The sequence below is a fragment of the Streptomyces albiaxialis genome, assembly GCF_039530985.1.
In the GTDB taxonomy this organism is placed as follows: domain Bacteria; phylum Actinomycetota; class Actinomycetes; order Streptomycetales; family Streptomycetaceae; genus Streptomyces; species Streptomyces albiaxialis.
This window is the reverse complement of sequence record NZ_BAAAPE010000008.1, coordinates 1-114,152: the sequence shown is the minus strand read 5'-3', so window position 1 is coordinate 114,152 and position 114,152 is coordinate 1. Positions and strand designations below refer to the sequence as shown.

Sequence of the window (114,152 nt, the reverse complement as noted above, 5' to 3'; positions counted from 1 at the left end):
GGAGCTGGCCGACGCGCTGCACGCCGAGATGGCCACGCACCAGGACGCCCTCGCCGAGGTCCCCGAGGCGGCCTTCGCGACGGCCCGCCGCTACGCCCACTGCTACGCGGCCGCCGCCTGCCTGGGCCTGTGGACCGCCAGCGCCGACGCCGTCGCCGACGGCCCCACCGGGGCGCTGTGGCGGGACGGGCTGTGGCTGCGCGCCGCGCTCGACCGGCTGCTGCCCCGGCTCGGCGCCCCGGCGGCCGGGGACCCGGAGACCCGGGAGGAACTGCTCGACCGTCTGCGCGCGGCCCGCCGCGACGGTGCGCTGTTCTCCCTGCTGCCCCAGCGGACGCCCCGCGGAACGACCGGCCCGCGCGCCGGAGAGAGCTGAGAGGACCCCATGTCGATCGGAATCGCGGCACAGGAGGAGCGCGTCGGCGCCCGTATCGCCGAACTGGAGAAGGTCCTCGGCGACCCGTCCGACCCGCTGGGCGACGTCTCGTACGCGCGCGTCCTGGAGGCCGACGAGGAGGGCGAGATGCTCGCCCCCGGCGAGCGGATCCTCGACGACGTGGCGCTCAACGCCGACTTCGTGCCCCGCGCCCACGGCGGGCGGCTGGAGCGCATCGACAACCTCGTGCGCGTCATGCGGCAGGTCTTCCGCCGCGACGTAGCGCTCGGGCTCGGCTACGGCGTCACCTCGTTCATGGCCGCCGTCAACGTGTGGACCTGCGGCACGGCCGAGCAGCGCGCCCGGCTCGCGCGGCTGCTGCTCGACGGCGGCAAGGTCTCCGTCGCCTACCACGAACTGGCGCACGGCAACGACTTCGTCCGCAACGAGTTCGAGGCCACCCCGACCGGGGAGGGCTTCCTGCTCAACGGGACCAAGCAGGTCATCAACAACGCCGACAGGGCCGACGCCTGGGTGCTGTTCAGCCGCACCAGCGACAGGCCCGGCAGCCGCAGCCACTCCGTGGTCCTCGCCGAACGCGCGGGCCTGGACGCCGGCCGCTTCCGGGTGCTGCCCCGCTACGACGCCGTCGGCGTGCGCGGCTGCCACCTGTCCGGGCTGCACTTCGAGGACTGCCCGCTGCCGCCCGGCGCGCTCGTCGGCGAGCTGGGCCAGGGCGTCGAACTCGCCCTGCGCGCCTTCCAGATCACCCGCACCGCCGTGCCCGGCATGGCCCTCGGCGCGACCGACACCAGCCTGCGCACCGTCGTCCGCTTCGCGCTCGGCCGCCAGCTCTACCGGCGCTCCGTGATGGAGATCCCGCACGCCAAGGCCACCCTCTCCGGGGCCTTCCTCGACCTCCTGGTCTGCGACAGCCTCTCCCTCGCCGGATCCCGCGCCGTGCACCTGCTGCCGGACGAGACCAGCGTCTACGCGGCGGCCGTGAAGTACCTGGTGCCCAGGATGCTCTCGGACGCCATGAACGAGCTGTCGATCGTGCTCGGGGCCCGCTTCTACGTCCGCGAGGGCGAGTTCGGGATCTTCCAGAAGCACGTGCGCGACCTGCCCGTGCTCAGCCTCGGCCACGCGGGCTCCGCCGCCTGCCAGGCCACGATCATCCCGCAGCTCCCCCGGCTCGCCCGCCGCGCCTGGTTCACCGGCGAACCCGCGCCCGACGCGCTGTTCCGCCCCCGCGAGGACCTGCCCGAGGTCTCCTTCGACGGCCTCACCCTCGCCAGCGGACGCGACGGGCTCAGCGCCTCGCTCGTCGCCGCCGTCGACGAACTGCCCAGCGGCAGCCCCGTCGAGCGCGCCGCGCACGGCATCGCGCTGAAGATGATGGACGAGCTGCGGCAGGTCCAGGAGGAGGCCCTCGCGCTGGCCCCGGAGGACCGTACGGCCCTCGCCCGGCCCGCCTCCTTCGCGCTCGCCGACCGGTACGCGGTGCTGCTCGCCGCGGCCTCCGCGATCGGCGTCTGGCGGCAGGCGGCCGCGGCGCCCGGCGACGACCCGTTCCTCGCCGACCCCGCCTGGCTCGCCGCCGCGCTGCACCGGCTCGCCCGGCGACTGGGCCACCACCCGCCGGAGCTGCCCGCCGAGTGCGAACCCCGCGTCCACGAGGAGGTTCTGCGCCGGTTCCAGGAGAACGCGAGCTACGACCTCTACAACACCCCTCTGGCGGGCTGACCCGCCGGAGCCCGACCCACCCGCTGTGACAACCCTTGCCGAGGAGTACGCATCATGTCCGTTCCGGCCGCAGGACACACCGCCGAATCGCTCACCACCTGGCTGGCCGAGCGCATCGCCCTGTACCTCAAGCGGCAGCCCGCCGAGATCGACCCCACCGTCCCGCTCGCCGAGTACGGGCTGGACTCGGTGGCCGCGCTGAGCCTGTGCGGGGACATCGAGGAGGACTACGACGTGGTCCTCGAACCGACGGTGGCGTGGGACTACCCGACCGTGGGCGCGCTGGCCGAGCACCTCCGCGAGGAGCTCGGCGCCGCGTCGGAGGCCGTCTGATGCCCACGCCCGCCTCCGCACCCGCACCACCGCCGGACGCCGTCGCGATCGTCGGCGTCGACTGCCGGTTCCCGGGGGCGCCCGACACGGGCGCCTACTGGGACCTGCTGATGCGCGCGGGCGACGGCGTCGGCGAGGTGCCGGAACAGCGCTGGGACGCACGGGAGTTCCACACCGACCGGGCCGGGCCCGAGGGCAGCAGCAACACCACCCAGGGCGGCTTCATGGCCGACCCCGACGCCTTCGACAACGAGTTCTTCACCATCTCGCCCCGCGAGGCCGCCGCCATGGACCCGCAGCAGCGGCTGCTGCTGCAGTCCGCGTGGCGGGCCGTCGAGGACGCCGGGCTCGCCCCGCACGCCCTCGCCGGGTCCCGCACCGGCGTCTTCGTCGGGATCATGGGCAACGAGTGGGCGCAGCTCCACCTCACCGACTACGCCCGCGTCACCGCGCAGGCCGGATCCGGCAACGGATACTGCATGACCGCCAACCGGATCTCGTACCACCTCGACCTCAAGGGCCCCAGCCTCGCCGTCGACACCGCCTGCTCCTCGTCGCTGGTCGCCGTGCACCTCGCGGGCAACGCGCTGCTGTCGGGGGAGTGCGACACCGCGCTCGCCTCCGGCGTCAACGTCGCGCTCACCCCCGCCCTGTCGATCTTCTACACGCAGGCCGGGCTCTCCGCGCCCGACGGCCGCTGCAAGCCCTTCGCCGCCGGCGCCAACGGCATCGGCAGGGGCGAGGGCGTCGGCACCGTCATGCTGCGCAGGCTCTCCGACGCGCGCGCCGACGGACAGCGGATCTACGCCGTCGTGCGCGGCACCGCCGTCAACCAGGACGGCCGCAGCAACGGCATCACCGCGCCCAGCCGCTGGGCCCAGCAGGACGTGCTGGAGGCCGCGTACCGCAGGGCCGGCTGCGACCCCGCCGACGTCGTCTTCACCGAGGCGCACGGCACCGGCACCGTCCTCGGCGACATGATGGAGGTCAAGGCGCTCGGCCACCACCACAGGGGCCGCAGGCGGCCCATGGCCATCGGCTCCGTCAAGGGCAACCTCGGCCACGCCGAGGGCGCCGCCGGGATCGCCGGGCTCATCAAGGTCGCCCTCGCGCTGCACCACAGGACGGTCCCCGCCAGCCGCTTCGCGGCCAAGGAGAACCCCCAGCTCAAGCTCCGCGAACACGGGCTGCGGCTGCTCAAGGCCCCGCTGCGGCTCAGCGGCCACGCGCTCGCCGGGCTCAGCAGCTTCGGCCTCGGCGGCACCAACGCGCACGCCGTGCTGGAGTCCGCGCCCGCCGTCCGTACGGCCACGGGCGGCGGGAGCGGCGAGGGGGAGGACGGCGAGCGCGACGCGACCGGCATCGGCTGCGGCGTCTTCACCCTCACCGCGCCCCACGCCGAGGCCGTCGCCCGCAACCTGCGGGCCCAGGCCGACGCGCTCGCCGCGCGCCGCCAGCCCGCCGGGCCGCTGTGCTGGACCAGCAACCACGTCAAGGCCGGACACCAGCTCCGGTTCGCCGTGCCCGCCGCCGACAGCGCCGAACTGGCCGCCACGCTGCGCGAGGCCGCCGCGACGCCCGACGCGCTCGCCCGGCTCACCGGCGCGCCCGCCGCGCCGCCCCGCCTCGCGTTCCTGCACACCGGGCAGGGCTCCCAGTACCCCGGCATGACGGCCCGGCTCCACCGCGAGTCCCCGCTCTACCGCCGGTTCCTGGACGAGGCCGACGACGCGCTGCTCCCGCACACCGGGCGCTCCGTGCGCGACCAGCTCCTCGGCGGCGATGACGAGGTGCACCTCACCGCGTACGCGCAGCCCGCGCTGTTCGCCGTCGGCTACGCGCTGGGGCGTACGCTCGCCGAACTCGGCGCCGAGCCCGCGCTGCTGCTCGGGCACAGCGTCGGCGAGTTCTCCGCCGCCTGCCTCGCGGGCGCCCTCACCCTCGACGGCGCGGCCCGGCTCATCGCCGCGCGCGGCAGGCTCATGCAGCAGCTTCCCGACGGCGGCGGCATGCTCGCCGTCCTCGCCGGGCCCGACGCGCTGCGCGACCGCGTCGCCGACGAGCCCCTCGTCGACCTCGCGGTGCTCAACGGGCCGCGCGCCTGCGTGCTCTCCGGCGACCTGGCCGCGCTCGGCCGTATCGAACGCGAGCTGACGGGCACGGGCGTCCGCGTCCGCAGGCTCCAGGTCTCCCACGCCTTCCACTCGCCGCTGATGGAACCGATGCTCGAACCCTTCGCGCGCGAGGCCGAGAAGGCGGGCGGCGGAGCGCCCCGCACGCCGTTCTGGTCGACGCTGCGCGGGCGGCTCCTCGCCGAGGGCGAGGAACTCGACGCCGCCTACTGGGTGGAGCACGTGCGCGCGCCCGTGCTCTTCGCGGACGCCGCCGCGGGCCTGCTCGCCGAGGGGCCCAGCCACCTCGTCGAGATCGGCCCCAAGCCCGTGCTCGTCGGGATGACCGGGCACCTGGGCGGCCCCGCGCGGGCGATCCGCCCCGCGTCCGTACTCCCGCTCAAGGACGAGGAGTCCGGGGCGCGCGAGCTGGCCGAGGCCGTCGCCGCGCTCTACCGGGGCGGCGTCGAGCCGCGCTGGGAGGCCGTGTACCCCGCGCGGGAGCGCACGCCGCTGCCGCTCGCGCCGTACGCGTTCTCCGACACGCACCGCTACTGGACGAGCGGGCCCGTACGCCGGGACGCCACGGCACCCCCGGCCCCGGCGGCCCCCGCACCTGTCGCGGAGGCGGCACCAGCGGCGCAGGAGAGCCCGGCCGCCGCCGGCGTGCTCACGCTCGACCGGCCGCCGGAGACCGGCGACCCGGTCGCGGCCGTGGTCTACGAGACCGTGGCGCGGGTCGGCGGCTACGCCGTCGAGGACCTCTCGCCCTCGCTGCGGCTCTACGAGGACCTCGGCTTCGACTCCGTCATGATCATGGAGCTCAAGACCCGCCTGGAGGAGCGGCTGAGCGGCATCTCCGCACTGACCGTGCAGGACCTGCTGCCCCGGCTCGCCACCCCGGGAGACCTCGCCGGCTTCCTCGGCGCGTACCTCGGGGGCACCCCCGGCGGAGAGGAGAAGACAGCGTGAACGAGCAAGCTCCCGCGGGCCCTCCCGCCTACCTCGCCGCGATCGGCACCGAGCTGCCCGGCGACCCCGTCGACAACGCGGCGCTCGCCAAGGCGCTCGGCGTCAACGAGGAGTGGATCGAGGTCTTCATCGGCACGAAGACCCGGCACTTCGCCCGCGACCTCGCCTCGAACACCGTCCGCTGGTCGCTCGCCGACCTGTGCGCGCGGGCCGGGGCGCGCGCCCTGGACGGCCCCGGACCGGGGCCCGAGGACATCGACTTCGTCGTGCTGGGCACCGCGACCCCCGACACCCTGATGCCCGCGACCGTCAACCACGTCGCCGACCAGCTCGGCCTCGACCAGGTGCCCACCTTCCAGCTCCAGTCGGGCTGCGCGGGCGCCGTGCAGGCGCTGAGCCTGGCCCGCACCATGATCGCCTCGGGCGAGTACCGCAACGGGCTCGTCATGGGCGGCGACGTGTGCAGCAAACACCTCGACCTCGACCGCGACCTGTCCGGCGCGGCACCCGGCGACATCGTCAACTTCGTGCTCTTCGGCGACGGCGCCGGAGCCGCCGTCGTCAGCGCCGAACCCTGCGGCGAGCGCGTCGCGCTGCACCGCGTGCTCAACCGCTTCACCGGGCTGGGCCGCGAACCCGGCCAGATCATCGAGTGGTTCGGGCTCGCCGACCGCCACGAGGACCGGCAGGCCCTCAAGGAGGACTACAAGGCCATCGAGGAGTCCGTGCCCGTCATGGCCGTCGAGATCCTCTGGGAGCTGCTCGGCGACCTCGACTGGGACGCCGAGGACCTCGACTACCTGCTGCCGCCCCAGCTCTCCGGCCGGATGACCGCGCGCATCTTCCAGGAACTCGACGTGCCCACGGCCCGCGAGATCTCCTGCGTCGCCGACACCGGCAACAACGGCAACGCGCTGCCCTTCCTCCAGACCGAGCGCCTGCTCGGCCGGATGGCGGCGGGGGAGAAGGCGCTGGCCGTCGCCATCGAGTCCAGCAAGTGGATCAAAGCCGGCTTCGCGCTGGAGAAGACATGAGCGCCCTGGAGAAGAGCCCTGGAGAAATCATGAGCACTGCCGCGTTCACCCTGGAGGCCTTCGCCCGGGTCGTCAACGACGAACTCGGCGTCGACTTCGGCCCCGACGAGCTGACCGCCGACTTCGACGACCTGCCCCAGTGGGACTCGCTCTTCCTGCTGAAGGTCGTCACCGCCGTCGAGTCGGAGCTGAACCGCTCCGTGCCCGTCGGCAAGGTCCTGGAGGCCCGCACCCTGAAGGAGATCTACGACCTGGCGGTCGCCGCGTGAGCACGTACACGCGCGTCCGCGAGCGGCGGCGCCGCCACACGCTCTACTTCCTGGAGTGGGCGGCCCGCCAGCGCCCGGTGCACCTGGACACCGAGATCGACATGACCCGCGTCCAGGAACACCGGGCCGAGGCCCGCGAACACGGCGCGCGCTACTCCGTCGTGAGCTACCTGCTGCACGCCACGGGCCGCGCCCTCGCGCGCCACCCCGAGGCGAACGCCGTCGCCGCGACGCCCTGGCCCGCGCCGCTGCGCGCGCCCCGGACCGTACGGTTCGAGGGCGTCACGGCGAAGCTCGCCCTGGACCGCCCCGTCGGGCCGGACGCCGAGCGCACCGTGCTCTCCGCGCTCGTACCGGACCTGGAGTCCGCGGACCTGTCCGCGATCCAGGAGCACGTGGAACGCTACTCCGGGCGGTACGCGGCCGAACTCCCCGAGTTCCGCAAGGTCCTGAAGCTCGGCACGCTGCCCGCGCCCCTCGGCCGCGCGCTCTTCGCCGCGGCCCTGCGGGACCCGCGCCGGCGCCCCGGGATCTTCGGCACCGTCTCGGTCAGCTCCCTCGGGCACCGGCCCGTGGACGGCTTCCACTCCGCGGGCGGCACGGCCGTCACGATCTGCGCGGGACAGGTCGCCGAGCGCCCCGTCGTCCGCGACGGCCGCGTGGTGCCCGCGCCCGTGATGCGGCTCGGCCTCACCTTCGACCACCGCGTGATCGACGGCGCGACCGCGGCCGACCTGCTGAGCGATCTCCGACGCAGCTTGGAGGACTTCCATGACGGCTCCCGGGACTCCCGGGGCTCCGGAGAGGGCGCCGTACCGGCGGACCTTCGGAGCACCGATCATGATCTCGGGTCCCCGGGGGGACTGGCACCGCGTCCGCGCTGACCTCGAACAGCACGCGAGCGTGGTGCTCTACGCCCACCTCGGCGACTGGCAGCCGCAGCGCGCGGGCAACCCGCGCCTGCGCGCGCTCCTGGGCCGCGACTGGCCCCGCTTCCTCGACCTGACGCACCCCGGGCTGCGCACCCGCTTCGCCTCCTCGCGCGTGCTGCTCAAGTTCGCCGCGGCGTCCGTGCTGAGCGTCGCGCCGCAGGACATCGAGCTGGGGTACGGGCCGACCGGACGCCCGTACCTGCGGGGCTACGACGGCGTGCAGATCAGTCTCAGCCACACCGACGAGTTGCTGCTCGTGGGGCTCGCCACGGGCGGCGTCATCGGCGTCGACGCCGAACGCAGCGACCGCTCGCTCTACGGGCCCGGGCTCGGCCGCCAGCTCTGCACCACGAACGAGACCGAACTCATCGAGGCCATGCCCCTGGAGGAACGGGACGCGGCCCTGCTGCGGCTGTGGACCCTCAAGGAGGCCTACAGCAAGGCCATCGGCCTCGGCATGCAGTTCCGCTTCACCGACTTCGGCTTCCGCCCCGACGGCACGCCCACGGAGGTACGCCGCCCCGACGGCACGCCCGGTACGGGGGACGAGTGGTCCTTCCGCACGTATCTGCTCGACGCGAGCGACGGGCAGTACACGGTCAGTGTCGCCGTCGGCGACGCGGGGTTCGGGGGGACCGTGGACCATGTCGCGTCGACCACGCTCGACGCGACAATCGTGGATGCCCTCACGACTGCCCTGGGCACAGACTTCCCCGACCCCGAGGAAGACCTCACCGACTGGTAACCCGGCACCCTCGACGGGGCTGCCCCCACTCCTCCCTCAGCGCTTGGGAGGTCTGCCACTGGGGGTCCCCCCTGCTCGAAGAGCTCGGGGGAGCAGGGCTGGCAAGCGCAGCCCCCTTCGCCGGGTGCGCCGGAGAAGGAGCCGGGTTCGGGGTGCCCCGGGCTGTGCTTCGCGGGGCGCGCCCGCGTCGTGGCTTGTCGCGCAGTTCCCCGCGCCCCTTAGGGAGAAGGGGCAAGCCCCGTCGTTCCGTGCCCGGACGGGGCGCAAGCGGCGCTGAAGGGGGTGGGGGGACGGTGGCGGTATGGAACACCTCCGGGAACTGAAGGAGTTCGCCCTCCTCCACGCGAGAGGGCAAGGAATGGCCCCCGCGCACGCAGCACGCGTCGTCGCAAGGATCGCCAACGACACGCCGGGCGACGCCCGTTCCTGGGCCGCCGTATGGACCGCAGAGGCCCGCACCGCCGCCCGCCGCGGCGACGACCTCGCCGCCTGCCGCGCCTACGCGCTCGCCCGCTTCCCGTACCCCGCCGACGACCCCCGCCGCGCGGCCCAGCGCCTGTGCGTGGACACCTTCGACACCTGGCGACGCGGCACCGGCCAAGGCCGCGCCCGCTCCCGGCCGCAGGACATCGAGCGCCTCGAACTGCCCCTCCCCGGCGGCGCCTCCTGCCACGCCTGGGCCGCGGGCCTGGACCGCGACCGGCCCCTGCTGGTCGTCATGGGCGGCATCGTCAGCGTCAAGGAGCAGTGGGCCCCGCTGCTGCCCCTGCTCCGCAGGCTCGGCTTCGCCGCCGTCGTCACCGAGCTGCCCGGCGTCGGCGAGAACACCCTCACCTACGCGCCCGACTCCTGGCGGATGCTGCCCGCGTTCCTCGACCACCTGCGCGCCCGCGCCCGCGTCGCCGACACCTCCCTCCTCGCCCTCAGCTTCAGCGGCCACCTCGCGCTGCGCGCCGCGGGCAAGGACACCCGGATCCGGCGCGTACTGACCGTCGGCGCCCCCGTCACCGCCTTCTTCCGCGACACCGCGTGGCGCGCCCGCGTCCCCGACGTCACGCTCGACACCCTCCGCCTGCTCACCGGCGCCGCCGACCGGGAGCAGCTCTACGCCCTGCTCCCGGAGTTCGCGCTGACGGACGCCGACCTGGCCGCCGTACGGATCCCCGTCCGGTACGTCGTCAGCTCCCGCGACGAGATCATCCCGCCCGGCGAACGCGCCCGGCTCCGGCAGGCACCCGGCGACATCCGCTTCAAGGTCTTCGACGACGTGCACGGATCGCCCTCGCACCTGGGGGCGACGCGGCGGTGGCTGTTCGGCTCGCTGCTGCGCGACCGGTTCCTGCCCTCCGCAGGACCCTTGAGGAGAGGACGACCAGACCATGCCCCAGAACCCCGCGAAGCCGACCGTCCAGCCGTGGCGCAGCCTGTCCGCGCTCGGCGTCCTGGAGAGCGATCTGCGCCCTGAGGAGGAGCGGGAGCCGGCGGAGCCCGAGGAGTAGCCGGCCCGTCCGGTTGACCCTCACACCGTGTCAGGGGCTTCCCTCGTCCCATGAGTGACTACATCGGCTCAGGCCCCTACTGCTACGCCAACTCCCTCGCGATGGTGCTCGGTCCCGGAGCGCCCTCGCCCGCCGTCATCGAGACGCTCACCGGCTCGCCGTTCGGCGCCGAGATGATCGGCGGCACACTCCCGTTCTTCGACCCGTACGGCTGGGATCCGGAGACCGGTCTCGACGACGCGATCGCCCTGCTCGGGCGGACGTGCGAACGGACCACCGGGGGTACGTCCGACGAGGCCCTGGCCCGGCTGCGCGACGCCTGCGCACGGGGCCCGGTCCTCGCCGGGCCCCTCGACATGGGGCTGCTGCTCTACCACCCCGGGACGCCGTGGGGGCCGATGCCCGGCGGCAGCGACCACTACGTGGTCGTCGTGGAGGCCGACGGGGACACCCTCGTCCTCCACGACCCGCACGGCCACCCGTACGCGACGCTGCCCGCCGCGGATTTCGTCGCCGCGTGGCGCGGCGACACGGTCATCTACTGCGACGAGTCGTACGTGATGCGGGCCGGCTTCACGGTGGAGCGCGAGGTCGCCCCGCGGGACGCGCTGCGCGCGGCGCTGCCGGGTGCGGTGGCGTGGCTCGGGGGCCGTACGGACCGGGACGTACCGCCGGGCACGCTCGGTGGCGCGGAGGCCGTCGAGGAACTCGCCCGGCAGCTCCTGGAGGACCGACTCGCCCCCGGCATCCACGACATGCTGGCCCACTTCGCCGTACGGGTCGGCGTCCGGCGGCTCGCCGACGCGTCGACGTGCCTGGCCGAACTGGGGCTCGCCGCCCCGGCGGACGTCCTCTCCGGCCAGGCCCGCCTGCTGGGCGCGTTCCAGCACCCCCTGGTACGGGGCGACGCCAAGTCGGCCGCCGCCGTCCTCCACGACCTGGCCCCCACGTACGACCAACTGCGCCGCACCTTGCCCCCCAAGGGCACGGACCACTGAGCGCTCGCCCCCGCTTCTCCCTCCCACTGTGCTTGGGAGGTCTGCGCGAAGGCGCAGGGCTGGGTTCGGGGTGCCCCGTGCCGTGCTTCGCAGGCTGCGGCTGCGCCGTGGCTGGGCGCGCAGTTCCCCGCGCCCCTTATGGGGCAAGCCCCGTGGTGTTGTGACCGGTCGCGCTCGCGCGGCGGAGCCGCAAATGGGGCACAGGCCCGCGCCCCTGATCGGGCAGGCCCCGTGGTGTTGTGACCGGTCGCGCTCGCGCGGCGGAGCCGCAAATGGGGCACAGGCCCGCGCCCCTTATGGGGCAAGCCCCGTGGTGTTGTGACCGGTCGCGCTCGCGCGGCGGAGCCGCAAATGGGGCACAGGCCCGCGTCCCTGAGGGGGCAAGCCCAGAAGTCTTGGGGCGGTCAGGGGGTGAGCCAGATGTTGGGGCGGATTTCCAGGGTGGTGGGGGTGTGGCCCGGGGTCTCCTGGAGGCGGGCCGCCGTGCGGTGGGCGTATTCCGTCCAGCGGGTGTCACCCAGCTCCACGGCCTCCGCCGCGCACGCGGCAAGGCGGCCCGCGGCCTCCCCGGCGTCGCCGCGCCGCAGCGCGGCGAAGGCCAGGCCGCGCAGGGCCTCCATCGTGCCGCGCGCGTCGCCCTCGGCTCGGCTCGCCGCGAGGCCTCGCGCGTAGGCCCGTTCGGCGCGGGCCGTCTGGCCCTGGTCGAGGAGGACGTCGGCCTCCCCGGTGAGGCAGCGCCCCCGCGGCGGCGTCGCGCCGTCGGTCGCGCGGTCCAGGACGTGGCGGGCCAGGCGGTAGCGGTCCAGGGCGCGGCCGTGGTGGCGGCGCTGCCAGGCCAGGTCGCCGAGCGAGCAGAGAAGGACGGCCTCGGCACGGGCGTCCTCGCCGCGGCGGGCCGCGTCGAGGGCGAGTTCGTGCGTGGTCTCCCAGTCGTCCCAGACGGCGCACGCCGCGTAGTAGCCGCCCGCGGCGGACGCCAGGGCGCTGCACAACCGCCACAGTCCGGCGACGTGGCACTGGCGTACGACCTCCAGCAGGCCCGTGGCCTCCTCGCGGAACCAGCGCAGCGGGACCGTCCCCGCGCGGGGCCCGGGGGTCTCCTCGGGGACGTCCTCGGTGCCCGCGAGCGCGTCGCGGCCGGGGGCGAGGCGCGCGTCGGCGTGCCGGGCGAGCGCGAGCCAGGCGCGGCCGAGACGTTCGGTCGCGCGCGGCACCGTACGGGGCTCGTCCGCGCCGAGTTCGTCGAGCGTCTCCAGGGCGAGGGCGCGCAGGAGAGAGGGGAAGGCGTAGCGGACGGCGCCGCCGTCCTGGCGGGCCTCCAGCAGGTGGGCGCGGGTCAGCTCCTCCGCGAGGCGCTCGGCGGTGGACGTGTCGGTGCCGAGCAGCGCGGCGGCCGTCCACAGCGGGAAGTCCGGCAGCGGGGCGAGCGCGAAGAGCCGGAAGGCCCGGCGTTCCTCCTCGCCGACCTCCTGGCACGCCGTCACCAGGCTGCCGCGCACGTTGAGGTCGCAGAGGGACAGCGCGGCCAGCCGCGTACGCTCGTCGCGCAGCCGCCGCGCCAGGCTCGCGGCCGTCCAGTGCGGGCGGGCCGCGAGCCCCGCGGCGGCCACGCGCAGCGCCAGCGGCAGCCGCCCGCACAGCCGGGCGATCTCGGCGACGGCGGCGGGCTCCTCGCCCATGCGCCTGCCGCCCGCCGCGCACAGCAGGTGCTCGGCGTCACGCGGTTCGAGGACGTCGAGCAGCAGGTGCTGGACGCCGTCGAGGGCGCCCAGCGCCCGCCGCCCCGTCACGATCACGGTGGTGTCCGGCAGCGCGCCGAGCAGGGGCCGCACCTGGTCCTCGGAGACCGCGTCGTCCAGGACGAGCAGGAGCTTGCGGCCCTCCGTCGCCCGGTGCAGCAGGTCCGCCAGCTCGTCGCGCTCGCGGGGCCGCCCGGCGGGCGGGGCGGGGGCGGCGCCGTCGCGGCTCAGCCTGCGCAGCAGCGCCGTCATCGCGCCCTCCGGCGGCACGGCGCGGCCGCCCGCGTCGCGCAGCCGCAGCAGCACGCGCCCGTCCGGGTAGGCGTCGGCGGCCTCGTGCGCCAGCCGTACGGCCAGCGCGGTCTTGCCCGCGCCGGCCCGGCCGGAGACGGCGAGGACCCGGACGCCGCCCCCGGCGGCCTCGGCCAGCATCCGCCCGGCGCTGGCCAGTTCGGTGCCGCGCCCGGTGAAGTCGGAGGCGACGGGCGGCAGCCACAGCACGGGCCCCGCGGCCGTGGGCCGGTCGCCGGGCACCGTCCGTACGGGAACGGGCGCGTGCCCCTCCGCCGCCCCCGCCGAAGACGCGTCCTCGCCGTCCTCCTGCGGGCGCTGCGGCTCCTCGTGCCAGGCCAGCGCGGGGTCGGAGGAGAGGACACGTTCCTGCAGACGCGTGAGGACGGGGCCCGGCTCGACGCCGAGTTCGTCGATCAGCGCGCGCCGCGCCCGCTGGTAGGCGCCGAGCGCGTCGGACTGCCGCCCCGAGCGGTAGAGCGCCACCATCAGGTGCGCGTGCAGCGTCTCCCGCATCGGGTGCTCGTTGGCGAGCGCCATCAGCTCGCCGGTCAGCTCGTGGTGGCGGCCCAGCCACAGGTCGGCGGAGATCCGCTGTTCCAGGACCTCGGTGCGCAGCTCGTCGAGGCGCACGGCGTTGGTCTCCAGGCACGGCCCGTGCGGGATGCCGGAGAGCGCCGCGCCGGTCCACAGGGTCAGCGCGCGGCCCAGCAGCAGCGAGGCGCCCGCGTAGTCCCGCCGCTCGTACGCGGTGCGGCCCTCGGCGCGCAGCGCCTCGAACACGTTGAGGTCCAGCTCGTCCGGGCCGACCTGGAGGAGGTAGCCCGGCGGCTGGGTCACCAGGGGCTGCGCGGGCTCGTCCCCCAGCGCCTTGCGGAGCTGGGAGATGTAGACCTGGAGCGTCGTGGCGGCGGTGCGCGGCGGCTCGGTGCCCCACAGCTCGTCGATCAGCGTATGGGCCGGTACGACGCTGCCGTTCTGCACCAGCAGCGTCGCGAGGACGGCGCGTGGTTTGGCCGCGGACGGCGTACGGGGCGCCATGCTCACGGGACCCAGGACGCGATAACGCACGATGCTCCCCCTCTGCGGTGCGTGCTTGCTGCTCGTGCCACGGACTACCGGCAGTCCTGGAGGACCGTGGCGTGGACGCGGGCCACCGTGCGGTTGCCCTGCGAGAAGTGGAGGCGCCAGTCGCTGGTCGGACGGTCCTCCGCGTCGCGCGCCGGGGCCGGGCCCGCGCCGTCCGCCGGGACGTGGTGCCGCACCTCGCACCACAGCGGGTGGCCCGGTTCGGCGAAGCCCCGGAAGGAGGCGTGCCAGTGCGTCATCAGCGCGTGGCCCGGCGCGAAGCCGTGCCGCTCGGCCGCCGCCACCAGGCACGCCTGCCGCGAGGCCTCCAGGAAGAGCGCGGGCGGCAGTTCGCCGGGGAGCCCCGGCAGGGCCTCCAGCGCGGCGCGCGAGTCGACGGGGAAGACCAGCTCCCCTTCGCCGCCCTCGTCGCCCGCGGTGTCCTCGACGGGCGGGCCCAGCACGACGTTACGGGCCGAGACGCGGCCGACCTGGTGCGGCCCGGGCGCGCCCGGCGACGTGCTGTCGCGCTCGTGCGCGGCGGCCGGGCCGCTGTCGCGGAGCCCGGCGGCGCGGTGGCCCCGGTAGACGCCGGGGGTCGCGAAGACGAGCCGGGCCCGCGCGGTCGCGCAGCGGCGCCCGCCGATGCTCACCACGGCGTCGGCCTCCAGCCCGCGCGGCACGCCCCGCACCACGTCGACGGGGGTCAGCTCCAGTTCGAGGGCGAGCGGGGTGCCCGGCGCCGCGGACGTACGGCGCCACGGCGGGAGGTCGGTCACCGTGGCCCCGCCCTCCGCGATCACCGCGTGGCGCCGCTCCGGGACGCGGAAGTACTGGCGCGCGGCGAACAGGGCCGACTGCCGCAGCGACTCGACGGGCAGCAGCAGGTCGTGGAAGGGCGCCGCGACGTCCGTGAACAGCGGGTGCTCGCCCGGCAGTTCGGCGGAGAACACGAAACGCTGCCGCACCGGCGCCGCCGAGCCGAGGACGAACCCCTCGGGGGTGTCCGGCTGGTAGAGCAGATGGTGCGGGCCGAGGAACGTGCCGTGCGAGGGCGAGGGCGCGGGTGCCGGTGCCGCCGGTGGCGTGGACACACTCTCCATGAGGATCCTCTGAGGTGTATCGGACGGTTGCTCTGGACCGGGTCACGGTCGCCCCCGCCGCTTGAGAAACGAAGGAGAACCGGGAGAGGGCACAAGGAAGACCTCAGGTGGGCCGCACCACCGGCTCTTGAGGCCTGCTCCATACGCTCCGGGCGACTGATCGGGACGGCGGCGTCAGGAGCACCCTGTGGCAGCACTCATCGAGGACTTCGCGCTGGTGGGGGACATGCGGACGGCCGCGCTCGTCTCCCGGTACGGCTCGGTGGACTGGCTCTGTCTGCCGCGCTTCGACTCCCCGGCGGTCTTCGCCGGGCTGCTCGGCGCCGACGAGCACGGCTCGTGGCGGCTCGCGCCCGCCGCGTGCGTCGCGGGCCGCAGGCCGGCCGCGCGCCGCCGCTACCGGGGCGACTCGCTGGTGCTGGAGCAGGAGTGGGACACCCCCGAGGGCAGCGTGCGGGTCACCGACTTCATGCCCCCGCGCGGCCGTTCGGGCTCGCCGGACGGCGCGCCGTGCGTGGTGCGCGTCGTCGACGGCCTGTCGGGCACCGTGCGGATGCGCTCGGTGCTGGAGACGCGGTTCAGCTACGGCCGTATCGTCCCGTGGGTGCGCCGCGAGAGCCACGCGGGCCACCGCCGGCCCGACCGGGTGGTGGCCGTGGCCGGGCCCGACTCGCTGTGGCTGGACACCGAGGCGGGCACGGAGACGTACGGCAGCGACCTGACGACGTACGCGGACTTCACCGTCTCCGCGGGTCAGCGCACCGCACTGACGCTGACCTGGCAGGCCTCGCATCTGCGCCCGCCGCCCCGCCCGGACGCCGAGGCGCTGCTGCGCGACACCGAGCGGTTCTGGGACGACTGGACGAACCGCTGCACGTACAACGGCCCGTGGCGCGGGGCGGTGATGCGCTCGCTGATCACGCTGAAGGCGCTCACGTACGCGCCGACCGGCGGCATCGTCGCGGCGCCGACGACCTCGCTGCCCGAGGAGATCGGCGGCGTCCGCAACTGGGACTACCGCTTCACCTGGCTGCGGGACGCCGCGATCACCCTCGCCTCGCTGCTGCGCACCGGCTACCACGAGGAGGCCCGCGCCTGGCGCGAGTGGCTGCTGCGCGCGGTCGCGGGCGACGCGCGGAACCTCCAGATCATGTACGGGGTCGCGGGCGAGCGGGAGCTGGCGGAGAGCGAGCTGCCGTGGCTGCCGGGGTACGAGAACTCGCGCCCCGTCCGCATCGGCAACGGCGCGGCGGGCCAGCTCCAGCTCGATGTGTACGGGGAGGTCGTGGACGCCCTCTACCTGGGCCAGACCTCGGGTCTGGCCGGGGACGACGACAGCCACATCCTCCAGATGAAGCTCATGAACTACCTGGAGTCCAACTGGCAGGAGCCCGACGAGGGCATCTGGGAAGTGCGCGGGCCCCGGCGGCACTTCACCCACTCCAAGGTGATGACATGGGTCGCCGCCGACCGCACCGTGCGGCGGCTCAGCAGGCTGCCTGGCGAGCCGCCGGTGGCGCGCTGGCGGGCGCTGCGCGACGAGGTGCACCGGGAGGTGTGCGCCAAGGGATACGACGCGGACCGCAACACGTTCACGCAGTCCTACGGCTCGCGCGAGCTGGACGCCTCGCTGCTGCTGATCCCGCAGGTCGGCTTCCTGCCGCCGCACGACCCGCGCGTCGTCGGGACGGTCGAGGCCGTGCAGCGCGAGCTGAACGACGACGGCTTCGTGCGCCGCTATCCGGTGGAGCAGGACGGCCCGCCCGGCGAGAGGGCCGTCAGCGGCGACGGGCTGCCCGGCGGCGAGGGCGTCTTCCTGGCCTGCTCGTTCTGGCTGGCGCACGACCTCGCGCTGATCGGGCGGCGCGCGGAGGGCCGCCGCTTGTTCGAGCGGCTGCTCGCGCTCCGCAACGACGTGGGGCTGCTCGCCGAGGAGTGGGACACCGGGCACGGCCGCCAGGTCGGCAACTTCCCGCAGGCGTTCAGCCACGTCCCCCTGATCGACGCCGCACTGCGGCTCGGCTGAAGGTCTCAGGGGGAACATCCACACGCATTAAAGGCGGACTTGAGGGAGTGGGGTCACCCTCTGGCCAGAGATGATGAGTCACACGTCGTCGTGGCTATGGGGGCGAAGATGGCTGGGCCGAGGAACTTCACCGAGCTCGCGGTGCTGAGGACGGCGGAACTCTCCGACAGGGACGCGTACACGTTCGTCCACGTGGAGGCCGACGAGACCCTGTCGGCCTCCTCTCTCACCTACGGCGAGCTGGGCGAACGGGCCACGCGGCTCGCCTCCTGGCTCCAGGAGCGCGGCTGCCACGGGCAGCGCGTGCTGATCCTCCACACCGACGGGCGGGAGTTCGTCAGCAGCTTCCTCGGCTGCCTCCTCGCCGGGGCCGTCGCCGTCCCCGCGCCGCCGCCCGACGGGGCGCGGCCGAATGTCGAGCGGGTGGCCAACATCGTCCGCGACGCCTCCGTCAGCTATCTCCTCACCGACGCCGCGAACGCCTCGTCCGTCTCGCAGCTCCTCGCCAACATCGGCCACTCCGAGGTCACCTGCCTGGCCACCGACCGCACCCGGGTCGGCGCCCCGGCCGCCTGGCGGGACCCGGGGCTGCTCCCGGACGACGTGGCCTACCTCCAGTACACCTCCGGCTCGGTGAGCGAGCCCAAGGGCGTGATGGTCACCCACCGCAACCTCCTCGCCAACCAGGAGGCCATCCGGCGGGCGCTGCGCACGGGCCCCGGGACCCGCGTCGGCGGCTGGCTCCCGTTCCACCACGACATGGGCCTCGTCGGCCAGTTGCTGCACCCGCTGTGGCTGGGCGGCACCGGCGTCGTGATGCCCCCGGCCGCGTTCGTACGGAAGCCGGTCCGCTGGCTGCGCATGATCGACCAGTACGGGATCACCGCGGGCGGCGGCCCCAACCTCGGCTACGAGCTGTGCGTGCGCCGCGTCCGCGAGGAGCAGACCGAGGGCCTGGACCTGTCGCGCTGGGAGACCGCGGTCAACGGCGCCGAGCCGGTGCGGGCGGCGACCATGGACGCCTTCGCGGAGAAATTCGCTCCCGCGGGTTTCCGCCGCGAGGCCTTCTACCCCTGCTACGGGCTGGCCGAGGGCACCCTCCTCGTCACCGGCGGCACGCCCGCGCGGCACGCCGGGCGGCGCACCGTGGACGCCCGGAACCTGGAGCACCACCGGCTGACCGAGCCGCGCGACGACCGGCCCGCGCGCACCCTGGTGAGCTGCGGGCTGCCCCGCGACTGCGAGGTCCGCGTCGTCGACCCCGAGAGCCACGCGCACCTGCCCGACGGGCAGGTGGGGGAGGTGTGGCTGCGCGGCGAGAGCGTCGCGCACGGCTACTGGAACCGGCCGCTGGAGAACGCCCGCGACTTCCGCGCCACCACGAGCGACGGCTCCGGCGGCTTCCTGCGCACCGGGGACCTCGGCGTGATGGACGGCGGCGAACTCCTGCTGACCGGGCGGCTGAAGGACGTGATGATCGTCGCGGGCCGGAACCTGTATCCGCAGGACATCGAGCGCAGCGTGCAGCGGGTGAGCGCGCTGTTCGGCTCCAGCGCCGCGTTCTCCGTGGAGTCCGGCGGCGGCTCCGACCACGTGGTCGTCGTCCAGGAGGTGCGCACGGGCCGGGACTTCGACGCGGAGCTGACCTCGCTGGCGGCGGCGGTCCAGAAGTGCGTGGTCAAGGAGTTCGAGGTGGCCGCCGAGAACGTGCTGCTGGTGCGGCCCGGCACCGTGCGCCGCACCACCAGCGGCAAGCTCCAGCGCACCGCGATGCGGCGGCTCTTCCTCGACGGGCAGATCAGCCCCCTGCACGAGGTCGTCGCGCCGGAGGTGCGGGCGCTCGTCTCCGTCGACGGCGGCCGCTCGGGCGGCGCCGAGGACGGGCCGTACGGCGGCGAACGGTACGCCGACGTCCCGTACGCGGACGACGGGCGGCGCTGACGATGACACAGCGGCGCGTGCACACGGTCGTGGCCGGGATCGCCGGGCGGAGCCCCGAGGAGCTGGACGCCTCGCAGCGGCTCTACGAGGACCTCGGCTTCGACTCGGTGATGATGCTGGAGCTGAAGAACCGGCTGGAGGACGACTTCCCCGCGCTCCGTGAGGTGTCCCTGCCCGAGATGCTGCCCAGCATGGCCGACGTGGCCTCCCTCGCCGCGTACGTACGGGAGTGCACGGGACCGGACGGCGGCGACCGGCCGGGGCCCGTCTGATGCGGGACACGGCGGAGCCGGGGCCCGCCGCGTTCGCCGGGCCCCTCCGGGCCGCGGGGCCCACCGCTTCGTGGACGGCGGTGCGGCGCGCGGTGGGCACGCACGGCAGCGTCCTCGTCCACGCCCGGCTCGCCGACTGGGCGCCGCCTGACCCGGAGGCGCCGGAGCTGGCCCGGCTGCTGGGCCGCGACCACGCGCGCTGCCGGGAGCTGACGCACCGCGGGATCAAGAGCCGGTTCGTCGCCTCCCGGCTGCTGCTCAAGCACGTCGCGGGCGCGGTCGCCGGACTCCCGCCCGAGGCCGTCGAGCTGGGCTACCGGCCCGGCGGACGCCCGTACCTGCGCGGTCTCGCGCCGCTCGACATCAGCCTCAGCCACACCGAGGACCTGCTGCTCGTCGGGCTGACCCGGCGCGGCTGGATCGGGGTGGACGCGGAGGCCAGGGACCGGCCGATGCTGGGCCTCGGCACCGATGTGCAGGTGTGCACCCCGCACGAGCTGCGGATGCTCGCGGCGATGGCCGAGGAGCGGCGCAACGGGGCGCTGGTGCGGCTGTGGACGCTGAAGGAGGCGTACAGCAAGGCGATCGGGCAGGGCATGCGGTTCCGCTTCACCGGGTTCGGCTTCGGCCCGGAGGACCGCAACGTCTCCGTGCTCCGGCCCGACGGGACCGAGGGGCGGGGCGAGGAGTGGATGTTCCACACCTGCGTGGTGGACCGGGCCTACACGGTCAGCGTCGCGCTGTTCGAGGCGGGGACCGGTGGACCGCGCGGGGCGTGAGGTCCGTGCGGAGCGTACGGGGCGTGCGGGGCGGGACGGGAGGCATCCGCCCCGTCCCGTACACCCACAGCGCTGCTTTGGCCTGGGGTTGCGCTCATGCTCCTGTCCGGGGCGACGGAGGGGCGGTATCGTCGCTTTCCGAAGCAGCGGCCGGAGGGCGAGGCCGGGAGGCCGCTGGCGGGCCGAGTGCCGCGGGGGAACTCGACGATGATCAGTGTGGTGCTGGCCGAGGACATGCACATGGTCCGCGGGGCGCTCGTCGCCCTGCTCGGCATCGAGACCGACATCGACATCGTCGCCGAGGTCGACTCGGGGAACGACATCCTGCCCACCGTCCTCGCGCACCGCCCCGATGTCGCCGTCATCGACATCGACCTGCCCGGCATGGACGGCCTCACCGCCGCCGCCGAGGTGCACGAGAAGCTGCCCTCGTGCCGGACGCTGATCCTCACCAGCCTCGGCCAGCCCGGCAATCTGCGCCGCGCCCTGGAGGCCAAGGTCTCCGGCTTCCTGCTCAAGGACGCCCCGCCGAGCAAGCTGTCGGACGCGATCCGCCGCATCCACTCCGGCGAGCGGGTCATCGACCCCGAACTCGCCCTGGGCGCCTGGTCGGCGCGCGAGAACCCGCTGACGGCGCGCGAGACGGAGGTGCTGCGGCTCGCCGCCGAGGGCGCCGAGGCCGCCGACATCGCGGGCCGCCTCTTCCTCTCGATCGGCACGGTGCGCAACTACCTGACGACGATCGTGATCAAGCTCAGCGCCCGGAACCGGGTGGACGCCATCCGCATCGCCCGGGAGCAGGGCTGGCTGTGACCCAGCCCGGACCGCTCTGCCCGGACCGCCCCGCCCTGCCCCCGGCCCGGACCGAGAAGGTCAGGCCGTGTGGGGCAGCGCCTCCAGCGTCCCGTCCCCGGCTCCGTCCGTGTCCCCGTCGGCGTCCCGCGCCTCCTCGCGCCCGGGGTCGAGCGGGACCACGGCCTCCAGGTGGAAGCGGCCGTCCTCGCGTACGCGGGCCGTCAGCGTCCCGCCGATGGCCGCGACGCGGACGCTGAGGTTGCTGATCCCGTTGCCCCCGTTCCCGTCCAGGGACGGGCCGGGCTCCGTGACCCCGTCGTTGACGAGCCGCAGCACGGCGGCGCCGTCCAGCACGGTCACCGTGATCCCACACCGGCGGACCTTGCTGTGCCGCAGCACATTGGTGATGCCCTCGCGCAGCACCGTCGCCAGCACCGTGCCCACCGGGTCCGGGATGCCCTCCAGCGAGGTCTCGACCTCCGCCTCGATCCCCGCCGCCTCGAACACCGAGAGGGACGAGGAGACCTCGGCCGGCAGCGAGATGCTCCGGTAGTCGCGGGCCACGGCCCGTACGTCGGACAGGGCCTGCCGGGAGACCTCCAGAACCGAGGTCACCTCCCGCTTGGCCCGCGCCGGGTCGGTGTCCACCAGCCGGTGCGCCAGCTCGCTGCGCAGCGTGATCGCGGAGAGGCTGTAGCCCAGCAGGTCGTGCAGGTCCCGCGCGAAGCGCAGCCGTTCCTGCTCGACCGCGAGCCGGGCGATCTCCTCCTGCGCGGCCCGCAGCCGGATCACCATCTGGGACAGCAGCGTCAGCCCGACGACCACGGCGGCCGTCGTCATGCTCGAAACGCCCAGGTACAGCCCCTCGTTCATGGCGAAGCCGAGGGAGACGGCGAGCGCGAAGACGCTGCCGCAGACCGCGCCCGCCAGCACCCACGACAGCGGGCTGCGGAGGGTGAGCAGCACCGAGCCGGCCAGCAGCCCCGGCAGGCTCACCCAGGACTTGCCGAGCAGCAGCACGGGCGCGTAGACGAGCACCGCCTGCGCGCCCAGCACTCCGTACAGCCAGCGCTGTGGCAGCCGTTCGCGTCGGGGCGCCGAGCGGACGACCTGGGCGACGAACAGCCCGAGGATCGCGATCGAGCCCAGGCCCACCTTCGCCCAGGAGTCCCCGATGTAGACCAGGTGCAGCGACGCGGAGAAGAAGAACCCGCAGAGGACCACCACGAGCAGCACGTAGGCGATACGGACCGCCGAACGGGCCTCGTTCCCCTGGAGGCCCGGCGAGGACACCTCGGACGGAGCGAAACTGAGCCGTCGCGCTTCTGGTTCCCGGTGGGTCTTCACGCCACTGCTTCTCCCCGTCGCGCCCCTCGCCTTGGCGGGATATTAAGCGTGCCGTCGCCGCACGAGAGCCCCATAACTAGACAAAGACGGGTATGGGATTGAGTCGCTCGTACGGGGTCGGCTCCGGCTGCCGCCCCAGCCGTACGGGTACGTCGTACAGCCGCCCGGGGGCGAACCGCGCCCAGAAGTGCCGCAGTCCCGGCACCAGCACCTTCACGGCGGGGATGCCGAGATCGGGCCGGGTCTGGTCCAGGACGAGCAGCTCCATGCCGTGCTCCCGGACGAGGCGCTCGGCGGCGTGCACGTCGTCGAGCAGGTCCTCGCGCGGCCGGTAGCCGAAGTCCGCGGCGCGCACCGGCGCCGCTCCCGGGTCCGGCGACAGGTAGGGCTGGCCCTCCACCGTCACCCGGCGGCACCACTCCAGCAGCGAGCGGTCCTGGACGGGCGGGCCGCCCGTGACCGCGGGCAGGAACTGGTTCATCTCCGTCACCGCGCGGCGCAGCGCGATCCCGGGGTCGAAGTGGCAGCCGAAGCCGAACAGCACGTCCTCGCGCGGCCCGTCCGTCCGCCGCGAGAGCGCGGCGACCGCCGGGATGCCCAGGTCCGTCGTCAGGTCCAGGGCCCACAGTTCGCGGCCCAGCTCCTGGTAGGCGGCGCGCATCCGGTCCACGCCGGAGTCGCCGAACGAGTCGAGGTCCAGCGTTGCCTGCCGGGTGCGGTTGTACCACCACAGGGCCACCGCGTCCCGCTCCACGAGTTCGAGGAACCCCTGGAGCACGGCGTCCTCCAGGCTGCTGCCCGCCGCGTTCCCGTTGGAGTCGGCCCGCACGTACGGCGTCCGTGCCTGCTCCCTCGTACAGAAGTAGAGCATCGCCGTCGGCAGGAGGCGGTGCCTGCCCTGCGTGAGGGACCATACGGGCGTCCAGTCGAGCGCCGCACGGGAGTCGAACGGCTCGCACACGTACTGGAACTCGGGCTGGGCGGCGTTCCACGCGCGTCGCCCGGCGAACTGCCGCTGGTGGTAGAGCTGGCAGTCGTTCGGGTGGACCGCGTCCTCGCCCAGCTCCGCGAGGCTGCCGCGCACCCGGGGCTCGTCCCCGTGGAGCGTGGCCGAATATCGCTCCAGCGCCTCGCAGAGGGCCCCGACCTTGGCGTCCAATTCGGTCACGCCCTTGCCGCCGCTCTGCGAGCGGAGCCCCGCGCGGAACGCGGTGAGGCCGCCGCCCGCCAGGGCCGGATTGCTGCCCGACACATAGGCGTTGAACGCCTCGGGGCAGCGCGGGTCGCGCCGCAGCGTGCGCACCACGCCGGTCACGTCGCCCACCAGGTGCTCGTAGCGCTCCAGGACCTGCCGCGCGTCCATGGCCCGGTGGCCGCCGCCCGACACCGAGCGCTTCGGCCGCGAGGCGAGCGCCACGGGGCGCCGCACCCGCGCGCTCACCAGCTCCGGGTCGCCGCACGCGGCGCACTGGGGTCTGCGTTCCAGCCGGTGGTGCCGCGACTCCAGCCGCAGGGCGTCCAGCGCCCACACCGCCGACTGGCTCTCGTGCCGGAATCCGGTCAGCCACTTCTCGGCCTGGAGCGCCACCAGCCGCAGCGCCGTGCCGAGGCTCGCCGCCGTCGCCGCGCGCGGCGGCACCAGCGGGGCCCGCAGGCCCAGCGCCTCGCCGAGATACAGCTCCGGCTGCCGGTGCTGGCGCAGCCGGTGCGCCAGACAGTGCCAGCAGGCCCCCGCGCCCGGCTGGAACACGGGGCCGATCCAGGGCGTGACCCCCGACGGCTTGGCGAGCAGCCAGGGCCGCCCGGCGGCGCGCTGCGCGGCGTCCACGGCCGCGAGCCCGTCGCTCAGATAGTCCTCGCAGAGCACGACGGTCAGCTCCGGGAGGGCGGCGCGGGCCGTGCTGTCCGTGCCCGCGTTCTCCGTGGTGCGGCCGTCCGGTCCATGGTTGTCCGGGCTCCCGTCCGTCCCCGCCGCCCCTTCCGGCGCCCGGTCCGCTATCCGTACGGCGATCCCCGACGCCCGCAGCGCCTCGGCCGCCTCGTCGGCGGCGTCCGTGCCCGGCAGTGCCAGCAGCCGGACGCCGCCCGCGGCGAGCCGGCCCTCGGCCTGCTCGCCCTCCAGCCCGGCGGCCTCCCAGAACGCCGCGGGGGCGTTCCGGGCGCCGGGGCGCGCCGGGGGTCCCGAGCGGCCGACGAGGCCGGCCCGCGTCAGGGCGCCCAGCACGCCGCCGAGCCGTGCCGGGGTCAGCGTCCCCCTGGTCTCCCGCACCAGCGCGGGGAGATCACGGCTGCCGTCGAGCAGGGGCGCCAGTACGGCGACGGCGTCGCCTTCCAGCGCCGTCACGCCCTGCTCGGAGACCAGATAGGTGGCGTCCCCCGGTACGACCGCCGGGGTGAGGTGACGCTTGAACCCCACCCCGGCGCATCCGTGGTCGAGCGTGTTCACCGCGACCCCGGCTCCACGCGGCACCCGCCGCAGCCGGAGATCGGCACCAGCGCCGGAACGAGTTCGCGCCGGTCCAGACTGGTGATCGTCACCTCGGACCCCAGGTCGGCGGGGAGCGCCGGGATCGGGTCCCCCTCCTCCGCGTGGATGCCGAACTCCGCGAGGACGCCGTACGGTTCGACCGCGTACCGGGTCGCCAGGACCGGGTCGAGGTGGCACCGCGCGGCCAGCTCCGCGAACCGCCAGTCCGTCGAAAGCGCGTGACCTGTCATCGTGCATCTCCCGTCATATGGGATGGCCGTGTTCTCGGTGGGGGGCGATTTCGGTGGGGAGTGGCCCGAACGAGGGGGTCTGCTGCGCAAGCAAAGTGTGGGCACGGACCGGGGCGGGGGAGTAGTGGCGCCGTCACGAACCTGGATGTGAAGAATTCACGGTCGGCTCCGGCGCACGTTCAGGCGCATGATCGTGAGTTCCTCACTGGCCCCGTGAGAGGCGGGGTGGAAGTCTCCCAAGCGGGTTTCTTCTCTGACAGGAGGCGCCGGATGCTCATCAGAGTGCTGGGAACTCTGCACGCCGAGACGGCGGGTGTGCCGATCGTGCCGAGCGCGGCCAAGCCCCGGCAGATCCTGGCGCTGCTCGCGCTCAACGGGCGCCGGATCGTGCCGGTGCCCGACCTGATGGAAGAGGTCTGGGGCAGCGATCCGCCCCGGAGCGCGACCACCACCATCCAGACGTACATCCTCCAGCTCCGCCGCAGGCTCCGCCTCGCGCTGGACGACGGCCCCGGGCCCCGCGACAAGGAGCTGCTCGCCACGCGGCACGGCGGCTACCTGCTGGACGTGGACAGGTCCGACGTCGACGCGCTGGAGTTCGACCGCCTGGCCCACCGGGGCCACGCGGCCTACGAGACGGGCGACATGGCGGGCGCCTCCGGGCTGCTCTCCTCGGCCCTGGCGCTGTGGCGCGGCCCCGCGCTCGCGGACCTGCCGCACGGACGGCACCTGGCCATCGAGGTGACGCGGCTGGAGGAGGGCAGGCTCGGCGCGCTGGAGCGCCGCATCGCCGCCGACCTGCGGCTCGGCCGCCACAACGAGGTGCTGGGCGAGCTGTGCGCGCTGCGCGGGCGCTATCCCCTGTACGAGAACCTGCACGCGCTCCTCATGATCGCCCTGTACCAGGACGGCCGTTCCTCGGACGCGCTGATCGCGTTCAAGCGGCTGCGCGGCACGCTCGTCGAGGAGCTGGGGCTGGAACCCTCCCCGCACCTCGCCCGGCTGCACCGGGCGATCCTGCGCGGCGAGAACGCCCTGGACGTGTGGAGCGGACCCGCGGCGGAGCGCGTACCGGGGCCGGCGGCGGCGCCCGTGGCGGAGTCCGCCGCGGCGCCCGCGGGGGCGCCCTCCACGTGACCTCGACCGGTCGTCCAGCACGTGTCGTGAGCATCGGGCCCCCGACATCGGAAAACCGAAGGGAGTCGGGAATGGACATCAGCGTGCTGGGACCGTGCAGGGTCGTGCAGTCGGGCGTCTCGGTCGTCCCCACCGCGGTCAAGCCCCGCAAGGTCCTCGCCCTCCTCGCGATGCACCCCGACCAAGTGGTCTCGGTCGCCTCGCTGGTGGAGGAGCTGTGGGGGGAGTCCCCGCCGCGCAGCGTGCAGACGACACTCCAGACGTACGTCCTGCAACTGCGCAACCTCATCGAGGAGGTCCTCGGCGAACGGCCCCCCGCCGACCTGCCGCACGGCGCCAAGAGCGTCCTGGTCACCGAGCCCGGCGGCTACCTGCTGGACACCCAGGGCGGCAGGATCGACGTGTCCGAGTTCGAGAGGCTGTCCGGAGCGGGCCACCGGGCCCTGGAGGCCGGGGACTTGGTGGGTGCCTCGGCCTCCTTCCGCTCCGCCCTCGACCTGTGGCGCGGCCCCGCGCTCGTCGACGTGCAGTGCGGGCCGCTGCTGGAGATCGAGGCGACCCGCCTGGAGGAGTCCCGCCTCGGGATCCTCAACCAGCGCATCGACGTGGACCTCTCGCTGGGCCGCCACCACGAGCTGGTCGGCGAGCTGTCCGGGCTCGCCGCGCAGCACCCGCTGCACGAGGGGCTCCAGGCCCAGCTCATGCTGGCCCTGTACCGCTCGGGCAGGCGGGGCAGCGCCCTGGAGGTCTACCAGCGGCTGCGCGGCGTCCTCTCCCGCGAGCTGGGCCTCGACCCCTCGCCCGACCTCCAGCGGCTCCAGTGCGCGGTGCTCGACTCCTCCGACGAACTGGCCCTCCCCCTGCCGCCGTTCACCGACGGCGCGCTCACCGGGAGCGGCGGGCTGCTCCGCGCGCTCCAGGGGCGCTGACGCCGGTCCCCGCGGAGCGGCCCGGCGCCGCGTCGGCCAGCACCGCGTTGTGCGCCGGCACCGCGTTGTGCCCGGCGGGCGCGGGGGAGCCGGGCAGCGCGTACCGCCCCCAGCAGCCGCCGGGCCGCCCCCCGAAGAGCATCGGCCCGAAGACGGGCGTCACCGGGGCGGTCCACACCGTCTCGCCGTCCGTCAGCTCCAGGGGGCAGGACAGCGGCTCCACGTACTCCTGCACCACCCCGTCGCCCCGCCGGAAGGCGTCCTCCACGGCCCGCCGCCACCGCGCCTCGTCCGTACGGCGCCCCACCAGCACGTGACCGGCGTCCCGGACGGCGCTCTTGAGGACGTACGCCTCACGGTCGGCCAGCACCGCGTCCGGCAGCTCCCGCTCGCCGTCCCGCCACGGCGTACGGCCCGCGAGGGTCGGCCGCGTCCACGGCAGCCAGCGGTCCGTCAGCTCCCGCTCGCCGCGCGTCATCCAGGGCAGCCCCGCCGAGACGAGGGCCAGCACCCGCCGGTCGGCCAGCAGTCCGCCGCTCTGCGGCGGCAGCAGGAGCAGCCCCGCGCGCTGCGCGTCCCGTACGGGCCCCGTGTCCAGCCCGGCGCGGGCCCAGGCCGTGGGCGAGAAGCGGCACAGCCCCAGCGGGTAGCGCAGCCGCGCCGGGCGGCCCAGCGCCTCGGGCAGCGCGCCGGGTTCGAAGAAGTCCGCGGCGAAGCCCCGCTCCCGGAACCCCGCCACCTCGCGCTCCGCGTACCGCGCCCCGGCCTTCGGGTTTTCCCCGGCGTCGGCGTGCGGGTCCAGGTCCTCCGCGCGCCCGAGGACGGCCACCGCGCGCGGCAGCCGGCGCCGCGCGCAGACCTCGGCGAACGCCTCAGCGCGCGTCGCCAGCGGATCGTGCCCGGCGAACGGCGGCCCGTCCCCCGCGCCGTACACCCGCCCCCATACCCGGGCGAGGCCGCTGGTCTCCACGGCCCCGGGGAACGCGCCGCCCACGTGGAAGTCGAGCAGCCTGGGGCCGTCCGCGCCGACCACGACGTCGGCCCGCGCCATCAGGGAGCAGTAGCCGGTCTCCGTGTTGTCCATGCCGGACAGCAGCGGATGGTCCTCGCTCCTGGCGCCCAGCGCCGCCAGCCGCGCGGGCCAGCTCGTGCCCCGCGCGAGCGCGGCCCGGCGCAGCAGGGCGAGGACGAGGCGGCTGATGCCGAACAGCTCGTCGTAGGAGCGGCGGGGCAGCACGAACGGCCGCGCGGGCAGCGCGGATCCGCCGGTCCCCGGCACCTCCTCGCGCAGCAGCGCGGCGATCTCGCCGGGCGGGCGGCGGCGCGGCGGCTCCGGGCGCGTGTCCGTACGGCCCGGGGCCGGGGCGTGGAAGAACGGCGCGGGGCCCGGCTCCGTCATGGCCGCTCCTCCTCCAGCGCCTCGGCGACGACGACGTCCAGCTCGTCGACGGAATCGGCGTACCGCATCAGCGGACCGGGCAGCGGCGCCCCGTCCCGCGCGGTCCAGTTGCCGGTGCCGTGCACCAGCACCTCGGTCTCCCCGCCGGGCACCCCCGGCCCGAGCAGCCCCCTGTCGAGGGCGTCCAGCACGCCCGTCAGCGTCATCACCAGCGCCCACTCGCGCAACCGCCCGGGCCCCTCCGGCAGCGCGACGCCCGCCGCGCGCAGCAGCGCGCGGACGGTGGGGTAGCGGGCCAGGCACTCGTACGAGGAGACCACCGAGCCGCCCCCGCCGCCCGCGCGGACCATCGCGGCGACCTCGCCGGCGGTGCGCGGGGCGCGGGAGTAGAACGACGGCTCCAGCACCTCGTCCGGGCTGTGCGCCGCGTACGGGAAGCGCGGGTCGGAGGACTGGAGATGCAGCCGCCGCGCCGCGTCGTACGCGTAGGGCGGCATCGGCGCGCGGGAGAACGCGCCGAAGTGCAGCCGCAGCACCAGGTCCGGGGTGTTGAGGTGCTGGACGAGGTGGTAGCGCGGGGCCGGGCGCGTCCCCGGGGCGCCGGGGAGCAGCAGCGTGCCGTCGCGGTGCCCCAGCAGCCCGGCCCCGGTGTCGACGGCCTGCGCGTGCACCCGCCCGCCGGGCGGCGGCGGGGCCATCAGGTCCCGCTCCAGCAGCGCCCGTACGGCACCGGCGGCCCGGTCGCCTGCGAGCCCCGTCGTCAGCCACAGGGAGCGGCCGTACTTCCGGTGCAGCACCTCGGCCCGCTCCCGGTGGTACGCCCGCGCGAGTCCGCGTACGCCCTCGGGGTCCGAACCATGGTGCACGACGACCGGGTTGCGCCGCCGCAGGCCCGGCAGCCCGGCCAGCTCGGAGTCCCGCAGCTTCCCGCGCGAGCGCGCGGGCACCAGGCACACCACCCCCAGCCCGTCCGGTTCGGCGAGGCCGTGGGCGTAGGCGCGCAGCACCGCGTCCCGCAGCGCCGTCGCGGCGTTGCCCGAGGACGGCGCGAGCAGCGTGACGGGCCCGCCCCCGGCGCGCAGGTGCGCGACGGCGCGGGCGACGGTCACCAGCGCGCCCATGCTCGCCGCCGTCGGCGCGGCCGGGTTGCGGCACAGGTCCAGCAGCCGCAGCCGCGCCCCGTGGTGGTCGGGCAGCGGCAGCACGGCTGCCCCGGCGGCGGACAGATAGCCGCGCAGCGCGTCGTCCAGGGGCGGCAGCCCGCCGCCGGGGAACGCCTCGCGCACGGTGTCCCAGTGGGCGGCCAGGGCGGGAACCGGCGCCCGCGCGATGTCGGTGGCGCCCGTGGCGCTCGTGCTGCCGGTGCCGCTGGTGCCGCCCGTGCCGCCGGTGGTGCCCGTGGCGCCCGTGGTGGCGGCGGTGCCGGTGCCGCCGGTCGTCTCGGCGAGGTTCATGCGCGCTCTCCCGGGTCCGGGACCGCGGCGGCCTGGCCCGCGGCGGCCCCCGTGCGAGCCGTCCTCGACCGGCGGTCATGCGTGCTCCGAGAGTTCCGCGACATGCTCTGCTCGGCGCCTGTACGACTGCGACCGTTCACGGCGCACGGGTTCATTTCCCGATTTCTAGCCTGGCGGTCTCAAAGGCAGGTCGAGGCCGCCGGGGAGCCGCCGAGGACCGGAGGGGACGCCCGATGAACCAGCCGTTCATGCCCGTGCTGGAGTCCTTCACCCGCGACTGGCCCGACCTCGGCGCCGCGTACGGGACGGCCACCGGCGCGGCGGGCGCGCTGCTCCGGCACGACGACGCGGTGCTGCCCGTGCTCACGCGCCTCGCCACCCACCGCACCGCGCGCGACGAACTCCTGCGCGCCGTCGCGACGCTGGCGGGCGCGCCCCGCGAACTCGCCCGTCACGGACCGCCCCAGCTCGGCCGCGTCGCCGCGCTCCTGCCGCCGCACAACCTGCTGCTCTCCTTCGTCGTCCACGGACTGGTCCCCGCGCTCTATGCCGACGAGGTCGTCCTCCGCCCCACCGAACGCACCCAGCACACCGCCAACGCCCTCCACAAGGCCCTCACCAAGCACCTCGACCCCGCGCTGATGGAGCGGGTCCAGCTCACGGACGCCACGCCGGAGGAGTTCGCGCCCGTCTGCGCCGAGGCCGACGCCGTCGTCTGCTGGGCCGGACCCGACGGGGCCCGCGCCACGATGACCGCGATCGGGGAACGCCCCCTCTTCCTCGCCCTCGGCCCGGCGCCCGACCCGCTGGTGATCGGCCCCCGCACCGATCCGGCCGCCGCCTGCCGCGCGGTGCTCCGCGCCCGGCTGCACAACTCGGGCCAGGACCGGCTCTGCCCCGACGTGGTCTTCGTCCACCGGCTGCGCCTCGACGCGCTCGTGGAGCGGCTGCGCGCCGAACTGTCGGTGCTCACCGTGGGCGTACGGACCTGGCCCGACACCGTGCTGACCTCGATGATCTACATCGAGGCCGTGGAGCGCACCGCCCGCTTCCTGGAGGAGAACGCCGCGCACGTCGTGACGGGCGGCACCGCCGACCCCGACCGGATGCTGGTCGAGCCGACGCTGCTGGTCCTCCCCGAGAGCCCCGCCTTCCACCCGCCCGAACTCCTCGCCCCCGTCTTCTGCCTGGTGCCCTACGACGACCCGGCGCTGATCCGCGAGTGGGCGCGGGCCCCGGAGGAGCTGGACCGGGGCCGGTACGCCTCGGTGCTCGGCGAGCCCCGGCTGACCGGCGAGACCCTCGGCACCGCGGCCCTGCTGCGCAACACCACCGCGCACGACGCCGAGGACGGCAACCGGCCGTTCGGCGGCTTCGGCCCGCACGCCGGCGGGGTCCGCCACGACGGGCGGCTGCTCGGCAGGCCCCTGCTGCTCTCCCAGGAGGCCGCGCTGCGCCGCCCCGTCATCACCGGCCCCCTCCGCTGACCTGCCGCGCGCCCCGCCGCTGGAGCCAGGGTCGAGCGGGGCTCCAGCGCGCCTTGGCACGGTGGTACGGGCAGGATCACTCCCCCGCGAAGGAGGCCGACGGTGGCGTACCGAACGCTCATAGTGGCGCGCATGGAACCGGGGAAGGCCGACACCATCGCCCGGATCTTCGAGGAGTCGGACGCGGGCGAACTGCCCCTCATGGCCGGGGTGTCCCACCGGACCCTCTTCACCTTCCACGACCTGTACTTCCACCTCGCCGAGACCGAGCGCGACGTGGCCCCCGAGCTGTACCACGCCCGCAGCCACCCGCTCGTCGAGGACCTCAACACCCGCCTCAACCAGTGCCTGTCGCCCTACGACCCGCACTGGAAGGAGCCGAAGGACGCGCTGGCCGAGCCCTTCTACGTCTGGTCGAAGGAGAGGGGCCGGGTCAGGTGAGCGAGGTACGGGTGCTGGTGCACCAGGCCGTCCACGACGACCAGCAGCTCCAGGCCGTCCGCGAGGCGTACCGGGTGGTGAGCAAGCGGATGGCCGAGGTCCCCGGGATGCTCGGCAGCGCGCTGCTGCGCTCGCCCGACGACCCCACCTCGCTGATCGTCATGAGCAGATGGACCGACCTGGAGGCGTTCCGGAGCTGGGAGCGCAGCCCCGGGCACCGCGAGGACACGGCCCCGCTGCGCCCGTACCGCGACCTGCGCTACGCGGTGCCGTTCGGGGTCTACGAGGTCGAGGCGGCCGGAGGAGAGGGCTGGGAGTGAACGAGAGCGAGCGCGAGAAGGGGACGGCCGGGCTGGCCGCCCGGGTACGGGAGGCGGGCGAGGCGGTGGACGGGGCCGATCCGCTGCCCTCGGCGGAGGAGATCGAGCGGCTGCTGGACCTCGTCTGCGCGTGGTTCCGCCACCGCTTCCGCCCCGAGCGGGCGGTGGGCCGCTCGGGGACGTTCCGGTACGAGGTGGTGACCCCGCTGGGCGTCCGCCACCGCTATCTCTCCGTCGTCAACGGCCACTGCTCGACGTTCGTCGCGGGCCAGGAGGCCGATGTGACGGTCGGTGTGGAGCTGGGGGACCTCGTCGCGCTCGCGACGGGGGAGACCCGCGCGGACGAGGCGTTCGTCGCGGGACGGCTGAAGTTCACGGGCGACGTGTTCTTCGCCATGAACTGGTTCGAGTGGTTCGGCACCCGCGACGACCGGGGCGGGTGAGCCTGCCCGGCGCCCTGCGGCGGGGGCTTCGCGAGAGGGAGAACACCCCCGCGCACATTCCCTGTCGCGGCGCTCCTCCCCGCCGTCCGACGGGCGCGAGCAGGCCGTCACTCTCCCCGGATCGTGCCACCGCGCCCTCGCGCGGCGCTCGGGGGAGGGCGGAGCCCCCGCCCCTCACTCGGGCTTCTCCACCGGCTTCTCCTCCGGCTCGGCCAGCCGTGCCGGGAAGCCGCCGGTGGCGATCGGGCCCCAGCGGCGCGGCGTGACCCGGATCAGCGACTTGCCCTGCTCGATCATCGCCGTGCGGTACTCGTCCCAGTCCGGGTGCTCGCCGGAGATCACGCGGAAGTACTCGACGAGCGGCTCGACCGAGTCCGGCGCGTCGATGACCTCGGCGTCCCCGTCGATCTGCACCCAGGGGCCGTTCCACTCGTCGGAGAGGACCAGCACGCTCACGCGCGGGTCCCGGCGCGCGTTACGGGTCTTGACGCGCTCGGGGTACGTCGACATGACGACACGTCCGGCGTCGTCCACGCCGCAGGTCAGGGGCGAGGCCTGGGGGGCTCCGTCCGCGCGGCGCGTCATCAGGATCGCGCGATGCCGCGGCCGTACGAACTCCAGCAGCCCGGCCAGGCCGACACGGGTGTTGGTGGCGATGGAAGGACTCATGCGCCGAACGTACGGCATCGAGCGCACTCCAGGGCCGAGCGGCCGGGCGTCACTCGGTGCGGTCCCACGGGCGGCCGGTCGCGGCGGTGTGCGCGGCGAGGATCCGTGAGACGGACGAGATGAGCAGGTCCCGGTCCGGGCCGTCGAGGTCCCCCAGGAGCGCTTCGAGCCGCTCGCCCATGGCCCCGTGCGAGGCCTCGCCGAGCCGGGCCCCGACCTCGGTCAGCTCGATGCGGCAGGCCCGCCGGTCGTGGTCGTCGGGCACCCGGGCCACGAGGCCGCGCCGCTGCACCCGGTCCACGAGCCCGGTGAGGCTGGACTTCTCCAGGTGCAGCAGCCTGCTCAGCTCGGTCATGCCGACGGGCCCGTCGATGAGCATGCACAGGAGCTGGGCCTGCTGCGGGGTGAGGTCCAGGTCGCGGCAGACGTCGGCGAAGACGTGGTCGACCAGGTGCGTCAGCCGGACCAGCGCATCGGTGATCTTCAGCCCCTCGGCCATCGCGTTCCCTTCTCCGTCGTCCGCGCCCGGAGTCTAGTTGGCGACCGTTCGCATCGCGAACTACTGTTCTTGTCCGTACTACGAACTGTTTTGAGTACGAACGAAATCGATCGGGGAGAGAACGATGAACGCACACGGGCACGCGCCCACCGTCGCCGTCACCCTCGTCGACCCCGGCGAGGAGCTGCTGCCCGCGTTCCCGCCGGAGTTCCGCGCGGCGGTACGGGCCGAGCTGGACGCGCTCGGCATCACGGTGCTCCTCGGCACCGGGCTCGACGGGGAGCCGCCCTCCGAGCCGGGCGAGGCCAAGACGTTCACCGCCACGACCCGTGACGGGCGCGGCGTCGAGGCCGACATCTGGTTCCGGCCGCTTCAGGGGCGCGGGGAACCGCGCGCGCGGGCACGACGGCGCGGCAGTCCGCGATGCGCGGCGAGGGGCACCCCCTTCTCGGAACGGGGAGAAGGGGGTGCCCTCCGTCAGGCCGTTACCCGAGGGGCGGTTGCCGACCTGTTGTGCTGCTCTTCCCAGGACGTGAGGGCGAGCCCGCACGCGTGGTCGACGTGGCGGAGGCCCTCAAGGTGGAGGGCCACCCGGCGGTCGGAGGGCAACGCCTCCAACTGGTCCAGAAGCCTGGGCAGGCGCAGGAACGTCGCGTTGCCCAGCACCCGGACACGCAGTGGCAGCCCCGCACCGGGGTCCTCCGTCTCGACGTGCACATGGGACGTCTCCCACGCCGTCTTGACCACCGCCGTCAGCAGCCCCAGCAGCACACCCTGGAACATGTCCGTGACGACGATCGCCACCGCCGTCACCGCCAGCACCACCGCCTCGGCCCGGTGTTCGCGCCACAGCGGCCCGAACTCCCGCACGGGAATCAGCTTCCAGCCCGCGTGCACCAGCACACCGGCCAGCGCCGCGACGGGGATCAGCTCCAGCGCCGCCGGGAACGCGGCGGCGAACAGCAGCAGCCACGCCCCGTGCAGCACCCGCGACGCCTTCGTGCGGGCCCCCGCCGCGACGTTCGCCGAACTGCGCACGATGACCGCGGTCATGGGCAGGGCGCCCAGCCCCCCGCACACGGCGTTGCCCGCGCCCTGCGCGATCAGCTCCTTGTCGTAGTCGGTGCGCGGCCCGTCGTGCAGCCGGTCCACGGCCGCCGCCGAGAACAGCGACTCGGCCGACGCGATCAGCGTGAATGCCAGCACCGTGCCCAGCATCCCCACGGACGCCAGGCCCGCGAAGTCCCCGGCCCCCGGCGGCTGTACGGACGCCAGCAGGCCCTGGACCTCGACGCGCGCCACCGGCAGGTCCAGCGCGACCGTCACGCCGGTGGCCAGCAGCACCGCCGCCAGCGGCGCGGGCAGCGCCCGCGCCCCGGCCCGCCACCGCGGCCACAGCGCCAGCACCAGCACCGTCCCGGCCCCGAGCCCGAGGGCGGTCAGCGCACGGGAGTCGCCGAGCGTGTCCACGACGAGCCCGCCGAGGCCCAGCAGCTTGTCCGGGCCGCTGCTCGGCGCCTCCGCGTCGGCCAGCGCGTAGAGCTGCCCGGCGATCAGCACCAGGCCGATGCCCGCCAGCATGCCCTGGACGACGGAGACCGAGATCGCCCGGAACCAGCGGCCGAGCCGCAGCACGCCCATCGCGATCTGGAGCACCCCGGCGGCCAGCACCAGGACGCCGAGCCCGCCGAGCCCGTAGCTGTCCACGGCCTCGTACACGAGCACGGTCAGGCCCGCCGCCGGGCCGCTGACCTGGAGGCTGCTGCCCGGCAGGAAGCCCGTGACCAGACCGCCCACGATGCCGGTGATCAGGCCGAGTTCGGCGGGCACGCCCGAGGCGACGGCCACGCCCACGCACAGCGGCAGCGCGACCAGGAAGACGACGAGGGACGCGGTGACATCGGCACGCAGCGTGCCCCGGCCCCCGTCCCCGTCCCGGTTCCGGTTCCGATTCCGGTTCCGAAGAGGGCCGAATTTCTCGTTGAGCGACACAGTGGGCCCCCTCAGAGCGGCAGGAAGGCGTCGGCGTGCGGCTGGTGCTCCAGGACGAGCCCGGTGTCTATCGCGTAGAACCAGCCGCGCAGCCGCAGTTCGCCCGCCGCCTCCCGCTCCGCGACGCACGGGTACCCGCGCAGTCTGGCGAGCTGCGCACGCACATGGCGCTGGACCGCGGCGGCCACGTCGGCCCGGTGCCGTTCGTCGTCGTCGGCCGCCAGCTCGGAGGGGTCGGGAAGCTGTGCCGCGAGCCAGCCGTCGACCGCGGGCACCGCCGCCAGGTCGTCGCCGCGCACCCGCGCGCCGACCGCGCCGCAGTGCGAGTGCCCGCACACGACGATCTCGGGGACCCGGAGCACGCCCACCGCGTACTCGATCGTGGCCGCCTCGCCGGAGGGCGCGGTGGCGCCGCCGTACGGGGGAACGGCGTTGCCCGCCGTACGGAGTTCGAAGAGCTGGCCCGGCCGGGCCCCGGTGAAGACCGCGGGCACCACCCGGGAGTCGGAGCAGGTGATGAAGAGGGCCTCGGGCGACTGGCCGCGCGCGAGCCTGCCGAAGCTCTCGCGCTCGTCGGCCCGGGCATCGAGGCGCGCGGCGAACGCGCGCACATGAGGAATGAGGGACTGCATGAGGGTTCCTCGCGTGAAGACGTCGCGTCTCCCCGCCACGGGGGAGGCGCGGTGAACAGGACGTGAGGGGACGGGCGGGACGCGTCGGAGCGGCCGCCGCCCGGCCGTATCAGCGCCGGAACACCTCGTGCAGCACGGGCAGGGGCACGGATCTTCTCCAGGGCACGCCCGCCGTGCCCGTCGGCGGGATGCCGTCACCGTGCGGAAGGGCGACCGGGGCCGTCCAGCGGACGGACGTACGCGGCGGATGCTCGCCCGGCACGGGCGGCGCCGCGGCGTATCTGCCCGTGCGGCGCACCGCGCGCTCGGCGTGCTCCTGCTCGCCCTCGCCCGCCGTCTTGACCGCCGTCTTCGGCGCCGTGGCCGCGTCGCGGCTCTCGGCCCGCGCCTCGGTCCCCGAGACGCCGTCGACCGCCAGCACCAGGGAGAGCACCAGGGCGAGGGCGTACAGACACATCCGTACGACGGTCACGCCGCGCAGCATCGCCCCTCCTCCCGGTCACCTGTAGTGGTCGGTCTCCATGGTCACCCATGACATGTGACGGTCCGCGTGGTGCGGGGTTAACGATCAGTGAACTCCCCGCGCGGGCACGGGCGTACACCCCGCGTGGTGATCGCTAATCTGTTCCCCTACCCCTGGTCAGGAGGCCGCCTTGGACCACTCCGTACGATCACGCGTCTCGGCGTACGCCGTCGTCACCGCCGATGGGCACCTGCTGCTGACGCGGCTCGCCGCGTCGTCCCCGGTCTTCGAGCCGGGCCTGTGGCATCTGCCGGGCGGCGGCATCGACCCGGGCGAGCAGCCCGATTCCGCGCTCGCCCGCGAGCTGCGCGAGGAAACGGGCCTCGCACTCGCGAGCGCCCCGCGCCTGGTCATGGCCCGCTCCTACGGGGCGACGCGCCTCGGTGTGTCCTGGCACCTGGTGGGCCTCTTCTACCGCGCCGAGGTCGAGCCGGGTTCCCTCCGGGTGGCCAAGGTCGACGACTCGACGTCGGACGTCACGTGGGCCCCGTTGGCCGACTTGAGCCCTGCTGTGCTCTCTCCGGCTGCCGCCGATGCCTTGACCCTGCTGGGCTGAGCCGATTCTGGGGTGCCCCGTGCCGTGCGTCGCGGACCGCGCGTACGCCGTGGCTGGTCGCGCAGTTCCCCGCGCCCCTGAACGGCCCCTTCGAGACGTGCCCCGTCTGGGGCGCGGGGAACTGCGCGCGCAAGCACGACGCGGTCGCGCTCGGCAACGCACCGTACGGGGCACCCCGGATGCCGCCTCCTACGTCACGTGTCGCACTCCAACACCGTGCGGCAAAGACCACAGCGTGCGCGGACACGACCACGGACGGGAAGTCGAATCCGCTGGTGACACGTGGGGCAGGGGAAAGACACCCTCAGCGGAGAATTGTGCTCGAAGGTGTACGCCTCGTTGCCCAGCGGAGGGGAGCCGGGGGAGAGGTGGGCCTGGGCGTACCGCCGGTCCTTGGCGTAGCGGTGGCGGCCCGCCCAGTTGGCCGCGACCAGAGGCGCCCGCTCCTCGTCGCGGGCGGCGAGCGCGCTCCCGCGCACGTACGCCTCGTACGCCTGCGGGCTCGTGAACCAGATCGAGGGGTCCTCGCCGAACAGCCGGGCCCGTTTGGCCAGCACGTATCCGAACTCCTCCGGCGTCAGATAGCCCAGCTTCTGCGAGGAGAGATCGTCCTGCCGGAAGGCGTCCAGCAGGAGCCAGCCCGCGCCCAGATACGCGGTCGCCGTGTCGGTCAGGATCTCGTTGTCCCGGGTGCCGGGGAAGGCGAGGTCGAGGCGGTGCAGATAGACGTGCATGACCTCGTGCGCGAGCGCGGCGCCGATGTCGCGGCGGTGGGACTTGAAGCGGGAGTTCAGCTCGACGAAATACTCGGGCCCGGCGGTCAGTTCGACGTGCGCCGCGTGCTCCATCTCGCGGAAGCTCACGATCACCCGGGCCCGCGGCAGCCGCAGATGCCGCACCATCACCTGCGCCACGCGCTGCGCGCCGAGGTACAGGTCGTCGTGGTCGGCGAACGCCACGTCGCCCGGCGCGATGCTGGTGCCGAACGTCTCGACCGTGTCCCGCGACAGCCGCCGGTAGAGCGCCGTCACGGCGGACCGCACGGTGTGCAGATGCGGGAAGCCGTGCTCGACGGGATCCTTCGCACCACGCGCCGCCACCGGCCTCACCCCCACGCGCCCCGTCGCGGACTGCCCTCACCGCCACTCTACGACCCGCCCCCGCGGCGGTCCGCAGCACCGGAAGTCCAACACCTGCCCCGCCTTTGTCCATAGGCGCGCCCGTCCCCCCTGCCGCAGGCTGTCGCCCCACGAGACGGTGCCCGGCGAGGGACACGGCAAGGGAAACGGAGTGGACGCATGAGCGAGCAGCGGCTCGACACCCGTACGGCGGACGGTACGGACGGCCCCTCACGGCGGGCCGTGGTCGCCACCGGCACCCTCGTCGGCGCCGGGGCGGCGCTCGGTGTACTCGGCACCGTCACCGCACGCGCCGACGAGCCGGACGGCGCGAAGGAGGCGAAGGGCACCCACACCCTGCGTTCCGAGGCCCTCGACGTCACCGTCGACACCGCCTTCCCCCGCATCGTGGGCTACCGGGACCGGCAGAGCGGCGCCCGGCTCCACGCGCAGGACGGGGCCGTGACCACCCTCCTGATCGACGGCGAGCGGCACACCCCGAAGGTCACCAGCGAGCCCGGCGACTCCCGTATCGCCTACACCCTGACCCTCGACGGCGGCACCACGCTCACCGTCGAGATCTCCGTCGAGGGCTGCAAGACCGACTGGCGGGTCACCGGTATCGACGACACCGGCGGCAAGGCGCCCCGCGTCGGCACCCTGGAACTCCCCGGCCTCGCCTTCCTCGCCGTGCGGGCCGACCAGAAGAAGCCCGCGCTGCTCGCGGCCCGCGTCGAGATCGACAAGGACAAGAGCGGCGACACCCTCGTCGAGCCGACCGGCTCCACGCCCGCCGACCCCGAGCCGCTCGGCTGCGCCTACGCCGTCGTCTCCACGTCCGAACTGGCCGCCGCGGTCGAGACGAACACCGTCTACGACAAGCCCGACACGACGAAGGGCGCCACCTGGGAGAACGGGCGGCTGTGGCGGCAGACCGTCAAGGGCGAGGACGGCACGCCCGTCGCCCGCGTCCGCTGCGGACAGTGGACCCACCGGGCCGCGACGGCGGGGGAGAGGGACACCGAGCCGCTGCCGTACGCCACCGTGATCCTCACCCGCGACCGCAACGGCGACGGCACCGTCGACTGGCAGGACGCGGCGATCGCCATGCGCGAGATCATGGTGAACCCGCTGGGCGCCGACGAGCAGCATCTGCGCGTCGTCCCGCACATCGCGTTCAACTTCGCCAGCCAGGCCACCAACCCGTTCCTCGCCACCCTCGACAACGTCAAGCGCGTGCACCTGGCCACCGACGGGCTGCGGCAGTACACGCTGCTGAAGGGGTACGCCAGCGAGGGCCACGACTCCGCGCACCCCGACTACGCGGGCAACTGGAACGAACGCGCGGGCGGCCTGGCCGACATGAACGTCCTGCTGGAGAAGGGCAGCCGCTGGAACAGCGACTTCGCGCCGCACGTCAACGCCACCGAGTCCTACCCCGTCGCCAACGCCTTCTCCGAGAAGCTCGTCGACAAGACGAACGAGCAGTGGGACTGGCTCGACCAGTCCTACCGCATCGACCAGCGCCGCGACCTGGTCTCCGGCGACATCGCGAAGCGCTTCCAGGACCTGCGCGACCAGGCGCACAAGGGGCTCAACGCGCTCTACATCGACGTGTTCCGCGAATCCGGCTGGACCTCCGACCGCCTCCAGCGCGAACTGCGCGACCAGGGCTGGATGGTCACCACCGAGTGGGGCCACGGCTTCGAACGCAGCGCCCTGTGGTCCCACTGGGCCACCGAGACCGACTACGGCGGCGACTCCTCGCGCGGCATCAACTCGAAGCTGATCCGCTTCCTGCGCAACCACCAGAAGGACGTCTTCGCCGACAAGTGGCCCACCCTCCTCGGCATCCCCCGCATGGGCAACTTCGAGGGCTGGGTCGGCAAGACCGACTGGAACAAGGGCTTCTACCCGCTGATCTGGACGCACAGCCTGCCCGCGAAGTACCTCCAGGCCCACCCGATCCGGACCTGGACCGCGCACGGGATCACCTTCGAGGGCGACACCGCGACCGCCGTCACCGACGAGGGCGGCAAGCGCCGCATCACCACCGACGGCCGCCTCGTCTACGACGACGGCGCCTACCTGCTGCCCTGGGAGCCGCGCCGGGCCAAGAACCCCGCGAAGCTCTACCACTACAACCCCAAGGGCGGCACCACCACCTGGCGGCTGCCCTCCGGCTGGTCCGGCGCCTCGACCGTCCACCTCTACCCCCTCACCGACCAGGGCCGAGGCAAGCCCGTACGGCTCCGCGTCTCCGGCGGCAAGGTCACGATCGAGGCCGAGAAGGACCAGCCGTACGTCCTCTACCGGCGGCCCGCGCCCGCGCAGCCCGACCCGAAGTGGGGCGAGGGCACCCCGCTGACCGACCCCGGGTTCCACTCCGGCGGCCTCAAGGGCTGGCAGGTCAAGGGCGAGGCCGGCGTCGAGCGCAGCGCGCTGGGCGACTACGAACTCGTCCTCCCCGGCGGACCGGCCTCCTCCGTCAGCCAGCGCCTCGCCCGCCTCAAGCCCGGCACGTACGCCGCGTCCGTCCAGGTCGAGGTCGGAGCGAAGGCGGGCGAGAAGCGGCGCGCCGCGCTCACCGTCACCACCGCCGACGGCGTCACCGCCGAGAACTGGACCGAGACGTCCACCGCCGTCAACTACGTCGCCGCCGACCGCAAGCACGGCACCCGCTTCCAGCGGATGACGACCTGGTTCACGGTCCCGGAGGGCGGCGGACCCGTCACCCTCGCCCTCACCGCCGCCAAGGGCGCCGCCCGCGTCCGCTTCGACAACGTCCGCGTCGTGCCCGGAAGACGCAGCGCGAAGGACGGCACCCTCTGCCACGAGGACTTCGAGCACGTCCCCCAGGGCTGGGGCCCCTTCGTCAAGGGCGACGCGGGCGACGCCAACGACCCCCGTACGCACATCGCCCAGCGCCACGCGCCGTACACCCAGCGCGGCTGGAACGGCAAGGCCGTCGACGACGTCATCGACGGCACCGAGTCCCTCAAGTCCCGCGGCGAGAACAAGGGCCTCGTCTACCGCACCGTCCCGCACACCGTCCGCTTCCGGCCCGGCAAGAAGTACGAGGTCTCCTTCCGCTACGAGAACGAGAAAGCGGACCAGTACGCCTGGGTGACGGGCGTCGACAGCCCCGGCGCGAAGGAGCTGGAGCGGACCCCGCTGCCCGTCGCCACCGCGCCCACCCGCCACACCCACACCTTCACCGCGCCCGCCGACGGCGAGGTCTGGGTCGGTCTCCGCAAGACGGGCGAGGACGCCAAGGCCGAATGCGTCCTCGACTCCTTCACGGTGACCGAACTCGACTGAGCGCCGACAGCGTTCTCCCGGGGGACGACCCCCGTACCCCCAGCCGACAGGCAGGCCCGAGGGGCCCCGGGACGACATCGCTGGAGCGGATTCTCACCCCCCGCGTACGCTGCTCCCCTCGAAGGCCGGGCAACCGGAGGACCCGAGGGGAGCAGGCGCGGTGGCCGAGCAGAGATACCAGTCCTGGATGCGCTACTTCACCCCCGGCCCCGTCCACCACCGCCTCGGCCTCGTCTGCCTCGGCGTCGGCATGCAGCACGGACCGCTCCCGCCCGTCGGCCCCCGCACCCTCGACCACCACGTCGCGATCGTCATCAGCGCCGGCCGGGGCTGGTGCCAGGACGTGGACGGGCGGCGCCACGAGGTCGTCGCCCCCGCCCTGCTCTGGATCACCCCGGGCGTCCCGCACCACTTCGGCGCGGACGCCGAGGAGGGCTGGGACGAGGCGTTCGTCGACTTCACCGGCTCGGCCGTCGCCGCGTACACCGAACTCGGCTGCATCGAGCCCGGCCGTCCCGTCGTCCCCCTCACCGACGCGGGACCGGCGCGCGGCGCCATCATCCGCATCACCCGCGCCGCCCGGCAGGGCAACCCGCTGCTGGAGATCGAGACCGCCGCCGCCGTGCACGAACTCCTCGTCGCCCTGCGCCGCACCCGCGCCGACACGACCGCCGACGGCGCCCCCGTCCTGGAGGCCCTGGCCAGGGACGCGTTCCTGCCCCTGTCCGTCGCCGAGCACGCCGCACGGCACGGCATGACGGCCGCCGAACTCCGCACGGCCGTACGGCGCAGCGCCGGATGCAGCCCCAAGGACTACGTCCTCGGGATACGGCTCGGCCGCGCCAAGGAACTGCTCGCCGGAACCGACCTGCCCGTCTCCACGGTCGCCCGCCGCGTCGGCTACGACGACCCCGCCTACTTCTCCCGCCTCTTCACCCGCCGCGTCGGCATGGCCCCCGTCCGCTTCCGCGAACAGCAGGGCCGTACCGTCCCCGGCGGCTGGAGCCACACCATCCCCGACCCCGACCGCCCGCCGATGATCAGCCACGCTCAACCCTGACGGGCCTCCCGCCGTCTCCCTGACCGCGAACATCACTCACGTACGTCGGGGGAGCGGTCAGTCATGCGCCAACGGTTCCGGATCATGGGCCTCGCGGTCCTCGTCGCCGCCGGGGCGGCGGGCACGAGCGCGTGCGGCCTGCTGCCGGGGGAGACCCTGGAGGACGACGCGAAGGTCAGCGAGAAGATCACCGCCGTCCGCCTCGACAACTCCTCCGGCGACATCACCCTGCGCGGCGAGAAGGGAGCCCGGGACGTCTCGCTGAAGCGGAAGGTCGAGTACCGCGGCGACGAGCCCGGCACCACGCACCGCGTCGAGGACGGCGTGCTGGTCCTCAAGGGCTGCGGCGACGACTGCGAGGTCAGCTACACCGTGGACCTCCCCGCCGGGCTCCCCGTCAAGGGCGGCACCTCCAACGGCGACATCACCCTCCACGCCATGGGCACCGCCGACGTCCGCACCAGCAACGGCGAGGTCGAGACGCGCGGCATGACCGGCCGCTCCCTGCGCGCCGAGACCTCCAACGGCTCCCTCGACCTGTCCACGGCCACCCCGCAGGACATCCGCGCCGAGACCTCCAACGGCGGCGTCACCGTCCGCCCCGCCAAGGGCCCCTACCGCGTCAAGGCCGACACGAGCAACGGCGACAGGACCGTGAAGATCCCGGACGAGAAGAAGGCTCCGCACCTCCTCGACCTGAGGACCAGCAACGGCGACATCACCGTGAAGTAGCCCCCGGCGTACGGCCGTTCACACCTGGGCCACGAACCTGACCTCGACCAGCAGCTCGGGGAAGGCCAGCCGCGGGGTGCCGATCATCGTGCTCGCCACCCGGGGGTCGGGACGGCCGTACGCCTCCTTGCGCACCGGGCCCGCCGCGGCGTCCGCCGACGGCACGTCCACCGCGTAGATCACCTCCTCCACGACGTCGTCCAGCGAGGCGCCGAAGCGCCGCAGCAGCTCCGCCGCGTTCGCGTAGCACTGCCGCAACTGCTCGCCCGTACGGGAGAAGTCGGTGACCCGCCCGTCCTCGTCCACCGGCGCGGGCGCCACCAGCTCCGTGCCGTCGTGCGCCACCTGCCCCGAGAGCCGCACGGTGTCCCCGTGCCGCACCGCCTGGACGTAGCCGTAGCCCTTCTCCCACGGCACCCCGAAGCTCTCCGTCGTCACACTGTTCCGATTCGTCATGCCACGACGCTAAGTGCCCAGGTCAGAGGCGGAACAGCGGTGCCCGTGCCGGGAACGGCAAGGATCGTGCCACGCCGGCCCCGCCGTACGCTGGGCAGTCACGGGAACGGGAACGGGAACAGGGGAGCGAGCATGCGGCCGGACGCCGACGACGGGACCGACGGGACCGTGGTGGCGATCCTCGCGGTGCCACGGGCCTACGCACTGGACGTCAGCATCCCCGCACACGTCTTCGGACGGCACCCGGGCTACCGCGTGCTCGTGTGCGGGGAAGAAGCCGCGTCTCCCGCGCCCCTCTCGGCGGTCCCGGAGGCCGACATCGTCGTCGTCCCCGGCTACGAGGACCCGCATCTGCCCCTCCCGCCCGCGTACCCCGAAGCACTGCGCGCCGCCGTCGAGCGGGGCGTGCGCGTCGTCGCCGTCTGCACCGGCGTCTTCGTCCTCGCCGCGAGCGGCGCGCTCGACGGGCGCTCCGCCACGACGCACTGGCGCCACACCGAACAGCTCCGCGCCGCGTACCCCGGGATCGACGTCGTCGACAACCGGCTCTTCGTCCAGGACGGCCCCCTCCTCACCTGCGCCGGAGCGGGCGCGGGAATCGACGCCTGCCTCCACATCGTCCGCTCCGACTTCGGGGTCGGCGCCGCGGACGGCGTCGCGAAGGAGGTGATCTCCTCGTCGGTGCGCGAGGCGGACGAGCCCCAGTACGCGGACCCGTTCGCCCCCGGCCGCGACACCCTGCGCGCGACCCGCGACTGGGCCCTCGCCCGCCTCGGCACGCCCCTCACCGTGCAGCGCATGGCGGACCACAGCCTGATGTCCCGCCGCACCTTCAACCGCCGCTTCGCCCGCGAGACGGGCATGCCGCCGATGCGCTGGGTCGCCCTCCAGCGCATCCTCAGCGCACGCCGCCTCCTGGAGAGCTCCGACTGGCCCGTCGAACGCATCGCCACCGCCACCGGCTTCGGCACGGCGGCCAACTTCCGCACCGCCTTCCGCCGCGAAACCGGCGTCACGCCCACGGCCTACCGCAGGACCCACGCCGCGAACGAGCAGTGAGCGCCCGGGCCCGTGCCGGTCCCGTCAGGGGGCCTGTTCCGGGAGCGGAGCGGCGAACTCGGCGTCGAACGCACCGGCGCCCAGCGCACTGTGGCAGCGGGCCGTCACGCGGGTGACGTCCGCGCGTTCGCCCGCCGCCAGGGGCGCGCCCACGGAGCGGCGGGCCCGGTCCGCCGCGCCCAGCAGGCGCGCCGCGTACGCCGGGTCGCCGCCCAGCGACACCGCGCCCGCCAGCCCCTCCCACGCGAGCGCGAGCCCGCGCGGATCGCCCACGGCCCGGGCGGCCTCCAGCCCCTCCCGCTGACGCGCGAGCGCCGCCGCCGCGTCGCCCCGCAGCTCGGCCACGAAGCCCAGTTCGGCCAGGACGAGCGCCGTCCCCGGCAGGAAGTCCGCCCGCCGGTGCCACTCCAGCATCCGCCGCAGATACGCCTCCGCGTCGTCCAGCCTCCCCGCACGCCGCGCCGTGAGCCCGAGGCCGATCTCGGCGTGCGCGACACCCGCCGCGTACCCGTGCCGTACGGCCAGGCCGCGGGCCCGCTCGTGGAGCGCGGCGGCACGCTCGTAGCGGCCCGCGAGCATCTCCACGGAGCCCAGATTCACCAGCCAGCCGGTGGCCTCGACCTCCAGGCCCAGCTCCTCCGCGCGGGCCAGGCCCTCCCGTACGAGACGGCGGGCCTCCCCGTAGTCGCCGGAGATCTCGGCGAGCGACGCCAGTACCTGGAGAGAGCGCAACTGGCCCCATTGGTCGCCGCGTTCGCGGAAATCCCCGTCCGCGCGGAGCGCGTCGCGGCGTGCCGCGTCCAGTTCGCCGCGCAGCAGCTCCTGACTGGCGCGCAGCCCCAGCAGGACCGACTCGCCCCAGCCGTCGCCCTCGGCCCGCGCGAGGGCCAGCGCCTCGGGCACCAGCTCCTGGCTCGCGGTCAGCTCACCGGCCGTCCACAGCGCAAGCGCGAGAAACACCGCAGCCTCCGCATGCGCCGCACCCCTGGAGGGCCCGCGCGCGCTGTCCGCGCTGTCCGGGCGGCGCCTGCTGTCCGTACCGCGCACGCCCTCCGGGGCGTCTGTGCCGTCCGTGCCGCGCACGCCCTCCAGGCCGTCCAGGCCATCCAGGTCGTCCGCGCCGTGGGCGCCGTACGCCCCCAGTGCCTCCCGCCACCCCGACGCGGCCCCGCCCTCCCCGGGGCCGACCGCGAGCAGGACCGCCCCGGCGTGACGGGCGCGGGCGGCGGTGAGCAGAGGAGCGGGCACGGCGGGTGCTTCGGGCCCTGCGCGGTCCGCCGCCGCGAGTGCGGCGTCCAGTGCGCGGTGTGCCTCGCTCGTACGGCCGCGCAGGTACCAGTACCAGCTCAGGGCCGTGACCAGCCGCAGCGCGCCGTCCGTGGCGCCGCGCGCCAGCGAATGGCCGAGCGCGGCACGGAGGTTCGCGGTCTCGGCGTCGAGGCGGGCGAGCCACTCCCGCTGGCCGGGGCCGCGCAGCCGCGCGTCGGCGCGCTCCGCGTACGCCGTGTAGCAGCGCGCGTGACGGTCCCGAACGCGCTCCGTCTCGCCCGCCTCCGCGAGCCGTTCGAGGCCGTACGCGGCGATGGTCTCCAGCAGCCGGTAGCGGCGCGGCACCTCCGGGCCGCCGTCCACCGGCACCACCAGCGAACGGTCCACCAGCCGCGCCAGCAGCGCCAGCACGTCCTCCTCCGGCACGCCGTCGCCCGCGCACACCTCCTCGGCGGCGCGCAGCGTGCAGCCGTCCGCGTGCACGGCGAGCCGCCGCAGCACGGCGCGCTCGGCGTCGTCCAGCGTCTCCCAGCTCCAGTCGATCGCGGCACGCAGCGTCCGCTGCCGCGCGGGCGTCCCGCGGTGCCCGGCACCGGCGCGCTCCCCGAGGAGCCGGAAGCGGTCGTCGAGCCGCGCCGCCAGTTCCCGTACGCCCAGCGCCCGTACGCGCGTCGCCGCCAGCTCCAGCGCGAGCGGGATACCGTCGAGGCGGCGGCACACGGCGAGCGCCGCCTCGGTGTCGGCCTCCGCGCCCTCCCCGGCGCGGGCCGCGAACAGCCGCAGCGCGTCCGCCTCCGCCAGCGGTTCGACGGGGCGCACGGTCTCGCCGGGGAGCGCGAGGGGCTCGCGGCTGGTGGCGAGCACCCGTACGCCGGGCGCCGCGGCCAGCAGGGCGCCCGCCAGGGCGGCCGTCTCGCCGACGACCTGCTCGCAGTTGTCGAGGACGAGCAGCGGCTCCCGGTCGCGCAGCACCTCGACGAGGCGCTCGGCGGGCGCACGGCGCGCGTCGTCGCGGACGCCGAGCACGGTCAGCACGCTCTCCGCGAGCGCGTCCCCGGTGCTCCCGGCGCGGTGCGCCGCCAGCTCCACCAGCCACACCCCGTCCCGGAACCGGCCTTCGAGCCCCGCCGCCGTCTCCAGCGCGAGCCGGGTCTTGCCCACGCCCCCGGGCCCGGTCAACGTCACCAGCCGCGCGGCCCCGAGCAGCCCCCGGACCTCCTCGACCTCACGCTCCCTCCCGATCAGCGGAGTGAGCTGCGCGGGCAGCCGCGACCCCGAGGGCCCCGGAGCGGCCCCCTGCCCGGACGCCGCTCCCGCCCTCGCCCCCTCCTCCGGAACCGGCCCCAGTTCCGCGGACTGCCGCAGCACCGCGCCGTGGAGGCGCGTCAACTCGGGGCCGGGGGACACACCCAGTTCCTCGGCGAGCAGCGTGCGTACGCGCTCGTACGCGGTCAGGGCCTCGCTCTGGCGGCCCGCGCGGTACAGGGCGCGGATCTGCGCGGCGCGGAGTCGCTCGCGCAGGGGGTGGCGCTCGACCAGGTCGGCCAGCTCGCCGGTCAGCGCCGCGTGGTCGCCCTGTGCCAGGCGGGCCTCGGCCCACTCCTCCAGGACCGTGAGCCGCTCCTCCTCCAGCCGTACGGCCGCGGGGCGGACGAACTCCTCGTCGGCGAAGTCCGCGAACGCCCGCCCGCGCCACAGCGCGAGCGCCTGCCCGAACAGCCCGGCCCGGCGCGCGGGCGCCTCCTCCGCGCGCGCCCGCGCCGTCAGCTCGTGGAACCGGCCCGCGTCCACCGCGCCCTCGGCGGTGCGCAGCAGATAGCCGGGCGGGCGGCGGACGACGAGGTCGCGGCCGATCACGCGGCGGAGCTGGGAGACCTTGCTCTGGAGGCTGTTGGCCGGGTCGCGGGGCTGCCGCTCGCCCCACAGCGCGTCGGCGAGCGCCCCGGACGGCACGGCCCGGCCCTCGTGGACCAGCAGATGCGTCAGCAGCGCGCGGACCTTCACCTCGGGAACGGCCACCGGCTCCCCGTCGGCTCCCCGCACCTCCAGCGGACCCAGCACCCCGAAACGCATACGAACACGCTATCCCGGACCTCCGTCACCCCCGGCCTGCCCGGGACCGTCAGAGAACCGTCAGAGAACCGTGCGCACGCCCCGGCACGGTGTGCCCATGACGCACACCGAAACCACCGAGACCCGCACCACCGAGACCCGCACCACCGAGACCCCCGCCACCAAGACCCCCGTCACCGTCCTCGGCCTCGGGCCGATGGGGCGCGCGCTCGCCGCCGCGTTCGTCGAGGCCGGGCACCCCACGACCGTATGGAACCGCACCTCCGGCAAGGCCGCCGAGCTGGCGGAGAAGGGCGCGCACGTCGCCGCCGGCGTCGCGGAGGCCGCCGCCGCGAGCCCGCTGGTGGTCGTCTGCGTCCTCGACCACGAGGCCGTACGCGCGATCACCGGCCCCGCAGCCGAGGCCCTGCGCGGCAGGACGCTGCTCAACCTCACCTCGACCGCCGCCGGTCACGCCAGGGAGACCGCCGCGTGGGCCGCCGAGCACGGCATCGGTCACCTCGACGGCGCGATCATGACCCCGACCACCACCATCGGCGGCCCCGACGCCGTCTACCTCTACAGCGGCCCCCAGGAGCTCCACGAGCGGCACGCCGAGGCCCTCGCCGCGCTGGGCGGCACCGGCACGTACCTCGGCGCCGACCCCGGCCTGGCCGGGGCCTACGACGCCTCGCTGCTCGACTTCTTCTGGACCTCCGTCAGCGGCTACGTCCACGCGCTGGCCCTGGCCCGCGCCGAGGGCGTCAAGCCGACGGACCTCGCGCCGTTCGCCCGGAACATCGGGACGCTGATGGCGAGCGTCACGCACGCCCTGGCCGAGGAGGTCGAGCACGGGCGCTACGCGGGCGACGACTCCAACATCCGCTCCGTCCACGCCGCGATGACGCACATCCTGCACGCCGCCGACGCCCACGGCCTGGACAGCGGGGTGATGCGCGCCGCGAAGGCGCTGGCCGACCGCGCGGTCGCCGACGGCCACGGCGAGGCCGCCATCAGCCGCCTGACGGAGACGGTGGCCCGGCCCTCGTCATAGGGTTGGCGGTCCCGACCGAACGACTCCGCAGGGGACGCGCATGACAGCCACGCGAGGCGAGCAGCCCGACACGACCGACGCCGTGCAGGAGGAGCTGGGCGCCCTGCGCGACAGCATCGACAACATCGACGCGGCCGTGGTGCACATGCTCGCCGAGCGCTTCAAGTGCACACAGCGGGTGGGCCGCCTCAAGGCGGCCCACCAGTTGCCCCCGGCGGACCCCGCCCGCGAGGCCCGCCAGATCGCCCGCCTCCGCGAGCTGGCCCAGGACGCCAAGCTCGACCCGGCCTTCGCGGAGAAGCTCCTCAATTTCATCATCGCCGAGGTCATCCGCCACCACGAGAGCATCGCCAACGAGACGGTGACCGGCAACGGAGCGGAGCAGGGGTGACCCGCGCCGGGGGTCACCCCCCGGGGTCACCCCCGGTGCTCGCGGGCGCCCAGGCCGGGGAAGGCGGCGGTCCGCTGCCGCGGCAGGGCGTCGGCCGCCGTTCCCGTCGCCGTGTCCGTCGCCGTCCAGCGGCCCAGGGCCATCTCGGCGGTGATGCCCGGCCCGAAGCCCGCGATCAGGCCGGAGGCGCCCTGCGCGGCGCCGCCCGCCGCGAAGAAGCGGTCCAGCGCGTCGAAGACGACCGAGCTGGCGATGTTGCCCCGCTCGGTGAGCGTGGCACGGCTGAACCGGAAGAGGTGCTCGTCCAGCTCCAGGTAGTGGCACAGGTCGTCCAGGATGCGCGGGCCGCCCGCGTGCACGATCAGGAAGTCCAGCGCCCCCACCTCCCAGCCGTGCCCCGAGGCCAGCTCTCTCAGCGCGGGGGCGAGCATCCGCATGGTGCCCGGCACCCGTTTGTCCAGCAGGAAGTGGAAGCCCGTCTCCCGCACCGCGTACGAGATCCACTCCTCGGTGTCCGGCACCAGGTGCGAGCCGTTGCGCTCCAGCCGCATGCCGGTGCCCCCGGTGCCGCGTACCACGGCGGCGGACAGCGCGTCCCCGAACAGGCCGTTGGAGAGCAGTGAGCCGACCCCGAGGTCGGTGGGCTGGTACAGCAGCGAGCAGAACTCGCACGACACGATGAGCACGTTGGCCGTCGGATAGGCCGTGCAGAAGTCGTGCGCCCGGTTCACCGCAGCGCCGCCCGCCGCGCAGCCGAGCTGGGCGATGGGGAGCTGCCGGGTGTCCGCGCGGAACCCCATGGTGTTGATCAGCCAGGCGGTGAGCGACGGCATCATGAACCCGGTGCACGAGACGTAGACGATCAGGTCGATCTCGGCCGGCTCCAGCTCCGCGTGCGCGAGGGCGCCGCGCACCACCGCCGGGACGCGTTCCTTGGCCTCCGCCTCGTATCTCCGGTTGCGGACCTCGAAGCCGGGGTGGGCGAGGGTGTCCTCCAGCGGCTGGACCAGGTGCCGGGTCCGCACCCCCGTGTTGGCGATCAGGCGCAGCACCAGGCCGAGTTCCGGATGCCCGGCGTGGGTCTCCCGCGCCAGCGCCAGCGTCTCCTCCTGCGTGATCACATGTTCCGGAACGACGACCGAGGGGCGGCACAGCGTCGGCTGAGGACGCGGCGCGGGGCCGCCCGCCGTATCCCCCCGTTCCCCCGTCACCAGCGGACCGGGAGCGCGAGCGGATGGCGCCAGATCGACGTCGTGTTCCAGCGCACGTCCCCGGCCGGGACGGCGAGCCGCAGGCCGGGGAACCGGGCCAGCAGCGCCTGGAGCGCCACCAGCAGCTCCATCTCGGCCAGCGGCGCGCCCAGACAGTGGTGCGCGCCCCAGCCGAAGGTCATGTGCGGCACGGACGGCCGCTCCAGGTCCACCTCGTGCGGGCAGGGGAACTTCCCGGCGTCGCGGTTGGCCGTGAGGTACGAGACGTGCACGACCTCGCCCGCGCGGATGGTCACCCCGCCCAGCTCCACGTCCTCCGTGGCGACCCGGGGGATGCCGACGCCCTTGCGGAACGGGATCCAGCGCAGCATCTCCGGCAGCGCCTTGGGCAGCAGCTCCGGGTGCTCCCGCAGCCGCGCCAGCAGATCGTCCCGGGTCAGCAGCAGATAGCAGAGATTGGCGATCTCGTACGTCGTGGTGTCCTGGCCGGTGATGAGCAGCACCATGGCCATCACCGCCAGCTCCTGGTCGTCGAGGAGATCCTCGCCGTCACGGGCGGCGGCCAGGGAGCTGATGAGGTCCTCGCCGGGCTCGCGGCGGCGTTGCGCCGTCAGCTCGGTGAAATAGCCGCGCAGCTCGGCCTTGGCGCGTACGGCCGCTTCCCTGTTGTCGGCGCGGACGTTCATCATCGTCAGCGCGTTCCCGCGCAGCCGGTGCCGGTCCCGCTCCGGGATGTCCAGCACCTCGCAGATGGTGTGCAGCGGCAGCGGCGCGGCGAGATGGGCGAACAGGTCGGGCCCGTCCGAGTCGGCCATGGCGGTGAACAGTTCGTCCACGACACGTTCGGTGCGCACCCGCATCCGCGCGATGTGCGGGGCGGCGAACCCCTTGGACACCAGGGACCGCAGACGGCTGCTCGCGGGCGGGTCCATCAGATTGATGGCCTCGGACTGCACGATGGGCTCGGGCGTCATCCGGGGGAAGTCGCGGCCGGTGACCGCGTTGCGGCTGAAGCGCCGGTCGGTGGTGACGGTGCGCACGTCCTCGTAGCGCGTGACCAGCCAGGCCGTTCCCTCGCCGTAGGGCATCTCGATGCGGGCGACGGGCCGCTCCTCCAGCAGCCTGAGCAGGAGCGGATCGAAATCCAGCCCCTCGGCAAAGTCGAACGGGCAGGACCAGACGGCTTCTGCGCTCTCCAAGAGGGACTCCTGAGCGGGGACACCACCGGCCGGTGCCCGCGGCATCGGCCGGAGAAATGAACTGGAACGAATCCAGCTTTGCCCGCTTTCGGATTAACTCATACGCCTATGAAGGGTCATTAGCTGTTTCGAGCGAGCGCGCGACAAAGGTTTCGAGTGCGCACGCGGCGGCCCCGGCGCACCACTCGGTGCCGCCGGGGCCGCCGGTCCGCGCCGTCAGGACTCCTCGCCGAGGTGGTGCACCCGCACCAGGTTCGTCGAGCCCGGGACCCCGGGCGGCGAGCCCGCGGTGATGATGACGAGGTCCCCGCGCTCGCAGCGGCCCAGCTTCAGCAGCATCTCGTCGACCTGGTCCACCATCTCGTCCGTGCTCTGCACCATGGGCCCGAGGAACGCCTCGACGCCCCACGTCAGATTGAGCTGCGAGCGCGTCGCCGGGTCCGGCGTGAAGGCCAGCACCGGGATGGGGGAGCGGTACCGCGAGAGGCGGCGGACCGTGTCGCCGGACTGCGTGAAGGCGACGAGGTACTTCGCGCCGAGGAAGTCCCCCATCTCGGCGGCGGCCCGCGCCACCGCGCCGCCCTGGGTGCGCGGCTTGCTGCTCTCCGTCAGCGGCGGCAGCCCCTTCGCCAGCATGTCCTCCTCGGCGGCCTCGACGATACGGCTCATCGTCCGCACCGTCTCGACCGGATACTTGCCGACGCTCGTCTCGCCCGACAGCATCACCGCGTCCGTGCCGTCCATCACCGCGTTGGCCACGTCCGAGGCCTCCGCGCGGGTCGGGCGCGAGGCGTCGATCATCGAGTCCAGCATCTGGGTCGCGACGATCACCGGCTTCGCGTTCCTCCGGCACAGCTTGATCGCGCGCTTCTGCACCAGCGGCACCTGCTCCAGCGGCATCTCCACGCCCAGGTCGCCGCGGGCGACCATGATGCCGTCGAAGGCGTCCACGATGGACTCCAGGTTCGCCACCGCCTGCGGCTTCTCCACCTTCGCGATGACGGGCAGCCGCACGCCCTCCTCCGCCATGATCCGGTGCACGTCCTTGATGTCGTGCCCGCTGCGCACGAACGACAGCGCGATGACGTCGGCCCCCATGCGCAGCGCCCAGCGCAGGTCCTCGACGTCCTTCTCGGAGAGGGCGGGCACGGAGACGGCGACGCCGGGCAGATTGAGCCCCTTGTGGTCGGAGACCATGCCGCCCTCGATCACGACCGTCCGCACCACCGGGCCCTCGACCCCGGTCACCTCCAGCGTGACCCGCCCGTCGTCCACGAGGATCCGCTCGCCGCGCGTCACATCGGCGGCCAGCCCCTCGTACGTCGTGCCGCACATCGCGCGGTCGCCCTCCGTCGGCTCGACGGTGATGGCGAACTCGTCCCCGCGTTCAAGCAGTACGGGCCCCTCGCGGAAACGGCCCAGACGGATCTTCGGGCCTTGAAGGTCCGCGAGGATGCCGACGCTGCGCTTCGTCTCCTCGGCGGCGGCGCGCACCCGGTGGAAACGCTCCTCGTGCTCGGCGTGCGTGCCATGGCTCATGTTGAAGCGAGCCACGTCCATCCCGGCCGTCACGAGCGTCTTGATCTGCTCGTACGAGTCGGTGGACGGGCCCAGTGTGCTGACGATCTTTGCTCGGCGCATACTGCGAGCCTACGACTTACCCGCCCGTAGAGGGCTGCCCGCAGAGGAATGTCCAATGCCCTTTCCGTGAAAGGACATTGGACGGAGAACGACAACTAATAAAGTGCGCGGGCCCATGCTCCGATGAGCGGAATTCGGGCCCCGCGAAGCCCCTCGGCGCCGCCCGAATGCCTCAGGTGAGCGTGGGAGGGCTCATCAGAAATCGCGCGTTCACCTCGGCCCGCACCGTCTGCCGCTGCGGCTCCAGATCCAGCGCGGGCGCCGCCTCCGCCGCGCCCCCGTACGCCGCCCGGGCCAGCCCGCCCGGCGCCGCGGGATACGGAGGCGTCGGCGCCGGGTCCTCCGCGCCCAGGTCCGCCAGCTCCACCAGCGCCACCAGCGAGGCCCCCAGCGCCTCCGCGTACTCCCGCGCCCGCGTCACCGCCTCCCGCACCGCCTGCTGCCGCGCCTGACGCCGCGCGGGCGACCCCGGCCGCAGCGACCACCACGGACCCTGCACCTGCGTCAGCTCCAGATCGGCCAGCCGCGTCGTCAGCTCGCCCAGCGCCGTGAAATCGGAGACCACCACCGTCACCTGGACCCGGCCGTGGTACGTACGGACGCGCTCCCGCTTGCCCTTCTCCGTCAGCTCGGGACGCACACTGAACGAACCCGTCTCCAGCTTCTCCACGGCCTCGCCGTACCCCTTGACCAGCTCCAGCACCGTCGCGTTGCGCCGCGTCAGATCCTCCAGCGCCGCCCGCCGGTCCGTGCCCCGCGCGCTCACCGTCACCCCGATCCGCGCCACCTCCGGATCGAACTCCAGCAGCGCCTCGCCGCGCACCGCCACACGCGGCGCCTCGGCCGTACCGAACGGAACAGGGGACCCGGGGGAGGAGGGCTCAGAAGTCGTCATGGCGCACACTCTCTCAAGTCCGCACCCACCGGCGCCGGTCGCAGACCGAAACTCGTGAACGCGCTCCGCCGCGGCAGCGGATACACCTCCTCCCCCGCCAGCGCGTTCACGATCACCGCGCTCCGGTGCGCCGCCAGCCCCAGATCCGGCTCACCCACCCCCAGCGCGTGCCGCGCCGCGTTCTGCACGAACACGCTCCCCGACACCGACGGATCCAGCACCAGCCGATGCCGCTCGTCCACCCTCGGCCGCTCCGCCGAGTCCCGCCGCACATACGGATCCAGCGCCGCCAGCATCCCCGCCGGCGACCGCTCCTCGTACCCCGTCGCCAGCACCACCGCGTCCGTCGTCAGCCTGCTGCGCTCGCCCTGGTCCTCGTGCACCAGATGCAGCTCCAGCCGCGTCGTCCCCAGCCGCCCCGCCGTCCGCACGCTCACCCCCGGCGTCAGCACCGCGTCCGGCCAGCCGCCGCCCACCGTCCGCCGGTACAGCTCGTCATGGACCGCCGCCAGCGTCCCCTGGTCCACCGCCTTGTGGAGCTGCCACTGCTCCGGCACCAGCCGGTCCCGCACCCGCTCCGGCAGCCCGTGGAAATACCGCGTGTAGTCGGGCGTGAAGTGCTCAAGACCCAGCTTGCTGTACTCCATCGGCGCGAACGCCGGACTCCGCGTCAGCCAGTGCAGCCCCTCCCGCCCCGCCGGACGCCGCCGCAGCAGATCCAGGAACACCTCCGCACCCGACTGCCCCGAACCCACCACCGTCACATGCCCCGCCGCCAGCAGCCGCTCCCGGTGCGCCAGATACTCCGCCGAGTGCACCACCGGCACCGCCGGCGCCTCCGCCAGCGGACGCAACGGCTCCGGCACCCGCGGCGCCGTCCCGATGCCCAGCACCAGATTCCGCGCGTACGTCCGACCCAGCGCCTCCGCCTCACCGCCCGCGTCGACCTGCGTGAAGTCCACCTCGAACAGCGCCCGTTCCGGATCCCAGCGCACCGCGTCCACCTGATGCCCGAAGAACAGCCCCGGCAGCCGCTCACTCACCCACCGGCAGTACGCGTCGTACTCCGCGCGCTCGATGTGGAACCGCTCCGCGACATAGAACGGGAACAGCCGCCCCTCCTCCCGCAGATACCGCAGGAACGACCACGGGCTCGACGGATCCGCCAGCGTCACCAGATCCGCCAGGAACGGCACCTGAAGCGTCGTCCCCTCGATCATCAGCCCCGGATGCCAGCGGAACGCCGACCGCTGCTCGTAGAACGCCGTCCGCAGCCCCGGCACCCCGTGCGCCAGCGCCGCCAGCGACAGATTGAACGGGCCCACGCCCACCCCCACCAGATCCAGCGGGGTCTCCTTGCCGGACCCGCCCGGCAGGTCCTTCTCCTCGACGGCCGTCATCGGCGCCCCTCCGGTACCGCGTCGTGCACGAGCTTCAGCAGCGCCGCCAGATCGTCCGGCCGCGCCTCGGGATTCAGCAGCGTCGCCTTGAGCCACAGACGGCCGCGCAGCTCCGCACGGCCCAGCACCGCCCGCCCCTCCGCGAGCAGCCGCCGCCGCACCAGCGCCACCGTCGCGTCCCCCGCCCCCGCCGGACGGAACAGCACCGTCGACATCGCCGGGCGCGCGTACAGCTCGAACCGCCCGTCCGCCTCCACCATCCCCGCCAGCCGCTCCGCCGCCGCGCACACCCGCTCCACCAGCGCCGCCATCCCCTCCCGGCCCAGCGCCCGCAGCGTCACCGCGATCCGCAGCACATCCGGCCGCCGCGACGTGCGCAGCGAACGCCCCAGCAGATCCGGCAGCCCCGCCTCCGTGTCGTCGCCCGCGTTGAGATAGTCCGCGCGATGGTCCAGCGGACGCAGCGCCGCCGTCTCCGGCACCACCAGCAGCCCCGCCGCCACCGGCTGCCAGCCCAGCTTGTGCAGATCGAACGTCACACTGTCCGCCCGCTCCAGACCCGCCAGCCGCGCCCGCAGCCGCTCGCTGAAGAGCAACGGCCCGCCGTACGCCGCGTCCACATGCAGCCGCGCCCCGTACCGCGCCACCACAGGACCGATCTCCAGCAGCGGATCCACGTCCCCGCTGTCCGTCGTCCCCGCCGTCGCCACCACCAGCGCGGGCTCGCCCCGCGTCTGCTCCAGCGCCACCTCCAGCGCCGCCGGATCCAGCACCCCGCGCGGCGCCGGAACCACCAACGGCGCCTCCAGCCCCAGCAGCCACGCCGCCCGGTGCACACTGTGATGCGCGTTCGCCCCGCACACCACCCGCACCGCGCCCCCGCCCCGGTACATCCGCGCCCGCTCTCTCGCCAGCAGCACCGCGAGCTGGTTCGCCTCCGTACCACCCGTCGTCACCAGCGCGTCGGGCTCCTCGTCCGGCGCCCCCTCGTACACCAGCCGCGCCAGCTCACGGCAGACCAGCGCCTCCAGCTCCGAGGCCGCCGGCGCCTGGTCCCACGAATCCATCGACGGATTCAGCGCCCCCGCCGCCACGTCCGCCGCCACCGACAGCGCCAGCGGCGGACAGTGCAGATGCCCCGCGCACAACGGATCCGCCGGATCCGCCGCCCCCCGCGCCACCAGCCGCACCACCGAGTCCAGCGCCTCCCGCGCCCCCGACCCCCGCTCCGGCAGCACCTCCCGCACCGTCCGCCGTACGTCCGCCGCCACGGCCTCCGGCCCGCCCGAGGGCAACGGACCGCCCCGCGCCCCCGCCCCGCCCGCCAGCGCCTCCAGCACATCGCCCAGCAGCGGACGCAGCGCGGCGGGACCCTCGGCGCCACCCGCGAGCAGGCAGGAACCATCGGCGAACGCAGACATGGGCGGGCTCTTTCCGTACAAGATGGTTAGGGCGCCCTAACCTAGGCGCCCCGCCCGCGCCGAACGGCGATCTCGCCGCTTCTTCGCCCGAAGGGGGTACGGCCGTACGGAACGCCGCCGGAGATCTGATAAAGGGGCCGGAACAGGACGCTCACCCGCCCGTTCCGGCCCCGCACCCCACTCCGCGTCTCAGCCCCGGGCAGCCTCCCGCACCCGCAACGCACGCCGCAGATCGTCCAGTTGATCCACCCACGCCCGCCGCAGCGCCCGCACCGGAACGCCCGAACGCAGACACTCCTCACCCCGCGCCAGCGTCCCCGCGTCCACCCACATCCGCGGGAACGCGTACCGCCCCGCCAGCTCCGCCAGCGAAGCCCCCCGCCGCTCCGACACCCGCATCGCGTCCGCGAAATACCGCTCCGCGAACCCGCCCAGCAGACGCGCCTGCTCCGGCTGCCAGAACCCCTGCGCCGTCGCCGCGAACAGATAGTTCGACAGCGCGTCCTCCTCCCCGAACATCGCCTCCCACGCCGCGGCCTTCCCCGCCGCGTCCGGCAGCGCCGCACTGCACCGCGCCGCGCCCTCCTCACCCGTCGCGCTCGGGTCCGCCTCCAGCGCCGCCTCCACGTCCGCGACCCCCACCGCGCCCAGCACCGCCAGCCGCAGCAGCAGCCGCCACCGCAGCTCCGCGTCCAGCTCCGGACCGCCCGGCACACTCCCCGCCGCACGCCACGCCGCCAGCTCCCGCGGCGACGTCGCACAGTCGATGAAGTACCGCACCGCCGTCAGCCGCACGCCCGCGTCCCTCGCGCCCACGCCCTCCAGCAGCTCGCGGCACGTCTCCGACAGCAGCCCCAGCACCTCGGCCCGCTCGCCGTCCGGCGCCGCGAAACGGTCCGCGACCTGCGTCCGGCCGAACGCCAGCACACCCTCCACGACCGCGTTGTCCGACTCCGCCGGAAGATGCGCCCGCACCGTCCGCACGTACTCCAGCGGCGCCAGCTCACCGTCCCGCACCATGTCCCGCGCCGCGTTCCACACCACGGCCCGCGTCAACTGCCCCGGCAGCCCCGACAGCGTCCGCCGCGCCGTCTGCCACGACCGCGCGTCCAGCCGCACCTTCGCGTACGTCAGATCCCCGTCGTTCAGCAGCAGCAGATCCGGCTGCGGCCCGTCCAGCCGCACCGACAGACCGCCCTGGGCCGGAACGTCCCGCTCCAGCCGCTCCCGCAGCACCAGCCGCCCCGGATCCGCCGGCGCCTCGTCGTACAGCCCGATCGCCAGCCGGTGCGGGCGCCCGCCCCGGTGCTCGACCTCCACCTCGCCGCCCTCGGCACGCGGCACCAGCGTGTCCACGCCCGTCGTCCGCAGCCAGCGCTCCGCCCAGCCGTGCACATCGCGGTCCGACGCGCGCGCGAGCGACTCCAGGAAGTCCGCCAGCGTCGCGTTCCCGAACCGGTGCCGCGCGAAATGCTCGTTGATCCCCGCCAGGAACGCCTTCTCGCCCAGCCACGCCACCAACTGCCGCAGCGCCGCAGCGCCCTTCGAGTACGAGATCCCGTCGAAGTTCGTCCGCGCCGCCGCCGTGTCCGGCACCGCCTCCGCCTCGGGCGCCACCGGATGCGTCGACGGACGCTCGTCCGCGTCGTACCCCCAGCACTTCCGCGACACCCCGAAATCCGTCCACGCGTCCGTGTACGAGGTCGCCTCGCTCAGCGTCTGGTACCCCATGTACTCCGCGAAGGACTCGTTCAGCCAGATGTCGTCCCACCAGCGCAGCGTCACCAGATCGCCGAACCACATGTGCGCCATCTCGTGCGCGATCACGATCCCGCGCGTCTGCCGCTCCGTCGCCGTCACCGCCGACCGGTAGACGAACTCGTCCCGGAACGTCACCAGCCCCGGATTCTCCATCGCCCCCGCGTTGAACTCCGGCACGAACGCCTGGTCGTACGAGTCGAACGGATACGGCTCGTCGAAGATCTCGTGATACCGGTCGAAGCACCGCCGCGTGATGTCCAGCAGCTCGTGCGCGTCCGCCTCCAGATACTCGCCCAGCGACCGCCGCACGTGCAGCCCGAACGGCAGCCCCGCGTGCTCCGTCCGCACCGAGTGGTACGGACCCGCCACCACCGCCATCAGATACGTGCTGATCCGCGGCGTCCGCGCGCACTCCCAGCGGCCCTCCCCGCCGCCCGTACGCGCCGCCACCCCGTTCGACAGCACCGTCCACTCCGGCGGCGCGGTCACCGCGACCTCGAACTCCGCCTTCAGGTCCGGCTGGTCGAAGCACGCGAACACCAGCGGGGCGTCCGAGATGCAGCACTGCGTGTACACGTACGCGCGCCCGTCCACCGGATCCACGAACCGGTGCATCCCCTCGCCGACCCGCGAATACCGCATCTCGGCCTCGACCCGCAGCTCGTGCTCGCCCGCCGCCAGCCCGCGCAGCGGGAACCGGCCCTCGCTCAGCTCCCCGGGATCCAGCTCGGCCCCGTCCAGCACCACCCGGCCCAGCGCGGCGGGCCGCACCTCGACGAACGTGTCCCCGGGCCCCTCCCGCACGGTGAAGTGCACGGTCGTGACCGAACCGAACGTCTCCTCACCCACGGTCAGATCGAGGTCGATCACATAGCGCTCGACATCCAGGAACCGGGCTCGGGTCTGCGCCTCATCGCGCGTCAATACGGACATGCGCGCCATACTCCCGTACGCACGGCCGACTGTCAGACCCGCCCGCTATACATCTCCCATGACCGAGATCGTGCTCTTCCACTCCGTCCTGGGCATCCGCGCGGGCGTCACCGACGCCGCCGCCCGCTTCCGCGCCGCGGGCCACACCGTCCACACCCCGGATCTCTACGAGGGCCGCTCCTTCGACGCGTACGACGAGGCGTTCGCCTTCCTCGAATCCCTCGGCGGCATCCCCGCCCTGATCACCCGCACCCAGGCCGCCGCCGAGCATCTCCCGCACGACGTCGTCTACGCGGGCTTCTCCAACGGAGGCGCCTCCGCCGAACTCCTGACCGCCACCCGCCCCGGCGCCCGAGGCGCCCTCCTCTTCCACGCCGCGCTCCCGGTCGCCGCCTTCGAGATGGACCTCACCTGGCCGAAGGGCGTCCCGGCCCAGGTCCACTACGCGACGGCCGACCCGTACCGCGAGGAGGACGGCATCACGGGCCTCGCGGAGGAGGTCCGCGCGGCGGGAGCGGGCTTCGCCCTCTACGACTACCCGGGCACAGGCCACCTCTTCACCGACCCGGAACTCCCGGCCGAGTACGACAAGGAGTCGGCGGAACTGATGTTCTCCAGGGCCCTGGAGTTCCTGGACCGGGTGGGCTGAGCCCTCAGCTCTTGGGGCCCACGTGGAGGTCCATGAGGGCTACGGAGGCACGTCGGGCGACGGAGATGTTGTGCCCGCCCTTGCGGTGGCGGGCGCTCCTGCACTCCACCCCGAGGGCGTCGAGGGTGTCGGTGAACAGGCGCAGGATCTCGTCGGACCTGTTGGTGAAGAAGTAGCGCGGGTACTCGTACCGTTTGCGCTGCCCGGCGACCGTACGAGTCGTCCAGTTCGTGATCCGGCACCCGTCGGAGTGGATGAGGCCCCGGACGAACGGCCATGGATGCTCGCCGACGATGGCACGCTGCCAGGGCTCCAGCGCGATCGACCGGGTGTGCTTCCTGCCGGGCCCGTGCTGGGGGAGAAGGCAGGGCCAGTGGCTGTGGTAAGCCGTCACGTTGACACAGCCCTGGCGCTGGATGCGGAACACGCTGTTCTCGGGGCAGACCGCCTTGACGGCTCGCTCGCACTCCACGATGAGACCCGGCCACGCGTCGGCGCACGCGATCCGCAGGAAGTACGTGCGGGCGAGACGGCTGATGCAGCCGTCGCCCAGATAGAGCCCGAGTAGATAGCTGTACGCGGCGGTGTCCTGGGGGAGCCCGGGCGGGCCCGCGCAGCGCCAGCAGGGCGCGCCCCGGGACGGTGCCGGGTGCAGCCGCTGCTGCCACGACTTGAGCGACCAGCGTGATATGCCCATCTCGCGGCTCACGGAATTGAGGCTGCGGCCCTGGGCGATCAGGGCGAGGGCGCGCTTGCGGGTGGCGAGGTCGTACATGGACGCAGGATTCGGCACGGTGTGCGGATTCTGCGGCTGCGGGGAAGGGATTCGCTCGAAGTGGCGAAGCTAAATGATTTCGCTTGCAGCCTTCGAAATGAAGGTAAAGTGCCCCGGGTCGGACTCGAACCGACACTGTATGGGTTTTGAATCCATCGTCTGCTGCCAATTGGACTACCGGGGCTAGTGGAATCCAAGGACTACGCCCACCCACCGTGCCAACACCATACAGGACCTGGGTAGGCTCATACCTCCCACCTGTGCGGAAACGAGGAGCCCAGTGAGCACCGCGGACGTCCCCGAGCCTGAGACCACATCCACGGCGGCAGCCGAGCCCGGCGGCGGCGAGCACGTCCCTCCGACCACCACCCGCGTCGTCATCGCCGAGGACGAGGCCCTGATCCGGATGGACCTCAAGGAGATGCTGGAGGAAGAGGGCTACACGGTCGTCGGCGAGGCGGGCGACGGGCAGGCGGCGCTGGAGCTGGCCCGGGAGCACCGTCCTGACCTGTGCATTCTCGATGTGAAGATGCCGGTGCTCGACGGTATCTCCGCCGCCGAGAAGATCGCGGAGGAGAGCATCGCGCCGGTGCTGATGCTCACGGCGTTCTCGCAGCGCGAGCTGGTGGAGCGGGCGCGGGACGCGGGCGCGATGGCGTATCTCGTGAAGCCGTTCAGCAAGAGCGACGTGGTGCCCGCGATCGAGATGGCCGTCTCGCGGTTCACGGAGCTGAGGGAGCTGGAGAAGGAGGTCGCGGACCTCTCGGAGCGGCTGGAGACGCGGAAGCTCGTGGACCGGGCGAAGAGCGTGCTGCAGACCCAGTACGGGCTGAGCGAGCCGGCCGCGTTCCGCTGGATCCAGAAGACGTCGATGGACCGGCGGCTCTCGATGCGCCAGGTCGCGGAGGCCGTGATCGAGGACGGCGAGGAGCGGAAGAAGAAGCAGTAGCAGAGGAGAGAGGGGCCCGGCGGAACGGAATTCCGCCGGGCCTCTTCTCTGTCTGTGCGGCTCAGTCCTCGCCCAGGTATGCCTTGCGTACCGACTCGTCGTGCATGAGTTCCTCGCCCGTGCCCGACAGGGAGATCTTGCCGATCTCCATGACGTGGCCGTGGTCGGCGAGGGAGAGGGCGGCCTGGGCGTTCTGCTCGACGAGGAGGATCGTCGTGCCGTCGGCCTTCAGCTCGCGGATCGTCGACATGATCTTCTGCATCATGATCGGCGAGAGGCCCATCGAGGGCTCGTCGAGCATGAGGAGCTTGGGCCGTGACATCAGGGCGCGGCCCATGGCGAGCATCTGCTGTTCGCCGCCGGAGAGGGTGCCGGCGGCCTGGCGGCGTCGTTCCCCGAGGATGGGGAAGAGGTCGTAGGCGCGCTGGATGTCTCCGGTGATGGCCTGCTCGTCCTTGCGGAGGAACGCTCCGAGCTTGAGGTTCTCCTCGATGGAGAGCCGGGGGAAGATCCGGCGGCCCTCGGGGGAGTGGGCCATGCCCATGGCGACGATCTTGTGGGCGGGGACCCCGAGGAGGGGCACGCCGTCGAAGATGATCTTCCCGGCGAGGGGCTTGAGCAGGCCGGAGAGGGTGCGCAGGGTGGTGGTCTTGCCGGCGCCGTTGGTGCCGATCAGGGTGACGACCTCGCCCGCTTCGACCTGGAACGAGATGCCCTTGACGGCTTCGATCTTGCCGTAGGCGACCCGCAGGTCCTCGACTTCGAGCAGGGGCATCAGCCCTCGCCCCCTTCCTGCTCGCGCGAATCCTGCTCGCGCGGTTCCTGTTCGCGCGGTTCCTGGTCCTGTGCTTCCTGTTCGCGCGATCCCTCGGCTGCCTGGACCTCGGCGACCTCCGCCTCGCCCGGTTCGCCCTCGAAGGGGGTGCCGAGGTAGGCGGCGATGACGCGGTCGTCGTTCTGGACGGTCTCGGGGCTGCCCTCGACCAGTTTCTCCCCCTGGACGAGGACGGCGACGCGGTCGCAGAGGTTGAAGATGAACCGCATGTCGTGCTCGATGACGAGCACGGCGGTGCCCTGTTCCCGTACGGCGAGGACGAGTTCGCGGGTGGCCTCGGTCTCGGACGAGGTCATGCCGGCCGTGGGCTCGTCCAGCAGGAGGAGTCCCGGCTGGCTGGCGAGGGCGCGGGCGATCTCCAGCTTGCGCTGTTCGCCGTAGGGGAGGTTGCGGGCGAGGTGTTCGCGCTTGTCCTGGAGGCCGATGAAGCGGAGCAGCTCCATGGCCTGTTCCTCGGACTCGCGTTCGGCGCGCCGGAAGCCGGGGCCGCGGAGGAGGGCGGAGAAGAGGCCCTCGCTGGTGCGGGTGTGGCGGCCGACGAGCACGTTCTCCAGCACGGTCATGTTGGCGAAGAGCCGGATGTTCTGGAAGGTGCGCGCGATGCCCGCCTGGGTGACCAGGTGGGAGCGGTGCGGCAGGACCGTGCCCTTGTAGCTGACGGTGCCTTCGGTGGGGACGTAGAGCCCGGTGAGGCAGTTGAAGAAGGTGGTCTTTCCGGCGCCGTTGGGGCCGATGAGGCCGACGATCTCCCCGCTGTCGACGGTGAGGTTCACGTCCCGTACGGCCGTGAGGCCGCCGAAGCGCATCGTGACGCCGGAGGCGTCGAGCACGGCCCGGCCGCCGGCCGAGGGCGCCGGGGCGCGGTCGGTCTTCGTCGTGGTCGTCATGGCTCACGCCTCCGCTTTGCCGAGGCCGGGGGCGTCGCCGGGGGGCACGTCGAGCTGCCCGGTCTCGTGGAATTCGAGCTGCCTGCGCCGGTCGGCGATCAGTCCTTCGGGCCGGAAGCGCATCAGGAGGATGAGCGCGATGCCGAAGAGCAGCAGTTGGTAGTCGGCCATGAACTGGAGCTTGGCCGGGATGAGGTAGAGCAGCGCGGCGCCGATGAGGGGGCCGCTGACGGTGCCCATGCCGCCGAGGATGACGGCGATGAGCAGGAACGCCGAGTTGGGTGGCGCGGTGTGCACGAATTTGTACGATTCGGGGTTCACCGAGAACTCGACGTGGGCGAGGACCGTTCCGGCCATGCCCGCGAGGGTGGCGCCGAGGGCGAAGGCCATGAGCTTGAACCGGAAGGCGTTGACGCCCATGGCGCGGGCGGCGGTCTCGTCCTCGCGGATGGCGATCCAGGCGCGGCCGATACGGGAGTTGTCGGAGCGCCGGAAGATGGTGACGACGATGGCGGTGAAGACGAGCATCAGCAGGTAGTAGTTGGCGAACCTGCCGAGTTCGAAGCCGAGGATGGTGTGTTCCTCGCCGAGGTTGAAGCCGAACAGCTCCAGGTCGGGGATGTTGGGGATGCCGTTGGGGCCGTTGGTGACGTTGGGGCCCGAGTCGCCGTCGAGGTTCTGGACGGAGATGCGGAAGATCTCCCCGAAGCCCAGGGTGACGATGGCGAGGTAGTCGCCGTGCAGCCGGAGCGAGGGGAAGCCGATGATGAGGCCGAAGACCAGCGCGACTCCGGCGCCGATGAGCACGGCGGCCCAGAACGGCACGTGGATGTCGAAGGCGGTGGAGGGCGCGCCGGAGACGAGCGCGGCGGTGTAGGCGCCCACGCCGAGGAACGCGACGTAGCCGAGGTCGAGGATGCCCGCGAGGCCGACGACCATGTTGAGGCCGAGGGAGACGGTCGCGAAGATCAGCACGCTGACGGCGATGTTGGTGTAGGCCTCGTTGCTCTGGGTGACGGGGAAGAGCAGCGCGGCGACGAACGCGGCGATGAGCGTGACGTTGCGGTGCTTGGCGGCGAAGCCGGAGAGCCGCTTGGTGAGTCCGGCGCGTCCGATGGCGGGCGCGGCGAAGGCGGCGAGCACGAGGAAGCCGATGAACGGGGGGCCGTCCTCGGCCTCGATGCCGTACGCGAAGACGTACAGGCCGATGGCGCAGGAGGCGCAGATGATGAGGATCTCGGCCCAGCCGGGGACCTCGTCGCGCAGCCGCGCGGGCGTGGGCGCCTTGAAGGCGTGGAGGAGCCGCTTCCAGAGGTTGGGTGCCGCTCCGGTGAGCGGGTCGGCCCCGGACGGCAGGTCGGGGGGCAGGGCGAGGGCGCCGACGAGGGCGATGAGGGTGCCCGCGATGCCGATCCACATGCCGGGTTCGAAGTTGACGAGGCCGCCGAGCTGTTCGGCGATGGCCCCGGCCGTGTACCAGGTGACGCCGAGGGTGCCGAGCGTGGAGAGCAGGACGGCGCTGTGCTTGCCGCCGGGGGTGAGCCAGCGCAGTCCGCGGATGCCCCAGGAGGAGGCGAGGAACGCGGCGGTGAGGAGCGAGCCGACGAGGGTGAGGAGCTGGAGGCCGGCGGGGTAGAAGGCGATGGTGAGGTCGCCGGGGAACTCCGAGGTCCAGGTCCAGGCGAGCATGGTGCTCGCGAAGGCGACGACGGAGCCGAGGCCGACGAGGATCCGTGCGAGGGCGAGGTTGGAGTCCGCGTCGGGCCGCAGCCGGAGGGGCGCGCCCTGTCCGGCGGGGGTGTCCGCGGTGGCGGTGGTGTCCTTCGTGGTGGTCGTCATGGTGATCACGCCCGATCCGCGAGGCGCTCGCCGAGGAGGCCCTGTGGTCGTAGCAGCAGGACGAGGATGAGGAGGACGAAGGCCCATACGTCCTTCCAGGAGCCGCCGCCGAACTGTTCCATTCCGGGGATGTCGCCGATGTAGGCGGTGGCCATGGCTTCGGCGACGCCGAGGACGAGGCCGCCGACCATGGCGCCGTAGATGTTGCCGATGCCGCCGAGGACGGCGGCGGTGAAGGCCTTGAGGCCCGCGATGAAGCCCATGCGGAAGTTGACCTCGCCGGTCTTGAAGCCCTGGGCGACGGCCGCGATGGCGGCGAAGGCGGCTCCGATGGCGAAGGCCATGACGATGATGCGGTCGGTGTTGATGCCCATGAGCTTGGCCGTGTCGGGGTCCTGCGAGGTGGCCTGCATGGCGCGGCCGGTGCGGGTCTTCGCGACGAAGACGCCGAGGGCGATCATGCACACGGGGGCCGCGATGAAGATGAAGAGGTCCTCGCGGGAGATGGTGACGAAGCCGAGGTCGAAGTCGCTGCCGCTGAACTGCGGGAAGGGGCGGGCCTTCTTCGCGTCGGGGTAGAACGACCAGACGGCCTGCTGGAGCGCGAGGGAGAGGCCGATCGCGGTGATGAGGGGCGAGAGCCGCGGTCCTCCGCGCAGCGGCCGGTAGGCGAAGCGTTCGGCGCCGACCCCGACCAGGGTGGCGCAGATGACGCCGAGCAGGATCATGAGGGGCAGCGCGAGCGTGAGGCTCGTGTTGTCGGGAAGCCAGAGATATGCGGTCAGCGCGCCGAAGCCGCCGATCATGAATATCTCGCCGTGGGCGAAGTTGATGAGCTGGACGATGCCGTAGACCATCGTGTACCCGATCGCGATGAGGCCGTACAACGCGCCGAGTGCGAGTCCGTTCGCCAGCTGATCCGGCAGATCTTGCACCGGGTGTCCTCCGGGGATGTGTCAGATACGGCTGCGCGGGGGCGCTGGTGGCGCCCCCGCGCAGCAGCAGAGATGTACGGGAAGGGCGGCGTTCCAGTCCGGGCCGGGGTGGCCGGCCGGTCAGCTTCCCTGGAACGTGCCGGTCTTGACGGGCTTGTGCTTGCCGCCCTTGACCTCGTAGACGGAGAGCTGCTTGTTGGTGGTGTCGCCGTACTTGTCGAAGGACACGGCACCGGTGACGCCGTCGAAGCTCACCTTCTGCATGGCCTCGCTGACCTGCTTGCGTCCGTCCTCGCCCTCGGGGAGCTTGCCGTCGTTCTTCTCGACGACGGCCTTGACGGCCTGGATGATGGCCCAGGTGCTGTCGTACGAGTAGCCGCCGTAGGCGTCGTAGAAGGCCTTGTAGCCTTCCTTCTTGTAGTTCTTGATGAAGGTCTTGGCCGTGTCGAGGGTCTCCAGGGGAGCGCCGACGGAGGTGGCCATGTCGCCTTCGGACTTCTTCTTGTGCAGCTTGATGTACTCGGGGCTGTAGAGCGCGTCGCCGCCGACGGTGGGCATGGTGCCGCCCGCCTTCTTGATCTGGGCGGAGAGCGGGGCGCCCGCGGGGTACTCCATGCCGAGGTAGACGAAGTCGGCCTTGGACTTGGCGACCTTGGTGGCCACGGCGGAGAAGTCGCGGTCCTCGGGGTTGATGTGGTCGCTGCCGACGACCTTGCCGCCGAGCTTCTTGAACTCGTCGCCGAAGGTTCCGGCGAGGCCGGCGCCGTAGGTCTTCTTGTCGTCGATGATGTACGCCTTCTTGTACTTCCGCTCGTTGAAGAGGTACTGGGCCGCGTAGGGGCCCTGCACCGCGTCGGTGGTCGAGGTGCGGAAGTAGGTGTCGAAGAGGCGCTTCTTGTTCCCCTTCTGCCAGTCCGGGCCCTGGGAGAGCTGGGGCGCGGTGTTGGCGGGGGAGACCTGGACGAGGTTGGCGTTGCCGAAGACCTTCTGCATGGACTGGCCGACGTTCGAGTTGAGCGGGCCCACCACGCCGTAGACGTCCTGGTTGCCGACGAGCTTGGTCGCGTTCTGCTGACCGGTGCCCGCCTGGGCCTGGTCGTCGAGCGCCTCCAGCTTGAAGGTGACCCCCTCGACCTCCTTGTTCTTGTTGGCGGTCTTGACCGCCAGGTCGGAGGAGTTCTTGATGCCCTGGCCCAGCGCGGACAGATCACCGGTCAGGGGGGCGTCGAGCCCGATGACGACAGTGGTCTTCTCGCCGCTGTCGCCTCCGCCGCCGCTGTCGTCGCGGGATCCGCACGCCGTCAGCGTGAGGGCTCCCGCCGTGACGGCGGTGGTGAGTATCAGCAAGGAACGGTGACGCACGATCAGTCCTTTCCCCAGGCGCGGCCCTCGATGGATGAGTGGCCGTACTGCGTTATTCGGGGGTGAACCCCGTACCCCCGAGCGGGGGCCGTACTGGTGATGCAGATCGGTGCTCGCAACGCACGCCCGGCGGCGCGGTGACTGGCGGTGACTCTATGGGCGGGGGCCGAAGTAAGGCAGAGGCCAAGTCGAGGATGTGACTCTCTTGTTATGACCGGGCCCGTTCGGGGGGTGCGGTGATCAACATCCCTGGTATGACGGGGGAGTTGCGGACACGTAAGCCGTCATGAAGCCGCAGCGTGCTCAGGGGGTGTGAGCTGAGTCCTTGACGGGGGGTTCGCATACCGTACGGAATACGCGCGTCAGTGCGCGTGCGTAGCGGTCTCCGGGGATCACGCTCAGATGCTGTGAGGCACGCGCGTTACGCAGCGTCACTTCGAGGAAGGGCATGCGTGCCTGGAGGGGCAGTCCCTCGCAGGAGCGGATGTGCGCGCGCAGTCCCAGGTTCCTGGGGTTCTCGGGCGTGACGGAGAGGGGGCGCCGCGGCTGCATGGAGACGTCCAGCGCCTCGTAGCCCTGGGTGACGCGGGAGATGGTCACCGGATCGTCCGTGGTGACGCGCAGCGCGATGGAGAAGGTCCTGGAGCCGGGTGCGGTCGTCGCGATGTCCACGAAACGTATGTCCGTGCTCTGCGCCGGATACGGCACGAGGCGCGCGGTCCGCGGGCCGCCCCGGGGCCGTTCGGCGGGCCCGTCGTCGATCGCGTAGAGGGTTCCGGCGGCGACGAGCGCGAGCGCGGCGCCGGCGAGGGTGCCGCGGCGCACCGTGCGGGGGAGCGCCGCCCACCGTTCCCGCAGCGGCGGCGACTCGCTGCCGCCGACGAGGGTGTCGGGACCCGGCGGTTCGCTCACGGGGTCATCCGGGCCAGCCGCCGGAGGAGGCGGGGCTCTCGGAGCTGAGGGCGGCGCACCGCTCACGGGCCTCGCGCTCGACGAACGCGTGCGCGGCACGGCGCCCTTCACCGGCGCGGATCCGCCGGGCCTGCTCGGAGAGGGTCAGGACCAGCGTGTTCTGCCGGTCGGAGAGCCCTTTCTGCTGGTAGTCGGACTGGTCCCCGCCGCCCGGCTTGAGCGCGTCCTTCGTCCAGTGCGTGACGATCCGGGTGCACAGTTGGGCGGGCGAGGTGGTCCGGCTCTTGGGCTCCGGGCGCCCTTCGTCCGTGCATCCCGCGAGCACCATGGCGAGGCATAACGCTGCGAAGGCGGTACGCCGGATGTCCCCCATGCCGAGGAACGTAGCGTCAAGGGGCCGACCGGGAAAGAGCCCGGACGCCTCAGGGGCAGGTCACCCCGATTCGGCGTCGCGCAGAAGGCACGTCAGGCGCGCGGTGCACACCCGCTTGCCGTCCTCGTCCGTGATCGCGACCTCGTAGGTGGCGGTCGTACGCCCGCGGTGGACCGGCGTGGCGACACCGGTCACCAGGCCCGAGCGCAGCCCCCGGTGGTGTGTGCAGTTGAGGTCGACGCCGACGGCGACCTTGCCGGGGCCGCCGTGCAGCATGGCGCCGACCGAGCCGAGCGTCTCGGCGAGGACCGCGGAGGCCCCGCCGTGCAGCAGCCCGTACGGCTGGGTGTTGCCCTCGACGGGGAGGGTGCCGACCACGCGCTCGGGCGCTGCCTCCAGCACCTGGAGCCCCATCCGCTCGCCCAGGTGGCCGGCGGAGAAGAGGGACGGCAGGTCGAGGCCCGATCCGCTCCACTGGTCCAGGACGGTCTGGGGGAACTTGGTGCTGGACTGCTCACCCATGAGCGGCGGCTCCGTTCGCGCTGATGTCCTCGCACACGTTTCCGTGCACGCGCTTTCAGCCCGAGCTTAAGCCAGCCGCCGACGCTCGCCTCACGGCTCCCCTCACGCTCCCCGGGAGGAGGGCGTCAGCCGGATGATCACGGACTTGCTGGCCGGGGTGTTGCTGGTGTCGGCCGTGGCGTCGAGGGGGACGAGGACGTTCGTCTCCGGGTAGTACGCCGCTGCGCAGCCGCGCGCCGTGGGGTAGTGGACGACGCGGAAGCCGCGCGCGACCCGTTCGACGCCGTCGCTCCACTCGCTGGTCAGGTCGGCGTACGCGCCGTCGGCGAGGCCCAGTTCCTCGGCGTCCTCCTTGCGGACGAGGACGACGCGGCGGCCGTTCTTGATGCCGCGGTAGCGGTCGTCCAGGCCGTAGACAGTGGTGTTGTACTGGTCGTGGGAGCGCAGCGTCTGGAGGAGCAGACGGCCCTCGGGCACCTCGGGGTATTCGACGGGGGCGGCGGTGAAGTTGGCCTTGCCCGTGGCCGTGGGGAAGCTGCGGGAGTCACGCGGTGCGTGCGGGAGGGCGAAGCCGCCCGGACGGGCGACCTTCGCGTTGAAGTCCTCGAATCCGGGCACGACCCGGGCGATACGGTCGCGGATCAGGCCGTAGTCGCCCTCGAACTCCTCCCACGGCACCCGGGAGCGGTCGCCGAGCACGGCGCGGGCGAGGCGGGCGACGATCGCGGGCTCGGAGAGCAGCCTGCTGCTCGCGGGCGCGAGGCGGCCGCGCGAGGCGTGGACCATGCCCATGGAGTCCTCGACGGTGACGAACTGCTCGCCGCCGCGCTGGGTGTCCCGCTCGGTGCGGCCGAGCGTCGGCAGGATCAGGGCGCGGGCGCCGGTGACGCAGTGCGAGCGGTTGAGCTTGGTGGAGACGTGCACGGTGAGGCGGGCGCGGCGCATGGCGGCCTCGGTGACGTCCGTGTCGGGCGAGGCGGAGACGAAGTTGCCGCCCATGGCGAAGAAGACCTTGGCCTCGCCGTCGCGCAGGGCGCGGATGGCGCGCACCACGTCGTACCCGTGCTCGCGGGGCGCGTCGATGCCGAACTCCTTCTCCAGCGCGTCCAGGAACGCGGGCGCGGGCCGCTCGAAGATGCCCATGGTGCGGTCGCCCTGCACATTGCTGTGTCCCCGTACGGGGCAGACGCCGGCGCCCTCGCGGCCGACGGCGCCGCGCAGCAGGAGGAGGTTGACGACCTCGCGGATGGTCGGCACGGAGTGCTTGTGCTGGGTGAGGCCCATGGCCCAGCACACGATGGGGCGGCGGGAGGCGAGGATCATCTCCAGGGCGCGCTCGATCTCGTCCCTGGTCAGGCCGGTCGCGCGCAGGGTCTCGTCCCAGTCGGCCTCGCGCGCGGCCTTCGCGAACTCCTCGAAGCCGTGCGTGTACGTCTCCACGAACTCCCGGTCGACGGCGCCCTCGTGGCCGTTCTCCGCGCGCTCCAGGATCAGCCGGTTGAGCGTACGGAAGAGGGCCTGGTCGCCGCCGATGCGGATCTGGAGGAACAGGTCGGTGAGCGGGGTGCCGCCCGCGGCGAGCCCCTTGGGCGTCTGCGGGTTCTTGAACCGCTCCATCCCGGCCTCGGGCAGCGGATTGACCGTGATGATCTTCGCGCCGCCCGCCTTCGCCTTCTCCAGCGCGGAGAGCATCCGGGGGTGGTTGGTGCCGGGGTTCTGGCCCGCGACGATGATCAGGTCCGCCTTGTGCAGGTCCTCCAGGAGGACGCTGCCCTTGCCGACGCCGAGGGTCTCGGTGAGGGCGGAACCGGAGGACTCGTGGCACATGTTGGAGCAGTCCGGCAGGTTGTTCGTGCCGAACTCGCGGGCGAAGAGCTGGTAGAGGAACGCGGCCTCGTTGCTCGTACGGCCCGAGGTGTAGAAGACCGCCTCATCGGGTGACGCGAGCGCGGTCAGCTCCTCGGCGATCAGCGAGAACGCCTTCTCCCAGGACACGGGCTCGTACGCCTCGGCGCCCTCCGCGAGGAACATGGGCTCGGTGAGACGGCCCTGCTGCCCGAGCCAGTACCCGGAGCGGGTGGCCAGGTCGGCGACGGGGTGCGCGGCGAAGAAGTCCCGGGTCACGCGCCGGGTGGTCGCCTCCTCGGCGACGGCCTTGGCCCCGTTCTCGCAGAACTCCGCCGCGTGCCGCTTGTCGCCCTCCGGCCAGGCGCAGCCGGGGCAGTCGAACCCGTCCTTCTGGTTGACGCGCAACAGGGTCAGCGCGGTGCGCCGCACGCCCATCTGCTCCCGCGCCATCTTCAGCGAGTGCGCGACGGCGGGGATCCCGGCGGCGGCATGCTCGGGGGCGCTGACCTGCGGCGCGTCCTGGACCGGATCGGAGGAAGGGGCTTTGCGGCTCATCCCCCGATGGTGCCTCTTGGGGGGCAGCCGACGCCAGAGGGTGGCCCCTGGTGCCCCCGTGTCCTCTTCAGGGGGCTGGGTGGAGACTGCCCCGTCCTGTGCTTCGCAGGCCGCGCCCGCGTCGTGGCTTGGCGCGCAGTTCCCCGCGCCCCTGAAAGACGGCCTCATCAGACGTGCCCCGTCAGGGGCACGGGGAACTGCGCGAGCGGCCACAGCGTGCCCGCGGCCTGCGACGGCGGGCGAGGGGCAGTCCCTGCTCAGGCAACTGTGCAGACAAAACGCAAAAAATAGGGCACAAGGGACGTCGGCGGGGACTGTCAGTAGGACATGGGAGTATCGGGGACGTGGCTAAGACGGCATCGAAGACGACCCCCAAGACGGCGGCATCCAAGGAGAAGAGCGAGGCCCCTCGCCTGCTCCTCATGGACGGGCACTCCCTCGCGTACCGCGCGTTCTTCGCGCTGCCCGCGGAGAATTTCTCCACGACCACGGGCCAGACGACGAACGCGATCTACGGCTTCACGTCCATGCTGATCAACACGTTGCGTGACGAGGCGCCCACGCACTTCGCCGTCGCCTTCGACGTCTCCCGCAAGACCTGGCGCTCGGAGGAGTTCGCGGAGTACAAGGCGAACAGGTCCAAGAGCCCCGACGAGTTCAAGGGCCAGGTCGAGCTGATCGGCGAGCTGCTGGACGCCATGAAGGTCCGCCGGTTCGCGGTGGACGGCTTCGAGGCCGACGACGTCATCGCCACCCTCGCCACCCAGGCCGAGGCCGAGGGCTTCCAGGTCTCCATCGTCACCGGCGACCGCGACGCCTTCCAGTTGGTGTCGGACAACGTGACGGTGCTCTATCCCACCAAGGGCGTCTCCGAGCTGACCCGCTTCACCCCCGAGAAGGTCCAGGAGAAGTACGGGCTGTCCCCGTCGCAGTATCCGGACTTCGCCGCCCTGCGCGGCGACCCGTCGGACAATCTGCCGGGCATCCCCGGCGTCGGCGAGAAGACGGCCGCCAAGTGGATCAATCAGTTCGGCTCCTTCGCCGACCTCGTCGAGCGCGTCGACGAGGTAAAGGGCAAGGCCGGGCAGAACCTGCGCGAGCACCTGGAGGCCGTGAAGCTCAACCGCCGCCTGACCGAGATGGTGCGCGACGTCGCGCTGCCCGACCGCCCCGAGGACCTGGTCCGCGCGCCGTACGACCGTACGGCGATCGGCGTCATCCTCGACGCGCTGGAGTTCCGCAACCAGAACTTCCGCGAGCGCCTCTTCGCCGTCGACCCCGGCTCCGAGGAGGGCGAGGAGCAGGAGGTCGGCGCGGGCGTCGAGGTGGACGGCGTGCTGATCGAGCCGGACGCGCTCGGCCCCTGGCTGGCGGAGCACGGGCACGGCGTCCTGGGCGTCGCCACCGTCGACGTGTGGAAGCTGGGCAGCGGCAGCGTGAGCGAGATCGCGCTCGCGACGCCCACGGGCCCGGCCGCCTGGTTCGACCCGGCGAAGCTCACGGAGGCCGACGAGCGGGCGTTCGCCGCCTGGCTCGCGGACGCCTCCCAGCGCAAGGTGATGCACGACGCGAAGGCCCTCATGCGGGTCTTCGCCGACCACGGCTGGAGCGTGGACGGCGTATGGATGGACACCGCCCTGGCCGCGTATCTGGACAAGCCCGGCCGCCGCTCCTTCGCGCTGGACGCGCTCTCCGTCGAGTATCTGGGCCGGGAGCTGATGCCCACCGCAGAGGCCGACGGACAGCTCGCGCTCGGCGTGGACGAGCAGGCGGAGGCCGACGCGCTGATGACCAAGGCGCGCACCATCCTCGACCTGGGCGCGGCCTTCGAGACCCGCCTGGAGCAGGTCGGCGCCGAGGAGCTGCTGCGCGATCTGGAGCTGCCGACGTCCGCGATGCTCGCGCGGATGGAGCGGGCCGGCATCGCGGCCGACCGCGAGTGGCTGACGAACATGGAGCAGCAGTTCGCCGACGCGGTCCAGCAGGCCGTGTCCGAGGCGCATGCCTCGGTGGGCCATGAGTTCAATCTCGGCTCGCCCAAGCAGCTCCAGGAGGTCCTCTTCGGCGAGCTGGGCCTGCCCAAGACGAAGAAGACCAAGACGGGTTACACGACGGATGCCGACGCCCTGGCCTGGCTCGCCGCCCAGACCGAGCACGAGCTGCCGGTCATCATGCTGCGCTACCGCGAGCAGCAGAAGCTGCGCACCACCGTCGAGGGCCTGATCAAGACCATCGCGCCGGACGGACGTATCCACACGACGTTCAACCAGACGGTGGCCGCCACGGGACGCCTCTCCTCCACCGACCCGAACCTGCAGAACATCCCGGTGCGGACCGACGAGGGCCGGGCCATCCGCCGCGGCTTCAAGGTCGGCGAGGGGTACGAGTCGCTGCTCACCGCCGACTACAGCCAGATCGAGCTGCGCGTCATGGCCCATCTCTCCGAGGACGAGGGCCTGATCGAGGCGTTCACCTCCGGCGAGGACCTGCACACCACGGTCGCCTCGCAGGTCTTCGGCGTCGAGAAGTCCGAGGTCGACCCGGAGATGCGCCGCAAGATCAAGGCGATGTCCTACGGGCTGGCGTACGGGCTGTCCGCCTTCGGCCTCTCCCAGCAGCTCGGCATCACGCCGGACGAGGCCCGCAAGCTGATGGACACCTTCTTCGAGCGCTTCGGCGGGGTGCGGGACTATCTCCAGCGCGTCGTGGAAGAGGCCCGCGCCACGGGATACACCCACACGATCATGGGCCGCCGCCGCTATCTCCCGGACCTCAACAGCGACAATCGCCAGCGCCGCGAGATGGCCGAGCGCATGGCGCTGAACGCACCGATCCAGGGCACGGCCGCGGACATCGTCAAGGTCGCGATGCTGAAGGTCGACGCGGCCCTGCGGGCGAAGAAGCTGGAGTCCCGGATGCTGCTCCAGGTCCACGACGAGATCGTGCTGGAGGTCGCGCCGGGCGAGCGGGCCCAGGTGGAGGAGCTGCTCCGCGAGGAGATGGCCTCCGCGGCCGACCTCCGCGCCCCCCTGGACGTCTCGGTCGGCTCCGGCCAGGACTGGGAGTCCGCGGCGCACTAGCCCGGGCATGAGGGACTGAAGAAGGTCGGAGAGGGGCCGGAGGGCCCCCGGAGAGGGATGGCCCTCTCCGGGGGCCTCCGTACGAGGGGTGACGGCACCGGAAACCCCGGAAGAACCATGCTCGTTGATCACGTCAAAATGGGGTCACAAGTGTCAGAAGTGCTCTGGGCCCACTGACTTAGGGCCCGGACTTGCCGTAGGGTCACGGATGACTGCGTCCCCAGGGGAGAGGACGGGACTGACCAATGGCGCGGTACCGCGGCAGGCACGCAGCAGCCAAGCAGAAGGCCACCGGCGAGGACGGCACGCACCGCCTCGGCGGGTTCGTCGGCACGAGCAGATTCCGCCGGGGGCTGGGCGGCACCGCGGTCGCGGCCGTGGCGATGGCCGCGCTGACCGCCTCGCAGGCGCCCGGCGCCGTGCTCGGCGGCGGTGGCGGCAAGGACGACGGCAAGCGCGCGGACTCCGCGCCCGGTGACCGTACGCCCGGCGACGGCTCGTTCCACACCGAACTGCCCCCGCTGGAGAGCCCCGAGCCGCCCAAGAAGGGCTCGCCCGACGCCCCCGGCATGGGCGACGCCGATTCCGGCATCCCCGCCTCGCTCCTGTCCGCGTACAAGAACGCGGAGAAGAAGGTCTCCCCCGGCTGCGGTCTGCCCTGGGAACTCCTCGCCGCCATCGGCAAGGTGGAGTCCGGCCAGGCACGCGGCGGCGCGGTCGACAAGGAGGGCACGACCCTCCGCCCGATCCTCGGCCCGGTGCTGAACGGCGCGGGATTCGCGAACATCAAGGACACCGACGGCGGGGCGTACGACGGCGACGAGAAGTACGACCGTGCCGTCGGCCCCATGCAGTTCATCCCCTCCACGTGGGAGCGCTGGGGCCAGGACGGCAACGGGGACGGCCGCAAGGACCCGAACAACATCCACGACGCGGCGCTCGCCGCCGGCGAGTACCTGTGCGCCAGCGACCGCAACCTCGCGGTCAAGGCCGACCTGGACCGCGCCATACTCAGCTACAACAACTCGAACGACTACCTGCGCACCGTCCTCGCCTGGTTCGACTTCTACCGCGACGGCACGCACGAGGTCCCGGACGGCAAGGGCGTGCTGCCCACCTCGCCGGGCGCGGGCGGCGCGGACGACACCGCCAAGGGCTCCCCGGACGGCGGTTCGGGCTCGGGCTCGGGCTCCGGGTCCGGCTCCGGCGGCAAGGGCAAGGGCCCCGGCAAGGGGAAGCCCGGCAAGGGCGGCGGCTCCGGCGGCAAGGAATCGGACAAGCCCAACAAGCCGGGCAGGCCCGGCGGTGGCGGGGGCGGCGGCAACAGCCCGGGTCCCGGCCCGTCCGACCCCGAGGCCCCGAGCCCCAGCCCGAGCCCCACGGGCCCGGCGAGTCTGGAGCGGGTCGGCGCGAAGGACTTCACAGCGGTCACCGGCACGGACTTCGCCGAGCGCCCCCGGGTCCGCGTCGAGAACTCCAAGGGCAAGGGCGTCAAGAACGTCAAGGTCCAGTTCGAGGTCCGCGGCGAGACCGGCGCGGCCTTCTCCGGCGGCGCGAAGAAGATCACCGTGCGCACCGCGGCCGACGGCACGGCCACGGCACCGGCGCTCGCCGCGGGCGACACGGCGGGCAAGTTCACGCTGCGCGCCACGGTGCCCGGCGAGAAGCTCGCCGCCGTGGACTTCGCCGCCTCCGTCACGGCTCCCGAGGCCGACGTCCTCGTGCGGACGACGGACGGCGCGCTGGAGACCGCCAAGGGCGACGGGTTCGCCAAGCCGGTCGAGGTCAAGGCCACGAACAACGGCAAGGCCGCGGCGGGCGTCGCCGTCTCCGCGACGATGGCCGACGCGGCGAAGGGCCCGTTCTTCAAGGACGCCAACGGCAAGCCGCTGCGCGCCCTGAAGGGGCTCAAGACCAACGCCAACGGCGTCCTGCGGCTCCCGACGATCTACGCCGACGGCAACGCGGGCACGTTCACCCTCCGCCTCAAGGCGGCGGGCGGGGCCACGCTCGCGGTCAAGCTGACGGTGAAGTAGCAGCCGGACAGCGCCTTCCCTCCGTCCCGCCGGGCACCCGCCCGGCGGGACGGAGGCGTTTCCGGGGCCGCGTCGTCCGGCCGCGGCGCCCCGCGCGGGCCCTCACGTGCCGGGCGCGAGCCGGGAGCGTGCGGGGTGCGTGCCGGGCGCGTCGGAGTGCGTGCGGCGGACACGGGCAACCGCGGGGCTCCCGTACGCCGTTCGACGCTCCGGACACGGGCGACGGCGTGAAGTCACCGGCGTACGCGGGCTTCCGCGCGGTTCCCATCCGCGCCGCCCGTTGCTACGGTGCCCCCGCCCCGTTCCTGACGCTGCATCAGATGTCGTGGACATCGCCGCGGCCCGACGCTGGGAGGTGCCGACGTATGCGTGCCCTGATCGCCGCGGGGATCGGCCTCGCCGCCGCGTTCGCTCTCGTTCTCACGATGACGGCCGTCGGCGCCCCGCCCGGCGAGACCTCGCCGAAACCGCTGCACACCACCGTCCCCGCGCACCCCTAGCCGCAGGAGGCAGCATGCGCCGGAGAGCGAGCCTGGTCCTCCTCGCCTTCGCGGTGTTCTTCGCCGCGCTCTCGCCCCTGATTCGCTGGTACGCGTTCCCCCGGCTGGCGAAGATCCCGCCGAGCCAGTACCAGGCCATGGTCCTGGAGGCCAAGAACGCGACGCTCCTCGACTACGCCACCATGAAGTCCAAGAAGGTCCCCAAGGTCAGCATCGTGCAGACCCTGAAGGGCAACGTGGAGGCCGCGGAGAAGGTCAAGGACAGCACCGGCCGGGACGTCGTCGTCTGGGACACCCTCAGCTACGTCGCCGACCCCAAGGGCAAGCTCGTCTCCAGCATCCCGGAGCGGTACGTCTTCGACGCCCACACCCAGGAGCCCGTCCACGCGGGCGGCGAGCACGTCGACGGCGACAAGGTCCGCCGCGAGGGCATCGAGTACAAGTGGCCGTTCCTCACCGAGAAGCGCGACTACGAGTACTACGACTTCCAGGCCCGCACCTCGGCCCCCATCCACTACAAGGGCACCCGCACCGTGAAGGGCCTGGAGACCTACTACTTCGAGCAGACCATCCCCTGGACCAAGGTCAAGGTCCCCAAGAAGCTGCCGCTCGGCGCCACGCCCAAGGTCGTCGAACAGATGGGCCTGGAGCGCTGGTACAGCACCAAGCGCATGTTCTGGGTCGAGCCCACCACGGGCGCGCCCGTCGACGGGCAGGAGATCCACAAGGAGCAGATGCGCTGGACGGACAAGCCGGAGAAGAAGCCGCTCACGGCGTTCGCCGGGCACGTCAAGATGCGCCCCGACTTCCAGAACGAGTCCGTCGACCTGATCAAGTCCCAGCGCCAGCTCATCCTGCTGATGACCGCGTATCTGCCCTGGGGCTTCGCCGGCCTCGCCGCCGTCCTCCTCGCGCTCTCCCTCACCCTGGAGTACCGCGCGCGCCGCCCGGGCGACCCCGCGCCGGACGGGGACCGGGAGGCGCCCGAGCCCGACCACCCCGTGCCGCCTCCGCCGGGTCCGCCGGGTCAGCCGCCGGTCGTCAACGCCTGAGCCGCGCCTTGGTGTGCCGCGTCGGCTCCGCCGCCGTCGGGTCCTCGGGCCAGGGGTGCTTGGGATAGCGCCCCCGCAGCTCCGCCCGTACGCCCTTGTAACCGTCCCGCCAGAACGACGCCAGGTCGGAGGTCACGGCGGCGGGACGGCCCGCGGGGGAGAGGAGGTGCACGAGAACGGGCACGCGCCCGCCCGCCAGCCGGGGCGTCTCGCGCGCCCCGAACATCTCCTGCACCTTCACGGCCAGTACGGGCTGCTCGGGACGCCCGTAGTCGATCCGTACGCGCGACCCCGACGGCACCTCGATCCGCTCGGGCGCCAGCTCGTCGAGGCGGGCGGCGTCGCCTGTGGACCAGGGGAGGAGGGAGTTGAGGAGATCGGCGCCGGTGGGCGGACGGGAGCCCGTGAGCCACTCGTCCGCGCCGGCCACCAGCGCCTCGTCCGACACGTCGGGCCACGGTTCGCCCAGGGCGTGACGCAGGAACGCCAGCCGCGCGCGCAGCGCGAGCGCCCCCTCCGACCAGCGCAGCAGCGCCGGGCCCCGCGCGCGGAGCGCGTCCAGCAGCGCGGCACGCGCCTGGGCGGGGTCGGGGTCGCGCACGGGGCGCGAGGCCAACTCGACCGCGCCCAGCGCCTCCACCTCGCGCGCGGTCACCGCGCCGCGCTCCGCGTCCCACCGCACCTCGGTCCGTACGGTGCGCAGCGCGCCCGCCGCCTCGGCTGCCGTCCGCTCGTCGACCGGCGCGGCCAGCCGCACCCGCGCGGACGCGGCCCCCACGGGCCGGTCGGCGACGGCCACCGCCAGCCACGGCGCATGCCGCAGCCGCGTCTCCCGGGCCAGCTCGGCGCCCGTACCGGACACCATGAGATACGAGGTCTCACCCCGCGCCCGGGCGACCCGCTCCGGATAAGCGAGCGCGACGACGACCCCGACGACCTCCTCATCGCCCACCGGAGCCGCCCCGCCGCTCCCACCGCCCGCCGAACCCCCGACGGCACCGCGCGCTGCCCCGCCAGCCGGGCCACCCGGCGCCCCGCCCGGGGTGCGGCCAGCCGCCCCGGCCGCCGTGCCCCTTACCTCGCGCGCTGCCGCGCCGTCCGCTGTCCCGCCAGCCGGGCCGCCCGGCGCTTTGTGGGACGCGCGTCCCACCGCTCCCGCTGCCGCGCCGCTCGCCGCGCGGTCCGACCCGCTGCCCGAGGCGTACACGCCGCTGTCGGCATCGGCATCGGCGTCGGCGTCGGTGCCGTCCGGCACGTCCGGTCCGGGCGCGGGCTCTGCTTCCAGGAGGCGGCGGAGGCGGCGGGTCTCGGCGGACCAGCGGGTGCCGTACGGGTCGTGGCGGGCCGTGCGGCGGGCGGTGCGGAGGGCCTCGGCGGCGTCGTCGCCGTAGGCGCGCGGCGGTTCCTCGCTGAGCAACGCGACGGCTTCGGCGGCCCGTTCGGGGCCGACGACGGCCGCGCCGTCGAGCAGCGCACGCGCCAGCCGGGGGTGCAGGCCGAGGCGCGCCATACGCGTGCCGCGCTCGGTGACGCGCCCCGCGCCGTCCAGCGCGCCCACGGCGCGCAGCGTCTCCCCGGCCGCCGCCATCGCCCCCTCCCGGGGCGCGTCGAGCAGGGCCAGGCCGCGCGCTTCGGGCGCGCCCCAGCAGGCCGCCTGGAGCGCGAACGCCGCCAGGTCGGCCACCGCGATCTCCGGCGACGGCTCGCGCGGGCGCCCCGCGTCCTCGGCCTCCGCCCAGCAGCGGAACACCGTTCCCGGCGCCTCGCGCCCCGCGCGCCCCCTGCGCTGCTCGGCGCCCGCGACCGACACGCGCACCGTGGTGAGCGCCCCCAGGCCCCGGGCGTGGTCCATGCGCGGCTCGCGCGCCAGCCCGGAGTCGACCACGGCCCGCACCCCGGGAACGGTCAGGCTCGACTCGGCCACGGACGTCGAGAGGATCACCCGCCGCCCCGGCCCCGAACGGCCCCGCAGCACCGCCTCCTGGACCGTGGCCGGAGCGCGCCCGTGGAGCTGGAGGACCTCGGCTCCGGGACCGCCGGCGCCCTCCAGCAGCGCCGCCACCCGGCCGATCTCCCCGACGCCCGGCAGGAAGCACAGCACGTCGCCCTCCTGCACGGCGTCGAGCGCCTCCCGTACGGTCGCCGCGACGTGCCGCAGCAGCGCCGGATCGACCCAGGTCCCGTGCGCCGGGCGCACTCCGGAGGGCGGCGGCGCGTACCGCACCTCCACCGGATGACTCGTGCCCCGTCCGGACACCACGGGCGCGGTCAGGAGCCGCGCCCACGCCGCGCTGTCCTGCGTCGCGGAGGCGGCGACCAGCCGCAGCTCGGGACGGAGCGTCTCCCGTACGTCCAGGAGGAAGGCCAGCGCGGTGTCCGCGTCCAGGTGCCGTTCGTGGCACTCGTCGACCAGGACGACGTCCACGCCCGGCAACTCCTGGTCGCGCTGGAGCCGCTGGAGGAGCACGCCGGTCGTCACGACCTCGACCCGAGTGCGCGGCCCCGCCCGCCGCTCGCCGCGCACGGTGAACCCGACGCGCTCGCCGGGGCGTTCGCCCAGCAGCCACGCCATCCGCCGCGCGGCGGCGCGCGCCGCCATCCGGCGGGGCTCGGCGACGAGCACGCGCCGCCCGGGCGCCCCCGCCCCCGAGTCCTGGCCGAGGAGCCCGGCCAGCGCGAGCGGCACGAGGGTCGTCTTGCCGGTGCCGGGCGGCGCGTGGAGCACGGCGGCCCCGTGCGCGTCGAGGGCGTCCCGCAGCTCCGGCAGCGCCTCCCGTACGGGCAGCCGCCGCAGCGCCTCCGTACGCTCCGTACGTTCCGTCCCCACCAAGGTCACTCCGGTCCAGTCAGCGGTCCGTCCGTCAGTCCCGTTCGCACACGAAGATCGCCGTGCCGGGGATCAGCCTTCCGCGCAGCGGGGACCAGCCGCCCCACACCTGCTGGTTCCACTCGGGCCACTCCGGCTCCACGAGGTCCACCAGGCGGAAACCGGCGCCGACCACGTCCCGCACCCGGTCGCCGAGCGTCCTGTGGTGCTCGACGTAGACGGTGCGGCCCTGGGCGTCCTCCTCGACGTACGGCGTGCGGTCGAAGTACGAGGACAGCACCGCCAGCCCCTCCCGCCCCGGCTCGTCGGGCAGGGCCCAGCGCAGCGGGTGCGTGACGGAGAAGACCCACCGGCCCCCGGGCCGCAGCACCCGGCGCACCTCGCGCAGCACGCGCTCCGGGTCGGCGACGAAGGGGAGCGCGCCGAAGGCCGAGCAGGCGAGGTCGAAGGAGCCGTCGGCGAAGGGGAGCGCGCGGGCGTCGGCCTCGACCAGGGGGAAGGCGGGTACCTCGGCGGACCCGCCGAGCCCGTCGCCGATCCGCAGCGCGTGCTGGAGCTGCCGGTGCGCGAGGTCGAGCGCGACGGGACGGGCGCCCTGCGCCGCCAGCCAGCGCGAGCACTGCGCGGCGCCCGCGCCGATCTCCAGCACGGCCGCCCCCGCCAGCGCCCCGGCGGGCGCCAGCAGCCGCGCCTCCTCCTCGTCGAGCCCTTCGGGGCACCAGACGAAGCGCGCGTCGCCCAGGAACTCTCCGTGGTCCTTCTGGTACTCGTCGGCGTTGCGGTCCCACCACATCCGGTTCGCGCGGCTGCTCTCGGCGTCCCCGGCGGGCCGTCGCACGGCCTCCGCCTCGTCCGTGATCTCGTCCATGGCACCTGGCACCTGGCACCCTTCGTCGTACTCTTGGCACCGGACCCCGTGCGATGTCGCAGAGGCGCTGCACACAGGCCCGGCGCAGGAAGTTCTGCCGGGTATGGGACGGTCCGTCCCAGGTGTGCTCTTTCGCGCATTGACCATGCCCAGCGGCCCCCGTATGCTACAAGTTGCGCTGCGGGCCTGCGCGCCTCAGACGGAGCAGGTCGCGCTCGCATCGGTTGTATTGTCCCCTCGGGTTTCCGGCTTTCAAGCTGTCCGGCTGGCGTGCACGTGGTGCGATAGAGGGCTCTCGGCGTAGCAGTACCTACGACTTCATGTCCGTACCGGAGACCCTTTCCCACATGACGAGCAGCACCGAGACCTCCGCCACCACTCCGCAGGTTGCGGTAAACGACATCGGTTCCGAGGAAGCCTTCCTCGCCGCGATCGACGAGACGATCAAGTACTTCAACGACGGCGACATCGTCGACGGCGTCATCGTGAAGGTCGACCGGGACGAGGTCCTGCTCGACATCGGTTACAAGACCGAAGGTGTCATCCCTTCCCGTGAGCTGTCGATCAAGCACGACGTCGACCCCAACGAGGTCGTCGCCGTCGGTGACGAGATCGAGGCCCTGGTTCTCCAGAAGGAGGACAAGGAAGGCCGCCTGATCCTCTCGAAGAAGCGCGCCCAGTACGAGCGCGCCTGGGGCACCATCGAGAAGATCAAGGAAGAGGACGGCATCGTCACCGGTACCGTCATCGAGGTCGTCAAGGGCGGCCTCATCCTCGACATCGGCCTGCGCGGCTTCCTCCCGGCCTCCCTGGTCGAGATGCGCCGCGTCCGCGACCTCCAGCCCTACGTGGGCAAGGAGCTCGAAGCCAAGATCATCGAGCTGGACAAGAACCGCAACAACGTGGTCCTGTCCCGCCGTGCCTGGCTCGAGCAGACCCAGAGCGAGGTCCGCCAGACCTTCCTCACCACCCTCCAGAAGGGCCAGGTGCGCTCCGGCGTCGTCTCCTCCATCGTCAACTTCGGCGCCTTCGTGGACCTGGGTGGCGTGGACGGACTCGTGCACGTCTCCGAGCTGTCCTGGAAGCACATCGACCACCCCTCCGAGGTCGTCGAGGTCGGCCAGGAGGTCACGGTCGAGGTCCTGGACGTCGACATGGACCGCGAGCGCGTCTCCCTGTCGCTCAAGGCGACCCAGGAAGACCCGTGGCAGCAGTTCGCCCGGACCCACCAGATCGGCCAGGTCGTTCCCGGCAAGGTCACCAAGCTGGTGCCGTTCGGTGCGTTCGTCCGCGTCGACGAGGGCATCGAGGGCCTGGTCCACATCTCCGAGCTGGCCGAGCGCCACGTGGAGATCCCGGAGCAGGTCGTCCAGGTCAACGACGAGATCTTCGTCAAGGTCATCGACATCGACCTGGAGCGTCGCCGCATCAGCCTCTCGCTGAAGCAGGCCAACGAGTCCTTCGGCGCCGACCCGTCGGCCGTCGAGTTCGACCCGACGCTCTACGGCATGGCCGCGTCCTACGACGACCAGGGCAACTACATCTACCCCGAGGGCTTCGACCCGGAGGCCAACGACTGGCTGGACGGGTACGAGAAGCAGCGCGAGGAGTGGGAGCGCCAGTACGCCGAGGCGCAGCAGCGCTTCGAGCAGCACCAGGCGCAGGTCATCAAGTCCCGCGAGGCCGACGAGCAGGCGGCCGCCGAGGGCGCGACCTCCGGTGGCGCTCCGGCCCCGGTGGGCGGCGGTGGCCAGGGTGGCGGCTCGTACTCGTCCGAGGGCTCGGACGAGGACTCCGGCGCCCTCGCGTCGGACGAGGCGCTCGCCGCGCTCCGCGAGAAGCTGGCCGGCGGCCAGAGCTGAGGGCTCGCCGCTAGGCGTTAGCCGATAAGAGGCCCGCACCCCTTTCCGGGGGTGCGGGCCTCTTGGCGTTGAGACTGAAGAGAGGCTGCCCCTTGACGTGCGTCGCAGGCTGCGGCCTTCGTCGTGGTTGCTCGCGCAGTTCCCCGCGCCCCTGAGGCCCTAGTCGCCGACCGGCACTCCTGGGTTGGTCAGGCCCTTGCCGCCCTTCACCGTGTTGTCCCCGGAGACGGTCACGGGGCAGGACCGCTCGTCGTAGTTCGTCACGTTGATCGCGAACTGGTCCTTGCCGGAGGCGCCCGTGAGGTCGGAGTGGTTGCCGCGGAACACGGCCCCGCAGCCCCAGCCGTCCTGCTGCTCGTGCGTCTCGAAGCCGCTGTTCGTCGTGTTCTTGCCGGTGTTGTCCTCGACGAGGACGTCGTTGCCCTTGATGTCGACCCAGGAGTCGTCGTAGTTGGCGCCGGTCAGGCCGTCGCCGTCGAAGGTGTTGCCGATGATCTTCGCCCCTGTCGTGCCCTCCTTGATGTCGATGCTCTCGCCGCCGACTCCGGGCCCGATCGTGTTGTTCTCGATCAGGATGTCGTCGCTCTTGTCGTCCGTTCCGCCCGCGCTGCCGACGTAGACGCCCTCGCCCATGCCGCGGCCGTTCTTGCCGGTGTCGCGGACGGTGGAGTTCTTGATCGAGCCGTTCGAGCTGGACTCGCGCCAGTGGACGCCCTCCATGTCGAGGTCGTGCACGGTGACCCCGTCGATATGGACGCCGTCGGCGCCGTCCATGACGATGCCCTTCTGGCCGCCGGTGACGGTGAAGCCCTTCAGGTTCCAGTGACCCGCGCCGTCGAGGTGCAGGCCGTAGCCGCCGCCGGCCGTGAGGACCGCCTTCTCCGAGCCGGTGAGGGTGATGGGGGAGCCCTCGGTACCGGCCTTGGCGGTCTTGAAGTTGCCCTTGTAGGTGCCGTCGGCGAGCTGGATGGTGTCGCCCGCTCCGGCGTCGGAGAGCGCGGCCTTGAGCCCGGCGGCGTCGCTGACCTCGATCACCTCGCGCGGCCCGGGGCCGGAGGCGCCCGCGGTCGCGTTGCCGATAGCCGCGTTGCCGACGGCGAGGGCGCCCGCGCCCAGCAGCGCCGCGGACGACAGGGCGAGGACTCTTCGGGTGCGCATGGGGACTCCTGGCTGTGGGGGACATGTATGTGAACGCAGGCCGTTCACATGAACTCCTGCGGTGTCCGGTGAAGCTAGGGTCGGGGCGCGTACGCGTCAAGAGGTCCGGCGCGAGGAAAGTTAGGAACCTTTCCAGTCGGGGTGACGGGGCGGACACGAGAGACGCCCGGTACCGGGAATGCCGCTCCGCCAGCGGACGTTGACGATACGTATGCCAGAGGAGCGTGAAGCAGTGGATCCGCAAGGTATGTACGTGTGGGAGCAGAGCGGCCTGGACGCGGTCGACGCGATCGTCGGCGAGCCCGAGAGCGCGGGTCTCGTGATGCTCTATCACTTCGAGGGATTTATGGACGCCGGGGACACCGGCGAGCAGATCGTGGAGCGGCTCCTGGACAGCCAGCCCTCCCTCACGGTGGCCCGCTTCGACGTCGACCGGCTGATCGACTACCGCGCCCGGCGCCCGATGATGACCTTCCGCCGCGACCAGTGGGTGGCGTACGAGACGCCGAAGCTGGAGCTGCGCCTGATGCGGGACGCGACCGGCGCCCCGTTCCTGCTGCTCGCGGGCCCGGAGCCGGACAGCGAGTGGGAGGCCTTCGCCTCCGCCGTCCGCGAGATCGTCGACCGCGTGCGCGCCCGCCTCGCCGTGAACTTCCACGGGATCCCCATGGGCGTCCCCCACACCCGCCCCGTCGGCCTCACGCCGCACGGGAACCGGACGGAGCTGATCCCCGGCCACCGTTCGATGTTCGACGAGGCCCAGGTCCCCGGCAGCGCCGCGGCCCTGATCGAGCTGCGGCTGGCCGAGAGCGGGCACGACGTGCTCGGCGTCGTCGCGCACGTCCCGCACTACATCGCCCGGTCCACCTATCCCGACGCGGCCCTGGTCGTCGCCGAGGCCATCACCTCGGCCACCGGCCTCGTGCTGCCCGAGGTGGCCCACCAGCTCCGCACCGAGGCCCTGCGCACGCAGAACGAGATCGAGCGCCAGCTCGCCGAGGGCGACGAGGAGCTGGTCTCCGTCGTCCGCGGCCTGGAGCAGCAGTACGACGCGGTGGCGGGTGCCGAATCGCGCGGCAATCTCGTCGCCGAGCCCGTCGAGCTGCCCTCGGCGGACGAGCTGGGAGAGGTCTTCGAGCGCTTCCTCGCCGAGCGCGAGGGCGACGGGGAGGGCGGCGGTGGCGGCGGAGCCGCGGGAGGCGGCCCGGCCGGGCGCTGACCTGCCTGCTTCACCCTCCGGGTATCGAGCGTCGGGTGTCGAGCGCCGGGCGGGCTGGCGCGGTGGCGCGGGGCATGGCCGTATAGCGTGTCCCGCATGGTCAAGGTCGGTCTGACAGGCGGAATCGGTGCCGGGAAGAGCGAGGTCTCGCGGCTGCTCGCGGCGTACGGCGCGGTGATCATCGACGCGGACCGGATCTCGCGCGAGGTCGTCGAGCCCGGGACCCCCGGACTCGACGCGATCGTCGCGGAGTTCGGCAAGGAGATCCTCACCCCCGACGGGGCGCTGGACCGGCCGAGGCTGGGCGCGCTCGTGTTCTCCGACACCGAGCGCCTCGCCGCGCTCAACGCGATCGTCCACCCGCTGGTCGGCGCCCGCTCCGCGGAGCTGGAGCGCGAGGCGGGCGAGGACGCCGTCGTCGTGCACGACGTGCCGCTGCTGGTGGAGAACGGGCTGGCGCCGCTCTACGACGAGGTCGTCGTCGTCGACGCCTCCCCCGAGAGCCAGCTCGAACGGCTCGTCGGAGCGCGGGGCATGGACGAGGGCGAGGCCCGCGCCCGTATGGCCGCCCAGGCCACCCGCGAGGAGCGCCTCGCGGTCGCCGACGCCGTGATCGACAACGACGGCCCGCTGGAGGACCTGGAGCCGCAGGTGCGCCGCCTCTGGGAGCGCTGGACCGCCTCCTAGCCGCCCGTACGTACCGCGTGGTCGCCCGTACCGCCTGGCGCCCCTGCGGAAAGGGGGCGCGGGGGACGGCGGCGGGCGGGTTGGATGGGGGCATGACCCGTGTAGACAGCAAGCGCGCGGCGACCGGTGCGATGACGGGGCTCGCGCTCGGGGACGCGCTCGGCTTCCCCACCGAGTTCAACGACGTCCCGCGGATCCTGGAGAAGTGCGGCCCCTGGCGCGACATGGCGTTGCCCGCGCCCGCGTACGTCACGGACGACACCCAGATGAGCCTGGCCCTGGGGCGGGGGCTGCGCACCGCGGCGGAACGCGGCCCGCTCACGCCGTCGCGGGTGGTCCGCCCGGTCCGCGAGGAGTACGTGGAGTGGTGGCGCTCTCCGGAGAACAACCGCGCGCCGGGGCGTACGTGCCTCGTCGCGTGCGAGCTGCTCAGCCATGACGAACGCCGCTGGCAGGAGGCGAGCCAGGTCGGTTCGAAGGGCTGCGGCGCGACGATGCGCGTGGCGCCCGTCGGACTGCTGCCGGGGCTGCCGGGCCTGCCGGGGACGCCGGGCCTGTCGGGGTCGTCGGGGCCATCGGCGGCGCCGGGGTTGTCGGACGAGGCGAGGTCCGGTGTGGCGCAGCTCCAGGCGGCGCTCACCCACGGCCACCCCACCGCGCTCGCGGCGAGCGACCTGGTGGCGTGGACGATACGGCTGCTCGCGCACGGCACGCCGCCGGGCTCGCTCCTCCGCGAACTGCGTGCGTACGCCCGGGAGAACCGCTCCCGCTACCACGAGTGGTGGCTCGGCGACCTGTGGCGGTTCGCGCACGACCACGGTCCCGTGGAGTTCATCGAGCGGGGCTGGGACGAGTGCCTCGACGTGCTCGACCGGGTGGAGGCCGCGCTGCGCGCGCCCGATCCGGAGGCCGACCCCTGCGAGGCGACCGGGGAGGGCTGGGTCGCCGAGGAGTCGCTGGCCACCGCGCTGCTGTGCTTCCTGCTCTTCCCCGAGGAGCCGCTGACCGCGCTGCGCCGCGCGGCCTGCACCGCCGGGGACTCCGACTCGCTCGCGTGCCTCACCGGCGCCTTCGCGGGGGCGTATCTCGGCGCGGGCTGCTGGCCGTCCGACTGGGCCGAGCGGATCGAGTACCGGGGGGAACTCCTCGCCCTCGGTGCGCTCTGGGACGCCTGAACGGGAGAACGGGACAAGGGGGAGGACGGGGCGGGAATGCGGTGTGCGTTCCGCTTGTTGTGACGGGCGACTGAAGCGGAAGGAGGGCGGCGTGACCGTGACGAGCCCCGAGACCAACATCATTCAGTTCCGCGCGGCGGAGCGGCTGCTCGACGCACGCGATCCCCGTGGTGCGGTCACCCTGCTGGACGGTGTGATCGCGGACCACCCCGAGCACACGGCGGCGCGGCTGCTGCGCGCGCGGGCGTATTTCCTGGAGGCGCGGCTGCGGTCCGCCGAGGAGGAGTTCGGCTGGGTGCTGGAGCGCGAGCCGGACAACGCGTTCGCGCACTTCGCGCTCGCGCGGACCCTGCAGCGTGCCTCGCGTTCCGAGGAGGCCCGCCGGCACTTCCGGCTGGCCGCCGCGCTCGATCCGCGCCCCGACTTCGTCGAGGCGGCGGGGTTCGCCAGCTTCGAGCCCCCGGAGCCCGGCACCCCGTCGGAGGAGCTGGGGAACTGAGCGGGGGCGATCCCGCGGCACGCGTCGAGCGGCCCGAGGGCGGCAGCGCCCGGGGGCCGCTCAGCGCTGCGCCGCCGCCCGGTCCGCCGCCCAGTGCGCGAGGGCGGTGAAGTCCGCCTTCCGCAGGCCCTTTCGGGGGCTCACATGGTGCAGCAGCGCGGGGCCCTCGTGGTGCGCGGCCACGAACCGCCGCTCCCGCTCCCCGATCGCGTCGTCGACCCAGGCGAACGGGCGTCCGTCCGCCCACGCGACGATGTGCCGGGTCTTCCACAGCAGCCCGTCCAGCTCCGGCCCCGCGTCCCCGGGCCACTCGATCACCGGGAGCCGCGGCAGCCCCAGCACCGGGCCGATGAACTCGTTGGCCTCGTGGGCCCAGGCCGTGGCCCACACCAGCTCGTAGGGGAGCGCGCGGAGCAGCTCGCCGTGCGCCGCGCGCAACCGCACGCGGTACGGCCGCACCGTCTCGGCGGGCGCCGGCGCGTACCGCGCGACGAGGCTCGGCGGCTTGATGAGGTGCGTCGTGTAGCCGCGCGGCAGCCAGGAGAACCGCGTCGCGAACGGGTTCAGCGGGCCGTCGACGTCGAGCAGCAAGAGCGGGCGGGAGCCCGGACGTTCGCTCATTTCTCGAACGTACCCGCGCGGCCGTGCGGCGGCACGCGATCTGGCGGTGCCGCTCCCGCTGTTCTACCGTGATCCGTATGGACGTTGAGGCCGCCGCAGCCCTTGTCGCCGCCGCCGGGACCGCCGTGGGGACCGGCGCCGCGAGTGCCGCCGGGGAATCGGCGTGGCAGTCCCTCGTCAGCCTCGCGCGCCGTGCGACGGGCCGCGCGCCGGGCGGGCAGGAGGACGCCGCCGACCCCGGCGGCCGGGTGCCGGACGGGGACGTGTCGGACGGGGAAGCGCTGGACGGGGTGGTGGACGGCGAAGTGCTGGACGCGCCCGACGCCGCGACCGCACGGGAGTTCGCCGCCCGGCTCCGGCAGCGTGCCGACCAGGACGCCGAGTTCGCCGCGCGGTTGTGCGAGTGGGCGGAGACGCACCGCGCGACGATCGAGGCGACGCAGCTCCGCGACGAGTCCGTGGTGGAGAACAAGATCGTCGGCTCCCGCGTCACGGGCCCCGTCATCCAGGCTCGCGACATCCACGGCGGCATCACCCTCAACTGAGAGCCCCTGACCTCTGGCTCCCGGGCTCCCGAACCCCTCCGCAGCGCAGCGTCCGATTTCCGCCAGCACGGTGGCCCGTACGGTCGCACCGTGGAGGCATGAACGACCCCACCACGCCCACGACGTCACCCGCGAGCCGCGCCGCCGCGCGGGCGGCCGCGCAGGTCGCCGCGCAGGACTGGGACGCGCTCGCCGAGGAGCTGGACGCGTACGGCAGCGCGCTGACCGGCCCGCTCCTCACGCCCGACCAGTGCGGCGAGATCTCCAGCCTGTACGACGACACCGCGCGCTTCCGCTCGACCGTCGACATGGCCCGCCACCGCTTCGGTTTGGGGCAGTACCGCTACTTCACGCACGAGCTGCCGGAGACGGTCGCCGCGCTGCGGGCCGCGTTCTACCCGTGCCTGCTGCCCGTCGCCCGCCTCTGGGCGGAACGGCTCGGCCGCCCCGCGCCCTGGCCGGACACGCTGGAGGAGTGGCTGGAGATGTGCCACGCGGCGGGCCAGCCGCGCTCGGCGCAGATCCTGCTGCGGTACGGGCCGGGCGACTGGAACGCCCTGCACCGCGACGTGTTCGGCGAGATGCTCTTCCCGCTCCAGGTCGTCGTCGGGCTCGACGTGCCCGGCACGGACTACACCGGCGGCGAGTTCCTGATGACCGAGCAGCGGGCCCGCGCCCAGTCGCGCGGCTTCTCCACGACGCTGCCCCAGGGGCACGGGCTCGTCTTCACGACCCGCGACCGCCCCGTGGCCCCCACGCGGGGCTGGGCCAACGGCCCGATGCGGCACGGCGTGAGCACCGTACGCTCCGGCCGCCGCCGCACGCTCGGCCTCGTCTTCCACGACGCGGCGTGAGGGCGCGGCACGCGGGCGTACGCCCGTACACGCTGCTGGACGCCGGGGGAGCGCCGTACGCGAGCGACGTGCCCGGCACGGTCGGCGGGCACCGCGGGGCGCGGCTCTACGGGCGCCTCGACTGCCCCTCGGCGCTGCGGGCCCTCGCGCGCGGGCAGTACGCCGCGCACCGGGTCTTCTTCCGCGACGAGGCGACCGCCGTCGCCGCCGGATACCGCCCGTGCGCCGTATGCCTGCCCGTCGCGTACGCGCGCCGGCGCGAAGGACGTGAGGCGTGATGGCCCCGTCCCCGCTGATCGGGTCTCCTCCGCCGGACTCCCCGCTGACCCCGTCCCCGCTGATCGGGCCCGGGGAACTCTCCGCGTACGGCCCGCTGCCCGCGCCGCGTCCGCACACGGGGGCCGAACTCGCGGCCGTGGAACGGTTGCTCGCGCCGCCCGGCGCGGAAGCGGGGTCCGTGGCCGTCGGGCACGGGAGGGACGACGCGTCGCGGGCCGCCGCGGGGGCGTTCGCGGACGCGTGGCGGGCGCGCGGCGGTACGGTCGCCGCCGTCGTGAACTGGCCGGAGACGGCCGCCTCCTGGCTCCGTGCCGCGCGGCGCCTGACGGAGGCCGAGCCGGACGCGTGGGTGGTCGCCGCGGCCCTGCCCGGATTCGCCCAGCTCGCCCGCAGGCTGCGCCACAGCACCGGCTGGGACCCGTCCCGTACGGTCGCGTTCGCCTCGCTCCACGACTCCCGCCTCCCGGCGCTCGCCGGGCGCGACGCCGTGCACGGGCTGCGCGGCGCGACACCGGAGGGCGGCACCTGGGAGATCCGGGGCACCTGGCTCGTCGACTGCCCGGACGTGTCCGGGCCCGTGCCCGGAGGGTCAGTCCTCGGCGGCGGGCGGGGGCGCCTGCGGGGGTAACGGCGCTTCGAGGCGGATCAGGTCGCCCACGCCCGCCACGCCCTGGAGGGTGACCGCCAGCGAGAGCAGGGCCTCCCGGACGGCGGCGAGGTCGGCGCGGAGCTGTTCGGCGTGCTCCCACTCGCGCTCGTACGCCACCGGGTCGGTGCCCGCGGGGCGCTGCGACTCGTACGCGGCGAGGCGGGGGTGCCAGGTGGAGAGCAGGGGGCGCAGCACGCGGTTCATCGCGGTCATCGCGAGGACGCCGAAGCTGAGGTGGCCCGGCTGGAGGGGAGGGGCGACCTCGGGCCCGTACTTCTTGAGGATGTCGCGGGTGGTGCCGAACAGCGAGTACAGCGACGAGAGCGCCTCGCGCAGGAAGCCCTCGTCCGGGCCGAGTTCGACCACGGCCACCCGGCTGGCCAGCTCCAGGTACAGCTCCCAGGACGCCCGGCGCTCCGCGTCGGCGGGCTCCCACACGCCGGAGATCTCGCCGAGGAACGGAATGGTCAGCCGCGCCGTGACCTGCGCGGGCCCCGACGTGCGTGCGGGCTTGCCCGTGCTGCGCTGCCTTCGGCTCATGAGTCCCTCCCCGCGCACCCACAGTAGGGTAAGACGCCGTGTGGGACGTCTTCTTCAGCTACAGCCGCGGCGACGCGGAGCGCGTGCGGGCGCTGGTGGACGCGCTGCGCACGGCCGGGCTGAAGGTGTTCACGGACGAGGCGGGCGTGGCCGGATTCGCGGCCATCAGCCGCACGATCCGCGCGGAACTCGCCCGCTCCCGCGCCCTCCTCGCCTTCTACTCCCTCGGATACCCCGAACGCCAGGCGTGCCAGTGGGAGCTGACCGCCGCGTATCTCGCCGGGCTGCGCGAGGGCGACCCGCGGCGCCGCGTGATGGTGGTCAACCCGGAGCGCGGAACGGGCCACATCCACCCCGTCGAGCTGCGCGACGCGCGCGCCTGGCCGTGGCCGCACACGGGCGGGGCCGGCAGGGCGCCCGCGGACGGTGCCGTACGGGCGTTCGTCGCCGACGTCCGGGCGCATCTGGAGCGCGTGCCCGGGCCCATGCCGCTGGAGCCGGACGGCGCGGACGGGCGCGCGGACGGCGCCCCGCCCTGGCTGCTGGACCCGCCCCCGTCGGCCCCGGCGAGTTCGTGGGGCGGCTGCCCGAACTGTGGCGGGTGCACAGCGGGCTGCACGCGCACGCGGCGCCGCTCGTGACGGGCCGTTCGGCGGCGCGCGCGGTGCAGATCAGGGGCATGGCGGGCATGGGCAAGTCCCTGCTGGCACGGGAGTACGCGCTGCGGTTCGGGGCCGCCTTCCCCGCGGGGATCTGCTGGCTGGACGCCCGCCGTGAGGGGGCGTACGAGAGCGGGCTGAGCGCGCTCGCACAACGGCTGGGCACCCAGGACCTGTACGGCTGGTTCGAGTCGCGCGGTGAGCCGTTCCTCTTCGTCGTCGACGGCCTGCCGGGCGGGCTGACCCCGGCGGGCGCCGCCCGCTTCCGCGCCCCGCACCCCCTCGGCCGTACGCTCCTCACCACCCGTAGCCGCGCCTACGAGGCGGTGGGAGCGCCCGTCGACCTGCGCTCCCTGCCGCCCGAGGACGCGACGGAGCTGGCGGGTTCGTACGAGCTGGCCGTCGAGGTCGGCGGGCACCCCCGCGCCCTCGCGCTGCTGGGCGGCGCCGTGCGCGCGGGCCAGGACCCGCGCGCCCTCAGCGGCACGCTCTACGCGCCGGGCGGCTCCCCGCTGGACGTCCTGGCGGGGGACGCGGACGGCGCGGGCTTCACCCTCTCGCTCGCCCGGGACGCGGTGGACGCGGGGCCGGAGGCGATGGACGTGCTGCGCTGCGCGGCCGCCCTCTCGCCGCTGCCCCTCGCGGAGGAGCACGCGGCGGCGGTGCTGGCCGCCGCGGACTCCGTGCCCGCGGCGGTGGCCCGGCGCCGGGCGGCGACCGGCATCTCCGAACTCCGCGTCCGCAGCCTCCTCTCCCGCGACGGCCACGACGGCCACGGCGGCCACGGCGGTCATGATGGTCGGGACGGTCATGATGGCCGAGACGGCCGCGACGGCGGGTGGCAGCCGCACCCCGTCACGGTGCACGCCTGGCGCCATCACGACCCCGCTCCCGCCCGGACGGAGGCGCTGCGGCACGCGATGCTGCGTACCCTTGTCCCGGACGCGGGCGGCCGGAGGGAGGCACGACGGATGACGGCACCAGGGACGGCGAGCACGGAGCCGGAGCGGATGGCGGCGTTCGACATCCAGGTCGAGCTGGTCACCCGCATCGGTGTCCAGGCGCTGGAGCCCGGTACGGGCAGCCTCCGCGAGGCTCTGTCCTCGCTGCACGCCCTCTTCGGCTTCACGCGGGAGACGCTCCGCGAGTACAGCATCAGCCTGGTGGGCCCCGGCGAGGACGCGGCGCCGACGGTCCAGGCCCTGGCGCACGAGCTCCTCAACGGCACGCTGCGGCCGTTCACCAGCACCTGGCATCCGCGCCTGGCCGCCTACGAGGCCCAGTGCCCGCCCGGGACGAGCCCCCTCGACCACGAGGCGAGCTGGCCCGAGGCCGACGCCCTGCGCGAGGCCCTCGCGGATCTGCGCGCCCCGCTCCGCCGTATCGCCACCGGCCTCGCCGCCATCTCCGGGGCGGACTTCGGCATGGCCGAGGCGGGCTAGGGACCTTCCGGCGGCGCGCCGCCGTCCTTCCCAGTGCCGCCTCGTGGCCGTACCGTCGCGTAGTACCACGGGAGTTGGCATAAGTACCACGCGGCCGACGCGTCCCAATCCCGCCACCCCGCGCCCCATTTCGGCACATTCCCCCTCACGGACACTCCTTGACACCCCTGATTGGTATAGGCCAATATCCGCCTTGGTCTGCACCAACGTCGCCCCTCGGAGGTCCCTCATGGCACACAGCAGCCACCCGGAGCTCATCCGGCTCGCCAACTCCGTGCTCCAACCGGGGTTCGTGGGCACGACCACCGCACCGGACTGGCTGCGCCGGAGGATCTCCGAGGGCCTCGCCTCCGTCGTCCTGTTCGGCCGCAACATCGAGAGCCCCGAGCAGGTCGCCGCGCTCACCGCGTCGCTGCGCGCCGAGAACCCCGACCTCATCGTGGCCATCGACGAGGAGGCGGGCGACGTGACGCGCCTCGACGTGCGTACGGGCGCGTCCTGGCCCGGCAACCTCGCGCTGGGCGCCATCGACGACCCGGACCTCACCGAGGAGGTCGCCCGCGACATCGGCCACAGCCTGCGCGCGATAGGCGTCTCGCTCGACTACGCGCCCAGCGCCGATGTGAACTCCAACCCGATGAACCCGGTCATCGGCGTCCGCTCGTTCGGGGCGCGCACCGAGGTGGTCTCCCGGCACACCGCCGCCTGGATCCGGGGCCTCCAGTCCGCCGGGGTCGCCGCCTGCGCCAAGCACTTCCCCGGGCACGGCGACACCAATGTCGACTCGCACCACGGCCTTCCGCGGACGTCGGCCGACGCCGACGAGATCGCCCGTGTGGCCCTGCCGCCGTTCACGGCGGCCATGGAGGCGGGCGTCCGTACGGTCATGACCGCGCACATGCTCATCCCCGCGTACGACGCGGAGCTGCCCGCCACACTCAGCCCGAGGATCATCGACGGCCTGCTCCGGCGCGAGCTGGGCTTCACCGGGCTGGTCGTCACCGACGGCATCGAGATGGGCGCCGTCTCGGGCCCGTACGGCATCGCGGGGGCCACGGTCAGGGCCGTCGCGGCGGGCGCCGACGCGGTGTGCGTGGGCGGCGAGAGCGCCGAGGAGTCGACCACCGTCGAACTGGCGGACGCCCTCGTCGCGGCCGTGCTCGACGGCACGCTGACCGAGGAGCGGCTCGCGGAGGCGGCGGCGCGCGTACGGGAGTTCGCCTCGTGGTCGGCCGAGCTGACGCGGAAGGCGGACCCCGACGCGAAGGTGCCCGACATCGGCCTCGTCGCGGCCCGCCGCGCGGTCCGGGTGCACAGCAGGCCCGGTACGGGCGCCGAGCTGCCGCTCGTGGGGGCCCCGCACGTCGTGGAGCTGTCCCCGACGATGAGCCTCGCCGTCGACGGCGCCACCCCGTGGGGTGTGGCGGACCCGCTCCGCGCGCTGCGGCCCGGCACCACCTCCGTCCGTATCGCCGAGGACGAACTGGCGGGCCAGGACGACCTGCTGGACCGTGTCGCGCTCGCGCCCGCGACCGGGCGGGAGCTGGTCGTCGTCACCCGTGACGCGGCCCGGCACCGCTGGATGTCGCAGGCGCTGGCGGGGCTCGTGAGCCGCCGCCCCGACGCGCTGGTGGTCGAGATGGGCGTGCCCGGCGGCGACCACCTCGGCGCCGTCCACCTCGCGACGCACGGGGCGACGCGCGTGTCCGGGATCGCGGCGGCGGAGGTGCTGGCCGGGGCCTGACGCGAACGACGGGGGCCGGCCTGCCGCGCCCCGTGCCCCCTGACGGTGGCCCGTGCGCACGCTGCTCGCGGGCCACTGACGCATGCCATGGGCACCCAACTGGGGCCCCTGGGGCGGGGGTTGACACTGCCGGTGGTCTAGTCCAACCTGGGGACACATCGAGTTGGTCTAGTCCATCTCTGGGGAAGCGCGGCACCGCACGTCCGTACGCTCGCAAGTCCGTACGTCTGTCCGTCCGGGTTTCTCCGTCCCCGTGATGGACGCGAGCACGAGGAGGGAGAACCACCGGCCCCGCCGTCGGCGGGAGCCACCGCCTCCATGAACGGCCGGCGCGCAGCCGCCCTTCCGCTCGCCTGACCACGAGCCGTCACGGCCCTCCGTCCGGATGCCGCATCCCGTCGGCATGAACCGGCCCGCCGTGCCTTCCTGCCTTCTTCTCTCCCGCCTCTCCGCGTCCCTGTTTCCTCAGGTCCTCGCGCCCGGGTGCCCGTGTGCCCTCGCGGCGCGACGGAGAGCGCTCTCTTCCGTCCACTCCATCCGCAGTTACGACTACGCACCGGAGCATTCGCATGCCCACGCCCGACGGATTCCTGTACAGAGCGGCATCGGACACCCCGTACTTCAGCGCGGACGGCGAGACCTATCTCGCGCCGACGCCGCTGAAGGACATCCGGAAAGCCCGCCCGCTGCGCGTGCTTTCCGAGGAGGACTACGCCTTCTGGCAGACGTACGGCTACATCGTCGTCCGGGAGGCCATTCCCGCCGACGCGGCCCGGCGGCTGCTCGACTTCACCTGGGAATTCCAGGGCCTCGACCCCGAACGGCCGGAAACCTGGTACCCGGAGCGGAAATTCCGCGACGACCTCGACCGGGACCTCTACATCTACGGCTTCGTCGAGGCGTACCACCACCAGCTCCTCTGGGACAGCCGCCAGGCCCAGCGGGTCTACGACGCCTTCGTGGACGTCTGGGACTGCGAGGAACTGTGGGTGACCCTCGACCGGCTCAATCTCAACCCGCCGAACGTCAAGAACCGCGACCGGGCGCTGATCGACCCCACAGACGAGGGATTCGACATCAATCTCCACTGGGACGTCGACTCCACCCTCGGCGTCCTTCCCCAGCGGGTCCAGGGAATCATCGCGCTGAACGACACCCGCGAGGACCACGGCGGATTCCAGTGCTCACCGGAACTCTTCCGCCGGTTCGACCGCTGGAAGCTCGACCAGCCGGAGGACCGCGACCCGATCAGGCCCGACGCCGACCGTACGGAATTCCCCGTGGTGCGGCCCGAACTCAAGGCGGGCGACCTGCTGATCTGGAACGGCATGCTCGCGCACGGCGTCGCGCCCAACACCTCGGAAAAGGGCGTCCGCGCGGTCCAGTACCTCTCGATGATGCCCGCGCTGGAATCCCACCACGCGCTGACGAAGTCCCGCGTCGAATCCTGGCGCCATCTCAGCACCCCGGACTGGAACAAGACGCTCGTCGGCGACGCGGTCCGGCACGAGTCCGAGCGCTACGGAACGGCCGAGCTGACCCCGCTGGGCGAAAGGCTGCTGGGGCTCGCGCGCTGGCACGCGTAGGAATCCGATCGGTGAACCGGAACCGGAGAACCCGAATGCGCTCAATCTGTCTGACCCTTCCCACGAACAGGGCCTGCGCGCCCATGGTGACGGCACTGATGCGGGAGGCGGCGTACGCGGCACGCCGATTCGACGCCGAGGTGCACGTCCTCGTCCTGGACTCCTCCGACCCGGACTCCTACGCCGAACACGCGGCGGCGCTGCGCCGGGCGCGGGAGGCGCACCCCGCGCGGCACGTCGTCACGCACCATCTCGGCGACGAGGAACAGCGGGACTTCCTGCGCCGCGTCATCCACGGCGCCGGGGTCGCCAAACCGGAGCTGATGCTCGACCTCATGCTCCCCGAAGGCGTCTCCTACGGCGCCTGCACCAACCGGGCCTTTCTCCTCGCGAAGGCGCTCGGCTGCGAATCCGTCCACCGCCGGGATTCCGACAGCAATTACCAGGTCCACGACGGAGAACTCGTCTTCCCCGTCCACCACGAACTCCTCTCCCTCGGAAAGCTCCCGGGCGAGGCGGCTGACGCGGTCACGGAGACCGCGCTCGCCCCCGAGCACGCCGGAAGGCCGGTCGCGCTCGTCGCCGGGTCCTTCGTCGGGGAACTCTCCGTGGACATCGGCGAGATCCAGCGGCTCGACCCCGAGGTCTACCACGACGTGGTGAGCCTGTGGGCCCCCATGGACTGGTCGCGGGAGCGGAAGCGGGAACTCGTCGGCGAATCCTTCCGGGGCGCCGGGAACGCGCCGTTCACCGGCGACCATTCCGTGCTGACCCTCGTCGACCCGATGCGGATCGACATGTGCAACATCGGCTTCCACGGCGTCCACGAGCGTGTGCCGCTGCCGCCCGCGACCGACACCATCGGCAGCGATTACTTCCTGATGCACCTGGTCCGCAACGCCGGACTGCCGGGCGTGCTGCACAACCGGAACATCGTGAACTTCTACACGGGCGAGAGAAGGACCGACCCCGGATTCCACGCCTATCAGACGCGGTTCGCGAAATTCTTCCTCTCGATGCTCTACCTGAATTTCCTCTACGACCGGCTCGCGGAGGAAGGAACGGCGCTGCTCGACGCCGGGCACCGGGTCCGCGCCGACCGCGTCGCGGAACTCGTACGGGAGAGCACCCTGCTGGACACCGCCGAGAACACCGAACGGCTCGACGTCCTCGCGCGCTCCTACCGGAAACTCGGCGGCCGGTACGCCGCATTCGCCGACTCCCTGGAACCGCGCGCGGCCCGGCTGCTGGACGAGGCCCGGCAGGACATGGAGGACTTCGCGCTGCTCACCGAGGTCTGGGACGCGCTGATGCGCACGAGCGCGTCCACGAGCGTCCCCCGGCTCCCGTGGTAGCCCCGGGACGGCCGGGACAGGGCATCCCCGTGCCGGGACAGGGCACCCCCGTGCCGGGATCGGGCATCCCCGTGCCGGGAGAGGACATCCCCCTGTACGTCACCGCACGGCTGCGCGCTGCCCTGGCCGCCGCCACCGAGGACCAGCTCGTCTTCGACCTCCCGGGCATCGAGGAGCGGTACGCGACGCTCGTCCGCGAACTCCCCGGTGTCGCCGTCCGCTTCGCGATGAAGGCCTGCCCGGTGGACGAGGTCCTGGCGTGTCTGGTCCGGCGCGGCTCCGGGTTCGACGCGGCGAGCCCGAACGAGATCGCGCAGGCCCTCGCGGCGGGCGCGGCCCCCGGCGACATCCACTACGGCAACACCGTCAAGTCCGACCGGAACATCGCCGAGGCGTACCGCCTGGGCGTACGGGACTTCGCCACCGACTGCGTGGAGGACGTCTGGGCGCTCGCGGCGCACGCCCCGGGCGCCCGGGTGTTCTGCCGGCTCGCGACCGACGGGGACGGGGCCCTGTGGGGCCTCAGCCACAAGTTCGGCTGCTCGCCCGCCGACGCCCTCCGGGTGATGGAGACGGCACGGGACACGGGCCTCGTGCCGTCCGGCCTGTCCGTGCACGTCGGCTCGCAGCAGATGTCCCCCGACGCCTGGCGGAACGCCGTCGAGCGCATCGCCGGGGTCCTCGTCGCGCTGCGCGGACGCGACATCCACCTGGACCACGTCAACCTGGGCGGGGGCCTGCCCGCGCTCGGCTGCCTCGACCGGCACGGCACGCCCCTGGACCCGCCGCTCGACAAGATCTTCGCCGTCCTGCGCGACGGAATGCGGCACCTGCGCGAACTCTCCGGCACGCCGCTGGACTTCCGTTTGGAACCGGGCCGCCATCTGGTCGCCGACCACGGTGCCATGCGCGCCCATGTCTCCCGGCTGTCGGCGCGACGGGCGGCCACGGGGGAGCGGCAGCACTGGCTGTACCTGAGCTGCGGGAAGTTCAACGGCCTGTACGAGATGGACGCGCTCCAGTACCCGCTGGTGTTCCCCACGCGGGGCGGGTCCGAGCTGGTGCCCGCCGTCGTCGCCGGACCCACCTGCGACAGCGACGACGCGTACAGCCACGAGGGCGGGCTCGTCCACGTCCCCAGGAGCGCGGCCTCCGGGGACCCCGTCTGGATCCTCTCCTGCGGGGCCTACGCGACGAGTTACACGACAAGAGGGTTCAACGGCTTCAGCCCGCTGCCCGTGTCCGTAGGAGGGCCGCGCTAGATGCTGACCCTGGGACACGACGTCCGCGTACGGCTCCTGTCCGACGGCGACTGGAGCGCCGTCGCACGGCTGGAGGCCCGCGTCTACGGGCCCCTCGGCCTGTCCGAGGGCGAGGAGGCGCTCGCCTCACGGGCCCGGATCTCGCCGGGGACGTGCTACGCCGTGGACTCCGGCGCGCACTTGGCGGGCTATCTGGTGGCACTGCCGTATCCGCCGTTCCGGAGCCCCGATCTGGCGCGTACGGAGCACACGAAGTTCCGCACGGCCAATCTGCATCTCCACGACCTCGCCGTCGCGGAACGGTTCCGGGGCAGAGGGCTGGCCCGGCGCCTCCTGGAACGGCTCACCGCGACGGCACGGGACGAGCGGTACGAACGGATCTCCCTGATCGCCGTCGCGGGCAGTGCGCCCTTCTGGACGGCACGCGGATTCCGCCCCCACCGGGAGGTCGCCCTCCCGGCCAGCTACGGCACAGACGCGACGTACATGTCCATGGCGGTGCCCGGAAGACGAAGAGGCTGATGCACATGCTCCGTGTCCGCGACGACTACCGCCGGGCCCAACTGGCCATCGCGGCACTGTTCTGCGTGCTCGGATTCCAGTACGCCACCTGGGCGGCGCGGCTCCCCGCGATCAAGACGGAACTCGGGCTGACGGACGCCGAACTGGGCCTGCTGCTCATGGCGACCGGCGTCGGCGCCGCCGTCTCCTTCCCTCTGGTCGCCGTCCTGACACGGCGGCTGGGGTCGCGACGGCTCGCCGTCCTCTCGGCGCTCTTCCTGGGCGTGCTCCTGATCGCCCTGGCCGCCGCGCCCAACTATCCCGTCGCGCTGCTCGTCATGTGCGCCGACGGCGTGGGCGTCGGCTGTCTGAACGTCGCCATGAACGCGCAGGGGGCCGAGCTGGAGTCCCGCTTCGAGCGGACCGCGATGGCGCGGCTGCACGCCACGTTCAGCGCCGGTTCGCTGGGCGCCGCGCTGCTGGCCTCCGGCGTCAACACGGTGACCTCGTCCATGACGGCCCATTTCGCCACCGCGACCGTCCTCGTGCTGCTCCTCGTCGCCTTCGCGAACCGGGGCCTCCTGACGGAGAAGGAGGCGGGGACGGAGGCGGACACGGACGCGTCGAGGAGTTCGGAGGAGGGAACACCGGATCCGGAACGGAAGCCCCGCAAGGGCCTCACCCTTCCCACCCGCGTGACCCTCTGGATGGGGTGCGCCATGGTCTTCGGCACCGTGGCGGAGGGCGCCATGAACGACTGGTCGGCCCTCTACATGAAGGAGGTCGCCCACGCCTCCTCGCACGTCGCGCCCCTGGGCATCGCGGTCGTCTCCGTGATGATGGTCCTGGCCCGCCTCTTCGCCGACGGCTGGCGCTCCCGCTGGGGCGACGGCCGTATCGTCCGCTTCGGCAGCGTCCTGGCGGGCGCGGGCCTCGCCCTCGCCCTGCTGGCCGGCGGCGTGGTCCCCGCGCTGATCGGCTTCGCGTGCGTGGGCCTCGGCATCGCCGCCGTGACCCCCTGCGTCTATGTGGCCGCCGCCCGCCAGGGCTCCCAGGCCCTCGCGCTGGTCGCCGCCATGGGCACCACGGGCCTCCTCGCGGGCCCGCCCGTGATCGGCTTCATCGCGAACGCCACGACGCTCACCTGGGGCATGGCCACCGTCGCAGCCTCCGCCTCGCTCGTCGCGCTCTGCGCCCTCCGCATCCGCTGGGCGCCCGCGCCCGAGCGGGATACGGCGGACGCGGACGCCGACGCGGACGCGCGGAACGCCGAGCCGTCCGTGGCCACCGGCCCGTAGCTCCGTAGCCCCGTAGCCGGGAGCCCGTGGCCCCGCAGCCCCGTGGTTCCCGGCCTCCGCCGCCGTTGTCAGTGGTGACCCGTAGCGTGGAACGGTCGGTGTGCGGAGGCTCCGGAGGGCGGTGAGCGGTGATGGACGAGCGGGCGTTCGTGCGGTGTGCCGCCGTCTTCGTGCCCACGGACGTGCCGCGTGAGGGGCGGGTCGCGTTCTGGCGGCCGGACGGGGGCGCGCTGCCCGGGAGCGGCGGCGAGGCCGGGAGCGTCGCCGTCGCGGGGCTCGGGGACGTCGAGGCCCGGTGGCTGACCGTCGGCGAGGCGCTGCCCGTGCTCACCCGGGCCAGGACAGCGCCGTCCGCGCACCCGGCCGCCGCCTGCTGGGGCGCCGCCGCGCTGCACGCGCTGCGGATGGTGGCCATGGGACGGCTCGTCGCGGGCGTCGGCGCGGGGGACACCGACGTATGGCGGGCCGGTCCGCTGGCGGCGGAGGACGCGGCGCAGGTCGCGGGAATCGCCGCGGCCCTGCCTTTCGAGGGACACGCCGTGCCGGTCGACGCGAACGGGACGGACGCAACGGATGTAACGGACACAGGCGTAGACGCGGACGCGGGGCCGGTCGCCGTAGGGGAGGCGGTGCCGGAGCCGGAGGCGCTCGTCCGGGCGTTCCTCGACGCCGTCGCGGACGCGCTGCCGCGCACCTCCGCGGCGCCGCTCGCCGCCGGGGAGGCGTTCGCGGGGCGCCGTGCCCAGCGCCTGGGGGAGCGGTTCCCGGCCGTCCGGGAGTGGGCCGACGAGGTCGACGCCGAGGTGGACGCCGGGGTGCGGATCTCGCTCCGGCTGGACCTGTCCGCGCGGGACCTGTTCGACGGCACCGGCCGGGAGGACGAGGCCGTCGCGGCGGCGGTCGTGCAGGCGCAGAGCGTCGCCGACCCCACGCTCGTCGCGGACGTCGCCGACCTGTGGCGAGGCGAGGCCGAGCACATCGGCCCCCGGGGCAGGACGGGCACGGTGCTCGCCGTCCGGCGTGCCGCCCGCGTGTGGCAGCCCCTCGGGCGGCTGCTGGAGCGGCCCGTGCCGGACGTGCTGTCCCTCAGCGAGGACGAGGTGGAGGAGCTGCTGGGCCGTGCGGGCCGCCGGCTCGCCGCCGCCGACGTCGCGGTGCACTGGCCGCGCTCCCTCGCCCGCGAGCTGACCGCGACGGCCGTCGTGCGCCCGCGCGGGACGCGCGCCCCCGGCTCCTCCGCCGACAGCTTCGGCTTCTTCGAGGAGCGCAAGCTCCTGGAGTTCCGCTGGCAGATCGCGCTGGGCGGCGAGCCGCTGACCGAGGGCGAGCTGGACGAGCTGGCCGAGGCCCAGCGCCCCCTGGTCCGGCTGCGCGACGAGTGGGTGCTGGTCGATCCCGCGCTCGTCCGGAAGGCGCGGCAGCGGGACCTCGGGCTGCTCCAGCCCGGGGACGCGCTGGCGCTGGCGCTGACCGGCACGGCCGAGATCGACGGGGAGCGGACCGAGGTCGTGCCCCAGGGCGCGCTGGCCGGACTGCGCGACAGGCTGGGCGCCGTCGAGCCCGTCCCGCCGCCCGCGGCGCTCCACGCCCGTCTGCGGGACTATCAGCTCCACGGGCTGGCCTGGCTCGACCTGATGACCTCGCTCGGCCTGGGCGGCTGCCTCGCGGACGACATGGGGCTCGGCAAGACCGTCACGCTGATCGCTCTCCATCTGCGGCGCGCCGAGGCGGGCCAGAAGGCGCCGACCCTGGTCGTCTGCCCGGCGTCCCTGCTGGGCAACTGGCAGCGGGAGATCGCCCGCTTCGCCCCCGGCACCCCCGTCCGCCGCTTCCACGGCGAGGCCAGGGAGCTGCCCCCGGACGAGGGCGGCTTCGTGCTCACCACGTACGGGACGATGCGGGCCCGCGCGGAGCGGCTCGCCGCCCACGAGTGGGGCATGGTCGTGGCCGACGAGGCCCAGCACGTGAAGAACCCGCACTCGGCGACGGCCCGCGCGCTGCGCACCGTCCCGGCCCCCGCCCGCGTGGCCCTCACCGGCACCCCGGTGGAGAACAACCTGTCGGAGCTGTGGTCCCTGCTCGACTGGACGACGCCGGGGCTGCTCGGCCCCCTCAAGACCTTCCGCGCCCGGCACGCCCGCGCCGTCGAGACCGGGGAGGACCCCGAGGCGACCGCGCGGCTGGCCCGTCTGGTGCGGCCGTTCCTGCTGCGCCGCCGCAAGACGGACCCCGGCATCGTCCCCGAGCTGCCGCCCAAGACCGAGACGGACCACCCCGTCGGGCTGAGCCGCGAGCAGACCGCGCTCTATCAGGCGGTGGTCCGCGAGACGCTCGCCCGGATCGGCGAGGCCGAGGGCATGGAGCGGCGGGGCCTGGTGATGAAGCTGCTCACCGCGCTCAAGCAGATCTGCAACCATCCGGCGCAGTATCTGCGCGAGAGCGCGCCCGGCGTGGACGCGCCCCGGCTCGCGGGCCGCGGCACGCGCTCCGGAAAGCTCGACCTTCTGGACGAGCTGCTGGAGACCATCCTGTCCGAGGGCGGCGCCACCCTGGTCTTCACGCAGTACGTCGAGATGGCGCGCCTTCTCGAACGGCACCTGGAGGCGCGCGGAATCACCACCCAGACCCTCCACGGGGGCACGCCGGTCGCGCGCCGCCAGGAGATGGTCGACCGCTTCCAGTCCGGCGAGATCCCCGTCTTCCTGCTCTCCCTCAAGGCGGCGGGCACGGGCCTGAACCTGACGCGGGCGTCCCATGTCATCCACTACGACCGCTGGTGGAACCCCGCGGTGGAGGAGCAGGCCACCGACCGTGCGTACCGCATCGGCCAGACGCAGCCCGTCCAGGTGCACCGGCTGCTCACCGAGGGCACGGTCGAGGAGCGCGTCGCCGAACTGCTCGCGGCCAAGCGCGAGTTGGCGGAGGCCGTGCTCGGCGGCTCCGGAGAGGCCGCGTTCACCGAGCTGACCGACGCCGAGCTGACCGACCTCGTCTCCCTCCGGAGACCGGAATGACCGCCCGTACGGGAGCGGCCCGTACGGAAGGGACCGGCGCCGTGAACGCCCGTACGGGCGAACCCCGTTCCGCTCTCGCCGCTGCCTGGCTGCGGGCCCTGGAGGAGGTGGCGCCCGACGCGGGGCGTCTCGCGCGCGGCCGGGCGTACGCGCGCGACGGCGGCGTCGACGCGGTCCGGGTCGGCCCCGGGCGCCTCGTCGGCTTCGTCCACGGCAGCAGGCCCCGTCCGTACCGGGCGTCCCTGCGCCTGCCCGAACTGACGCCGGGGGAGTGGGACACCTTCCTCGGCCTCGCCGTCGCGGACCCGGCCCACACGGCCGCCCTCCTCGACAAAGAGCTGCCGCCCGCGCTCGCCGGGGAGGCGCGGGCGGCCGGTGTCCGGCTGCTGCCGGAGCCGGGCGAGCTGCGGCCGGGGTGCTCGTGCCCCGACCCCGTCCGCCCCTGCAAGCACGCCGCCGCGCTCGCCCACGAGGCGGCGGCCCTGCTGGACGCCGACCCCTTCGTGCTGCTGCTGTTGCGCGGGCGGCCCGAGGACGAATTGCGCGGCGAGCTGACCCGCCGCCAGCGCGCGACGGGCGAGGCCGCGCGCCCCGCCATGCCGACCGTCCCCGCCGAAGTGGCGCGGGCGAGGGGCGTACGGCCGCCGCTGCCCGAGCCGCTGCCCCTGCCCGAGGCCCCCGCCGAGTCGCGGTCGTACCCCTCGGTGCCGGGCGGGCCCAGCCCCGACGGGCTGGAGTTCCTGGCGAGCGACGCCGCCGTGCGCGCCCACGCCGCGCTCGTGCGGGGCACCCCTCCGCTGCCGTCGCTCTCCGTCTGGCACGACACCATCCGCCTCGCGGCCACCCACCCGCGCCTGACCGGGCGGCGCACGCTCTCCCCGCTCTTCGCGAGCTTCGCCAAGGCCGCCGGGCGCACCCCGCAGGAGCTGACCCGTGCCGCGGCGGCCTGGCGGCAGGGGGCCGAGGCCGGGCTCGCCGCGCTGGAGGAGGCGTGGGACCCGCCCGCGGGTGACTTCGACCGCGCCCGGGGCGCCCTGGCCGCCGCCGGCCGCCCCCGCATGACCATCTGGCGGAACCGGCTCACCGACCCCACGCACACCGTCCAGCTCCGCTACGGCAGGGACGGCCGCTGGTATCCGTACCGGAGCGATCCCGGCGAGGACGACTGGTGGCCCGAGGGCCCCGCCGCCGACGACCCCGTGGGCGCGCTGGAGAGCTGACGCCACCACGGCCTCGGGGCCGCCACGGCCCCGGCCGGTGACGTGGCCTCAACCGTCTCCGCCGGGGGCGGCCAGGTCCTGGGCGGCGTGCTGGCCCGCGGCCGTGGCGCGGGTGAGGAAGTCGGTGAGGAGCGCGAGGTCGGCGTCGGTGTAGTCGGCGCAGATCGCGTCGATCGCGGAGTTCATCCCGGCGTAGAGGGAGACCAGTTCGCCGTTGCGGTCGCGCAGGGCGCGGATCCGCATGGCCCGGCGGTCCGAGGGATCGCGCTCGCGGGCGATCCACCCCGCGCGTTCGAGCCGGTCGAGGATCCCGGTGAGCGTGGCGGGATGGAGGTTCGCCTGACGTGCCAGCGCCGTCGGGGTGAGCGGTCCGGTGCGGTTGATCAGGTCGAGGCAGTCGAGATCGACGTCCTTGAGCGAGACCCGGGCGCTCACCTGCCGGTCGAGCAGGGTCAGTTGCAGGCTCAGTTCCCGCAGGGCGCCCTTGACCTCGGTCGTCGCCCGCCGCCGGTCGCGGGGACTTGGCGTTACGGAACTCATAATGTACGGTCCTCAAATTAAAGTATTACGACTCTCGTACTTTAAGGGATGGAGAGGATCACGTCATGCATCTCGTCACCGGTGCGACCGGACCCGTCGGCAGGGCGCTCGTCGACGCCCTCCTCGCGGACGGGGCCGCCGTGCGCGCCATCAGCAGGGATCCGTCGGCCGCCGGACTCCCGGCCGGGGCCGACGTCGTGGAGGGCGATCCGCGCAAGCCCGGGACGCTCGCGCTCCACGGGGCCTCCACGCTCTTCGTGCACCCGCGGGCCGTCGGCGAGGAGGCCGTGGACCCCTTGCTGGCCGCGGCGGCCGAACAGGGCGTACGGCGCGTCGTCGTGATGTCGGCGATCAACGTCGAGGACGAGCCCGCGCACCAGCCCTCGCGCTTCAACGGGGACCGCAACAAGGAGGTCGAGGACGCCGTCGTCCGGGGACCGCTGCCGTGGGTGAGCGTGCGCCCCTCGTCGTTCGCGCTCAACGCCCTCACGATGTGGGCGGGCCAGATCAGGGCGGGCGACGTGGTGCGCGGTCCGTACGCGTCGTTCGCCGAGGCGTTCGTGCATGAGAAAGACGTCGCCGAGCTGATCGCCCGCGCGCTGCGGGACGAGACGCTGGACGGCCGTCACCTCCCGGTGACCGGGCCGCGGTCGCTCACCCACGCCGAGGCCGTGACGGTCATCGGCGAGGTGCTCGGCCGCCCGCTGCGCCACGAGGAGATCCCGGCGGAGGCCGCCGCCCGGGCCATGGTCGGGCCCGGCGGGCTGCCCGAACCGTTCGTCGAGGCGCTGATGGCGCGCTACGCCCGCGGCGAGGGGCGGCCCGCGGCCGTCGCCGGGCAGCCGGGCGGACGGACGTTCGCGCAGTGGGTGGCCGACCACGCGGCGGACTTCGGGGGAGAGCGGGGAGAGGGGCGATGACCATGCGCCTCGCCCACCTCGTGAGCCTGCTGTGCGCCGGCCTGTTCGCGGGGTTCCTCGTGGCGGTGCTCGTGCTGGAGAACTCGCTGCGCTCCTACGGCGCGCCCGTCTACACCCAGGTCCGGCAGGTCGAACTCGACGGCCTCGACAAGCTGGCCGCCGCGACCCTGATCCCGGCGACGGCCGCCACGCTGCTCCTCGTCGTCCTCGCCTTCCGGGCGCGGGCGCGGGCCCGTTGGCTCGCGCTCGCGGCGCTGGTGCTGATGGCCGTGGTCCTCGTGGTGACCGTGAGCGTCAACCTGCCGATCAACAGCGAGCAGCTCGACTGGTCCGTCCGCACGCCGCCGGCCGACTGGGCGGACGAACGGGACCGCTGGCAACTCGCCCACGTGGTCCGTACGGTCGCCGCGCTCGCCGCCTTCGCCCTGCTGGCGACCGCGATGACGCGGCGCGGCACGGGTGAAGGCCACGGCACGGCCGTAAGAGGCGGCCCCGCCGTACGGCGCGAGACCGCGGCGCAGCGCGACACCGCCGCACGGACCGCCCTCCAGCGGTGGCCGTCGGGCTAGTGGCCGTCGCGTCCGGCGGCGGGCGGGGGGCCATCCAGGGCGCCCAGCGCGGTCATCATCCCGAGCCCGTCGGACACGACCCAGTACTCGGCGAGGCGGTCGTCCGCGACGCTGAAGATGTCCATCCCGGAGAACGCGATGCGCGTCCCCGGCAGCGCCGTGGCCCCCGGGATGCCGTCGCGGTACGTCCCGTGGAACGTCCAGCGCGCGGCGACCTTCCCGTCGCCGATGACGGGGCCGACGTCCAGCGTGTTCTCGATGTCGGCGAAGTAGGTGTGGGACTGGCGGATCTGGTCCGCGGCCGCGCGCGGCCCGTGGACGTCGAAGTCCGGCCAGTGGCCCACGAAGTCGGGCGCGAGGATCTGCTCGGCCAACTCGAAGTCGCCGTGCCACAGATCGAAGAGCCACTGCCGGTAGAGGGTCTCGATGGCATCCATGCCCCCATTTTGCGTACGCGTACGCAGCGAGGTCAAACACCCTGCCTCATGTCCCCAGCAGCGCGTCGACCAGCAGGGCGAGATCCGCCGCGAAATGGTCGTGCCGGTCGGGCGCGCTCCAGTACGGAGCCAGCGCGGCGACCGTCGGATACGCCCCCGGGTCGGCCCCCGCGGGCACGCTGACCTGATACGGCGCCCGGTCCCGGTCACCCGGCCGGTCACCCGGCCGGGTGCCGCGCCGCTGCGCGAGGTCGCCGAGCAGGAAGCCCCAGACGATCCGGTTCGCCGTGGCGGCCCGCTCCAGGGAGAGGCCGCACGCATGCCAGGCCGCGTAGATCTCCTCCAGCAGCCACAGCACGGACGGCGCCATCAGGTCCCCGCGCCGCAGCACGTCCACGATCCACGGCCGTACGGCCAGCTCGTCGTGTTCCCAGCGCAGCAGGGCGAGCAGCCGTTCGCGGGGGTCCTCGGGCAGCTCGGGGCGGGGCAGCCCGGCCACGATGCGGTCGAGGACGAGCAGCAGCAGCTCGTCCTTGTCGCGTACGTGCCGGTAGATGCTCATGGGGGCGCTGCCCAGCGCGTCGGCGACCTTCCGCATGGACAGCGCCTCGCTGCCCTCCTCCGTGACGAGGGCCAGGGCAGCCTCGACGATCCGTTCCCGGGAGAGCCGCGCGGGACGTCCGCGCCGTACCGCCTGTCCGCTGTCGTTGTCGCTCACGGTCGGCAGTCTGGCACCGCGTCGTGCGACCGGGAGACCGACCGGTACGCTGCGCGTCCTACGCACGGCAGGAACAGGAGTGGGTCGATGGCCTTTCGCAAGGCGACGATGAAACAGCAGGTGGCCGAGGCCGTCGCGCAACAGGCGCCCGGCGACAGGGCGTTGGTGACCCTCGCGACCGTCACGGGCCCCACCCCGTGGGTCAGCGTCGGGCTCCTGGGCCTGATCGGACAGTTCCTGGTGAAGTACTACTTCGTCACGGTCACGGACCAGGCGCTCCTGCTGCACCGGATGAACCGCTGGAACCAGCGCCCCAAGGACATCGTGCACGCGATCCCGCGCGACCAGGCGCAGGCGCTCTTCCGGGAGGTCCAGCTCAACCCGCTGTGGAGCTTCTTCCACATCACCCTTCCCGACAAGCCCCAGCCGGTCCGCGTCAACGTCCACCGGATGTGGCGCAACGAACTGGAGCAGCTCCTCGCCACCCTCGGCAGCACCCCGCAGCAGCCCTACGGACAGCAGCAGCCCTACGGCCAGCCCCCGCAGCAGCCGTACGGCCAGCCGCAGCCCCCGCAGCAGCCGTACGCGCCACCCCAGCAGCCCTACGCGCAGCCGCCCCAGCAGCCGTACGGCCAGCAGCCCCCGCAGCAGCCGTACGGCCAGCAGCCCTACGGCCAGCAGCCTCCGCAGCAGCCGTACGGCCAGCAGCAGCCGGGCCCGTACAACCCCTACGGCGGCTGAGGGCCGGACGCCTCATGAACGACGCGCGGAACGCGCTCTCCCGGGGGCTCGGCCTGCGGGACGCGGTGGTGATCGGGCTCGGCTCCATGATCGGCGCGGGGATCTTCGCCGCGCTGGCCCCCGCCGCGGAGGCGGCGGGCGGGGCGCTGCTCGTCTCCCTCGCCGTGGCGGCCGTCGTGGCGTACTGCAACGCGACGTCCTCGGCGCGGCTGGCCGCCCGCTACCCCGAGTCCGGCGGGACGTACGTCTACGGGCGTGAGCGCCTCGGCCCGTTCTGGGGTCACCTCGCGGGCTGGGGCTTCGTCGTCGGCAAGACCGCGTCGTGCGCGGCGATGGCGCTCACGGTCGGCGCGTACGCCTGGCCGGGGCAGGCGCACGCCGTGGCGGTGGCGGCCGTGGTGGCGCTGACCGCCGTGAACTACGCGGGAGTTCATAAATCGGCCCTGGTCACCCGCGTCGTCGTCGCCCTCGTCCTCGCCGTGCTGGCCGCACTGGTGACGGCCGCGGCGACGAGCGGCGCGGCCGACACGGGCCGCCTCGACCCGGCGTCCTGGTGGGACTCCGGAACGTCCGGCGGGGCGGGCGGCGTGCTCCAGGCGGCGGGGCTGCTGTTCTTCGCGTTCGCCGGGTACGCGCGTATCGCCACGCTCGGCGAGGAGGTCAGGAACCCGGAGCGGACGATTCCGCAGGCGATCCCGCTCGCGCTCGGCATCACCCTCGTCGTCTACGCCGCCGTCGCCGTGGCGGCGCTCGCGGTGCTGGGGCCGCGCGCCCTGGCGGACGCCGCCGCGCCCCTGTCCGCGACGGCGCGCGCCTCGGGCGCCGACTGGCTCGTGCCCGTGGTCCGGGGCGGCGCCGTCCTCGCCGCGCTGGGCTCGCTGCTGGCCCTCGTCCTCGGTGTCTCGCGCACCGTCCTGGCGATGGCCCGCGACGGCCGGCTGCCCCGCCCCCTGGCGGCCGTCCACCCCCGGTTCCAGGTGCCGCACCGGGCCGAACTGCTGGTCGGGGCCGTCGTCGCGGTGCTGGCGGCGACCGTCGACGTGCGCGGCGCGATCGGCTTCTCCTCGTTCGGGGTGCTCGTCTACTACGCCGTCGCGAACGCCTCCGCCTGGACGCTGACCCCTCAGGAGGGGCGACCGCCCCGGCTCGTACCGGCGCTGGGGCTGGCCGGTTGCGCGCTGCTCGCCTGCACGCTGCCCCTCGCCTCCGTGCTCTCCGGTGCCGTGGTGCTCGCCGTCGGCGCTGCCGCCTACGGCGCACGCCCCCGGGGTGCGACGCACTGACCACGCCGGGGACGCTACGGTGGCAACCCATCAGAGCTGGGCGGCGACTTGGAGGGGAGGCCGGGCGCCGGCCCGCCGCACGATTCGAACCATCCTCACAGGGGGGACCGCACAGTGACCGCAGTTTTCACCGCTGCCTATGAGGGCCTGACGGCGGAACAGGCACGGCTCTACCGGCTGCTGGGGCTGTACCCCGGCCACAGCGTGGACATCGGCCAGGCCGTGTGTGTCGCGGGAGCCGATCCGGAGACCGCGCAGGAACTGCTCTACGCGCTGGAGGACGCGGAGCTCCTTGAAGAGGGCGAGGACGGGCGGTACCGCTTCCTCGGCGAGGCCCGCGACCACGCCCGCGCGCAGGCGCTGCACGTCGAGAGCGAGGCCGAGCGCGAGGCGGTGCTGGAGCGCTGCGTCGACTACTACGTCACCGGTGCCGCCTTCGCCGACCTCGCCGTGATGGGCGAGCGACGGCTGCGCGTCGGCGGCGAGGCCGTCCGCAGGCCCGGCGCCTACGACCCGTTCGAGGGCCCCGACCGGCGCGGCCACGCGCTCGGCTGGCTCATAGTCGAACGCCTCGACGCGCTCGCCGTGCTGCGCGCCGCCGTCGAGCACGGCGGCATGGCCCACGACGCGTGGCAGCTCGCCGAGTCCCTCACCGCCCTCCACCTCAACCACCGGCTGCCCGAGGAGTGGGTCTCCTGCTGCGCGCTGGGCGCCGAGGCGGCCGCCGCCGACGAGAACCCGGCGGCCGAGGCGCGGCTGCGCGCCCTGCTCTCCCGCCCGCTGCTCGACCTGGGCGAGGAGGAGCGCGCCCGCGCGGAGCTCGACCGGGCGCGCGAACTCGCCGACGCGACCGGCGACGCGCGGCTGCGCGCCTTCGTCCTGGGCCTGGACGGCCGCTACTGGCAGGCGAGCGACCCCGACCGCGCCTGCGCCGCCTACGAGAGCTCCCTCGCCCTCAACGAGCAGGCGGGCGACGCGCGCGGCGCCGCCCTCTCCCGCACCTTCCTCGGCTGGGGACTCTGCGCCGCCGGGCAGTACGAGAAGGCCGTGCCCGAGCTGCGCGCGGCCGAAGAAGCGCTGCGCGGACTGGAGGACCCGCGCGGCATGGGCCGCACGCTGGCCGTCCTGGGCCGCGCGCTGGAGGGCGTCGGAGCCCACGAGGACGCCGTACGGGCGTACGAGGACGCCGTGAACGCCCTGCGCGAGTGCCAGGCCACCCACTACGAAGCCGAGGCCCTCGAAGCCCTCGCCGCGTGGACGGCGGGCCCGGGCGAGGACGAGGACGCGGCGCGCGTCCAGCTCGCGCGCGCCCTGGAGCTGGACGAGGAGGGCGGCAGCCCGCGGGCCGACTTCCTGCGCGAGCTGCTCGCGGAGCACTGAGGGGCCACATCCGAGCGGACGCGGGCGCCGGGAGGCGGAGCCT

The 114,152-nt window shown here is 73.6% G+C and carries 98 protein-coding genes and 1 tRNA gene (1 of these 99 running past the window's edge); 58 read left to right on the top strand and 41 right to left on the bottom strand.

Annotated elements, in window-relative coordinates:
* The 10 genes from ABD343_RS16720 to ABD343_RS16675 all read left to right on the top strand — a co-directional run.
* A protein-coding gene (locus tag ABD343_RS16720; protein WP_344528826.1) for an acyl-CoA dehydrogenase family protein crosses the window boundary here: on the top strand, positions 1-376 show its 3' end. Its footprint begins 1,424 nt before the window's first position; only the last 376 of its 1,800 coding nucleotides appear in the window; its start codon lies off the left edge, out of view; the stop codon is at positions 374-376.
* Between the two features lie 9 nt (positions 377-385).
* Positions 386-2,122, top strand: coding sequence for an acyl-CoA dehydrogenase family protein (locus ABD343_RS16715; protein ID WP_344528824.1), 1,737 nt, complete (start codon positions 386-388; stop codon positions 2,120-2,122).
* 54 nt (positions 2,123-2,176) lie between these two features.
* Complete coding sequence (locus ABD343_RS16710) at positions 2,177-2,455, top strand: acyl carrier protein (RefSeq protein ID WP_344528822.1); 279 nt, start codon at positions 2,177-2,179, stop codon at positions 2,453-2,455.
* On the top strand, positions 2,455-5,538 hold the full coding sequence (locus ABD343_RS16705; protein WP_344528820.1) for a type I polyketide synthase: 3,084 nt from the start codon (positions 2,455-2,457) through the stop codon (positions 5,536-5,538). The genes ABD343_RS16710 and ABD343_RS16705 overlap by 1 nt, the downstream gene beginning before the upstream one ends.
* Entirely contained in the window at positions 5,535-6,572 is a 1,038-nt protein-coding gene (locus tag ABD343_RS16700; protein WP_344528818.1) for a 3-oxoacyl-ACP synthase III family protein, read from the top strand. Before ABD343_RS16705 ends, ABD343_RS16700 begins: the two co-directional genes overlap by 4 nt.
* A gap of 29 nt (positions 6,573-6,601) precedes the next feature.
* Positions 6,602-6,841, top strand: coding sequence for an acyl carrier protein (locus ABD343_RS16695; protein WP_344528816.1), 240 nt, complete (start codon positions 6,602-6,604; stop codon positions 6,839-6,841).
* Positions 6,838-7,725: a 2-oxo acid dehydrogenase subunit E2 gene (locus ABD343_RS16690; protein WP_344528814.1), complete on the top strand. Its 888-nt coding sequence runs from the start codon at positions 6,838-6,840 to the stop codon at positions 7,723-7,725. Before ABD343_RS16695 ends, ABD343_RS16690 begins: the two co-directional genes overlap by 4 nt.
* Positions 7,682-8,518: a 4'-phosphopantetheinyl transferase family protein gene (locus ABD343_RS16685; protein ID WP_344528812.1), complete on the top strand. Its 837-nt coding sequence runs from the start codon at positions 7,682-7,684 to the stop codon at positions 8,516-8,518. The genes ABD343_RS16690 and ABD343_RS16685 overlap by 44 nt, the downstream gene beginning before the upstream one ends.
* A 301-nt stretch (positions 8,519-8,819) precedes the next feature.
* On the top strand, positions 8,820-9,983 hold the full coding sequence (locus ABD343_RS16680; RefSeq protein ID WP_344528810.1) for an alpha/beta hydrolase: 1,164 nt from the start codon (positions 8,820-8,822) through the stop codon (positions 9,981-9,983).
* A gap of 84 nt (positions 9,984-10,067) precedes the next feature.
* Positions 10,068-11,015, top strand: coding sequence for a hypothetical protein (locus tag ABD343_RS16675; RefSeq protein ID WP_344528808.1), 948 nt, complete (start codon positions 10,068-10,070; stop codon positions 11,013-11,015).
* 404 nt (positions 11,016-11,419) lie between these two features.
* Here the strand turns inward: ABD343_RS16675 and ABD343_RS16670 are convergent, their stop codons facing one another.
* On the bottom strand, positions 11,420-14,116 hold the full coding sequence (locus ABD343_RS16670) for an AfsR/SARP family transcriptional regulator (protein ID WP_344528806.1): 2,697 nt from the start codon (positions 14,114-14,116) through the stop codon (positions 11,420-11,422).
* Between the two features lie 44 nt (positions 14,117-14,160).
* A complete protein-coding gene (locus ABD343_RS16665; protein ID WP_344528804.1) occupies positions 14,161-15,216 on the bottom strand; it encodes an AfsA-related hotdog domain-containing protein in 1,056 nt (351 codons plus the stop codon).
* Positions 15,217-15,403: 187 nt separating this feature from the next.
* Between ABD343_RS16665 and ABD343_RS16660 the strand changes: the two genes are divergently transcribed.
* The 5 genes from ABD343_RS16660 (at position 15,404) to ABD343_RS16640 (ending at position 21,047) form a co-directional block, all read left to right on the top strand.
* Positions 15,404-17,242, top strand: a complete 1,839-nt coding sequence (locus ABD343_RS16660) for a glycoside hydrolase family 15 protein (RefSeq protein WP_344528802.1) — start codon at positions 15,404-15,406, stop codon at positions 17,240-17,242.
* A 108-nt stretch (positions 17,243-17,350) separates the two neighbouring features.
* The gene (locus ABD343_RS16655) at positions 17,351-19,183 is read left to right on the top strand and encodes a fatty acyl-AMP ligase (protein ID WP_344528800.1); all 1,833 of its coding nucleotides are present in this window, start codon (positions 17,351-17,353) and stop codon (positions 19,181-19,183) included.
* A 2-nt stretch (positions 19,184-19,185) separates the two neighbouring features.
* Positions 19,186-19,455 carry an acyl carrier protein gene (locus ABD343_RS16650; RefSeq protein WP_344528798.1) on the top strand — a complete coding sequence of 90 codons (270 nt, stop codon included), beginning with the start codon at positions 19,186-19,188 and terminating at the stop codon, positions 19,453-19,455.
* A complete protein-coding gene (locus ABD343_RS16645; RefSeq protein ID WP_344528796.1) occupies positions 19,455-20,234 on the top strand; it encodes a 4'-phosphopantetheinyl transferase family protein in 780 nt (259 codons plus the stop codon). Before ABD343_RS16650 ends, ABD343_RS16645 begins: the two co-directional genes overlap by 1 nt.
* Before the next feature lie 207 nt (positions 20,235-20,441).
* The gene (locus tag ABD343_RS16640; protein ID WP_344528795.1) at positions 20,442-21,047 is read left to right on the top strand and encodes a response regulator transcription factor; all 606 of its coding nucleotides are present in this window, start codon (positions 20,442-20,444) and stop codon (positions 21,045-21,047) included.
* A gap of 60 nt (positions 21,048-21,107) precedes the next feature.
* Here the strand turns inward: ABD343_RS16640 and ABD343_RS16635 are convergent, their stop codons facing one another.
* The 3 genes from ABD343_RS16635 to ABD343_RS16625 all read right to left on the bottom strand — a co-directional run bounded on the left by ABD343_RS16635 (position 21,108) and on the right by ABD343_RS16625 (position 25,094).
* Positions 21,108-22,376 (bottom strand): sensor histidine kinase, encoded by a 1,269-nt coding sequence (locus ABD343_RS16635; protein WP_344528793.1) that lies wholly within the window; start codon positions 22,374-22,376, stop codon positions 21,108-21,110.
* A 76-nt stretch (positions 22,377-22,452) separates the two neighbouring features.
* Positions 22,453-24,822 carry a TOMM precursor leader peptide-binding protein gene (locus tag ABD343_RS16630; protein ID WP_344528791.1) on the bottom strand — a complete coding sequence of 790 codons (2,370 nt, stop codon included), beginning with the start codon at positions 24,820-24,822 and terminating at the stop codon, positions 22,453-22,455.
* The gene (locus ABD343_RS16625; RefSeq protein ID WP_344528789.1) at positions 24,819-25,094 is read right to left on the bottom strand and encodes a hypothetical protein; all 276 of its coding nucleotides are present in this window, start codon (positions 25,092-25,094) and stop codon (positions 24,819-24,821) included. The genes ABD343_RS16630 and ABD343_RS16625 overlap by 4 nt, the downstream gene beginning before the upstream one ends.
* Before the next feature lie 270 nt (positions 25,095-25,364).
* Between ABD343_RS16625 and ABD343_RS16620 the strand changes: the two genes are divergently transcribed.
* Both ABD343_RS16620 and ABD343_RS16615 read left to right on the top strand, forming a co-directional pair.
* Positions 25,365-26,231 (top strand): AfsR/SARP family transcriptional regulator, encoded by an 867-nt coding sequence (locus ABD343_RS16620; protein WP_344528787.1) that lies wholly within the window; start codon positions 25,365-25,367, stop codon positions 26,229-26,231.
* A gap of 71 nt (positions 26,232-26,302) precedes the next feature.
* Positions 26,303-27,160 (top strand): AfsR/SARP family transcriptional regulator, encoded by an 858-nt coding sequence (locus ABD343_RS16615; RefSeq protein ID WP_344528785.1) that lies wholly within the window; start codon positions 26,303-26,305, stop codon positions 27,158-27,160.
* Here the strand turns inward: ABD343_RS16615 and ABD343_RS16610 are convergent.
* Both ABD343_RS16610 and ABD343_RS16605 read right to left on the bottom strand, forming a co-directional pair.
* Entirely contained in the window at positions 27,117-28,559 is a 1,443-nt protein-coding gene (locus ABD343_RS16610; RefSeq protein WP_344528783.1) for a hypothetical protein, read from the bottom strand. The genes ABD343_RS16615 and ABD343_RS16610 overlap by 44 nt on opposite strands.
* A complete protein-coding gene (locus tag ABD343_RS16605) occupies positions 28,556-30,013 on the bottom strand; it encodes a DUF6002 family protein (protein WP_344528781.1) in 1,458 nt (485 codons plus the stop codon). The genes ABD343_RS16610 and ABD343_RS16605 overlap by 4 nt, the downstream gene beginning before the upstream one ends.
* Positions 30,014-30,246: 233 nt before the next feature.
* Between ABD343_RS16605 and ABD343_RS16600 the strand changes: the two genes are divergently transcribed.
* From ABD343_RS16600 to ABD343_RS16585, 4 genes are all read left to right on the top strand, one after another.
* Positions 30,247-31,500, top strand: coding sequence for an aldehyde dehydrogenase family protein (locus tag ABD343_RS16600; protein WP_344528779.1), 1,254 nt, complete (start codon positions 30,247-30,249; stop codon positions 31,498-31,500).
* A gap of 102 nt (positions 31,501-31,602) precedes the next feature.
* Complete coding sequence (locus ABD343_RS16595) at positions 31,603-31,941, top strand: TcmI family type II polyketide cyclase (RefSeq protein WP_344528777.1); 339 nt, start codon at positions 31,603-31,605, stop codon at positions 31,939-31,941.
* Positions 31,938-32,261 carry an antibiotic biosynthesis monooxygenase family protein gene (locus ABD343_RS16590; protein WP_344528775.1) on the top strand — a complete coding sequence of 108 codons (324 nt, stop codon included), beginning with the start codon at positions 31,938-31,940 and terminating at the stop codon, positions 32,259-32,261. The genes ABD343_RS16595 and ABD343_RS16590 overlap by 4 nt, the downstream gene beginning before the upstream one ends.
* Positions 32,258-32,704, top strand: coding sequence for an SCP2 sterol-binding domain-containing protein (locus ABD343_RS16585; protein WP_344528773.1), 447 nt, complete (start codon positions 32,258-32,260; stop codon positions 32,702-32,704). The genes ABD343_RS16590 and ABD343_RS16585 overlap by 4 nt, the downstream gene beginning before the upstream one ends.
* A gap of 174 nt (positions 32,705-32,878) precedes the next feature.
* Here ABD343_RS16585 and ABD343_RS16580 read toward each other — a convergent pair whose 3' ends face one another.
* The 5 genes from ABD343_RS16580 to ABD343_RS16560 form a co-directional block, all read right to left on the bottom strand.
* Entirely contained in the window at positions 32,879-33,373 is a 495-nt protein-coding gene (locus ABD343_RS16580) for a PPOX class F420-dependent oxidoreductase (RefSeq protein WP_344528771.1), read from the bottom strand.
* 49 nt (positions 33,374-33,422) lie between these two features.
* On the bottom strand, positions 33,423-33,872 hold the full coding sequence (locus ABD343_RS16575) for a MarR family winged helix-turn-helix transcriptional regulator (RefSeq protein ID WP_344528769.1): 450 nt from the start codon (positions 33,870-33,872) through the stop codon (positions 33,423-33,425).
* A gap of 477 nt (positions 33,873-34,349) precedes the next feature.
* The gene (locus tag ABD343_RS16570; protein WP_344529300.1) at positions 34,350-35,783 is read right to left on the bottom strand and encodes a SulP family inorganic anion transporter; all 1,434 of its coding nucleotides are present in this window, start codon (positions 35,781-35,783) and stop codon (positions 34,350-34,352) included.
* A gap of 92 nt (positions 35,784-35,875) precedes the next feature.
* Positions 35,876-36,496 carry a carbonic anhydrase gene (locus ABD343_RS16565; protein ID WP_344528767.1) on the bottom strand — a complete coding sequence of 207 codons (621 nt, stop codon included), beginning with the start codon at positions 36,494-36,496 and terminating at the stop codon, positions 35,876-35,878.
* A 109-nt stretch (positions 36,497-36,605) separates the two neighbouring features.
* Positions 36,606-36,980: a hypothetical protein gene (locus tag ABD343_RS16560; RefSeq protein WP_344528765.1), complete on the bottom strand. Its 375-nt coding sequence runs from the start codon at positions 36,978-36,980 to the stop codon at positions 36,606-36,608.
* A 169-nt stretch (positions 36,981-37,149) separates the two neighbouring features.
* Here ABD343_RS16560 and ABD343_RS16555 point away from each other — a divergent pair, with 169 nt between their 5' ends.
* On the top strand, positions 37,150-37,575 hold the full coding sequence (locus ABD343_RS16555; RefSeq protein ID WP_344528763.1) for an NUDIX hydrolase: 426 nt from the start codon (positions 37,150-37,152) through the stop codon (positions 37,573-37,575).
* Positions 37,576-37,769: 194 nt separating this feature from the next.
* Here the strand turns inward: ABD343_RS16555 and ABD343_RS16550 are convergent, their stop codons facing one another.
* Positions 37,770-38,675 carry a hypothetical protein gene (locus ABD343_RS16550; protein WP_344528761.1) on the bottom strand — a complete coding sequence of 302 codons (906 nt, stop codon included), beginning with the start codon at positions 38,673-38,675 and terminating at the stop codon, positions 37,770-37,772.
* A gap of 198 nt (positions 38,676-38,873) precedes the next feature.
* Between ABD343_RS16550 and ABD343_RS16545 the strand changes: the two genes are divergently transcribed.
* From ABD343_RS16545 to ABD343_RS16535, 3 genes are all read left to right on the top strand, one after another.
* The gene (locus ABD343_RS16545) at positions 38,874-42,014 is read left to right on the top strand and encodes an endo-alpha-N-acetylgalactosaminidase family protein (RefSeq protein ID WP_344528759.1); all 3,141 of its coding nucleotides are present in this window, start codon (positions 38,874-38,876) and stop codon (positions 42,012-42,014) included.
* 187 nt (positions 42,015-42,201) lie between these two features.
* Complete coding sequence (locus ABD343_RS16540) at positions 42,202-43,074, top strand: helix-turn-helix domain-containing protein (protein ID WP_344529298.1); 873 nt, start codon at positions 42,202-42,204, stop codon at positions 43,072-43,074.
* 63 nt (positions 43,075-43,137) lie between these two features.
* Positions 43,138-43,806 (top strand): DUF4097 family beta strand repeat-containing protein, encoded by a 669-nt coding sequence (locus tag ABD343_RS16535; protein WP_344528757.1) that lies wholly within the window; start codon positions 43,138-43,140, stop codon positions 43,804-43,806.
* 18 nt (positions 43,807-43,824) lie between these two features.
* On the opposite strand, the gene ABD343_RS16530 is transcribed toward ABD343_RS16535, so the two are convergent.
* Positions 43,825-44,262, bottom strand: coding sequence for a Rid family hydrolase (locus tag ABD343_RS16530; RefSeq protein ID WP_344528755.1), 438 nt, complete (start codon positions 44,260-44,262; stop codon positions 43,825-43,827).
* A gap of 132 nt (positions 44,263-44,394) precedes the next feature.
* On the opposite strand from ABD343_RS16530, the gene ABD343_RS16525 reads away from it, so the two are divergent.
* A complete protein-coding gene (locus ABD343_RS16525) occupies positions 44,395-45,321 on the top strand; it encodes a GlxA family transcriptional regulator (RefSeq protein ID WP_344528753.1) in 927 nt (308 codons plus the stop codon).
* Between the two features lie 24 nt (positions 45,322-45,345).
* On the opposite strand, the gene ABD343_RS16520 is transcribed toward ABD343_RS16525, so the two are convergent.
* Positions 45,346-48,663 carry an AfsR/SARP family transcriptional regulator gene (locus tag ABD343_RS16520; RefSeq protein WP_344528751.1) on the bottom strand — a complete coding sequence of 1,106 codons (3,318 nt, stop codon included), beginning with the start codon at positions 48,661-48,663 and terminating at the stop codon, positions 45,346-45,348.
* Between the two features lie 97 nt (positions 48,664-48,760).
* On the opposite strand from ABD343_RS16520, the gene ABD343_RS16515 reads away from it, so the two are divergent.
* Entirely contained in the window at positions 48,761-49,696 is a 936-nt protein-coding gene (locus ABD343_RS16515) for an NAD(P)-dependent oxidoreductase (protein ID WP_344528749.1), read from the top strand.
* 40 nt (positions 49,697-49,736) lie between these two features.
* Positions 49,737-50,087, top strand: coding sequence for a chorismate mutase (locus tag ABD343_RS16510; protein ID WP_344528747.1), 351 nt, complete (start codon positions 49,737-49,739; stop codon positions 50,085-50,087).
* A 26-nt stretch (positions 50,088-50,113) separates the two neighbouring features.
* Here ABD343_RS16510 and ABD343_RS16505 read toward each other — a convergent pair whose 3' ends face one another.
* From ABD343_RS16505 to pepN, 7 genes are all read right to left on the bottom strand, one after another.
* The gene (locus ABD343_RS16505) at positions 50,114-51,208 is read right to left on the bottom strand and encodes a type III polyketide synthase (RefSeq protein ID WP_344528745.1); all 1,095 of its coding nucleotides are present in this window, start codon (positions 51,206-51,208) and stop codon (positions 50,114-50,116) included.
* 86 nt (positions 51,209-51,294) lie between these two features.
* On the bottom strand, positions 51,295-52,542 hold the full coding sequence (locus ABD343_RS16500; protein WP_344528743.1) for a cytochrome P450: 1,248 nt from the start codon (positions 52,540-52,542) through the stop codon (positions 51,295-51,297).
* A 171-nt stretch (positions 52,543-52,713) separates the two neighbouring features.
* A complete protein-coding gene (gene pyk / locus ABD343_RS16495) occupies positions 52,714-54,138 on the bottom strand; it encodes a pyruvate kinase (protein ID WP_344528741.1) in 1,425 nt (474 codons plus the stop codon).
* Positions 54,139-54,310: 172 nt separating this feature from the next.
* Positions 54,311-55,033 (bottom strand): SIMPL domain-containing protein, encoded by a 723-nt coding sequence (locus ABD343_RS16490; RefSeq protein WP_344528739.1) that lies wholly within the window; start codon positions 55,031-55,033, stop codon positions 54,311-54,313.
* Complete coding sequence (locus tag ABD343_RS16485) at positions 55,030-56,433, bottom strand: lysine N(6)-hydroxylase/L-ornithine N(5)-oxygenase family protein (protein ID WP_344528737.1); 1,404 nt, start codon at positions 56,431-56,433, stop codon at positions 55,030-55,032. Before ABD343_RS16485 ends, ABD343_RS16490 begins: the two co-directional genes overlap by 4 nt.
* On the bottom strand, positions 56,430-57,854 hold the full coding sequence (locus tag ABD343_RS16480) for a pyridoxal phosphate-dependent decarboxylase family protein (protein WP_344528735.1): 1,425 nt from the start codon (positions 57,852-57,854) through the stop codon (positions 56,430-56,432). Before ABD343_RS16480 ends, ABD343_RS16485 begins: the two co-directional genes overlap by 4 nt.
* 189 nt (positions 57,855-58,043) lie before the next feature.
* The gene (gene pepN, locus ABD343_RS16475; protein WP_344528733.1) at positions 58,044-60,557 is read right to left on the bottom strand and encodes an aminopeptidase N; all 2,514 of its coding nucleotides are present in this window, start codon (positions 60,555-60,557) and stop codon (positions 58,044-58,046) included.
* 49 nt (positions 60,558-60,606) lie between these two features.
* Here pepN and ABD343_RS16470 point away from each other — a divergent pair, with 49 nt between their 5' ends.
* Positions 60,607-61,197, top strand: a complete 591-nt coding sequence (locus ABD343_RS16470) for a dienelactone hydrolase family protein (protein WP_344528731.1) — start codon at positions 60,607-60,609, stop codon at positions 61,195-61,197.
* Between the two features lie 4 nt (positions 61,198-61,201).
* On the opposite strand, the gene ABD343_RS16465 is transcribed toward ABD343_RS16470, so the two are convergent.
* Positions 61,202-61,972 carry a helix-turn-helix domain-containing protein gene (locus tag ABD343_RS16465; protein ID WP_344528729.1) on the bottom strand — a complete coding sequence of 257 codons (771 nt, stop codon included), beginning with the start codon at positions 61,970-61,972 and terminating at the stop codon, positions 61,202-61,204.
* A gap of 109 nt (positions 61,973-62,081) precedes the next feature.
* Positions 62,082-62,156 (bottom strand) — tRNA-Leu (locus ABD343_RS16460).
* 96 nt (positions 62,157-62,252) lie between these two features.
* Between ABD343_RS16460 and ABD343_RS16455 the strand changes: the two genes are divergently transcribed.
* Positions 62,253-62,921 (top strand): ANTAR domain-containing response regulator, encoded by a 669-nt coding sequence (locus tag ABD343_RS16455; protein ID WP_344528727.1) that lies wholly within the window; start codon positions 62,253-62,255, stop codon positions 62,919-62,921.
* Between the two features lie 61 nt (positions 62,922-62,982).
* Here ABD343_RS16455 and ABD343_RS16450 read toward each other — a convergent pair whose 3' ends face one another.
* The 9 genes from ABD343_RS16450 to ABD343_RS16410 form a co-directional block, all read right to left on the bottom strand.
* Positions 62,983-63,699, bottom strand: a complete 717-nt coding sequence (locus tag ABD343_RS16450; protein ID WP_344529296.1) for an ABC transporter ATP-binding protein — start codon at positions 63,697-63,699, stop codon at positions 62,983-62,985.
* Complete coding sequence (locus ABD343_RS16445) at positions 63,696-64,643, bottom strand: ABC transporter ATP-binding protein (protein ID WP_344528725.1); 948 nt, start codon at positions 64,641-64,643, stop codon at positions 63,696-63,698. Before ABD343_RS16445 ends, ABD343_RS16450 begins: the two co-directional genes overlap by 4 nt.
* A 3-nt stretch (positions 64,644-64,646) precedes the next feature.
* Positions 64,647-66,482, bottom strand: coding sequence for a branched-chain amino acid ABC transporter permease (locus ABD343_RS16440; RefSeq protein ID WP_344529294.1), 1,836 nt, complete (start codon positions 66,480-66,482; stop codon positions 64,647-64,649).
* A gap of 5 nt (positions 66,483-66,487) precedes the next feature.
* The gene (locus tag ABD343_RS16435) at positions 66,488-67,417 is read right to left on the bottom strand and encodes a branched-chain amino acid ABC transporter permease (RefSeq protein ID WP_344528723.1); all 930 of its coding nucleotides are present in this window, start codon (positions 67,415-67,417) and stop codon (positions 66,488-66,490) included.
* Between the two features lie 120 nt (positions 67,418-67,537).
* On the bottom strand, positions 67,538-68,779 hold the full coding sequence (locus tag ABD343_RS16430; protein WP_344528721.1) for a branched-chain amino acid ABC transporter substrate-binding protein: 1,242 nt from the start codon (positions 68,777-68,779) through the stop codon (positions 67,538-67,540).
* A gap of 303 nt (positions 68,780-69,082) precedes the next feature.
* A complete protein-coding gene (locus ABD343_RS16425; protein WP_344528719.1) occupies positions 69,083-69,691 on the bottom strand; it encodes a hypothetical protein in 609 nt (202 codons plus the stop codon).
* Positions 69,692-69,695: 4 nt separating this feature from the next.
* Entirely contained in the window at positions 69,696-70,019 is a 324-nt protein-coding gene (locus ABD343_RS16420; protein ID WP_344528717.1) for a hypothetical protein, read from the bottom strand.
* A gap of 105 nt (positions 70,020-70,124) precedes the next feature.
* Positions 70,125-70,586 carry a PaaI family thioesterase gene (locus ABD343_RS16415; protein WP_344528715.1) on the bottom strand — a complete coding sequence of 154 codons (462 nt, stop codon included), beginning with the start codon at positions 70,584-70,586 and terminating at the stop codon, positions 70,125-70,127.
* Positions 70,587-70,688: 102 nt separating this feature from the next.
* On the bottom strand, positions 70,689-72,989 hold the full coding sequence (locus ABD343_RS16410; RefSeq protein ID WP_344528713.1) for an FdhF/YdeP family oxidoreductase: 2,301 nt from the start codon (positions 72,987-72,989) through the stop codon (positions 70,689-70,691).
* Positions 72,990-73,333: 344 nt separating this feature from the next.
* Between ABD343_RS16410 and polA the strand changes: the two genes are divergently transcribed.
* The 4 genes from polA to pgfA all read left to right on the top strand — a co-directional run bounded on the left by polA (position 73,334) and on the right by pgfA (position 79,657).
* Positions 73,334-76,069, top strand: a complete 2,736-nt coding sequence (polA, locus tag ABD343_RS16405; RefSeq protein WP_344528712.1) for a DNA polymerase I — start codon at positions 73,334-73,336, stop codon at positions 76,067-76,069.
* A gap of 245 nt (positions 76,070-76,314) precedes the next feature.
* The gene (locus ABD343_RS16400; RefSeq protein WP_344528711.1) at positions 76,315-78,105 is read left to right on the top strand and encodes a lytic transglycosylase domain-containing protein; all 1,791 of its coding nucleotides are present in this window, start codon (positions 76,315-76,317) and stop codon (positions 78,103-78,105) included.
* A gap of 365 nt (positions 78,106-78,470) precedes the next feature.
* The gene (locus ABD343_RS16395) at positions 78,471-78,605 is read left to right on the top strand and encodes an SPW_0924 family protein (RefSeq protein ID WP_344528709.1); all 135 of its coding nucleotides are present in this window, start codon (positions 78,471-78,473) and stop codon (positions 78,603-78,605) included.
* Positions 78,606-78,619: 14 nt separating this feature from the next.
* On the top strand, positions 78,620-79,657 hold the full coding sequence (gene pgfA / locus ABD343_RS16390; protein WP_344528707.1) for a cell envelope lipid trafficking protein PgfA: 1,038 nt from the start codon (positions 78,620-78,622) through the stop codon (positions 79,655-79,657).
* On the opposite strand, the gene ABD343_RS16385 is transcribed toward pgfA, so the two are convergent.
* Both ABD343_RS16385 and ABD343_RS16380 read right to left on the bottom strand, forming a co-directional pair.
* A complete protein-coding gene (locus ABD343_RS16385) occupies positions 79,647-82,484 on the bottom strand; it encodes an ATP-dependent RNA helicase (protein WP_344529292.1) in 2,838 nt (945 codons plus the stop codon). The two genes, pgfA and ABD343_RS16385, sit on opposite strands and share 11 nt — an antisense overlap.
* A 34-nt stretch (positions 82,485-82,518) precedes the next feature.
* Positions 82,519-83,352, bottom strand: coding sequence for a class I SAM-dependent methyltransferase (locus ABD343_RS16380; RefSeq protein ID WP_344528705.1), 834 nt, complete (start codon positions 83,350-83,352; stop codon positions 82,519-82,521).
* Positions 83,353-83,699: 347 nt separating this feature from the next.
* Here ABD343_RS16380 and rpsA point away from each other — a divergent pair, with 347 nt between their 5' ends.
* The gene (rpsA, locus tag ABD343_RS16375; RefSeq protein ID WP_344528703.1) at positions 83,700-85,214 is read left to right on the top strand and encodes a 30S ribosomal protein S1; all 1,515 of its coding nucleotides are present in this window, start codon (positions 83,700-83,702) and stop codon (positions 85,212-85,214) included.
* A gap of 159 nt (positions 85,215-85,373) precedes the next feature.
* Here the strand turns inward: rpsA and ABD343_RS16370 are convergent, their stop codons facing one another.
* Positions 85,374-86,372, bottom strand: coding sequence for a right-handed parallel beta-helix repeat-containing protein (locus ABD343_RS16370; RefSeq protein WP_344528701.1), 999 nt, complete (start codon positions 86,370-86,372; stop codon positions 85,374-85,376).
* Between the two features lie 211 nt (positions 86,373-86,583).
* Here ABD343_RS16370 and ABD343_RS16365 point away from each other — a divergent pair, with 211 nt between their 5' ends.
* From ABD343_RS16365 to ABD343_RS16350, 4 genes are all read left to right on the top strand, one after another.
* Positions 86,584-87,591, top strand: a complete 1,008-nt coding sequence (locus tag ABD343_RS16365; RefSeq protein WP_344528699.1) for a proteasome assembly chaperone family protein — start codon at positions 86,584-86,586, stop codon at positions 87,589-87,591.
* 96 nt (positions 87,592-87,687) lie between these two features.
* Positions 87,688-88,278: a dephospho-CoA kinase gene (gene coaE, locus ABD343_RS16360; RefSeq protein ID WP_344528697.1), complete on the top strand. Its 591-nt coding sequence runs from the start codon at positions 87,688-87,690 to the stop codon at positions 88,276-88,278.
* Between the two features lie 92 nt (positions 88,279-88,370).
* Positions 88,371-89,453: an ADP-ribosylglycohydrolase family protein gene (locus tag ABD343_RS16355; protein WP_344528695.1), complete on the top strand. Its 1,083-nt coding sequence runs from the start codon at positions 88,371-88,373 to the stop codon at positions 89,451-89,453.
* Between the two features lie 97 nt (positions 89,454-89,550).
* Positions 89,551-89,952, top strand: a complete 402-nt coding sequence (locus ABD343_RS16350) for a tetratricopeptide repeat protein (RefSeq protein ID WP_425578209.1) — start codon at positions 89,551-89,553, stop codon at positions 89,950-89,952.
* 60 nt (positions 89,953-90,012) lie between these two features.
* Here ABD343_RS16350 and ABD343_RS16345 read toward each other — a convergent pair whose 3' ends face one another.
* Positions 90,013-90,573, bottom strand: a complete 561-nt coding sequence (locus ABD343_RS16345) for an HAD domain-containing protein (protein WP_344528691.1) — start codon at positions 90,571-90,573, stop codon at positions 90,013-90,015.
* A gap of 77 nt (positions 90,574-90,650) precedes the next feature.
* On the opposite strand from ABD343_RS16345, the gene ABD343_RS16340 reads away from it, so the two are divergent.
* The 4 genes from ABD343_RS16340 to ABD343_RS16325 all read left to right on the top strand — a co-directional run bounded on the left by ABD343_RS16340 (position 90,651) and on the right by ABD343_RS16325 (position 92,879).
* A complete protein-coding gene (locus ABD343_RS16340; RefSeq protein ID WP_344528689.1) occupies positions 90,651-91,118 on the top strand; it encodes a hypothetical protein in 468 nt (155 codons plus the stop codon).
* A 98-nt stretch (positions 91,119-91,216) separates the two neighbouring features.
* On the top strand, positions 91,217-91,972 hold the full coding sequence (locus tag ABD343_RS16335) for a 2OG-Fe(II) oxygenase (RefSeq protein WP_344528687.1): 756 nt from the start codon (positions 91,217-91,219) through the stop codon (positions 91,970-91,972).
* Positions 91,969-92,250, top strand: a complete 282-nt coding sequence (locus tag ABD343_RS16330; protein ID WP_344528685.1) for an Ada metal-binding domain-containing protein — start codon at positions 91,969-91,971, stop codon at positions 92,248-92,250. Before ABD343_RS16335 ends, ABD343_RS16330 begins: the two co-directional genes overlap by 4 nt.
* Entirely contained in the window at positions 92,250-92,879 is a 630-nt protein-coding gene (locus ABD343_RS16325) for a type 1 periplasmic-binding domain-containing protein (protein WP_344529290.1), read from the top strand. The genes ABD343_RS16330 and ABD343_RS16325 overlap by 1 nt, the downstream gene beginning before the upstream one ends.
* On the opposite strand, the gene ABD343_RS16320 is transcribed toward ABD343_RS16325, so the two are convergent.
* Complete coding sequence (locus tag ABD343_RS16320; protein ID WP_344528683.1) at positions 92,841-93,440, bottom strand: hypothetical protein; 600 nt, start codon at positions 93,438-93,440, stop codon at positions 92,841-92,843. The two genes, ABD343_RS16325 and ABD343_RS16320, sit on opposite strands and share 39 nt — an antisense overlap.
* Positions 93,441-93,478: 38 nt before the next feature.
* Between ABD343_RS16320 and ABD343_RS16315 the strand changes: the two genes are divergently transcribed.
* The 10 genes from ABD343_RS16315 to ABD343_RS16270 all read left to right on the top strand — a co-directional run bounded on the left by ABD343_RS16315 (position 93,479) and on the right by ABD343_RS16270 (position 107,521).
* Positions 93,479-94,081 (top strand): toll/interleukin-1 receptor domain-containing protein, encoded by a 603-nt coding sequence (locus tag ABD343_RS16315; protein WP_344528681.1) that lies wholly within the window; start codon positions 93,479-93,481, stop codon positions 94,079-94,081.
* Complete coding sequence (locus ABD343_RS16310) at positions 94,015-95,541, top strand: TIR protein (protein WP_344528679.1); 1,527 nt, start codon at positions 94,015-94,017, stop codon at positions 95,539-95,541. The genes ABD343_RS16315 and ABD343_RS16310 overlap by 67 nt, the downstream gene beginning before the upstream one ends.
* A 229-nt stretch (positions 95,542-95,770) precedes the next feature.
* Positions 95,771-97,285, top strand: coding sequence for a glycoside hydrolase family 3 protein (locus ABD343_RS16305; RefSeq protein WP_344528677.1), 1,515 nt, complete (start codon positions 95,771-95,773; stop codon positions 97,283-97,285).
* A 569-nt stretch (positions 97,286-97,854) separates the two neighbouring features.
* A complete protein-coding gene (locus ABD343_RS16300; RefSeq protein ID WP_344528675.1) occupies positions 97,855-98,871 on the top strand; it encodes a phytanoyl-CoA dioxygenase family protein in 1,017 nt (338 codons plus the stop codon).
* A gap of 35 nt (positions 98,872-98,906) precedes the next feature.
* Positions 98,907-100,226, top strand: coding sequence for a DUF6271 family protein (locus ABD343_RS16295; protein ID WP_344528673.1), 1,320 nt, complete (start codon positions 98,907-98,909; stop codon positions 100,224-100,226).
* 71 nt (positions 100,227-100,297) lie between these two features.
* Complete coding sequence (locus tag ABD343_RS16290; protein WP_344528671.1) at positions 100,298-101,488, top strand: type III PLP-dependent enzyme; 1,191 nt, start codon at positions 100,298-100,300, stop codon at positions 101,486-101,488.
* Positions 101,489-102,010 (top strand): GNAT family N-acetyltransferase, encoded by a 522-nt coding sequence (locus tag ABD343_RS16285; protein WP_344528669.1) that lies wholly within the window; start codon positions 101,489-101,491, stop codon positions 102,008-102,010.
* Positions 102,011-102,015: 5 nt separating this feature from the next.
* Complete coding sequence (locus ABD343_RS16280; RefSeq protein WP_344528667.1) at positions 102,016-103,287, top strand: MFS transporter; 1,272 nt, start codon at positions 102,016-102,018, stop codon at positions 103,285-103,287.
* Between the two features lie 131 nt (positions 103,288-103,418).
* Entirely contained in the window at positions 103,419-106,301 is a 2,883-nt protein-coding gene (locus ABD343_RS16275; RefSeq protein WP_344528665.1) for a DEAD/DEAH box helicase, read from the top strand.
* Positions 106,298-107,521, top strand: a complete 1,224-nt coding sequence (locus ABD343_RS16270) for an SWIM zinc finger family protein (protein WP_344528663.1) — start codon at positions 106,298-106,300, stop codon at positions 107,519-107,521. The genes ABD343_RS16275 and ABD343_RS16270 overlap by 4 nt, the downstream gene beginning before the upstream one ends.
* Positions 107,522-107,569: 48 nt before the next feature.
* Here the strand turns inward: ABD343_RS16270 and ABD343_RS16265 are convergent, their stop codons facing one another.
* Positions 107,570-108,061, bottom strand: coding sequence for a MarR family transcriptional regulator (locus ABD343_RS16265; protein WP_344528661.1), 492 nt, complete (start codon positions 108,059-108,061; stop codon positions 107,570-107,572).
* 65 nt (positions 108,062-108,126) lie between these two features.
* Here ABD343_RS16265 and ABD343_RS16260 point away from each other — a divergent pair, with 65 nt between their 5' ends.
* Positions 108,127-108,981: an NAD(P)H-binding protein gene (locus ABD343_RS16260; protein WP_344528660.1), complete on the top strand. Its 855-nt coding sequence runs from the start codon at positions 108,127-108,129 to the stop codon at positions 108,979-108,981.
* A complete protein-coding gene (locus tag ABD343_RS16255; RefSeq protein WP_344528658.1) occupies positions 108,978-109,550 on the top strand; it encodes an anthrone oxygenase family protein in 573 nt (190 codons plus the stop codon). The genes ABD343_RS16260 and ABD343_RS16255 overlap by 4 nt, the downstream gene beginning before the upstream one ends.
* Here the strand turns inward: ABD343_RS16255 and ABD343_RS16250 are convergent.
* Together ABD343_RS16250 and ABD343_RS16245 are read right to left on the bottom strand one after the other, a co-directional pair.
* The gene (locus ABD343_RS16250; protein ID WP_344528656.1) at positions 109,547-109,987 is read right to left on the bottom strand and encodes an ester cyclase; all 441 of its coding nucleotides are present in this window, start codon (positions 109,985-109,987) and stop codon (positions 109,547-109,549) included. The genes ABD343_RS16255 and ABD343_RS16250 overlap by 4 nt on opposite strands.
* 46 nt (positions 109,988-110,033) lie before the next feature.
* Positions 110,034-110,705 (bottom strand): TetR/AcrR family transcriptional regulator, encoded by a 672-nt coding sequence (locus tag ABD343_RS16245; RefSeq protein ID WP_344528654.1) that lies wholly within the window; start codon positions 110,703-110,705, stop codon positions 110,034-110,036.
* Between the two features lie 87 nt (positions 110,706-110,792).
* Between ABD343_RS16245 and ABD343_RS16240 the strand changes: the two genes are divergently transcribed.
* The 3 genes from ABD343_RS16240 (at position 110,793) to ABD343_RS16230 (ending at position 114,109) form a co-directional block, all read left to right on the top strand.
* A complete protein-coding gene (locus ABD343_RS16240; protein WP_344528652.1) occupies positions 110,793-111,446 on the top strand; it encodes a hypothetical protein in 654 nt (217 codons plus the stop codon).
* 14 nt (positions 111,447-111,460) lie between these two features.
* Positions 111,461-112,729, top strand: a complete 1,269-nt coding sequence (locus tag ABD343_RS16235; RefSeq protein ID WP_344528650.1) for an APC family permease — start codon at positions 111,461-111,463, stop codon at positions 112,727-112,729.
* A gap of 114 nt (positions 112,730-112,843) precedes the next feature.
* The gene (locus ABD343_RS16230) at positions 112,844-114,109 is read left to right on the top strand and encodes a hypothetical protein (protein ID WP_344528648.1); all 1,266 of its coding nucleotides are present in this window, start codon (positions 112,844-112,846) and stop codon (positions 114,107-114,109) included.
* Positions 114,110-114,152 lie beyond the last annotated feature (43 nt).

Bases quoted from the DNA above. Each gene is read 5' to 3' on its own strand.
- ABD343_RS16715 (WP_344528824.1), top strand. From the start codon at position 386: ATGTCGATCGGAATCGCGGCACAGGAGGAGCGCGTCGGCGCCCGTATC.
- ABD343_RS16710 (WP_344528822.1), top strand. From the start codon at position 2,177: ATGTCCGTTCCGGCCGCAGGACACACCGCCGAATCGCTCACCACCTGG.
- ABD343_RS16705 (WP_344528820.1), top strand. From the start codon at position 2,455: ATGCCCACGCCCGCCTCCGCACCCGCACCACCGCCGGACGCCGTCGCG.
- ABD343_RS16695 (WP_344528816.1), top strand. From the start codon at position 6,602: ATGAGCACTGCCGCGTTCACCCTGGAGGCCTTCGCCCGGGTCGTCAAC.
- ABD343_RS16685 (WP_344528812.1), top strand. From the start codon at position 7,682: ATGATCTCGGGTCCCCGGGGGGACTGGCACCGCGTCCGCGCTGACCTC.
- ABD343_RS16680 (WP_344528810.1), top strand. From the start codon at position 8,820: ATGGAACACCTCCGGGAACTGAAGGAGTTCGCCCTCCTCCACGCGAGA.
- ABD343_RS16675 (WP_344528808.1), top strand. From the start codon at position 10,068: ATGAGTGACTACATCGGCTCAGGCCCCTACTGCTACGCCAACTCCCTC.
- ABD343_RS16665 (WP_344528804.1), bottom strand. From the start codon at position 15,216: ATGGAGAGTGTGTCCACGCCACCGGCGGCACCGGCACCCGCGCCCTCG.
- ABD343_RS16655 (WP_344528800.1), top strand. From the start codon at position 17,351: ATGGCTGGGCCGAGGAACTTCACCGAGCTCGCGGTGCTGAGGACGGCG.
- ABD343_RS16650 (WP_344528798.1), top strand. From the start codon at position 19,186: ATGACACAGCGGCGCGTGCACACGGTCGTGGCCGGGATCGCCGGGCGG.
- ABD343_RS16645 (WP_344528796.1), top strand. From the start codon at position 19,455: ATGCGGGACACGGCGGAGCCGGGGCCCGCCGCGTTCGCCGGGCCCCTC.
- ABD343_RS16640 (WP_344528795.1), top strand. From the start codon at position 20,442: ATGATCAGTGTGGTGCTGGCCGAGGACATGCACATGGTCCGCGGGGCG.
- ABD343_RS16625 (WP_344528789.1), bottom strand. From the start codon at position 25,094: ATGACAGGTCACGCGCTTTCGACGGACTGGCGGTTCGCGGAGCTGGCC.
- ABD343_RS16620 (WP_344528787.1), top strand. From the start codon at position 25,365: ATGCTCATCAGAGTGCTGGGAACTCTGCACGCCGAGACGGCGGGTGTG.
- ABD343_RS16615 (WP_344528785.1), top strand. From the start codon at position 26,303: ATGGACATCAGCGTGCTGGGACCGTGCAGGGTCGTGCAGTCGGGCGTC.
- ABD343_RS16610 (WP_344528783.1), bottom strand. From the start codon at position 28,559: ATGACGGAGCCGGGCCCCGCGCCGTTCTTCCACGCCCCGGCCCCGGGC.
- ABD343_RS16605 (WP_344528781.1), bottom strand. From the start codon at position 30,013: ATGAACCTCGCCGAGACGACCGGCGGCACCGGCACCGCCGCCACCACG.
- ABD343_RS16600 (WP_344528779.1), top strand. From the start codon at position 30,247: ATGAACCAGCCGTTCATGCCCGTGCTGGAGTCCTTCACCCGCGACTGG.
- ABD343_RS16580 (WP_344528771.1), bottom strand. From the start codon at position 33,373: ATGAGTCCTTCCATCGCCACCAACACCCGTGTCGGCCTGGCCGGGCTG.
- ABD343_RS16575 (WP_344528769.1), bottom strand. From the start codon at position 33,872: ATGGCCGAGGGGCTGAAGATCACCGATGCGCTGGTCCGGCTGACGCAC.
- ABD343_RS16565 (WP_344528767.1), bottom strand. From the start codon at position 36,496: ATGCAGTCCCTCATTCCTCATGTGCGCGCGTTCGCCGCGCGCCTCGAT.
- ABD343_RS16560 (WP_344528765.1), bottom strand. From the start codon at position 36,980: ATGCTGCGCGGCGTGACCGTCGTACGGATGTGTCTGTACGCCCTCGCC.
- ABD343_RS16545 (WP_344528759.1), top strand. From the start codon at position 38,874: ATGAGCGAGCAGCGGCTCGACACCCGTACGGCGGACGGTACGGACGGC.
- ABD343_RS16540 (WP_344529298.1), top strand. From the start codon at position 42,202: ATGCGCTACTTCACCCCCGGCCCCGTCCACCACCGCCTCGGCCTCGTC.
- ABD343_RS16535 (WP_344528757.1), top strand. From the start codon at position 43,138: ATGCGCCAACGGTTCCGGATCATGGGCCTCGCGGTCCTCGTCGCCGCC.
- ABD343_RS16530 (WP_344528755.1), bottom strand. From the start codon at position 44,262: ATGACGAATCGGAACAGTGTGACGACGGAGAGCTTCGGGGTGCCGTGG.
- ABD343_RS16525 (WP_344528753.1), top strand. From the start codon at position 44,395: ATGCGGCCGGACGCCGACGACGGGACCGACGGGACCGTGGTGGCGATC.
- ABD343_RS16520 (WP_344528751.1), bottom strand. From the start codon at position 48,663: ATGCGTTTCGGGGTGCTGGGTCCGCTGGAGGTGCGGGGAGCCGACGGG.
- ABD343_RS16515 (WP_344528749.1), top strand. From the start codon at position 48,761: ATGACGCACACCGAAACCACCGAGACCCGCACCACCGAGACCCGCACC.
- ABD343_RS16510 (WP_344528747.1), top strand. From the start codon at position 49,737: ATGACAGCCACGCGAGGCGAGCAGCCCGACACGACCGACGCCGTGCAG.
- ABD343_RS16500 (WP_344528743.1), bottom strand. From the start codon at position 52,542: ATGCCGCGGGCACCGGCCGGTGGTGTCCCCGCTCAGGAGTCCCTCTTG.
- pyk (WP_344528741.1), bottom strand. From the start codon at position 54,138: ATGCGCCGAGCAAAGATCGTCAGCACACTGGGCCCGTCCACCGACTCG.
- ABD343_RS16490 (WP_344528739.1), bottom strand. From the start codon at position 55,033: ATGACGACTTCTGAGCCCTCCTCCCCCGGGTCCCCTGTTCCGTTCGGT.
- ABD343_RS16485 (WP_344528737.1), bottom strand. From the start codon at position 56,433: ATGACGGCCGTCGAGGAGAAGGACCTGCCGGGCGGGTCCGGCAAGGAG.
- ABD343_RS16480 (WP_344528735.1), bottom strand. From the start codon at position 57,854: ATGTCTGCGTTCGCCGATGGTTCCTGCCTGCTCGCGGGTGGCGCCGAG.
- pepN (WP_344528733.1), bottom strand. From the start codon at position 60,557: ATGGCGCGCATGTCCGTATTGACGCGCGATGAGGCGCAGACCCGAGCC.
- ABD343_RS16470 (WP_344528731.1), top strand. From the start codon at position 60,607: ATGACCGAGATCGTGCTCTTCCACTCCGTCCTGGGCATCCGCGCGGGC.
- ABD343_RS16465 (WP_344528729.1), bottom strand. From the start codon at position 61,972: ATGTACGACCTCGCCACCCGCAAGCGCGCCCTCGCCCTGATCGCCCAG.
- ABD343_RS16445 (WP_344528725.1), bottom strand. From the start codon at position 64,643: ATGACGACCACGACGAAGACCGACCGCGCCCCGGCGCCCTCGGCCGGC.
- ABD343_RS16440 (WP_344529294.1), bottom strand. From the start codon at position 66,482: ATGACGACCACCACGAAGGACACCACCGCCACCGCGGACACCCCCGCC.
- ABD343_RS16420 (WP_344528717.1), bottom strand. From the start codon at position 70,019: ATGGTGCTCGCGGGATGCACGGACGAAGGGCGCCCGGAGCCCAAGAGC.
- ABD343_RS16415 (WP_344528715.1), bottom strand. From the start codon at position 70,586: ATGGGTGAGCAGTCCAGCACCAAGTTCCCCCAGACCGTCCTGGACCAG.
- ABD343_RS16410 (WP_344528713.1), bottom strand. From the start codon at position 72,989: ATGAGCCGCAAAGCCCCTTCCTCCGATCCGGTCCAGGACGCGCCGCAG.
- ABD343_RS16400 (WP_344528711.1), top strand. From the start codon at position 76,315: ATGGCGCGGTACCGCGGCAGGCACGCAGCAGCCAAGCAGAAGGCCACC.
- ABD343_RS16395 (WP_344528709.1), top strand. From the start codon at position 78,471: ATGCGTGCCCTGATCGCCGCGGGGATCGGCCTCGCCGCCGCGTTCGCT.
- pgfA (WP_344528707.1), top strand. From the start codon at position 78,620: ATGCGCCGGAGAGCGAGCCTGGTCCTCCTCGCCTTCGCGGTGTTCTTC.
- ABD343_RS16380 (WP_344528705.1), bottom strand. From the start codon at position 83,352: ATGGACGAGATCACGGACGAGGCGGAGGCCGTGCGACGGCCCGCCGGG.
- rpsA (WP_344528703.1), top strand. From the start codon at position 83,700: ATGACGAGCAGCACCGAGACCTCCGCCACCACTCCGCAGGTTGCGGTA.
- ABD343_RS16370 (WP_344528701.1), bottom strand. From the start codon at position 86,372: ATGCGCACCCGAAGAGTCCTCGCCCTGTCGTCCGCGGCGCTGCTGGGC.
- ABD343_RS16365 (WP_344528699.1), top strand. From the start codon at position 86,584: ATGCCAGAGGAGCGTGAAGCAGTGGATCCGCAAGGTATGTACGTGTGG.
- coaE (WP_344528697.1), top strand. From the start codon at position 87,688: ATGGTCAAGGTCGGTCTGACAGGCGGAATCGGTGCCGGGAAGAGCGAG.
- ABD343_RS16355 (WP_344528695.1), top strand. From the start codon at position 88,371: ATGACCCGTGTAGACAGCAAGCGCGCGGCGACCGGTGCGATGACGGGG.
- ABD343_RS16345 (WP_344528691.1), bottom strand. From the start codon at position 90,573: ATGAGCGAACGTCCGGGCTCCCGCCCGCTCTTGCTGCTCGACGTCGAC.
- ABD343_RS16340 (WP_344528689.1), top strand. From the start codon at position 90,651: ATGGACGTTGAGGCCGCCGCAGCCCTTGTCGCCGCCGCCGGGACCGCC.
- ABD343_RS16335 (WP_344528687.1), top strand. From the start codon at position 91,217: ATGAACGACCCCACCACGCCCACGACGTCACCCGCGAGCCGCGCCGCC.
- ABD343_RS16325 (WP_344529290.1), top strand. From the start codon at position 92,250: ATGGCCCCGTCCCCGCTGATCGGGTCTCCTCCGCCGGACTCCCCGCTG.
- ABD343_RS16320 (WP_344528683.1), bottom strand. From the start codon at position 93,440: ATGAGCCGAAGGCAGCGCAGCACGGGCAAGCCCGCACGCACGTCGGGG.
- ABD343_RS16305 (WP_344528677.1), top strand. From the start codon at position 95,771: ATGGCACACAGCAGCCACCCGGAGCTCATCCGGCTCGCCAACTCCGTG.
- ABD343_RS16300 (WP_344528675.1), top strand. From the start codon at position 97,855: ATGCCCACGCCCGACGGATTCCTGTACAGAGCGGCATCGGACACCCCG.
- ABD343_RS16295 (WP_344528673.1), top strand. From the start codon at position 98,907: ATGCGCTCAATCTGTCTGACCCTTCCCACGAACAGGGCCTGCGCGCCC.
- ABD343_RS16285 (WP_344528669.1), top strand. From the start codon at position 101,489: ATGCTGACCCTGGGACACGACGTCCGCGTACGGCTCCTGTCCGACGGC.
- ABD343_RS16280 (WP_344528667.1), top strand. From the start codon at position 102,016: ATGCTCCGTGTCCGCGACGACTACCGCCGGGCCCAACTGGCCATCGCG.
- ABD343_RS16275 (WP_344528665.1), top strand. From the start codon at position 103,419: ATGGACGAGCGGGCGTTCGTGCGGTGTGCCGCCGTCTTCGTGCCCACG.
- ABD343_RS16270 (WP_344528663.1), top strand. From the start codon at position 106,298: ATGACCGCCCGTACGGGAGCGGCCCGTACGGAAGGGACCGGCGCCGTG.
- ABD343_RS16265 (WP_344528661.1), bottom strand. From the start codon at position 108,061: ATGAGTTCCGTAACGCCAAGTCCCCGCGACCGGCGGCGGGCGACGACC.
- ABD343_RS16260 (WP_344528660.1), top strand. From the start codon at position 108,127: ATGCATCTCGTCACCGGTGCGACCGGACCCGTCGGCAGGGCGCTCGTC.
- ABD343_RS16255 (WP_344528658.1), top strand. From the start codon at position 108,978: ATGACCATGCGCCTCGCCCACCTCGTGAGCCTGCTGTGCGCCGGCCTG.
- ABD343_RS16250 (WP_344528656.1), bottom strand. From the start codon at position 109,987: ATGGATGCCATCGAGACCCTCTACCGGCAGTGGCTCTTCGATCTGTGG.
- ABD343_RS16240 (WP_344528652.1), top strand. From the start codon at position 110,793: ATGGCCTTTCGCAAGGCGACGATGAAACAGCAGGTGGCCGAGGCCGTC.
- ABD343_RS16235 (WP_344528650.1), top strand. From the start codon at position 111,461: ATGAACGACGCGCGGAACGCGCTCTCCCGGGGGCTCGGCCTGCGGGAC.